Origin of the sequence: Microcystis aeruginosa FD4, assembly GCF_009792235.1 — a bacterium.
GTDB lineage: Bacteria > Cyanobacteriota > Cyanobacteriia > Cyanobacteriales > Microcystaceae > Microcystis > Microcystis viridis.
On sequence record NZ_CP046973.1, the window covers coordinates 3,565,746 to 3,679,322 of the forward strand.

At 42.5% G+C, this 113,577-nt stretch carries 113 protein-coding genes, 1 tRNA gene, 11 pseudogenes and 1 riboswitch (2 of these 126 running past the window's edge); of the genes and pseudogenes, 69 read left to right on the top strand and 56 right to left on the bottom strand.

Going from position 1 to position 113,577, the window contains the following annotated elements; all coding sequences use genetic code 11:
• Positions 1-818, top strand: a pseudogene (locus tag GQR42_RS17850) (MvdD family ATP-grasp ribosomal peptide maturase); it begins 158 nt to the left of the window's first position.
• A gap of 54 nt (positions 819-872) precedes the next feature.
• Here GQR42_RS17850 and GQR42_RS17855 read toward each other — a convergent pair.
• The 3 genes from GQR42_RS17855 to GQR42_RS17865 form a co-directional block, all read right to left on the bottom strand.
• Positions 873-2,936, bottom strand: coding sequence for an ABC transporter ATP-binding protein/permease (locus tag GQR42_RS17855; protein WP_158200972.1), 2,064 nt, complete (start codon positions 2,934-2,936; stop codon positions 873-875).
• Between the two features lie 226 nt (positions 2,937-3,162).
• The gene (locus GQR42_RS17860) at positions 3,163-3,417 is read right to left on the bottom strand and encodes a DUF7219 family protein (protein WP_158200973.1); all 255 of its coding nucleotides are present in this window, start codon (positions 3,415-3,417) and stop codon (positions 3,163-3,165) included.
• Between the two features lie 65 nt (positions 3,418-3,482).
• Positions 3,483-4,460, bottom strand: coding sequence for an NAD(P)/FAD-dependent oxidoreductase (locus tag GQR42_RS17865; protein ID WP_158200974.1), 978 nt, complete (start codon positions 4,458-4,460; stop codon positions 3,483-3,485).
• 418 nt (positions 4,461-4,878) lie between these two features.
• Between GQR42_RS17865 and GQR42_RS17870 the strand changes: the two genes are divergently transcribed.
• Positions 4,879-5,706 carry a YaaW family protein gene (locus tag GQR42_RS17870; protein ID WP_158200975.1) on the top strand — a complete coding sequence of 276 codons (828 nt, stop codon included), beginning with the start codon at positions 4,879-4,881 and terminating at the stop codon, positions 5,704-5,706.
• 1 nt (position 5,707) lies between these two features.
• Positions 5,708-6,982: an O-antigen ligase family protein gene (locus GQR42_RS17875; protein ID WP_158200976.1), complete on the top strand. Its 1,275-nt coding sequence runs from the start codon at positions 5,708-5,710 to the stop codon at positions 6,980-6,982.
• Between the two features lies 1 nt (position 6,983).
• On the opposite strand, the gene GQR42_RS17880 is transcribed toward GQR42_RS17875, so the two are convergent.
• The 6 genes and pseudogenes from GQR42_RS17880 to GQR42_RS17905 form a co-directional block, all read right to left on the bottom strand.
• Complete coding sequence (locus GQR42_RS17880) at positions 6,984-7,232, bottom strand: hypothetical protein (RefSeq protein ID WP_199273373.1); 249 nt, start codon at positions 7,230-7,232, stop codon at positions 6,984-6,986.
• A gap of 27 nt (positions 7,233-7,259) precedes the next feature.
• Complete coding sequence (locus GQR42_RS17885; RefSeq protein ID WP_158200978.1) at positions 7,260-8,156, bottom strand: AEC family transporter; 897 nt, start codon at positions 8,154-8,156, stop codon at positions 7,260-7,262.
• 48 nt (positions 8,157-8,204) lie between these two features.
• Positions 8,205-8,396: pseudogene (locus tag GQR42_RS28945) on the bottom strand (Uma2 family endonuclease); the annotation flags it as partial.
• Positions 8,395-8,706 (bottom strand): annotated as a pseudogene (locus GQR42_RS29575) (nucleotidyltransferase family protein); the annotation flags it as partial. The pseudogenes GQR42_RS28945 and GQR42_RS29575, both read right to left, overlap by 2 nt.
• On the bottom strand, positions 8,666-9,526 hold the full coding sequence (locus GQR42_RS17900) for a formylglycine-generating enzyme family protein (RefSeq protein WP_158200979.1): 861 nt from the start codon (positions 9,524-9,526) through the stop codon (positions 8,666-8,668). The gene GQR42_RS17900 and the pseudogene GQR42_RS29575, both read right to left, overlap by 41 nt.
• A 206-nt stretch (positions 9,527-9,732) precedes the next feature.
• Positions 9,733-12,159 carry a dynamin-like GTPase family protein gene (locus GQR42_RS17905; RefSeq protein ID WP_158200980.1) on the bottom strand — a complete coding sequence of 809 codons (2,427 nt, stop codon included), beginning with the start codon at positions 12,157-12,159 and terminating at the stop codon, positions 9,733-9,735.
• Positions 12,160-12,380: 221 nt separating this feature from the next.
• Here GQR42_RS17905 and GQR42_RS17910 point away from each other — a divergent pair, with 221 nt between their 5' ends.
• Positions 12,381-14,021, top strand: a complete 1,641-nt coding sequence (locus GQR42_RS17910; RefSeq protein ID WP_158200981.1) for a DUF655 domain-containing protein — start codon at positions 12,381-12,383, stop codon at positions 14,019-14,021.
• A 61-nt stretch (positions 14,022-14,082) separates the two neighbouring features.
• Here the strand turns inward: GQR42_RS17910 and GQR42_RS17915 are convergent, their stop codons facing one another.
• Genes GQR42_RS17915 through GQR42_RS17925 form a run of 3 tightly spaced genes read right to left on the bottom strand, consistent with a single transcriptional unit; the run spans position 14,083 to position 15,579 of the window.
• Positions 14,083-14,394 (bottom strand): MgPME-cyclase complex family protein, encoded by a 312-nt coding sequence (locus GQR42_RS17915; RefSeq protein WP_002797828.1) that lies wholly within the window; start codon positions 14,392-14,394, stop codon positions 14,083-14,085.
• A 58-nt stretch (positions 14,395-14,452) separates the two neighbouring features.
• Positions 14,453-15,175 (bottom strand): pyridoxine 5'-phosphate synthase, encoded by a 723-nt coding sequence (locus GQR42_RS17920; protein ID WP_199273208.1) that lies wholly within the window; start codon positions 15,173-15,175, stop codon positions 14,453-14,455.
• Between the two features lie 59 nt (positions 15,176-15,234).
• Entirely contained in the window at positions 15,235-15,579 is a 345-nt protein-coding gene (locus GQR42_RS17925) for a YbaB/EbfC family nucleoid-associated protein (RefSeq protein WP_158200983.1), read from the bottom strand.
• A gap of 450 nt (positions 15,580-16,029) precedes the next feature.
• Between GQR42_RS17925 and GQR42_RS17930 the strand changes: the two genes are divergently transcribed.
• Complete coding sequence (locus GQR42_RS17930; protein ID WP_158200984.1) at positions 16,030-17,226, top strand: META domain-containing protein; 1,197 nt, start codon at positions 16,030-16,032, stop codon at positions 17,224-17,226.
• A gap of 232 nt (positions 17,227-17,458) precedes the next feature.
• Here GQR42_RS17930 and GQR42_RS17935 read toward each other — a convergent pair whose 3' ends face one another.
• The gene (locus GQR42_RS17935; RefSeq protein WP_158200985.1) at positions 17,459-18,235 is read right to left on the bottom strand and encodes a hypothetical protein; all 777 of its coding nucleotides are present in this window, start codon (positions 18,233-18,235) and stop codon (positions 17,459-17,461) included.
• 422 nt (positions 18,236-18,657) lie between these two features.
• Here GQR42_RS17935 and GQR42_RS17940 point away from each other — a divergent pair, with 422 nt between their 5' ends.
• The 17 genes and pseudogenes from GQR42_RS17940 to GQR42_RS18015 all read left to right on the top strand — a co-directional run bounded on the left by GQR42_RS17940 (position 18,658) and on the right by GQR42_RS18015 (position 33,640).
• A complete protein-coding gene (locus GQR42_RS17940; RefSeq protein ID WP_158200986.1) occupies positions 18,658-20,910 on the top strand; it encodes a ribonuclease R family protein in 2,253 nt (750 codons plus the stop codon).
• A gap of 2 nt (positions 20,911-20,912) precedes the next feature.
• Positions 20,913-21,695 (top strand): DUF3153 domain-containing protein, encoded by a 783-nt coding sequence (locus GQR42_RS17945; RefSeq protein ID WP_158200987.1) that lies wholly within the window; start codon positions 20,913-20,915, stop codon positions 21,693-21,695.
• Positions 21,696-21,872: 177 nt separating this feature from the next.
• Positions 21,873-22,919 carry a class 1 fructose-bisphosphatase gene (fbp, locus tag GQR42_RS17950; protein ID WP_158202512.1) on the top strand — a complete coding sequence of 349 codons (1,047 nt, stop codon included), beginning with the start codon at positions 21,873-21,875 and terminating at the stop codon, positions 22,917-22,919.
• 292 nt (positions 22,920-23,211) lie between these two features.
• Positions 23,212-23,310, top strand: a pseudogene (locus tag GQR42_RS30305) (type II restriction endonuclease); the annotation flags it as partial.
• 312 nt (positions 23,311-23,622) lie between these two features.
• Positions 23,623-23,838: pseudogene (locus GQR42_RS30080) on the top strand (DUF7149 domain-containing protein); the annotation flags it as partial.
• Positions 23,839-23,915: 77 nt separating this feature from the next.
• On the top strand, positions 23,916-25,103 hold the full coding sequence (locus GQR42_RS17960; RefSeq protein WP_158200989.1) for an RNA-guided endonuclease InsQ/TnpB family protein: 1,188 nt from the start codon (positions 23,916-23,918) through the stop codon (positions 25,101-25,103).
• Positions 25,060-28,674, top strand: coding sequence for a type IIG restriction enzyme/methyltransferase (locus GQR42_RS17965; RefSeq protein ID WP_233271061.1), 3,615 nt, complete (start codon positions 25,060-25,062; stop codon positions 28,672-28,674). The genes GQR42_RS17960 and GQR42_RS17965 overlap by 44 nt, the downstream gene beginning before the upstream one ends.
• Before the next feature lie 122 nt (positions 28,675-28,796).
• Entirely contained in the window at positions 28,797-28,985 is a 189-nt protein-coding gene (locus GQR42_RS17970; RefSeq protein WP_158200990.1) for a hypothetical protein, read from the top strand.
• A 132-nt stretch (positions 28,986-29,117) separates the two neighbouring features.
• The gene (locus GQR42_RS17975) at positions 29,118-29,423 is read left to right on the top strand and encodes a DUF2281 domain-containing protein (RefSeq protein WP_158200991.1); all 306 of its coding nucleotides are present in this window, start codon (positions 29,118-29,120) and stop codon (positions 29,421-29,423) included.
• Positions 29,420-29,809, top strand: a complete 390-nt coding sequence (locus GQR42_RS17980) for a type II toxin-antitoxin system VapC family toxin (protein ID WP_158200992.1) — start codon at positions 29,420-29,422, stop codon at positions 29,807-29,809. The genes GQR42_RS17975 and GQR42_RS17980 overlap by 4 nt, the downstream gene beginning before the upstream one ends.
• A 122-nt stretch (positions 29,810-29,931) precedes the next feature.
• Positions 29,932-30,180 carry a DUF433 domain-containing protein gene (locus GQR42_RS17985; RefSeq protein ID WP_158200993.1) on the top strand — a complete coding sequence of 83 codons (249 nt, stop codon included), beginning with the start codon at positions 29,932-29,934 and terminating at the stop codon, positions 30,178-30,180.
• On the top strand, positions 30,177-30,545 hold the full coding sequence (locus GQR42_RS17990) for a DUF5615 family PIN-like protein (RefSeq protein ID WP_158200994.1): 369 nt from the start codon (positions 30,177-30,179) through the stop codon (positions 30,543-30,545). The genes GQR42_RS17985 and GQR42_RS17990 overlap by 4 nt, the downstream gene beginning before the upstream one ends.
• Before the next feature lie 221 nt (positions 30,546-30,766).
• A complete protein-coding gene (locus GQR42_RS17995) occupies positions 30,767-31,108 on the top strand; it encodes a DUF433 domain-containing protein (RefSeq protein ID WP_233271062.1) in 342 nt (113 codons plus the stop codon).
• Positions 31,109-31,111: 3 nt separating this feature from the next.
• Entirely contained in the window at positions 31,112-31,456 is a 345-nt protein-coding gene (locus GQR42_RS18000) for a DUF5615 family PIN-like protein (RefSeq protein ID WP_158200995.1), read from the top strand.
• An 11-nt stretch (positions 31,457-31,467) separates the two neighbouring features.
• Complete coding sequence (locus GQR42_RS18005; protein ID WP_158200996.1) at positions 31,468-31,716, top strand: DUF433 domain-containing protein; 249 nt, start codon at positions 31,468-31,470, stop codon at positions 31,714-31,716.
• A 155-nt stretch (positions 31,717-31,871) separates the two neighbouring features.
• Entirely contained in the window at positions 31,872-32,933 is a 1,062-nt protein-coding gene (locus tag GQR42_RS18010; protein ID WP_158200997.1) for a CIA30 family protein, read from the top strand.
• An 86-nt stretch (positions 32,934-33,019) separates the two neighbouring features.
• Positions 33,020-33,640: a CPP1-like family protein gene (locus GQR42_RS18015; RefSeq protein ID WP_158200998.1), complete on the top strand. Its 621-nt coding sequence runs from the start codon at positions 33,020-33,022 to the stop codon at positions 33,638-33,640.
• Here GQR42_RS18015 and GQR42_RS18020 read toward each other — a convergent pair.
• Positions 33,637-34,332 (bottom strand): HAD family hydrolase, encoded by a 696-nt coding sequence (locus tag GQR42_RS18020; protein ID WP_158200999.1) that lies wholly within the window; start codon positions 34,330-34,332, stop codon positions 33,637-33,639. The two genes, GQR42_RS18015 and GQR42_RS18020, sit on opposite strands and share 4 nt — an antisense overlap.
• Before the next feature lie 59 nt (positions 34,333-34,391).
• Between GQR42_RS18020 and GQR42_RS18025 the strand changes: the two genes are divergently transcribed.
• A complete protein-coding gene (locus tag GQR42_RS18025; RefSeq protein ID WP_158201000.1) occupies positions 34,392-34,544 on the top strand; it encodes a hypothetical protein in 153 nt (50 codons plus the stop codon).
• Positions 34,545-34,740: 196 nt separating this feature from the next.
• Positions 34,741-35,712, top strand: a complete 972-nt coding sequence (gene sds / locus GQR42_RS18030) for a solanesyl diphosphate synthase (protein ID WP_158201001.1) — start codon at positions 34,741-34,743, stop codon at positions 35,710-35,712.
• Here the strand turns inward: sds and GQR42_RS18035 are convergent.
• Positions 35,709-36,254, bottom strand: a complete 546-nt coding sequence (locus tag GQR42_RS18035) for a hypothetical protein (RefSeq protein WP_158201002.1) — start codon at positions 36,252-36,254, stop codon at positions 35,709-35,711. The genes sds and GQR42_RS18035 overlap by 4 nt on opposite strands.
• 418 nt (positions 36,255-36,672) lie before the next feature.
• Between GQR42_RS18035 and cimA the strand changes: the two are divergent.
• Positions 36,673-38,314, top strand: a pseudogene (cimA, locus tag GQR42_RS18040) (citramalate synthase).
• Positions 38,315-38,462: 148 nt separating this feature from the next.
• Here cimA and GQR42_RS18045 read toward each other — a convergent pair.
• From GQR42_RS18045 to GQR42_RS18070, 6 genes are all read right to left on the bottom strand, one after another.
• Positions 38,463-38,957: a hypothetical protein gene (locus tag GQR42_RS18045; protein ID WP_158201003.1), complete on the bottom strand. Its 495-nt coding sequence runs from the start codon at positions 38,955-38,957 to the stop codon at positions 38,463-38,465.
• A gap of 64 nt (positions 38,958-39,021) precedes the next feature.
• The gene (locus GQR42_RS18050) at positions 39,022-39,486 is read right to left on the bottom strand and encodes a hypothetical protein (RefSeq protein ID WP_158201004.1); all 465 of its coding nucleotides are present in this window, start codon (positions 39,484-39,486) and stop codon (positions 39,022-39,024) included.
• Positions 39,487-39,550: 64 nt separating this feature from the next.
• Positions 39,551-40,330, bottom strand: a complete 780-nt coding sequence (locus GQR42_RS18055) for an ABC transporter permease (protein WP_158201005.1) — start codon at positions 40,328-40,330, stop codon at positions 39,551-39,553.
• Between the two features lie 307 nt (positions 40,331-40,637).
• Entirely contained in the window at positions 40,638-41,216 is a 579-nt protein-coding gene (rimM, locus tag GQR42_RS18060) for a ribosome maturation factor RimM (RefSeq protein ID WP_158201006.1), read from the bottom strand.
• A 971-nt stretch (positions 41,217-42,187) separates the two neighbouring features.
• Positions 42,188-42,269 (bottom strand) — tRNA-Leu (locus GQR42_RS18065).
• A 54-nt stretch (positions 42,270-42,323) separates the two neighbouring features.
• Positions 42,324-43,004 carry a hypothetical protein gene (locus GQR42_RS18070; protein WP_158201007.1) on the bottom strand — a complete coding sequence of 227 codons (681 nt, stop codon included), beginning with the start codon at positions 43,002-43,004 and terminating at the stop codon, positions 42,324-42,326.
• 123 nt (positions 43,005-43,127) lie between these two features.
• On the opposite strand from GQR42_RS18070, the gene GQR42_RS18075 reads away from it, so the two are divergent.
• Entirely contained in the window at positions 43,128-44,183 is a 1,056-nt protein-coding gene (locus tag GQR42_RS18075) for an ABC transporter ATP-binding protein (protein ID WP_158201008.1), read from the top strand.
• Between the two features lie 175 nt (positions 44,184-44,358).
• Here GQR42_RS18075 and rimK read toward each other — a convergent pair whose 3' ends face one another.
• Positions 44,359-45,264, bottom strand: coding sequence for a 30S ribosomal protein S6--L-glutamate ligase (gene rimK / locus GQR42_RS18080; protein ID WP_158201009.1), 906 nt, complete (start codon positions 45,262-45,264; stop codon positions 44,359-44,361).
• 324 nt (positions 45,265-45,588) lie between these two features.
• Here rimK and rlmN point away from each other — a divergent pair, with 324 nt between their 5' ends.
• The 7 genes and pseudogenes from rlmN (at position 45,589) to GQR42_RS18115 (ending at position 51,631) form a co-directional block, all read left to right on the top strand.
• Positions 45,589-46,602, top strand: coding sequence for a 23S rRNA (adenine(2503)-C(2))-methyltransferase RlmN (gene rlmN / locus GQR42_RS18085; RefSeq protein ID WP_158201010.1), 1,014 nt, complete (start codon positions 45,589-45,591; stop codon positions 46,600-46,602).
• 281 nt (positions 46,603-46,883) lie between these two features.
• Positions 46,884-47,444: a hypothetical protein gene (locus GQR42_RS18090; protein WP_158201011.1), complete on the top strand. Its 561-nt coding sequence runs from the start codon at positions 46,884-46,886 to the stop codon at positions 47,442-47,444.
• Positions 47,445-47,782: 338 nt separating this feature from the next.
• Positions 47,783-47,922, top strand: a pseudogene (locus tag GQR42_RS28955) (23S rRNA (adenine(2503)-C(2))-methyltransferase RlmN); the annotation flags it as partial.
• An 88-nt stretch (positions 47,923-48,010) separates the two neighbouring features.
• The gene (locus tag GQR42_RS18100) at positions 48,011-48,235 is read left to right on the top strand and encodes a phycobilisome linker polypeptide (protein WP_158201012.1); all 225 of its coding nucleotides are present in this window, start codon (positions 48,011-48,013) and stop codon (positions 48,233-48,235) included.
• 288 nt (positions 48,236-48,523) lie between these two features.
• Positions 48,524-49,723 carry a ferredoxin--NADP reductase gene (gene petH, locus GQR42_RS18105; protein WP_158201013.1) on the top strand — a complete coding sequence of 400 codons (1,200 nt, stop codon included), beginning with the start codon at positions 48,524-48,526 and terminating at the stop codon, positions 49,721-49,723.
• A gap of 98 nt (positions 49,724-49,821) precedes the next feature.
• On the top strand, positions 49,822-50,664 hold the full coding sequence (locus tag GQR42_RS18110; RefSeq protein WP_158201014.1) for a ChaN family lipoprotein: 843 nt from the start codon (positions 49,822-49,824) through the stop codon (positions 50,662-50,664).
• A gap of 91 nt (positions 50,665-50,755) precedes the next feature.
• Positions 50,756-51,631, top strand: coding sequence for a 3'(2'),5'-bisphosphate nucleotidase CysQ family protein (locus GQR42_RS18115; protein ID WP_158201015.1), 876 nt, complete (start codon positions 50,756-50,758; stop codon positions 51,629-51,631).
• Here the strand turns inward: GQR42_RS18115 and GQR42_RS27885 are convergent.
• The gene (locus GQR42_RS27885; RefSeq protein ID WP_199273209.1) at positions 51,628-51,765 is read right to left on the bottom strand and encodes a hypothetical protein; all 138 of its coding nucleotides are present in this window, start codon (positions 51,763-51,765) and stop codon (positions 51,628-51,630) included. The genes GQR42_RS18115 and GQR42_RS27885 overlap by 4 nt on opposite strands.
• A 101-nt stretch (positions 51,766-51,866) precedes the next feature.
• Between GQR42_RS27885 and GQR42_RS18120 the strand changes: the two genes are divergently transcribed.
• A complete protein-coding gene (locus tag GQR42_RS18120) occupies positions 51,867-53,726 on the top strand; it encodes a GTPase family protein (protein ID WP_158201016.1) in 1,860 nt (619 codons plus the stop codon).
• Between the two features lie 177 nt (positions 53,727-53,903).
• On the opposite strand, the gene GQR42_RS18125 is transcribed toward GQR42_RS18120, so the two are convergent.
• The 11 genes and pseudogenes from GQR42_RS18125 to GQR42_RS18180 form a co-directional block, all read right to left on the bottom strand.
• A complete protein-coding gene (locus GQR42_RS18125) occupies positions 53,904-54,584 on the bottom strand; it encodes a hypothetical protein (RefSeq protein ID WP_158201017.1) in 681 nt (226 codons plus the stop codon).
• 127 nt (positions 54,585-54,711) lie between these two features.
• On the bottom strand, positions 54,712-55,026 hold the full coding sequence (locus GQR42_RS18130) for a DUF2442 domain-containing protein (protein WP_158201018.1): 315 nt from the start codon (positions 55,024-55,026) through the stop codon (positions 54,712-54,714).
• A gap of 3 nt (positions 55,027-55,029) precedes the next feature.
• On the bottom strand, positions 55,030-55,290 hold the full coding sequence (locus GQR42_RS18135) for a DUF4160 domain-containing protein (RefSeq protein WP_158201019.1): 261 nt from the start codon (positions 55,288-55,290) through the stop codon (positions 55,030-55,032).
• A 35-nt stretch (positions 55,291-55,325) separates the two neighbouring features.
• Positions 55,326-55,559 carry a hypothetical protein gene (locus GQR42_RS18140; protein ID WP_158201020.1) on the bottom strand — a complete coding sequence of 78 codons (234 nt, stop codon included), beginning with the start codon at positions 55,557-55,559 and terminating at the stop codon, positions 55,326-55,328.
• Between the two features lie 48 nt (positions 55,560-55,607).
• Complete coding sequence (locus GQR42_RS18145; RefSeq protein WP_233271063.1) at positions 55,608-55,955, bottom strand: type II toxin-antitoxin system Phd/YefM family antitoxin; 348 nt, start codon at positions 55,953-55,955, stop codon at positions 55,608-55,610.
• Positions 55,952-56,155, bottom strand: a complete 204-nt coding sequence (locus GQR42_RS18155) for a hypothetical protein (RefSeq protein WP_158202514.1) — start codon at positions 56,153-56,155, stop codon at positions 55,952-55,954. The genes GQR42_RS18145 and GQR42_RS18155 overlap by 4 nt, the downstream gene beginning before the upstream one ends.
• A gap of 285 nt (positions 56,156-56,440) precedes the next feature.
• Positions 56,441-56,635 (bottom strand): annotated as a pseudogene (locus GQR42_RS18160) (hypothetical protein); the annotation flags it as partial.
• Between the two features lie 99 nt (positions 56,636-56,734).
• Positions 56,735-57,601, bottom strand: coding sequence for an alpha/beta fold hydrolase (locus GQR42_RS18165; RefSeq protein WP_158201022.1), 867 nt, complete (start codon positions 57,599-57,601; stop codon positions 56,735-56,737).
• A gap of 290 nt (positions 57,602-57,891) precedes the next feature.
• The gene (locus GQR42_RS18170) at positions 57,892-59,229 is read right to left on the bottom strand and encodes a DUF4335 domain-containing protein (protein ID WP_158201023.1); all 1,338 of its coding nucleotides are present in this window, start codon (positions 59,227-59,229) and stop codon (positions 57,892-57,894) included.
• 368 nt (positions 59,230-59,597) lie between these two features.
• Positions 59,598-60,599: a CsgG/HfaB family protein gene (locus GQR42_RS18175; RefSeq protein ID WP_158201024.1), complete on the bottom strand. Its 1,002-nt coding sequence runs from the start codon at positions 60,597-60,599 to the stop codon at positions 59,598-59,600.
• Between the two features lie 73 nt (positions 60,600-60,672).
• The gene (locus tag GQR42_RS18180; protein WP_158201025.1) at positions 60,673-61,656 is read right to left on the bottom strand and encodes a succinate dehydrogenase/fumarate reductase iron-sulfur subunit; all 984 of its coding nucleotides are present in this window, start codon (positions 61,654-61,656) and stop codon (positions 60,673-60,675) included.
• Positions 61,657-62,166: 510 nt separating this feature from the next.
• On the opposite strand from GQR42_RS18180, the gene GQR42_RS18185 reads away from it, so the two are divergent.
• The 3 genes from GQR42_RS18185 to GQR42_RS18190 all read left to right on the top strand — a co-directional run bounded on the left by GQR42_RS18185 (position 62,167) and on the right by GQR42_RS18190 (position 63,771).
• Positions 62,167-62,553 carry an AbrB family transcriptional regulator gene (locus GQR42_RS18185; protein ID WP_158201026.1) on the top strand — a complete coding sequence of 129 codons (387 nt, stop codon included), beginning with the start codon at positions 62,167-62,169 and terminating at the stop codon, positions 62,551-62,553.
• 282 nt (positions 62,554-62,835) lie between these two features.
• Positions 62,836-62,970, top strand: a complete 135-nt coding sequence (locus GQR42_RS29580; protein WP_257792587.1) for a hypothetical protein — start codon at positions 62,836-62,838, stop codon at positions 62,968-62,970.
• 6 nt (positions 62,971-62,976) lie between these two features.
• Positions 62,977-63,771, top strand: a complete 795-nt coding sequence (locus tag GQR42_RS18190) for a CPBP family intramembrane glutamic endopeptidase (RefSeq protein WP_158201027.1) — start codon at positions 62,977-62,979, stop codon at positions 63,769-63,771.
• Here GQR42_RS18190 and GQR42_RS18195 read toward each other — a convergent pair.
• Positions 63,754-64,551, bottom strand: coding sequence for a Tab2/Atab2 family RNA-binding protein (locus tag GQR42_RS18195; protein WP_158201028.1), 798 nt, complete (start codon positions 64,549-64,551; stop codon positions 63,754-63,756). The two genes, GQR42_RS18190 and GQR42_RS18195, sit on opposite strands and share 18 nt — an antisense overlap.
• Positions 64,552-64,860: 309 nt before the next feature.
• Between GQR42_RS18195 and GQR42_RS18200 the strand changes: the two are divergent.
• The 4 genes and pseudogenes from GQR42_RS18200 (at position 64,861) to GQR42_RS18215 (ending at position 68,955) form a co-directional block, all read left to right on the top strand.
• Positions 64,861-65,831: pseudogene (locus tag GQR42_RS18200) on the top strand (IS30 family transposase).
• Positions 65,832-65,956: 125 nt separating this feature from the next.
• Positions 65,957-66,814, top strand: a complete 858-nt coding sequence (locus GQR42_RS18205) for an IS5-like element ISMae4 family transposase (RefSeq protein WP_002732125.1) — start codon at positions 65,957-65,959, stop codon at positions 66,812-66,814.
• A gap of 294 nt (positions 66,815-67,108) precedes the next feature.
• Entirely contained in the window at positions 67,109-67,984 is an 876-nt protein-coding gene (locus GQR42_RS18210) for a Uma2 family endonuclease (protein WP_158201029.1), read from the top strand.
• A gap of 116 nt (positions 67,985-68,100) precedes the next feature.
• Positions 68,101-68,955: a Uma2 family endonuclease gene (locus tag GQR42_RS18215; protein WP_158201030.1), complete on the top strand. Its 855-nt coding sequence runs from the start codon at positions 68,101-68,103 to the stop codon at positions 68,953-68,955.
• A gap of 84 nt (positions 68,956-69,039) precedes the next feature.
• Here the strand turns inward: GQR42_RS18215 and GQR42_RS18220 are convergent, their stop codons facing one another.
• Positions 69,040-69,702, bottom strand: coding sequence for a PEP-CTERM sorting domain-containing protein (locus GQR42_RS18220; RefSeq protein ID WP_158201031.1), 663 nt, complete (start codon positions 69,700-69,702; stop codon positions 69,040-69,042).
• Between the two features lie 336 nt (positions 69,703-70,038).
• On the opposite strand from GQR42_RS18220, the gene GQR42_RS18225 reads away from it, so the two are divergent.
• The 7 genes from GQR42_RS18225 (at position 70,039) to GQR42_RS27890 (ending at position 75,431) form a co-directional block, all read left to right on the top strand.
• Positions 70,039-70,935 carry an ABC transporter permease gene (locus GQR42_RS18225; protein WP_158201032.1) on the top strand — a complete coding sequence of 299 codons (897 nt, stop codon included), beginning with the start codon at positions 70,039-70,041 and terminating at the stop codon, positions 70,933-70,935.
• Positions 70,936-71,091: 156 nt separating this feature from the next.
• On the top strand, positions 71,092-71,424 hold the full coding sequence (locus GQR42_RS18230) for a hypothetical protein (protein ID WP_158201033.1): 333 nt from the start codon (positions 71,092-71,094) through the stop codon (positions 71,422-71,424).
• 466 nt (positions 71,425-71,890) lie between these two features.
• Entirely contained in the window at positions 71,891-72,082 is a 192-nt protein-coding gene (petP, locus tag GQR42_RS18235) for a cytochrome b6f subunit PetP (protein WP_002742483.1), read from the top strand.
• A gap of 22 nt (positions 72,083-72,104) precedes the next feature.
• A complete protein-coding gene (locus GQR42_RS18240) occupies positions 72,105-73,181 on the top strand; it encodes a Get3/ArsA fold putative tail anchor-mediating ATPase NosAFP (protein WP_158201034.1) in 1,077 nt (358 codons plus the stop codon).
• Positions 73,182-73,187: 6 nt separating this feature from the next.
• Entirely contained in the window at positions 73,188-74,168 is a 981-nt protein-coding gene (gene chlG, locus GQR42_RS18245; RefSeq protein WP_125732609.1) for a chlorophyll synthase ChlG, read from the top strand.
• A 275-nt stretch (positions 74,169-74,443) separates the two neighbouring features.
• Positions 74,444-75,172, top strand: a complete 729-nt coding sequence (locus GQR42_RS18250) for a Bax inhibitor-1/YccA family protein (protein WP_150978226.1) — start codon at positions 74,444-74,446, stop codon at positions 75,170-75,172.
• An 88-nt stretch (positions 75,173-75,260) separates the two neighbouring features.
• The gene (locus GQR42_RS27890; RefSeq protein ID WP_002742489.1) at positions 75,261-75,431 is read left to right on the top strand and encodes a high light inducible protein; all 171 of its coding nucleotides are present in this window, start codon (positions 75,261-75,263) and stop codon (positions 75,429-75,431) included.
• 51 nt (positions 75,432-75,482) lie between these two features.
• Here GQR42_RS27890 and GQR42_RS18255 read toward each other — a convergent pair whose 3' ends face one another.
• Both GQR42_RS18255 and GQR42_RS18260 read right to left on the bottom strand, forming a co-directional pair.
• Complete coding sequence (locus GQR42_RS18255) at positions 75,483-76,103, bottom strand: metalloprotease (RefSeq protein WP_158201035.1); 621 nt, start codon at positions 76,101-76,103, stop codon at positions 75,483-75,485.
• 383 nt (positions 76,104-76,486) lie between these two features.
• Positions 76,487-77,296 (bottom strand): Uma2 family endonuclease, encoded by an 810-nt coding sequence (locus GQR42_RS18260; protein ID WP_158201036.1) that lies wholly within the window; start codon positions 77,294-77,296, stop codon positions 76,487-76,489.
• Between the two features lie 208 nt (positions 77,297-77,504).
• Between GQR42_RS18260 and GQR42_RS18265 the strand changes: the two genes are divergently transcribed.
• Positions 77,505-78,788 carry a TldD/PmbA family protein gene (locus GQR42_RS18265; protein WP_158201037.1) on the top strand — a complete coding sequence of 428 codons (1,284 nt, stop codon included), beginning with the start codon at positions 77,505-77,507 and terminating at the stop codon, positions 78,786-78,788.
• Between the two features lie 248 nt (positions 78,789-79,036).
• Here the strand turns inward: GQR42_RS18265 and GQR42_RS18270 are convergent.
• Positions 79,037-80,729, bottom strand: a pseudogene (locus tag GQR42_RS18270) (hypothetical protein).
• 174 nt (positions 80,730-80,903) lie between these two features.
• Between GQR42_RS18270 and bchD the strand changes: the two are divergent.
• From bchD to ispD, 7 genes are all read left to right on the top strand, one after another.
• Positions 80,904-82,904: a magnesium chelatase ATPase subunit D gene (gene bchD / locus GQR42_RS18275; RefSeq protein ID WP_158201038.1), complete on the top strand. Its 2,001-nt coding sequence runs from the start codon at positions 80,904-80,906 to the stop codon at positions 82,902-82,904.
• 364 nt (positions 82,905-83,268) lie between these two features.
• The gene (locus GQR42_RS18280) at positions 83,269-83,772 is read left to right on the top strand and encodes a hypothetical protein (protein ID WP_158201039.1); all 504 of its coding nucleotides are present in this window, start codon (positions 83,269-83,271) and stop codon (positions 83,770-83,772) included.
• A gap of 10 nt (positions 83,773-83,782) precedes the next feature.
• Positions 83,783-84,673 (top strand): hypothetical protein, encoded by an 891-nt coding sequence (locus GQR42_RS18285; RefSeq protein WP_158201040.1) that lies wholly within the window; start codon positions 83,783-83,785, stop codon positions 84,671-84,673.
• Between the two features lie 379 nt (positions 84,674-85,052).
• A complete protein-coding gene (locus tag GQR42_RS18290; protein ID WP_158201041.1) occupies positions 85,053-85,637 on the top strand; it encodes a transposase in 585 nt (194 codons plus the stop codon).
• 238 nt (positions 85,638-85,875) lie between these two features.
• On the top strand, positions 85,876-86,526 hold the full coding sequence (locus tag GQR42_RS18295) for a hypothetical protein (protein WP_158201042.1): 651 nt from the start codon (positions 85,876-85,878) through the stop codon (positions 86,524-86,526).
• A 176-nt stretch (positions 86,527-86,702) separates the two neighbouring features.
• Positions 86,703-87,101: a DUF1824 family protein gene (locus tag GQR42_RS18300; protein ID WP_158201043.1), complete on the top strand. Its 399-nt coding sequence runs from the start codon at positions 86,703-86,705 to the stop codon at positions 87,099-87,101.
• 127 nt (positions 87,102-87,228) lie between these two features.
• Positions 87,229-87,909 (top strand): 2-C-methyl-D-erythritol 4-phosphate cytidylyltransferase, encoded by a 681-nt coding sequence (ispD, locus tag GQR42_RS18305; RefSeq protein ID WP_158201044.1) that lies wholly within the window; start codon positions 87,229-87,231, stop codon positions 87,907-87,909.
• On the opposite strand, the gene GQR42_RS29730 is transcribed toward ispD, so the two are convergent.
• Both GQR42_RS29730 and GQR42_RS27900 read right to left on the bottom strand, forming a co-directional pair.
• On the bottom strand, positions 87,904-88,272 hold the full coding sequence (locus GQR42_RS29730; RefSeq protein WP_305848820.1) for a serine O-acetyltransferase: 369 nt from the start codon (positions 88,270-88,272) through the stop codon (positions 87,904-87,906). The genes ispD and GQR42_RS29730 overlap by 6 nt on opposite strands.
• A complete protein-coding gene (locus GQR42_RS27900; protein ID WP_199273210.1) occupies positions 88,259-88,522 on the bottom strand; it encodes a hypothetical protein in 264 nt (87 codons plus the stop codon). The genes GQR42_RS29730 and GQR42_RS27900 overlap by 14 nt, the downstream gene beginning before the upstream one ends.
• 104 nt (positions 88,523-88,626) lie before the next feature.
• On the opposite strand from GQR42_RS27900, the gene GQR42_RS18315 reads away from it, so the two are divergent.
• Positions 88,627-89,577 carry a glycosyltransferase gene (locus GQR42_RS18315; RefSeq protein ID WP_158201045.1) on the top strand — a complete coding sequence of 317 codons (951 nt, stop codon included), beginning with the start codon at positions 88,627-88,629 and terminating at the stop codon, positions 89,575-89,577.
• 82 nt (positions 89,578-89,659) lie between these two features.
• On the opposite strand, the gene GQR42_RS18320 is transcribed toward GQR42_RS18315, so the two are convergent.
• The gene (locus tag GQR42_RS18320; protein WP_158201046.1) at positions 89,660-89,926 is read right to left on the bottom strand and encodes a type II toxin-antitoxin system HicB family antitoxin; all 267 of its coding nucleotides are present in this window, start codon (positions 89,924-89,926) and stop codon (positions 89,660-89,662) included.
• A 102-nt stretch (positions 89,927-90,028) separates the two neighbouring features.
• Entirely contained in the window at positions 90,029-90,271 is a 243-nt protein-coding gene (locus tag GQR42_RS18325) for a type II toxin-antitoxin system HicA family toxin (RefSeq protein WP_158201047.1), read from the bottom strand.
• A 180-nt stretch (positions 90,272-90,451) separates the two neighbouring features.
• On the opposite strand from GQR42_RS18325, the gene menB reads away from it, so the two are divergent.
• Together menB and GQR42_RS18335 are read left to right on the top strand one after the other, a co-directional pair.
• Positions 90,452-91,285: a 1,4-dihydroxy-2-naphthoyl-CoA synthase gene (gene menB / locus GQR42_RS18330; RefSeq protein ID WP_002732420.1), complete on the top strand. Its 834-nt coding sequence runs from the start codon at positions 90,452-90,454 to the stop codon at positions 91,283-91,285.
• Positions 91,286-91,525: 240 nt separating this feature from the next.
• Positions 91,526-91,828: an RNA recognition motif domain-containing protein gene (locus tag GQR42_RS18335; RefSeq protein ID WP_158201048.1), complete on the top strand. Its 303-nt coding sequence runs from the start codon at positions 91,526-91,528 to the stop codon at positions 91,826-91,828.
• A 57-nt stretch (positions 91,829-91,885) separates the two neighbouring features.
• Here the strand turns inward: GQR42_RS18335 and GQR42_RS18340 are convergent, their stop codons facing one another.
• A complete protein-coding gene (locus tag GQR42_RS18340) occupies positions 91,886-92,503 on the bottom strand; it encodes a DedA family protein (protein WP_158202515.1) in 618 nt (205 codons plus the stop codon).
• A gap of 69 nt (positions 92,504-92,572) precedes the next feature.
• Here GQR42_RS18340 and GQR42_RS18345 point away from each other — a divergent pair, with 69 nt between their 5' ends.
• Positions 92,573-93,112, top strand: a complete 540-nt coding sequence (locus GQR42_RS18345; RefSeq protein ID WP_158201049.1) for a pentapeptide repeat-containing protein — start codon at positions 92,573-92,575, stop codon at positions 93,110-93,112.
• A gap of 519 nt (positions 93,113-93,631) precedes the next feature.
• The gene (locus GQR42_RS18350; protein ID WP_158201050.1) at positions 93,632-95,248 is read left to right on the top strand and encodes an ABC transporter substrate-binding protein; all 1,617 of its coding nucleotides are present in this window, start codon (positions 93,632-93,634) and stop codon (positions 95,246-95,248) included.
• A gap of 10 nt (positions 95,249-95,258) precedes the next feature.
• On the opposite strand, the gene GQR42_RS18355 is transcribed toward GQR42_RS18350, so the two are convergent.
• On the bottom strand, positions 95,259-95,441 hold the full coding sequence (locus GQR42_RS18355; protein ID WP_158201051.1) for a hypothetical protein: 183 nt from the start codon (positions 95,439-95,441) through the stop codon (positions 95,259-95,261).
• A 6-nt stretch (positions 95,442-95,447) separates the two neighbouring features.
• Between GQR42_RS18355 and GQR42_RS18360 the strand changes: the two genes are divergently transcribed.
• The 3 genes from GQR42_RS18360 to GQR42_RS18370 all read left to right on the top strand — a co-directional run bounded on the left by GQR42_RS18360 (position 95,448) and on the right by GQR42_RS18370 (position 97,027).
• Positions 95,448-96,230: an endonuclease/exonuclease/phosphatase family protein gene (locus tag GQR42_RS18360; RefSeq protein WP_158201052.1), complete on the top strand. Its 783-nt coding sequence runs from the start codon at positions 95,448-95,450 to the stop codon at positions 96,228-96,230.
• A 270-nt stretch (positions 96,231-96,500) separates the two neighbouring features.
• Entirely contained in the window at positions 96,501-96,737 is a 237-nt protein-coding gene (locus GQR42_RS18365; protein WP_052278120.1) for a CsbD family protein, read from the top strand.
• Between the two features lie 17 nt (positions 96,738-96,754).
• Complete coding sequence (locus GQR42_RS18370) at positions 96,755-97,027, top strand: GlsB/YeaQ/YmgE family stress response membrane protein (RefSeq protein ID WP_158202516.1); 273 nt, start codon at positions 96,755-96,757, stop codon at positions 97,025-97,027.
• A 16-nt stretch (positions 97,028-97,043) separates the two neighbouring features.
• Here the strand turns inward: GQR42_RS18370 and pyrR are convergent, their stop codons facing one another.
• Positions 97,044-97,577, bottom strand: coding sequence for a bifunctional pyr operon transcriptional regulator/uracil phosphoribosyltransferase PyrR (pyrR, locus tag GQR42_RS18375; RefSeq protein ID WP_158201053.1), 534 nt, complete (start codon positions 97,575-97,577; stop codon positions 97,044-97,046).
• Between the two features lie 121 nt (positions 97,578-97,698).
• Here pyrR and GQR42_RS18380 point away from each other — a divergent pair, with 121 nt between their 5' ends.
• Positions 97,699-99,084 (top strand): amidase, encoded by a 1,386-nt coding sequence (locus GQR42_RS18380; RefSeq protein ID WP_158201054.1) that lies wholly within the window; start codon positions 97,699-97,701, stop codon positions 99,082-99,084.
• On the opposite strand, the gene GQR42_RS18385 is transcribed toward GQR42_RS18380, so the two are convergent.
• The 5 genes from GQR42_RS18385 to GQR42_RS18405 form a co-directional block, all read right to left on the bottom strand.
• Positions 99,076-99,912 (bottom strand): energy-coupling factor ABC transporter ATP-binding protein, encoded by an 837-nt coding sequence (locus GQR42_RS18385; RefSeq protein ID WP_158201055.1) that lies wholly within the window; start codon positions 99,910-99,912, stop codon positions 99,076-99,078. The two genes, GQR42_RS18380 and GQR42_RS18385, sit on opposite strands and share 9 nt — an antisense overlap.
• 1 nt (position 99,913) lies before the next feature.
• Positions 99,914-100,711 (bottom strand): cobalt ECF transporter T component CbiQ, encoded by a 798-nt coding sequence (cbiQ, locus tag GQR42_RS18390; protein ID WP_158201056.1) that lies wholly within the window; start codon positions 100,709-100,711, stop codon positions 99,914-99,916.
• 5 nt (positions 100,712-100,716) lie between these two features.
• Positions 100,717-101,031: an energy-coupling factor ABC transporter substrate-binding protein gene (locus tag GQR42_RS18395; protein ID WP_158201057.1), complete on the bottom strand. Its 315-nt coding sequence runs from the start codon at positions 101,029-101,031 to the stop codon at positions 100,717-100,719.
• Positions 101,032-101,040: 9 nt separating this feature from the next.
• Positions 101,041-101,787: an energy-coupling factor ABC transporter permease gene (locus GQR42_RS18400; RefSeq protein ID WP_158201058.1), complete on the bottom strand. Its 747-nt coding sequence runs from the start codon at positions 101,785-101,787 to the stop codon at positions 101,041-101,043.
• A 22-nt stretch (positions 101,788-101,809) separates the two neighbouring features.
• A riboswitch (cobalamin riboswitch) is annotated at positions 101,810-101,955 on the bottom strand.
• Positions 101,956-102,039: 84 nt separating this feature from the next.
• Positions 102,040-103,914 carry an ABC transporter ATP-binding protein gene (locus GQR42_RS18405; protein WP_158201059.1) on the bottom strand — a complete coding sequence of 625 codons (1,875 nt, stop codon included), beginning with the start codon at positions 103,912-103,914 and terminating at the stop codon, positions 102,040-102,042.
• Between the two features lie 420 nt (positions 103,915-104,334).
• Between GQR42_RS18405 and GQR42_RS18410 the strand changes: the two genes are divergently transcribed.
• The 4 genes from GQR42_RS18410 to GQR42_RS18425 all read left to right on the top strand — a co-directional run bounded on the left by GQR42_RS18410 (position 104,335) and on the right by GQR42_RS18425 (position 108,843).
• Entirely contained in the window at positions 104,335-104,970 is a 636-nt protein-coding gene (locus GQR42_RS18410) for a FeoA family protein (RefSeq protein ID WP_158201060.1), read from the top strand.
• Between the two features lie 42 nt (positions 104,971-105,012).
• Positions 105,013-107,337 (top strand): Fe(2+) transporter permease subunit FeoB, encoded by a 2,325-nt coding sequence (gene feoB / locus GQR42_RS18415; RefSeq protein ID WP_158201061.1) that lies wholly within the window; start codon positions 105,013-105,015, stop codon positions 107,335-107,337.
• 151 nt (positions 107,338-107,488) lie between these two features.
• Entirely contained in the window at positions 107,489-107,728 is a 240-nt protein-coding gene (locus GQR42_RS18420; RefSeq protein WP_158201062.1) for a FeoC-like transcriptional regulator, read from the top strand.
• Between the two features lie 131 nt (positions 107,729-107,859).
• Entirely contained in the window at positions 107,860-108,843 is a 984-nt protein-coding gene (locus tag GQR42_RS18425; protein ID WP_158201063.1) for a methyltransferase domain-containing protein, read from the top strand.
• Positions 108,844-109,506: 663 nt separating this feature from the next.
• Here GQR42_RS18425 and GQR42_RS18430 read toward each other — a convergent pair.
• The 5 genes and pseudogenes from GQR42_RS18430 to hisI all read right to left on the bottom strand — a co-directional run.
• A complete protein-coding gene (locus tag GQR42_RS18430) occupies positions 109,507-110,205 on the bottom strand; it encodes a metallophosphoesterase family protein (RefSeq protein WP_158202517.1) in 699 nt (232 codons plus the stop codon).
• A 21-nt stretch (positions 110,206-110,226) separates the two neighbouring features.
• Positions 110,227-111,036 (bottom strand): metallophosphoesterase family protein, encoded by an 810-nt coding sequence (locus tag GQR42_RS18435; RefSeq protein ID WP_158201064.1) that lies wholly within the window; start codon positions 111,034-111,036, stop codon positions 110,227-110,229.
• Positions 111,036-111,815 carry a hypothetical protein gene (locus tag GQR42_RS18440; RefSeq protein WP_158201065.1) on the bottom strand — a complete coding sequence of 260 codons (780 nt, stop codon included), beginning with the start codon at positions 111,813-111,815 and terminating at the stop codon, positions 111,036-111,038. Before GQR42_RS18440 ends, GQR42_RS18435 begins: the two co-directional genes overlap by 1 nt.
• A gap of 96 nt (positions 111,816-111,911) precedes the next feature.
• A complete protein-coding gene (gene cysS, locus GQR42_RS18445) occupies positions 111,912-113,351 on the bottom strand; it encodes a cysteine--tRNA ligase (protein WP_158201066.1) in 1,440 nt (479 codons plus the stop codon).
• A gap of 45 nt (positions 113,352-113,396) precedes the next feature.
• Positions 113,397-113,577, bottom strand: a pseudogene (gene hisI / locus GQR42_RS18450) (phosphoribosyl-AMP cyclohydrolase); its annotated part runs 137 nt beyond the window's last position; the annotation flags it as partial.

Consider the following 113,577-nt stretch of genomic DNA (forward strand, 5'->3'; position numbering starts at 1 on the left):
AATTATTACCGATGGAGAACAAAAATTAGAGCTAAAAGAAGTTTCTGCTGTCTGGTATCGACGCATGAGATACGGACAAAAATTACCCGATGGGATGGATAGTCAATTTCGCGAAGCTTCTCTTAAGGAATGTCGGTTAAGTATTCGAGGAATGATTGCTAGTTTATCCGGTTTTCATCTTGATCCAATTGCTAAGGTAGATCATGCCAATCATAAACAATTGCAGTTACAAGTGGCGCGACAATTAGGTTTATTAATTCCTGGGACTTTAACTTCTAATCATCCTGAAGCTGTCAAGCAATTTGCTCAGGAGTTTGAAGCGACGGGAATTGTGACTAAAATGCTTTCTCAATTTGCTATTTATGGAGACAACCAAGAGGAAATGGTTGTTTTTACCAGTCCTGTTACCAAGGAAGACCTAGGTAATTTGGAAGGTTTGCAATTTTGTCCCATGACTTTTCAGGAAAACATTCCTAAAGCTTTGGAATTACGCATCACTATCGTCGGTGAACAAATATTTACGGCGGCGATTAATTCCCAACAATTAGACGGCGCTATCTACGATTGGCGAAAAGAGGGAAGAGCGCTCCATCAACAATGGCAACCCTATGATTTACCGAAAACTATTGAAAAGCAACTACTAAAATTAATGAAATATTTCGGTCTCAATTATGGTGCAATTGATATGATTGTCACACCAGATGAACGTTATATCTTTTTAGAAATTAATCCCGTTGGTGAGTTTTTCTGGCTAGAACTTTATCCTCCTTATTTTCCCATCTCCCAGGCGATTCGCTGAAATCCTCGTTAACTCATAAACTGGCAAATAGAGAGTCATTGTCTCACTTTCAATCTGTTTGTCACCCCATTAGCTATATTCTCAGCCATTTTAAGGCTTTTGGGTCTTTATCATAACGATAATTAAAACCATCTTTGGCAGTAATGATTTTACCTAAACTGGCACGACTCCGGACGTTACTTAAAGAATAGTCAGTTAGGGACTGCATTTGTTGATGGGACAAACCTTCCGTTATTTCAGAAACTCCTGCAATTTCCGCATCATGCTCAGTTTTAACCTCAGACAAAGTCTCTATTTTTACCGCTGAAAAATTTTCTGATTTTTTTGACATCATGACTATATTATTAACTTTTTTGCGCTGATAATCTTCTACCGTTGACAGCTGCCAATGGGAATTTTCTGTTAACTCTAAGACCCATCGATGATAATTAAATAAACTTTCCCGATGACCAACACTAATAAAGGTGGTTTTACTTTCCTGTAATTGCCGATATAAACTGGCTTCATTGGCCAAATCTAAAGCGCTGGTTGCTTCATCTAGGATAGTAAAAGTCGGTTTAGTGATTAATAGTCGAGCAAAAGCTAGTCTTTGCTGTTCTCCGAGGGATAAAATCTGTTCCCAATTGACTTCTTTGTCTAAGCTATTTTTGTCAGTTAATAAATGTTGAAGATTGACTTTTTTTAAGATATTTTCTAATTCTTCATCCCTCAGCTGCTCATTGGTATGGGGATAAAGTAATTGCTGGCGTAAACTGCCAAGAATAATATAAGGACGTTGGGGTAAAAATAACATTTCAGCTAAAGAAGGACGTACTAAACGACCACTACCCGCTTTCCATAAACCGGCGATTGCTCGTAACAAGGAACTTTTTCCTCGACCACTGGGACCAATAATCAGTAGGCTTTCTCCCAAAGGAACAGAAACCGATAAATTCTCCACAATTACCTTTTCATAATCGGGAGTTTGTAGGGTAAAATTTTCAAAAGCTAGACGATTATCTTCCAGGGTGGTAATGCGACTTAAGTTTTTCGGCTCTTCACTGGCAACTTTTAAGGCATCTGTCAAGGTAGCTAACCGTTCAATATAACTTGAAACTTTACCCGATGTTCCCCATTCGGTAATTAATTGTCCCAAGGCATTAGAAAAAAGGAAACAGCATAAACTCGCTTGACTAATTTCTCCATAATCGATTTCGTTTTTAATAAACATCGGGGTCAAAATAAACATTGAAAATACACTAATCGCTGACTGATAACCTCGATTAAAAAGATTATTAAACCGTTCCCAATTTATCAGGTTTTCCGAGCTTTGAATAACCCGTTGAAAACGACCTTCAATGATTTTTTCTTCCTGCTCTTCTCCCTGAAAAAAAGCAATGGATTCGGCGTGGTTACGCACATGGGTTAAAGCATAATTATAATCAGCTTTATTATTAAGCTCAGATTGATTAATTTTGTTTAATTCTTGAGTTAGATAAATTGCTATTAAATTGCCTGCGATCGTATAAATTATTAGATAAACCGCAATTTGCCGAGAAATTGTCCAAAGAATAATCGCAAAAGTAATCATTTGTAACCCTTTTTCCACGAAGGTAATTAACAACCTTAGGGTCATGGTCGTAATTGGTTCAATTTCTTGAGATAATCTTTGATCGGGATTTTTTAATTTCGAGGTAAAATCGATGTTATAATAAGCGCGATCATTGAGATATTTTTTGACGGTTTGTTTCGTTAACCACTTATACCAATCTAATGCCACTTTGCGACGAATAAATTGAGAAAAAGCAAATAACCCCGTTGTTAATATAATCAACAAACTGGATAACCAAAGCGTATTTAGATATTTAGAAAGGTCTCTATCTTCAATAATAATGTCGAGTACATAACGATTCCAGTAGCTACTAAAAGCTTCTACCCCCACCGTTGCCAAGATACTTAAGAGGATCAAAGCTGACATTCCCCAAGAAATGATCACATCTCCAAAGGCACGTCCATTTAACTCCGTTGGATACCAATAGGGTTGAGCGACAATTTTTAGGCTTTCCCAAAATTGACCAAATAGTGAAAAGGGATTATTGGCGGACTGGTCGGACACAACAGGGTTTTCCGTTGCTTTTTTAGTGGTATATTGGGGCATCTAGATGCAATTGGCAGTTCTTTTACTGTTCTCTTGACAACTCGCTATCATATTGTAGCGGCAGAATTACCTCTTGTTGTCTTTTGTTGACATTTTTATCTCGAAGATGAAAGCCAGCTATGGTCAGAAAGGTCTGACATAACTAAGAACTACTTGACCCACTTTTGTTACTGTAGCACTTTAGATACTGTTTACTGTTTACTGATCACTGAAAAACCCCCATCTCTCAATCTCCGTGATCCTCAAAATGATTAGCTAGTAGGAATTTTCGACTGGTATTTAACTCTTGCCAAAGCTGGTTAATTTTCTCGTAAGCTTCCGTGGAGGTAATCTTTCCCCCACTGTGTAAACCCGCGATAAAAGAGACTCTCAGGGCGAATTCCTGCAAATTAGCGTTAAAAACCAGATTTTGTGGCGTGAATAAACCCCTGTAGCTGGTTTTAGGGTAGAGAAAGTTATCTTTAGAATTGAATTTTTCCATTGTGACCAACCCCCCAGTATAGGATACCTACATTATTATATATTTAACCTTTTGTTAACCCAAGCTTAACCTAAGAATTTAACCCTGTCCCTAGATTCTTCAGAGAGTAGCTGCTGAACTTGATTAGCTGCCGCCATCCCAGAAGTTAAGGCCGTTTCTAGGGAAGAATTTCTCGATAAATCTCCTCCTTGACACCAATCACCACAGGCAACTAGAGGTAAAGGACTATTAACACTTAAACAGGGTACAGCTAAACCCTGACGGACTAAAGCATAACGCCAACGGTGCATCTGAGACCAATCCGGGAGAGGCAAAGAAGCACGAGCGAGTAAATCTAGCTTAACTGCTTCTAAATCCTCGCTATCGAGATATTTAACCGCAAAATCTGCGCTACTATGCACAACAAAGACATAATCAGGGGATGATTGCCGTTTACTGCTATCAAGTCCTAACCAAGCGATATCGGGAGAAGGGGAAGGTTCAGGTAAAGAATCGCCATAACCTGCCATTACCGTTAAACAGGGATCGTAAACGATTGATCGCAATTCTGACATAGTAGTTATCTGAGAGTTTTCTAACAATAACGCTGCTTGCGGGGCGGGAATAGCCAGGACAATCACCGGAAACTCCCCTCGAATTTGACCGTTATTGTTTAAAACCCATTTTCCTTGACGATTTTCCAGACGAGTAACCAGAAAATCTCGTTCAATTTCTAAACCTTGAGCTAAAAATTTCGCCACGCTATTGATGCCAGAAGGAGCAACATAGCTAGAATCAAACCAAGAAGTAACTATATTCTCTCTCAGGAGATTATCAATTAAAGCCGCCGTTTTTTCGCCCTGAATAGTCAAAAAAGGCAAGCCATGATCCACAGCAATCTCTTGATTGGCTCGATTAACCCGTCGCGTGGCTAAACGACCACCAATGCCTCTAGACTTATCAAATAGCTTAACAGTATAACCTCGATCGCACAACTGACGAGCGCAGGTTAACCCGGCTAAACCCGCACCAATGATCCCAACATTAATCGAAAAATTTGTCACTAGCCTTCCTAATCCTGTGAACCCTTGAGTTAATTTAGTGTCAGCATTCGTCCCTCGCGCTTAGTGCGGTGGTAAGGGGCTTTTAAAGGGGCGAAGTAATTCGTCCCAGGGTTCCCCTCATGAATGCTGACCAGTATATAGGCAATTCTCAAAAACTGTGCTATAAATGAATACATCTTGAGCTCTATTCCTTCTGCGATAACCAAGCTCAACGGGTCGTGTTGCAAGAAAAAGTATGGGTCTTAGGAACTAGGACTCCTGCCTGTTGAGGGAAGGTAAGACTTGCTATCTTTCGAGGTAGAAAGCGCATCCCATTGAAGCAGGAAGCTCTCAACGACCTTGAGAGTAGTTCACTATTAGTAGTAATCAGCACTAGCGAAACTGATTTGATTATTGGGGCCGAGGAGGACAAACCACATTGGACGAACTACGCACAGCTTTGGAGTTAGCCACCGAGGAGGAACTGCAGCAAATCACTAACATCCTCTTTTGCCGTCGTTTTAACCCCCTCGATTATCTACGAGCGCCGGACGCCATCGCCGTTCAAAGTCAAGATTGGGAAAGTTGGTTAGATAGCGTCGAGGATCGTTTTCGTTATTTGGCTGCCGATGGTGTGACAGTATTAAAGGGTCAAACGGAAAAAGTTAGTTATCGTCAAATTCTAGTTCGTGTGTGTCATTTCCTCAAGGTTCCCTACTCCCAAAAAATGCCGACAACGGAAATTGAAGCGGAAATCTATCTTCATCTCGTTAACAAAGCTTGGAAACGTCTCCCCCCATCGGAACAAAAATCCCTCTCGATTCAAATTCAAAAAGCGCTCGCGGATTCCCACACTCCCCAACCCTTACCGGTTCACCTACAACACAATCCCCTTGATATAGTCCTCAAAGGCAGTAGCGTCATCGCCATTAATTCTATCCTGAAACCGATTCTGCTTAAACATATCGCTAGGCAGTTCGCTCTTCATTTTGTCCGCTATCAAGGGGCAAAAACTGCCCTAGTCCAGGGTGGGGCAATTGTTAATCAAATCGCCCTAAAAACGGCTAAACAGGGCATGACTAGGGCGGCAGCCCGCTACGGAGCGGTCAGAACCGTGTTAAGTTTGGTAGGACCTGCTTTATGGGGTTGGTTTATTGCTGATCTCGGTTGGAAGGCGATCGCCACTGATTACGGCCGGATTATCCCGACTATTTTTGCCCTTGCCCAAATTCGTCTGACTCGTGACGATTGTTGGCAACCTGCCTAGCATGAAAAAGATTTTTTGTCAAGGGTGGGAGTGGAATTTAATACTTTTTTCAGTTTTTATCGCCATGATGCTGCCGGAGTTGGCGGGTATCGGCATTATTATCGTCTTAATTAGGGTTTTTACTGGCAATTTTCGGGCAATTATCCAGTCACGTCTCAATCAAGGTCTCGGTCTCGTCACTCTTTGGTTAATGATTAGTGCCAGTCTTTCCCCAACTCCGGGGGATGCTTGGATTGGGTTAGGAAATTTCCTGCCTTTTTTCTTCTTTTTTAGCAATATCAGACAATTAATTAAAAAACCCTCTCAATTGCGTCAACTAGCTTGGGCAATGGTTATTCCGTCGGTTTGGGTAGTGGTGATGGGATGGGGACAAATTTTTCTCGGTTGGCAAAAACCGGAGGCATTAAAAGGGATTTTTACCTGGCCCTACGGGGTGGGGGGTGAACCTTTGGGGCGGATGTCTTCGGTTTTTATGTATGCTAATCTTTTGGGGGCTTATTTACTCATAACTCTGATTTTAGCACTCGGTTTATTAATTCTAACTTGGCGGCAGTGGCACAGACAAAGAAATAACCTTTTAAATCTCAAAGTCGGGTTTTTAACTTTAACTATATTTATCGACAGTGTAGGGCTATTTTTAAGCAATTCTCGCAATGCTTGGGCCCTAGCCTTTTTAGGTTGCCTAATTTTCGCCCTTTATCTGGGTTGGAATGCTTTAGTCGCTGGTTTTGTCCTCTTGGGAGGGGTGATTTCTCTTGCTTCTTGGGGACCAACTCCTTTCAGGGATAGTCTGCGTTTTTTGGTTCCTAGGGCGATTTGGGCGCGATTATCTGATGAAATGTTCCCCAATCGCCCTCTAGCGACTCTCAGATCAACTCAATGGCGTTTTACTATAGAAATGACCCAAGAAAGACCCCTATTCGGTTGGGGATTACGCAGTTTTACACCTCTCTACGAAAAAAGTCAGGGATTGTGGTTAGGTCATCCCCATAATTTATATTTGATGTTAATGGCAGAAACGGGAATTATTGGCTTAATTTTATTGTCTGTTTGGGTGGGTTGGATTTATGCCCAAGGGTGGCGTTTATTTATCTTTCTACGGCAACAAAAAGCCGGGGGTGAGTTAATTATCTTTACCTATCTGGTAGCCTTTGGCGCTTGTGTTTTATTTAATCTCGTCGATGTCACCCTCTCCGATGTCAAGATTAATACTATTGTTTGGTTTCTCTTGGCTGCCATTGCCGGGGTCAGTCAAAGGATGAATTATAAATTATGAATTATGAATTGGGGAAGTGGGGAATTGGGGAATTGGGGAATTGGGGTGTGGGGTGTAGGGTGTAGGGTGTAGGGTGTGGGGTGTGGGGTGTGGGGTGTGGGGTGTAGGGTGTGGGGAAGTGGGGAAGTGGGGAAGTGGGGAAGCGGGGAAGTGGGGAGCTTTTCAGTAAACAGTAAACAGTGAACTGATAACTGATAACTGATAACTGATAACTGATAACTGATAACTGATAACTGACTCCTAACCCCACCAACAAACTTTTTGCTGCAAACCCTACTTATAAATAGACTTTTAATAACCAAAGAAAGAAAGGAATAGTCAGAAAACTAGCAAGGGTAGTGACCACAACTGTGCGGGCTATCAAAGTGGCCGAACCACCAAATTCTGTGACTAAAATGACGGTATTAACGGCGGTGGGCATGGCACTTTGTAGGATGAGAATTTTTAGATCCATACCAGTTAATCCTAAACTATTGCCGATCGCAAATGCCAAAAGAGGAGCGACTAAAAGACGCAAACCGGCCCCTAATAATTCTAATTTACCGAGCGCTAATTTTTGCTGAGATAATTGGATACCTAGGATAATTAAAGCCAAAGGAATTGCCGCTTGTCCTAGATAGCTAATACTTTTATCTAATTGCAGGGGAAGATGAAAAGAGAAAGTTTGAAAGCTAATGCCGATAAAAATTGACCAGATTAAGGGCAAGCGAAAAACTAAGCGAAATCCGGAAAGAAAGCTTTTTCCTCGCAAATAAGCGGGACTAATACCAAATAAAAGAATACTAGAACCAATCATATAGATTATCGCTCTTTCCAGTCCAGCTGCACCCAGGGCAAAACTAGCCACAGGTAAACCCATATTACCGTTATTAGGCATCACAGCGGCAGCCATGAGGCTTTTGCGGGTATCAGCATCGAGACTAAGACAATAGGCGATAATTTCGACCACAATCACCATTACCAGTGAAATAAGAGCAAAACCTAGGAGAATTAAACCGATGTTGCTGCCGGATAAAGTGGTGCGATACAGTCCATCAATCACCAAAGCGGGAGCAAGAATATACACCGTGATTTGGGAAAGGGAATGCACTTCAACAGTGAGAATTTTTCCTGCTATCACACCGATGAGGATGATAAAACCCACTGGAATAATAGCGGAGAGGATGACAAGCATTAATCAGGTAAAAAGTAAATAGTAAACGGAAAAAACTGATCTGATTTTTTAACAGATTTCTGTTATATCTTCGTATAAAGATTTGATCGCACAGTGAAAATCGATACTAGCTAGATAAATATCTGCTCCTTTGCTGTAGGGATAAAGAACCCAAAATCCTTCATCATTGCGGCGAAAACAATCTACACTGATGCGTTCTTGACTGATAAGAACGTATTCTTCTAAAGTTTCAAGGGTTCGTTAGCAAATCAACTTTCCGTCCCAATAAATTCTCTAATTCCCGTTTCATCCTCGAAAACTCCAGAAGTCCCCAAGAAACACTATCTTGGAAACTGACCAGTACATCAATATCGCTGTCTGGACGAAAATCTTCCCGCAAAACCGATCCGAATAAATACATTTCAGATATCTGCCATTTCTGACAAAATTCGCTGATTATTTGCTGGGGTAGTTCTATTTTCAATTTTTTCACCTCCCTGTCACCGGTAATCAGTGATCGGTTTTTAGATTTAAGGGGAATTATCGCTAACCACACGAAAACCGATATCATAGAGTCCAGCAGTAGCGAGAAATTTGACCCGGTAGGCCGAGCGACATTTGTTAGGGCCGTCATTCCAGGAACCCCCGCGTAAAACTCGTCTGTCCCTATCTTCTATTGTGGTCGCTTCGTAGTTATCGCGCCAGTAATCTGCACACCATTCCCTGACATTTCCGTGCAAATCGTAGAGTCCGAAAGGGTTAGCGACGGCAAACATTCCTACCGGTGTGGTTTCCCTGCGGTCGCAGCCTAGGGAACCTCCCCCATAACGACCATAACTGCACACTTTCCCGCCATAATCCCAGTCCACCCCGGAATAGTTGGCTAAATCAGTGGAAATTGTCGGGCCAAAGTGAAAGGGGGTTGATGTTCCTCCCCGACAAGCGTATTCCCATTCTTTTTCTGCGGGTAAACGATAATTGAGTCCGGTGAGACGGGATAGGCGATCGCAAAATTCCCCCGCTTCCCACCAGTTAATTTGTTCTACGGGGCGATCGTAACCTTCAAAATGGGCCGGATAGGGATTAAGTTCAATATTTACCGGTTCTAATTTTGCCACCTCGCGCCATTGTCGTTGGGTAATTGGGTAGCGACTCAGGCAAAAAGCCTGAATATTAACCAGAGATTGGGGACTTTGACTCAATTTCCAGCCTAACTCGCTTTTAGGCGCACCGATGAGGTATTGACCGCTAGGGATAGAAATCATTTCTAAAAAGGTTTTTTTGCTTAAAAAATATTTATAACCTCGATTAGTGACTTTTTCCCGTTTAATTTCCTCACCTTTGCCATTAACAGTGACCACCCCATCGGTAAAATCTAACCATTCTCCCATTCTGCACCCCTCTATCGGTTATCAGTTGATCGGGTTAAGCAGCGAGTCTAGAAAAATCTCGCAAGCTACCAGTTATAAGAATAACAAGACTTCGATCGCTTATCCCCCGATGAGTTTTAATTTTAATTAATTTTTTGCTTTGACAGCAAATCGGTTTTTAACAGATGGATTGTTTCCCCTCACTTCTCACCTTCCCACTCCCGATATTAATTGCTGGAGTGATTAACAACTTCTGGGACAATCTCTAATTCTTGTTCACCAATTACAGGTAAATGATTTTTCTGTAAACCCATAGCAGTTAAACAAGTATTGAGAGAGTTGATCGCTTGGTTATAATCATCAATTTTTTGGTTAATTTCTTCTTGTTTATGGGCATTATTAGCAATTTTTTCCGCCGCTTCCTGTTCTAAGGTTTGTTCTAGATAAGAACGAGCTTGATTGAACTGTTGTAGAATAGTATCGGCTTGTTGTTTTGCCATTGGTATCAATTGATTTTTTAAAGTATTATTAATGGTTTGACGGAAGTTTTTATGAATTGTTGCTGATACTTTTGGCTCAAAATCTAACTTAAGTAATTGACGGATAGCAGGTTCGGCAGCAAGAATACTTTCACAGTCATAACCTTGGGCAGTTTGTTGCACAGTTTGCCGAAATTGAAAGATAGAAAAAGTGCCTTCGTTGTAAAAATTATGATTTTCTCGTACATAGCGATCACACTCTGTTCTCGCTTGGGAAACTAAGGCATTAATTAACTGCTCTTCTAGCTGTTTTAGCTGATTTTCTATGCCACTATCGTTACCCAATAAACGATAGATTTGTCGATAATAATCACCTTGTCTTACCGCATCTAAAAGACGCTGACAGAAGCGACTAATTAAACTGGTTGACTCCTCAATTAACACATCTTCTAGCTGGTTAGACAGATAATAAAAAGCTTCTACTAATACTGCTAATAAAGGTGCTGTAGCATTGCGGGGATGGTTTAAAGTCGCTTGCGAGTAAGCATTTCTGACAGAAAAAGTATTTAATAACTCATCCAATCTTGATACCATTCTCGCTTTTAGTTTCTTAAAGTCTTCCTCGAAGTTTTCATCGCTATTAACCACCACAGCATTGACATAACCATCGATATGTTTAGTTAATTTCTCTCCCACTTCTTTTAACTCTTGATTGAGGTGATTTAACTCCAGAGCTTTCATCGCCTCAATTTCTCGTGGTTGACTTTCTAAATCACGATAAATCCCTTGATAGTGATTTTTGAGAGTAATGCAGAGAGATTGTAAATCATCAGCTAAAGTTGCAAACAATTGCGGACGCTTTTCCTCCGTGAGATAACGAGTAATTGCCCTGCGAAATTCTGCGATACCGCTATCAGCAATTAACTGCTCTAGTAAAGGAGTTCCCCACTCGCTTAAAACTCGGAAGTAATTTTTATTAGGAGTTTCATAACCGTGGATGGAAACTTTAAAGGGAGTTGCCAGTAATTTACCGGAGTTGGCACAATAGTTATTAAACTCGCTGACAAATTGTGGTGTTTCTTCTTCTCCTCCTAAATTTTTAACACTTTCGGCAAAAATAGAATCTAAACCATAACGCTGATTAATATTGGTTTGATTTTTCACCTGATACCCATAAAACCCTAAAAGTCCGCTGGTTTTGTAAATGCGGGAAGTATCACGAAATTGCGTTTGAATCAGGTTTTCTAAACGCTGTTTTAGTTGGGCTGAGTACCAGGTTTCATCAATGCGGTTAAAAACATAAAAAACTCGATCACGAATACCAGCATTAGAGCGAATTTTTTCGAGTAATTCCGTTTCTTCTGTGGCTAATTCTCCCGCAGCAGCAGCCTTTAAAACACAAACCACTGCCGAAGTATCAGGATGCTCTATTTTACGATAGGCTAAGGCGGCATCTTTTTGGACTGGGGCATCAATACCGGGCAAATCTACCAAAACGTTACCATCTTTAAGGAGAGGATGATGACAGTAATATTCTAGACGTTTTAAGACGGCGCTATTGCTACCACGACGGGCAAAACTGGCCGCTTCTGCTAAATTAGAAAAGTGAAATTGTTCCATGGAATAGGTGGCATTATGCAGCGTATGAATCCGCTCACGATTTTGAGTAAATCCTTCAATTAATAATTTTAAACCCTGAGCTTGTTTAGCTCGCTCGGATTTGCCTTCTCCTCCTTCCTGTTCGATAATTTTTTGACAGTATTGGTTTAACTGACTACAGTATTCCGGGGAATTAATGTTACTGGGATTGGTTAATTGCAGATTTTGACAGACGGTATCGACTAAAGTACGAATTTCTACTTCGCTAAGAAAGGTTAAAACCACTCTTTCCTCATCAGCTTCTGCGTACTCAATATAACATTCTGTACCTGTTGCGTGTCCTTCGGCACTATACAACAATTCTCGCTCTAAAAGTGCATTGATTAACATTGATTTACCGGCACTAAAAGCACCGGCAAAAACGATTTCAAATTTGGGAGAAATGGCTTTTTGTAGGGCAATTTCTATCTTGCTGGTATCCTGTTGATTGCGGAGAGAGGATTCGCCTTTGAATAGTTCAATTATACTGTTAACATTACCAGCCAGATTACTGCATTGGGGTAAAAGTTCAGTCATGGTAAAACCCAAATCTAGAAGAACAGTGCTATTGTTCCCCAGATTATAACAAAATTCCCTAACTAGATGTCACATCTTTGGTCAGCGATTTAAGCAATCAAGAACAAAGTCATCGTCTTCAATCTAGAATCAGAATTGATTATAATCAATTTAGTACATACCGATTTCCGAGAACCTTCTTAGCTAAAAATTCCCTCCTGAATTCTAGGATAATGATAATTATGTGGACAAAAATGGCAATAGATAAATTGAGATTAAAAAAAATTCGGCCTATGAAACAGTTAGGATTTTTGTTAGGGACAGTTTTTCTTTTGGGGGGTTGTCATTCTCTGAATGCTATCCAAAATCGTCCCCAACCCTTGCCCCAAGATCAATATATGCAAGTCTATTTTAATTATAATCAGTCCCAGGGTTCAAATTATACCGATCCCTATCGCCAAATTAATCGCCCAGGGGATAATTTAGAACAGGTTATTATTGATAATATCAACTCGGCAAAAAGTTCGATCGATCTAGCGGTGCAAGAGTTACGTTTACCCGCCATCGCTCAAGCTTTAGTTGCTCGTCAGCAACAGGGAATTAAAGTTAGGGTTATTCTCGAAAATATTTACAATCAACCTATTAATAGTTTAGCCAAAAACCAAGAACAATTAAGCGAACGAGAACAGGAACGCTATCAAAATCTTTTTGATTTAGTTGATCTAAATCGAGATGGTAAATTAAGTACAGAAGAAATCGCCCAAAGAGATGCAATTACTATCCTCAAAAAAGCTGGTATTCCCCTAATTGATGATAGTGCAGATCGCTCAAAAGGTAGCGGTTTAATGCACCATAAATTCATGGTTATTGATCATCACACTACTTTAATCAGTTCAGCTAACTATACCTTAAGTGATATTCATGGAGACTTTTCTAATCCCAAAACTGTCGGGAATGCCAATCACTTATTAGTAATTACTAATCCCCCACTAGCTAGAGTTTTTCAAAGAGAATTTAATCTGATGTGGGGAAGGGAAGATCAACCTAAATTTGGCTTAGATAAACCCCACAGAAAACCGCAAAAAATTACTATCGGTAATAGTAGTCTAATGGTAAAATTTTCCCCCGATTCTATCACTTATCCCTGGGTAATTACTAGCAATGGTCTGATCGGTGAAACTTTAAATAAAGCTGAAAAATCCGTGAATTTAGCCCTGTTTGTCTTGACGGAACAGCCTCTAGTTAATATTCTCGCCCAACGACATCAAAAAGGGATAGAAATTAAAGCGTTAATTGATCCTAGTTTTGCTTTCCGATACTATAGCGAAGGATTAGATTTATTAGGAGTTGCTCTCAGTAATAAATGTCGTTATGAACCAGATAATCAGCCTTGGCAAAACCCAATTAATACCCTAGGAGTTCCCGCTCTAGCGGCGGGAGATAAATTACACCATAAATTCGGTTTAATCGATGATAAAATTGTGATTACTGGTTCTCATAATTGGTCAGCAGCTGCTAACCATCAAAACGATGAAGCTTTAGTTATTATCGATAATCCCACCGTTGCCGCTCATTTCGATCGAGAATTTCAATATCTTTACCGTACCGCTAAATTAGGACTGCCGGAAACTATTAAAAATCGGATCGAACAGGATAGAAAAAACTGCCCCCAATCTGTAACAATTAAAAGCGATCGCTTAATTAATTTAAACACTGCCACAAAAGAAGAATTAGATACTTTACCCGGTATCAGTGGCAAATTAGCCGAAAAAATTATCGCAGCCCGGCAAGAAAAACCCTTTACTTCCCTAGAAGATTTGGATAGAGTATCGGGAATCGGTAAGGGAAAAATTAACAAGATCAAAGGCAAAGTTAGCTGGTGATCATTGCTTCGTCTGTATTTTCTTCCACAGACAAAAACTAGCAATTTTCCCTCCACAGGGACTATTTTAACGGTTCGGGAATACTATCGGAAGGAGCTTCAAACTGTCCGGTAATAACGTATTCTAGACGCAATTTTAGCCAAGTAATAAACTGTTGGTTGAGCGAAACAATCGCCGCTGCTGGTTGGGGAGTTTTCTTTTTGATATCGGCAAAAGCGGGAGTATCTAAAAAAGCTGGATTGGCAATTAACCAAAAATCAATTTCTTGACCTTTTTCTTGATAATTCCTGATTCTTTCCTTCAAAACTTCCTTTTCGATCGCTTCTTCTTCTAAAAACTTTTGACTGGCTACCAAATAATAATAAGTTGTCATCATCTTTCCTTTAATTTTTCACTGTAATTGTTCCCTAGTCAGGAGATTAGCTGATAGCCTACAATTGCCCACGCATAGCCAATTTCATTTCCCTAACAGCCCGTTCTAACCCGACCAAAACCGCACGACTGATAATTGTGTGACCAATGTTCAATTCTTCCATATTGGGCAAACAGGCGACGGCATAAACATTCCAATAGGTCAAACCGTGACCAGCATTCACCCGCAAACCGAGAGAGGAAGCGTATTCACAACCTTCTTTAAGAATTGTTAATTCTGCTTGACAATCGCTCTCCTGTTGTGCTTCGGCGTATTGACCGGTATGGAGTTCAATAAATTTCGCCCCCGTATTAGCTGCCGCTTGAATTTGGGCAAAATCGGCATCAATAAACCAACTAACGGGGATATTAGCCGATTGCAGGCGCTCGACAACCCGACAAAAACGGTCAAAATTGCCCAGCATATCGATCCCCCCTTCCGTGGTCACTTCCTCGCGTTTTTCGGGGACAAGGGTGACATAATCGGGTCTAATATCGAGAGCAATGGCGATCATTTCCTCCGTTGGGGCCATTTCCAGATTCAGATGAGTCCGCACCGTTTGCCGGAGGAGCCGCACATCGCGATCTTGGATATGACGACGATCCTCGCGCAAGTGAACGGTAATGCCATCAGCACCGCCGATTTCAGCCATAACTGCCGCCGCCACGGGATCCGGTTCCACGGTCTGACGCGCTTGGCGAATTGTGGCCACATGGTCGATATTGACACCCAAAGTCAGCAAAGTTGAACCTCCTTGTTTGTTAGTCCAACTTTCCATCTTACCATTGCGGTCAAAAGCGATTACATACTGGAGATATTTAAACCCATGGTCAGTTCTTCCATTTTGCTGCGCATGGTTTCCGTGGAGGCACTATAGGCGGCCTTCATGGCTTCTAGAATAGACCCAGCCACAATCTCCAGATCTTGGGAGAGAAGAGAAGGGTCGATTTCAATACCCAGGGGTTCTTGGTTGCCACTGAGATAGACTGTCACCAAGCCATTTTCACTCTGGCCTGGAATTTCCATAGTTTCCAGTTCTTCTTGCAGAACTTTAGCCCCTTGTTGCACCTGTTGCGCTTTTTGGAAAGCTTCTTGTAGTTCTTTAATCTTACCGAGACCGAATCCGAATCCTTGTCCTTGTGCCATGATGTTTTTTTTGTTTAAGGGGTCACTCAAGGTTTTTATTGTACTGCTTAAGGTGAACTCGGATCAATTTTTTGCCCTCAAATGGCAAAAAGTGATTAATAGACCTCCTGCAAAAGTAAGTTATCGAGGCGCTATCGAGTCAAAATATCTAGAAGCTCCGATAAATTGGACATAATCTCAGGTTTTATGGATAGGATAGTTGTCTCTTGTCTTTTTTCTACTCCTGTCTCGGAGTCGACCGTCTCCTTACCTAACGGAAGATTTTTGATTTTTGCAGGAGAGCTAATGACAACGTTGACTTTCTGACTGGGTTAAGGTTTGCGGGAACTTGTTCTCTCTTAATCCGTCACGGGATGGTCAGAAAGAGAAATCCGAAAAATTATCCTAACCACTCAGTCGTTTACCCCACGCCATAATAGAATTGTTGCTTTGACGAGGAGAATAGCAATTTTGAACGCCAAAAAAACGGGAATTTTCTTGACAATTGCCCTAAGTTGTGCTTTAGCGGGGCAAGCGGCGATCGCTAATAGTTCCCCTTTGGAGGGGACTCGATGGAAACTAAGGGGATGGACAGCCGGAAGTTTGGTCAAAGAAACGGAAATTACTGCCGCTTTCCAGAAAAATATCCTCAGTGGTTCGGCCGGATGCAACCAGTATAATACCGGCTATCAAGTCAATAATGACACGCTCAAGGTTAACCAAGCGATCGCTACTACCAAAAAAGCTTGTCCGGAACCGCAGATGAAACAAGAAAATCAATATCTCGCTGCCCTGCAAGGAGTGGAACAATTCCAAGTGACAGCTAAAGGCGATTTACAATTATTTTATCGTACTCCCGAAGGTTTAGGAATCCTCACTTTTACCCCCGCACCGACCACCACGCGCACGGAAAAGACAATTTATATCAATTCTAGGAAACAACCCTGTAGCCAAGGCACAACCAAAGACTGTTTACAGATGCGAGAAAAACCAGAGGAAAACTGGCGATTGTTCGCTAATACTATCGAGGGATTTGATTATAAACCTGGATTTTTATATCAAATTAAAGTTAGCATTGAAACCGTATCCAATCCAGCTACTAATCAAAATTTGGAAACATGGAAGCTATTAGAAGTTATTAGCCAAACCCCAGAAAAAGAGACTCCGCGATCTTGGTTTGATCGACCGTTAACTAATTGGAATAAAGCCAAGTCTCCTATACCCAAATCTCCCGTTAAAACCGTGATCGATAACCAGTGTCGTGAACAGGTTCGTCCGGCAATTACTGCCAATGATCAAGCTCTTAATAAAGCAGGATGGTTACTGTACGGGGCCGTGCAAACCTATGGGAAAACTAGCGTTATTTCGGCCATGAGTGGAGTGGATGGAATGTGCCGACCGATGGGTTATCAAGACTTTGTTTTTGTCGATGGTAAATTCGCTGGCACTCTTTCCCCGCGACCGATGGATTCCCGCACTGATGGTGCATCTCAGAGAATTGTTTTACAAAATAGCGATCGAATTATTGTGGTTTTTAATCGCTATAAAGACACGGATCCTCTCTGTTGTCCTTCCCAATTAAGTCGCGTTATCTATCAAATCGAAACAGTCAACGGATTGCCAGTTGTTGTTCCCAAAGAAGCGGAAACAGAAGCAGTAAGAAACTAATTCAGTTATCAGTTATCAGTGAGATAGGGAGAAAAATACTGGCAGCTAATAGCTTCCTTTTTTATTATATCTCCCGCAAAAGTGAGTTTTTAATCGCATTTTCCAGAAAAAGATCGCTTTTCTACTGCTAGGAAATAATCTATTTCTTTCTGCTTCTCCTGACTCGGAGAATACTGGTTCGGAGACTCCTCACTTAACGGAAGATTTTTGATTTATGCAGCAGGTTTAGTGATTAGGCACTGATACTAGATAAGTAGTTATAGAATTCTAATAACTCCTCATTAGTTAGTAGTAAACGGGACTTTTTGCCATAGGTAGAAATCAGGTATTCCCGACCTTTTTCTGTAGTCCAAGCTAATCGTTTCATCTCCACATCAATTTTAGTTTTAAGCACTGAATAATCGATTTCTTCGGGAATAACAACAACTGGTGCCGGTGCCGGTGTTTCTTCTTCAGTTAAACTCGCTTCTTCTGGCAATTCTGATAATAAGGAGTAATTATCGGTTTCCATTTCTAATAATAAAGGCTCTGGTTCTGGTAAAGGAATATCCTTAACTTGGGGTAATTCTGGTTCAATTTTAGCCGGGGGAATATCCTTAACTTGAGGTAATTCCGGTTCAATTTTGGCTGGGGGAATATCCTTAACTTGAGGTAATTCCGGCTCAATTTTAGCTTCAGGACGAGGTATTTCAGTGACTTTAGCCGTTTTGGTCGATTTTTTGGCACTAGCGACGGGTTTAGGTAAATCTTCCGGTAGAGAAATATTATTGGGGCTGATTTTTTCCACAAGCTGGAGATCGGGGGTGCTTTCAGCCTCTAAAAGCAGTAAAGCCCGTTCTCTGGCTCTATCTTCGGCGATTTCCACCGTATCTGCCGCAGCTAAACCTGTAACGACCGTTTTTCCCTCAATTTCGACGATCGCTTTCACAATATACTTGCCGTGATCGATTTGAACTAACTCACTAATCAGGGCAACTTGGGGGTAACGTTGGCGTAACTTTTGCAACATGGTGACTTTTTCGAGTTCTTTTGTACTTATATTAGAATACTCTATCGCAATTCTGGAAAAATGTAGCAAGTTCTTGCTACGATTAAAGGTTAGATAAAATTTTCAGTTCTAGGATTAGCCTTGCCCACAGTAACAAGATTCTACTAGGCTGAAGCTTCTGCCAGAAAGACTAGCGATCGCCAAAAAGTTTGCCGGTGTTCGCTATTGGTTTATCCTAAGGAAGGATTCGATAATTCTCTTCGGTAGGTTCGGGTGTTCGATGCTTGCTCAGTTTACCTTCACTGTCACCACCAGCGATCGCAATTACCCCGACAGAGATAATCTCTGGAGTCAATGGTTTAAATCAATCTTCTCATTATTAAGTATTTAAACTTAATTATTCACGATTCCGTCAGTGTCTTGTAAGTAAGGATTATTGTTAGATGGACTTCTCGATCGCCACACTCCTCTCTCATCTTAGTGATGATAAATTAGCTACGGGTAAAATTCTCGAAAAAAAACTGGGCTGCGAAGACGATCCCGAAAGCTGCGAAAAATTGCAAGTGATTCTCGATGCTTTAGAACGTCTGGGAATGGTTGTCAAAGAACGCGGGCGCTATCGTCGTGTGATCGAGGAAAATGTCGTAGAAGCAAAGCTGCGCTGTTCCAGTAAAGAATTTTGCTTTGCTATCCAAGATAGCGAAGATGCTGATGACATCTACGTCTCGAAAAATCATCTCAGTAACGCTTGGAATGGCGATCGAGTTTTAGTCAAAATCATCCGCGAGGGAACCCGTCGTCGTTCCCCAGAGGGAGAGGTGAGATTAATTCTCGAACGAGCTAACCCTTCGCTTCTAGCGCAAGTAAAACAGGAAAATGAGCAGTTTGTGGCGGTTCCCCTCGATGATCGCCTGAAATTTACGCTTAATCTCCTCGAAAATGGTCAAAATCTCCAAGAAAATATCGATTACCTCGTTCATGTTTCCGTCCTCCGTTATCCCCTAGGGGAAATGCCTCCCATCGGTAAAGTTACTCGCATTCTCGGTTCCACGGCCGAGGCCGCTGCCGACACGGATATCGTCTCCTGTAAACACGATCTACCCCATAATTTTCCGCCGGAAGCCCTCGAAATTGCTGATAATTTAGCGGATTTCTTCGATAGTGGCGAAAAAGAACAACTGCGAGATTTAACCCCACTCTTCACCTTTACCATCGAAGATGACAACCCCCTGGATTATCCCCCAATCATTGAAAATGCCTTTTCTTTAGAGAAAATCAACCAAAATCGCTGGCGAGTCGCCATTCATATCAGCGATGTAGTCCGTTACATTGAACGGGGGGGATTATTGGATAAAGTCGCCAAAAAACGGGGAACAGCCGTCTATTTAGGCGAAAAAGTGCTGCCATTAGTCCCGGCTGCCGTTACCAGTCGTTGTTCCCTGTCACCGCAAGAACAGCGCCCCGCTATTTCGATCCTCGTCACCCTCGATGACAAGGGGGAGCTAGTGGAGTACGAAATCACCCGCAGCCTCATCCAAGTGGATCAACATTTTACCTATCAACAGGTGCGCGATCTGCTCAGTGAAGAAGATAGCGAAGCTGCCCCCACCGATACCGTTGAAACCCTGAAAGATTTATTTTTTAGCGTTTGCCCCACCCTAAAATCCCAACGTCTGCAGCGGGGTAGTTTTGATATTCAATTAGACAAAATCTCTCCCTACAAAGACGAAGGACGGGGGGGGACTGTTCTCGCTTCTAATAATTTACCGGCCCGTTCTTTACTGACAGAAGTGGCAATTTTAGCCGGCAAAGTCGTCGCTGAACATTTGCAAGCTTTACACTTACCCTGTATCTACTGTGGACAATCGGAACCGGATTGGGATGAATTGGAGGATTTACTCAAATTAGCCAATAATTTAGGGGCAGAATTAAATTTAACTGCCGAGGAGGAGATTAAACCCAATGACTATCAAAATCTCACCCGCATTTTTTCCGCTTCCACATCGGTGAAAGTCCTCAATTATCTCCTGCAAGAAACTCTCAAATTGGTTAGATATAGCAGCCATCCTTTACCCCATTTTGGTTTGGCCTATCCTGGCAATTATACCCACTGTCTATCACCTCTGCAAAGATATGCCGATCTTTGGGTACAACGGGTGTTAAAAATCCTATTAACAGAGGGGAAAGATCGCCGCAGCAAAATCGTCAAAGTCGGGGTTAATTTGGGCAGTAATAGCTGTCATGGACAGATTAATTGGAATATTCTACCAAGTCAAATTCAGGAGGAGTTAGAAGAAGAAAGCCACCTAATTGTTTCCCATCTCAATGATCGCTCAAAAATTGCTGAAGATGCGGAAAAAGACCTAGAAGGATTGAAAAAAGCCGAGAAAATGAAAGAAAGAATGGGTCAAGTTTTTCGCGGCTTAATTACCGGTGTACAATCCTATGGTTTCTTCGTGGAAATTTCCGATTTATTAGTGGAAGGGTTGGTTCATGTTTCTTCTCTCAAGGATGATTGGTACGAATATCGCGCCCGTCATAGCTGTTTGGTAGGACGGAAAAATCGCGTTGCCTATCGTCTCGGTGATGAGGTAGAAGTGGAAGTAAAAGATGTAGACTATTATCGTCAGCAAATCGATCTAGTTACGGTTAGCGGTGGCAGTTCAGCAAGTTATGACGACTTAGAAGAAGATTAATTATGAATCAACCAACCACCGAAAAAATCGGGAAAAACCGCTTTATTCTGCCCTTTTTATGCGGTCTTTTTCTCTTTTTAACTGGCTGTGTCCGTTACGATGTGGGCATTAATTTTCCCCACCAACACCACGGGGAAATTATTCAACATATCACCCTCGGACAACGTTTAACCAGTCTCAGTCAAACCGAAGCCACTAAATGGTTAAATAGTATCGAACAGAGGGCAAAATTACTTAAGGGTAAAACCGCTCATATTTCCGAACGAGAAATAATTGTCACTATTCCCTTTAGTAATAGTCAGGAATTAGAGGAAAAATTCAATCAATTTTTTGATCCTAGTTCTTCCTTTAAAATCAAAAATTCCGCTGATACCGATGATCTCAAGTTACTACAACTGGATTCAAAACTGGCAGTTACAGAACGAGATTGGTTCTTTTTGAGCCAGAAAAACTTAAAGTTAACCGTTGATCTGCGGGCTTTAGGTGTACTTTCTGAACAGGGAAATATTATCGTTAGCCCCGGTTCTTTAGTCGCTATCGACTTCGCTTTAAAGACTCCCTTAGCTGGTCAAAATATTGAAGATGACTCAGGATTAAATCCCCCGGTAGAACAAGTTGATGAGCAGTTAATTTGGCATTTAAAACCAGGAGAAATTAACACCATTGCGGCAGCTTTTTGGGTTCCTAACTATTTAGGTATCGGCACAATAGTTATTGTTTTAATAACAGGTTTTGCCTATTACTTGAAATATAAACGCTTGCCCGGTGTATCCCCATCGACTTAAATTGAGAGGGCAACTATTGACCAAAATTTAATGATCAATGAGGGAAAAATTAGCCAACTCTAAAACTGATCTAAAAATTAGCCCGCAATAGGGAAAATTTTGGCTAGGATCAAACCATAGTCAAAATTGAGACTAGACGAGTTTCCCTTTTTTACTTTATTACTGGCAATTACAGTTATGGTTAGCAATATTCCCTTTTCTATCCCCGAACATAGCCTCGATCGAGATTGTACCACCCTCTCCCGTCACGTCCTGCAACAATTACAAAGCTTTTCCCCCGACGCGCAGGATTTAAGCGCAATTATGAGTCGAATTGCCCTAGCGGGGAAATTAATTGCCCGTCGTCTTAGTAAAGCGGGATTAATGGCGGATGTGCTAGGTTTTACGGGAGAAACCAACGTCCAAGGAGAATCAGTCAAGAAAATGGACGTTTTTGCCAATGAAGTATTTATCTCGGTTTTTAAGCAAAGTGGTTTAGTTTGCCGTCTTGCTTCCGAGGAAATGGATAAACCCTATTATATTCCAGAAAACTGCCCTATTGGTCGCTATACCCTACTCTACGACCCGATCGATGGTTCTTCCAATGTGGATATTAATCTTAATGTCGGTTCGATTTTTGCCATCCGGCAACAGGAAGACAATGATTTAGACGGAGAGGCCCGGGATTTACTGCAAAATGGTCGTCAACAAATCGCCGCCGGTTATATTCTCTACGGACCTTCGACTATTTTAGTTTATTCGATCGGTCGCGGTGTTCATGCCTTTGTCCTTGACCCCAGTTTAGGGGAATTTATCCTCGCCCAAGAGAATATTATTATCCCTGATCACGGTCCGATTTATAGTACCAATGAGGGCAATTTTTGGCAGTGGGATGAGGCAATTCGTGACTATACCCGTTATGTCCACCGTCATGATGGTTACACGGCCCGTTACAGTGGGGCATTAGTGGGAGATATCCATCGAATTTTAATGCAGGGTGGAGTTTTTCTCTATCCGGGTACTGTTAAAAATCCCCAGGGAAAATTGCGCTTAATTTATGAAACTGCCCCCCTTGCTTTTTTAATTGAACAGGCAGGAGGTAAAGCTAGTGATGGGGTGACAAATCTTTTAGATATCGTTCCCGATAAATTACACACCCGCACACCTTTAGTGATCGGTAGTGTCGAAGATGTTAAATTGGTGGAGTCTTTTATCGCCGATCGCCGTCATCGCGATCAACTTTAACTTATAGTTTTATTTAGAGATATTGACATGGATTTACAAGCTCTGAAGTGGACTAAAAATGTAAACAGTGAACTGAAAACTCACATCTGATAACTGATTCAAAGCTGACTGCTGATGGAGCTAAAATCGGCTCGATTTTTTTGCTCAAAACCCTTGACAAATCACGAGACTTGACATATACTTTATGTATAATGGGAATCCGTGCGCCCATATATATAGGGTTTTTGAGGGAAGATAAGAGAGAAAAAAATAGCCTGAAAAACCGGGTTGGGTAGGAATAGGGATATAAGGTATGAAGACGGAAAATTTCTCTCCCCGACAAGCATTAAACAAAACATTTCTGAGAGTCAAACCGAATCGGAGTCAGGTAGAGAAGTTTCAAAGTCACCTGACTTGAAAGAGGGTGTGGGGTGTGGGGTGTAGGAAAGGAAACCTCTTTCATCTGTGGGGGTGAAAATTTTTTCATCGGGACTGACTACAACTCTTGGGGAGTATCAACGAGACAGAATTCAAAGCTGACTGCTGATGGAGCTAAAATCGGCTCGATTTTTTTGCTCAAAACCCTTGACAAATGGCGAGACTTGACATATACTTTATGTATAATGGGAATCCGTGCGCCCATATATATAGGGTTTTTGAGCAAAGATAAGAGAGAAAAAAATAGCCTGAAAAACCGGGATGGGTAGGAATAGGGATATAAGGTATGAAGACGGAAAATTTCTCTCCCCGACAAGCATTAAACAAAACATTTCTGAGAGTCAAACCGAATCGGAGTCAGGTAGAGAAGTTTCAAAGTCACCTCAGACAACTCTTGGGAAGTATCAACGAGACAGAATCAGAGGAGTTCCATAAAAACCTGCTTGCAGACTTTCTCAAACACAGCTACTATAGTCCCCAACATTTCATCGAAAATTTGGGTCTGAAACCCCGTCGTTCTACGACGGCTTTACTGTTAAATATTAACACATTTACGAAATATATGCTAAAATGTGAGACATGGAAAAAGCCTACTCGTTTCGATTTTACCCCACACCCGAACAAGAGTCGCTATTGCGGCGCACTTTGGGCTGTGTAAGATTAGTTTACAATAAAGCTCTCCACGAACGAACACAAGCATGGTACGAAAGACAAGAAAGAGTAGGATATGCTCAAACTTCTTCAATGCTAACCGATTGGAAAAAACAAGAAGAATTAGACTTTCTCAATGAAGTAAGCTGTGTACCTTTGCAACAAGGGTTAAGACATTTACAAACAGCTTTTACTAACTTCTTTGCTGGTCGTACTAAGTATCCTAACTTTAAGAAAAAACATCAAGGAGGAAGTGCCGAATTTAGCAAATCTGCTTTTAAGTTCAAAGACAAACAAATCTATTTAGCCAAATGCACAGAACCTTTACCTATTCGATGGTCAAGACAAATACCAGAAGCTTGTGAACCAAGCACAGTAACAGTCAGATTACATCCCTCAGGACGCTGGCATATCTCAATTAGATTTGATGACCCAAGGATTAAGCCATTACCAGTAACAGATAAAGCCATCGGAATTGACTTAGGAATTAGTAGCCTCGTGATTACCAGCGACGGCGATAAAGTATCTAATCCTAAGCATTTTAAAAAGCATTATCAGAGACTGCGAAAGGCCCAAAAAAGCCTTTCTAGAAAACAGAAAGGCTCAAAGAATCGAGAAAAGGCGAGAATCAAAGTAGCTAGGATTCACGCTCAAATTACTGATAGTAGAAAAGACCATTTACATAAGCTAACCACTCAATTAGTTCGTGAAAACCAAACGATTGTGGTTGAGAATTTAGCCGTCAAGAATATGGTCAAAAACCCGAAATTATCTCAGGCAATATCTGACGTTAGTTGGGGAGAAATAACTCGACAATTAGCCTATAAATGCCGTTGGTATGGGAGAAATTACATCGAAGTAGATAGATGGTTTCCCAGTTCTAAGCGGTGTAGTAATTGTGGGTATATTGCTGAGAAGATGCCGTTAAATGTTCGAGAGTGGGATTGTCCAGACTGTGGGACGCACCATGACCGAGATATTAACGCTAGTAAAAACATTTTGGCCGCAGGACTTGCGGTGTCAGTCTGTAGAGCGACCATAAGACCAGAACAGAGTAAATCTGTTAAGGCAGGTGCGGAACCCCGCAAGGGAAAGAAGCAGAAACCTAAATCGTGAGGTTTGGGAATCACCGTCCGTTTACGGCGGTGAGGATGTCAACCATAATGGGAAAGAGTCGCGGGATTCCGTGGGGGTAATACTGGAAGTCAAGAAACCCAGCAATAAAAGCGAGATGCTGCGGAGAGACAAACTCAACTGTAAAGCATTACAGGAATTACTCCTCTACTTCCTACGGGAAAGAATAACCGAGAAAAACCTAGAGATAAAACACCTGATTGCAACCAATATATATGAGTGGTTTATCTTCGACGGGAATGTCTTCGAGAGACTATTCGCACAAAATCAGGAACTTGTCAGACAGTTTAATGACTTTGAGACGGGGAGACTAACGGGAAAAACCACCGACTTCTTCTACAAACAGATAGGAGAACCTTTTCTTGACTCAATACTGGATTCCCTGACATATACCTATTTTGACTTGCGGGAATACTCCCAAACCATCGGGGAGGATGAACATCAGCTAATCAGTCTCTATAAAATCTTTTCTCCCGAACACCTCTTAAAACTCCCCTTTGCGAACGATAGCAACAGTCTCGACAAGAACTTTTATAGTGAACTACTGCATATCAACGGGTTGACAGAGATAAAAGAGGGAGGGAAAAAACTCATCCAACGTCTGCAACCAGCAGCGCGTCAACCCGGTTCGCTGCTAGAGAACGCTATCAGTCAAGTGGACAGTTTAGATAAAATCTCTCGTTTACCCAATCCCGAAGAATTTGGGGAGACGGAGGAGGAGAGACTATTTAATATCGGTTTAGAGTTGGGGATAACCTGGATAAATAGAATCCTGTTCCTGAAGCTATTGGAAGCGCAGATAATTCGGTATCATCGGGGGGATAAGTCCTTAGGGTTTCTCAATTTAAGCAAAGTTGCCAACTATGACGACTTAAATCGGTTATTTTTCAGCGTCTTAGCAAAAAAACAGTCAGAAAGAAGCAAAGACATCCAGAATATCTATACTCAGGTTCCCTATCTCAACAGTTCTCTATTTGAACCGACGGAATTAGAACAATCAACCATAGTTATCAGTAACCTGCGTTCGGAGAATATAGAGATTTTTGTGGGAACAGTCTTAAAGGATAGTCAGGGGAAAAAGCGAACAGGAGAAATCAACGCTTTAGCATACCTATTCGAGTTTCTCAACGCCTACGATTTTAGCAGCGAAGGTGGGGAAGCGATACAGGAAGACAATAAGACTCTTATCAATGCGTCAGTGTTGGGATTAATCTTTGAGAAAATCAACGGATATAAGGATGGTTCCTTTTTCACCCCCGGTTTCATCACTATGTATATGTGTCGGGAAACGATTCGACGCGCAGTGATAGAGAAATTTAACCAGAGTCAGGGATGGGATTGTCAGAGTATCGAGGATGTATATAACCGCATCAAAGATAAAACGGCAGCCAATGATATTATTAATAGTCTCAAAATTTGTGATCCTGCGGTGGGTTCGGGACATTTTCTCGTCTCTGGGTTGAATGAGATAATCGCGATTAAGAGTGAGTTACAGATTTTAGTGGATAAAGAGGGTAAAACTCTCAGGGATTATCGGGTTGAGGTGGTGAACGATGAGTTAATCGTCACCGATGATGACGGGAATATATTTGAATATAATCCCCGCAACCGAGAAAGTCAGCGCGTACAGGAGACTTTATTTCAGGAAAAACAGCGTCTGATTGAGGGTTGTCTGTTTGGAGTCGATATCAATCCCAACTCGGTGAAAATCTGTCGGTTGCGTTTATGGATTGAGTTACTCAAGAATGCTTACTACAAAGCAGATAACCAGTTAGAGACGCTACCGAATATCGATATTAATATCAAGGTTGGCAATTCTCTGATTAGTCGGTTTGGGTTATCCAATGATTTACAAATCTTTTCCCGCAAAAGTCGTTTAAGTATCGAGAGTTATAAGGATGCGGTGAGAGTCTATCGCAATGCGGAAGATAAGTCGCAAAAGCGCGAGATGGAAAGATTGATAGAGGAGATTAAGGGTAGTTTCCGTCAGACTTTGCAGGGAGATAATCCCCAGAAAAAGCGCTTGCGCGGTTTGGAAACGGATTTATATAGTCTGGAGAATCAAATTTTGTTATTTGAGGAGTCAGCTAAGGAAAGGAAAGCGCGGGAAAAGAAGATTAGTCAGTTAAGGAATGAGATTGATAAGTTACGTCTGGAAATCGAGGAGATTGAGAGTGGTAAGATTTATCATCATGCTTTTGAATGGCGCTTTGAGTTCCCCGAAGTTCTAGACGATAAGGGGAATTTTCTCGGTTTTGATGTGGTGATTGGCAATCCTCCTTGGGGAGCAAAAATAGATAATAAACATCTAAACAAAATAAAAGAGAAAAATTCAGATATTATCGTGAGAATGATAGATTCTTTCATGTTTTTTGTTAATTTGACATTCTCCCTTAAATCGCAATATGGTCTTATCTGTCAAATTATCCCCGATGTTATTCTCTATCAAGTTGATAATGAAAAATTACGAGAGAAAATTTTTAAAAACCACCAATTAGAGATAGCTTTTAATCTGGGAGATAGAATTTTTGAAGATGTTGCTAGACCATGTTGCATTATACTTCTGACATCGAAATTTACTAATATATCTTGGGTAGGAGAATATCAAAAATCTTCTGATGATAGTGTTAATAGTCTCAGTCACAATTTATTAATACCAATAGAGACATCTTTTTTAAAAACAATTCCTAATCAAGTCATTACTACTAAAAACCTAATTGGATACAAAATTATCAATAGATATAAGAAAATTAAACTTAGAGACTTAATAGATCAAGATGGAATTCAAAGAGGAGTCAGTCCTGATTTAAAAGAAGCTTTTATTGTTGATGAAAATATTGTCGATAACTTTGGTCTAGAAAAAAACTTCATTTTTCCTACTATCACTGGTGGGAGAGATATAAATCAATATTTAGTACAAGATATTGGCAAAAAAATTATCTATACAAAAAAAACAGACAATCCTCAGTCAATATCCCAAATAATTAAATATTTACAATCTTTTAGAGATAAAATAACTTGTGTAGAAGTAAAAGAAAATAAACATCCTTTTTGGTCTTTGCATCGTCCCAGAAATCAGGAAATTTTTCTAAAATCAGAAAAAATTATTGGTGTGATTACTGGAGATAAAATTATTGTTGCTTTGGATAATAATCAAATATTTCCAACGGATGGACTATATTTAATGTCCAGCAATCAAGAAAAATGCTCTAATAAATTTTTATTGGGAATTTTAAACTCCAAACTGCTGACTTACTTTTATCGATTGCTTTCAATGGAAACTAATCGAACATTAGCCCAAATTAAGCCAACAATTTTACAGGAATTACCTATTGAAATATCTGATAAAATTTTGGTTAAGAAGATCGAAATTAAAATTGATCAAATTCTCACGGCTAAAAAATCTAATCCTAAAGCGGACACAAGCGAATTAGAAAAAGAGATTGATAACTTAGTTTACAAACTTTATCAACTCACCTATGATGAAGTAAAAATAATTGATCCAGAATTTACAATAACAGAGAAAGAATATGAAGCAATTAAAATAGAGTAGTAGGGAAAACAAAATGAAAACAAGAATAAAAACATCTGGGTCTAGTGTGGTTTTTATTTATTCAGGGAAGGGGAATCTGCATCACATATATATTATAAATGTTGAATTAATAGACTCAAAACATGGAAAAAACTGTTAATAAAATCTCTCTAAAACAACAAACTAGCGACTTTCACTATTGGCAAAAACAAACACCCAAAAAAAGACTAGAAGCACTAGAACAAATCCGCCAAGAATATCACCAATACAAATATAATGCTCAACCAAGATTTCAAAGAGTTTATACAATTATTAAACGACAACCAAGTTAAATATCTGGTTATCGGTGGTTATGCTGTTGCAGTTTATGGACATCCATGCTATACTAAAGATATTGATATTTGGATAGAATCAAGCTTGTAATATAAAAAAATGGCAGCAAAAAATACAATAGGAGCCAACCCATGTCAGAGAGAGAAAAACTAATTGAAGAACTCGATCAATCCCCAGATTTTTTAGTTCACGAAGTTTTAAACTTCCTGTTATTCATCAAAGCTCGCACTGCTGAAATTTCCCAACAAGAATCTCTTGAAAAAACTCAAGAATCGAATATTCCAGATTTTTTAAGCTTCATCGATCAAATAAATTCTGAAACACCAAAAACTAAAAAACTACGTCCATTTGGTTTGTGTGCGGGAGAATTTGTTGTTCCCGAAGACTTTGATGCACCACTCCAGGAAGAAATTTTAAATGCCTTTGAAGGAAAATGAAAATTTTACTAGACACACATTTTTTTTTATGGTTTATCAGTGGAGATCAACGACTTCCCACAGATATGCAAGCAATGATTCAAGACCTAGATAACGAAATTTATCTAAGTGTTGTGTCAACTTGGGAAGCAATTGTTAAATATCAGTTAGGTAAATTACCATTACCAGAATCACCTGCAACCTATTTCCCGAGACACTGTGATCGGCATCAAATTCTGAATCTTGACCTCGATCAAGCTAGTGTAAGTCAACTAGCTAATCTTCCATCTTTACATCGTGATCCTTTTGACAGAATGCTGATTTGTCAAGCCTTACAAAACGATATAGCGATCGCAACAGTAGATGGAGCCGTTAAAGCTTATCCAATCAATTTACTTGAACCATGATCAACTTATAAAAAAAGCGATTGATCACTTAGTTTATAAACTCTATCAACTCACCTATAATGAAGTGAAAATCATTGATCCAGAATATAAAGCCATTAAAATAGAGTAGTAGGGAAAACAAAATGAAAACAATAGCAGGATTAGATCGCATTACCTTTGACCCTAAAATTATGGCAGGTCAAGCTTGTATTCGTGGAATGCGGATACCCGTATCAGTGATCATTAACCTCATCGCCAATGGCTTATCAACAACTGAGATAATTGAAGACTATCCCTATCTCGAACCAGAAGACATCCAACAAGCTTTAAGATATGCAGCTTGGCTAACCCAAGAGCGCGTCATCTTTTGGCAAAACACCCAAGCAGTATGAAGTTTTTAGGTGATATGGGTATCTCTCCCCGCACAATTGCACTTTTGAGAGAACAAGGCTATGACGCAATCCACCTGATTGAAGAAAACCTAGAAAAGATGACAGACCAAAATATTTTAGACAAAGCTCGTCAAGAAGAAAGAATATTACTTACAGTAGATTTAGACTTTGCTCAACTATTAGCAATTAGTGGCGACAGCTTACCCAGTGTTATTTTATTTCGTCTAGGGAATGTAAGCCGAGAAGTTGTGAACCGTCGCTTGTTAGCCATCTTAAATGACCATGCCACAGAACTTACTAATGGTCTAATCATCTCTGTAACTGATGTTTCAATTCGACTTAGGCACTTACCCATTCAACCATGAAAATTTTACTAAAAACACATATTTTTTTATGGTTTATCAGTGGAGATAAACGACAATGACAGAGGAGGAATATGAAGCGATTAAAATAGAGTAGTAAGGAAAACAAAATGAAAACAAGAATTAAAAACTCTGTGTCTGGTGTAGTTTTGATTAGGGTTATTTACCTGACATAAGCTAAATAAAATCAAACAACAAATTGATTAACATCTCAACCAAAAAACATGAAAGCAGTTAAAGCAATGGCAACCATTAACGAACAAGGACAAATCACCCTAGATAGTCCGCTAATGAATAACAAAAATAGTCGAGTAGAAATTATCATCCTCATCCCAGAATTAGCAATTGATAAAACATTAAATGTATGTGGTGGTGATGCTTGTATCCGTAATACCAGAATCCCGGTTTGGCTATTAGTCAGCTACCAACAACAAGGACTGAGCGACGCAAAAATATTAGAGGCATATCCCACCCTAAACGCGGTTGATCTGGCAAATGCTTGGAGATATGCCGAAAATCATCCCCAAGAAATTGCCAAAGCAATCCTGGAAAACGAGGCTGATTAGACAATGGTAAAACTCTATGCAGATGAGCAATTTCCCTTACCTGTTATCAGAATTTTGCGTTCCTTAGGATATGACATCTTGACAGTACAAGAGGCAGGAAAAGCAGAGCAAAAAATTCCAGATTCTGAAGTTCTGCACTATGCAATTAGCCTTAATCGAGCCGTATTAACTATGAATCGCCGAGATTTTATTCGTTTACACGCTCAAACATCTCAACATCAAGGCATTGTGATTTGTAGAAGTAGCATTAACTGGGAAAAAATTGCCCAAGCTATAGACAATCATCTTTCTCAATTTGAAACTATAGAAGGACAACTGATTAGAATTAAATTACCTAACATAAGCTGAATAAGAAAACGATGAAAACCACCAACCCACTACTACATCGAATTACTCAAACTGCTGGACAATGTGGCGGTCGTCCTTGTATTCGTGGAATGCGGATCTGGGTCACAGACATATTAGAAATGCTGGCTGAAAACGTCAGCATCACTGAAATTTTAGAAGACTTTCCCGATTTAGAACTAGCCGACATTCAAGCTTGTCTAATCTTTGCCGCACGTCGTACAGACTCTCCCAGACTAAAGAATCTCAACCAAAATGCTTGACAAAAGCCAAGACTTGACTTATACTTATTATATAATGGGAATCCGTGCCTAAATATATATAGGGGTTTTCAGAGAAATTAACGAGCGTTTGCGGCAAGGATTAAAGCTGGTTTGGTTAGACTAACTTGATCAGTCCCTTTGAGGAGAGAAAAGTTATGGCTGAGTCAAAAAGCTGGGATTTTCAGAGATTTTGGCAAACTCTAGACTATTTTGATAGTATTCCCCTATGGAGTTGTCTGCAAAAGCGGCTCGGTTTCGGGGAAGATAAAAAAAATCAGCTAACAAATGAGCCAGGGATGAAGACTATATTAGTCATTGGTGGGGAAAATGCGATCGGTAGAAAGGTAATCCCGCAACTACAGCAGCAAAACTATCAAATTCGCGCTTTAGTCGATAATATCGAGTCTGCACGTCAATTATTGGCTGAAAATGTCGATTTATTTGCTCTGCAAACCCCGCAATTATTCACAGGGATTGAGAGAATTATCTACTGTCAAGGGGAGAATAACCGCCATAGTTTAGCTAATCTACTCGATTTATTGAAAAATACGGGGATAAACGCCGAAAAAACCCTCTTTGACTTTAGCAATCCCAGCAGTGATATAAAAGAAATCTGGGGTGCGGTGGATGATGTGGTAATGGGAGGAGTGAGTGAGAGTCAGATAACCCTAACCGGAGGACGAGCGCTCTTTTCCGGTATCGTTAGAACCGAAAATAACGGCGGTTTTGCCTCAGTTCGTACCAGAAACCTGAATCCTCCCCTAAATTTATCTAACTACGAGGGAATAGAATTACAGGTAGAAGGGGACGGAAAACGCTATAAATTAATTCTGCGTTGTGAGGGACGTTGGGACGGCATCGGTTACTGTTATTCTTTTGATACACTTGATCGCATCCTGCAAAAGATTTCTATTCCCTTTGGCGATTTAATCCCAGTGCTGCGGGCCAAAACGATGGGAGATGCAGCACCCTTTGATAGCAGTAGCGTCTATGCTTTGCAGTTAATGCAGAGTAAATTCGAGTACGATGGGGCCTTAAATCCCCGTTTCTCCCCGGGGTTATTTGCTTTAGAAATTGTCACAATTAAAGCCTACGGTGGCAAAAACCGCTTAATTATCGTTAAAGAAGGAGAAATCGCCGAAAAAAGCCTTTTAGATGCCAGTGGTTATCCCTACGAAGCGATCGATTCTGCCGAGATTTTCGCTAAACTTAATTAATTTAAAAAAGCTTGCATCTCAAGTTACACAACAGAACATCGGGTTAAGATCATGACTATCGGGAGCATAATTAAGGAGGTATGTTCATGAATGGACAGAATCCCTACGAACAACTTGGGGTTACTGAAGAATCGTCTTTTGAAGAAATTCAAGAGGCCAAACAAAGACTGGTGCAACAGTATCAGAATGATAGCAAAATTGTCGAATCGATCGAGGCGGCCTACGATTCCGTCCTCATGGATCGACTGCGGATGCGACAGGAAGGTAGGATTAAAGTACCCGATCGCATTCGTTTTCCTGAACGTCTGACGATTCCGGTGGAAAGTAAACCGGTTACTAGCAGCAAATCTCCTAACTGGTGGCGAAGCTTAATCGATACACCTTCTGCACAGGATATCGGTGTACCAGCAGTGATTTACGCTTGTTTAGGAGCAATAACCCTGTTAGTTCCCGATCCCAGTGGCTCCCTTTTACCGCTGCTCTTAGCTTTTGGCGTTTTCGTTAATATCTATTTTTTCAACCGCAAAGAAAAACGTTTTGGCCGCGCCTTACTATTCACTCTCGCTGGTTTAGTGCTAGGAGTCGCTCTGGGAGCGGGATTAGCCAGTTTAGCGGCCAAGGCTGATTTGAATATTTTCGGCGATCGCCAAATTTATGCGCTCGTCACTTTTGTGATCTTTTGGGTGATTAGTAGTTTTTTCCGTTAACCAATCGCTCGCAGCGAGCTTAAGATCACGTCCACTGCTTCGCCAAGGTTATTGACGATATAATCAGGCTCGTAGCTTTCTAAACGGGAACGGCTGCGAATCCCCGATAATACGCCAATAACCTTAATATTTTGGCTCTTAGCCGCGGCAATATCCGCTTCCGTATCCCCCACCATCCAAGTATCGGCAGCCGCCGGCAGCTCCTTAGCGGCCTTAGCCATAAGTAGGGTTTTGTCGCGTACGTCGTTGGTTTTGGTGTAATTATTATTTAGACAATAACGACGATTAGCGGCGAAAAAACGACCGATATCGTGGCGATTAAAGGCATGATCTAGCTCAGATACCCGCCGCATCGTCATCACGACTAAATCGATCTTTAACTCTTGGATTTTCTGGAGAGTTTCCAAAGAACCAACCACCGGGCGATCGTGGACAAGATAGGGTAAAGTATGAACAGTTTGACGACGAAGATGGGCAAATTTACGGGACTGATCTTCATCTAATCCTGACATTTCCCCGATACGCTTCTCAGAAACCTGATCCCGTTTTAACTGCCAGAACTCCGCTTTCGATAATTCCCCAATAATTTGACCTTTATAGGCGGTTTTCTGTAAACAGTATTGATAAACCTGGTAATATCGCTCCGATACGTCCATTATCGGTCCGTCAAAGTCGCTAATTAGTCTCAACATCGTTCTAATACTTCTCGCTTTATTAATTTTTATATACAAGTTACCCTAGAGTCTTGACAATGACAAGAGTTTTGTCAGGAAAAAAATTAGGGAAGTGGGGTGTGGGGTGTGGGGTGTGGGGAGGTGAGGAAGTGGGGAAGTGGGGAAGTGGGGTGTGGGGTGTGGGGAGGTGGGGAAGTGGGGAAATTTCAACTAAAACCCTAAAACCCTAAAACCCTAAAACCCCAACCCCTAAAACCCCAACCCCTAAAACCCTAAAACCCCAACCCCTCACTGATTACTGATTACTGATCACTGATCACTGATCACTGATCACTGATGCTTCCCCTTCCCTAGTCTGGACGGTTAGCTTAAAATAAATATAAGGATATGTAAACTTTCGTAACTATCTCGCCAATTGGCTAACCAATGATCCCAACAACTTCTTTATTCGCACCCGTTGACGATGATCTCCGTCTTTTGACCGATAACTTAAAAAATCTCGTCGGCGCTCGTCATCCCATTTTAGCGGCGGCAGCAGAACATTTGTTCGAGGCCGGTGGTAAACGCGTTCGACCGGCGATCGTGTTGCTGGTATCTCGCGCTACCATGTTAGAGCGGGATATTACTCCCCGTCATCGTCGATTAGCGGAAATCACGGAGATGATCCACACTGCCAGTCTCGTCCATGATGATGTGGTAGATGAGGCGGAATTGCGGCGCAGTGTTCCCACCGTTAACAGTTTATTTGACAATCGCGTGGCGGTTTTAGCGGGGGATTTCCTTTTCGCTCAATCCTCTTGGTATCTAGCTAATTTAGATAATTTAGAAGTGGTAAAATTGCTCTCGGAAGTGATTCGCGATTTTGCTGAAGGGGAAATTCAACAGGGAATTAATCGCTTTGATACCAGTATCTCCCTGGAAGCTTATCTAGAAAAAAGTTACTACAAAACTGCTTCTTTAATTGCCAACAGTGCCAAAGCAGCTGGGGTATTAAGCGAGCAATCCGCTGAAGTTAATCGTCATTTATATAATTATGGTCGTGATCTAGGATTAGCTTTTCAAATCGTCGATGATATTCTCGATTTTACCTCTCCCACGGAAGTATTAGGAAAACCCTCTGGCTCCGATTTGATCAGTGGTAATATCACTGCTCCCGCTCTCTTTGCCATGGAGGAAAATCCCTATATAGAAGTTTTAATTGAACGGGAATTTAGTCAGGAAGGAGACATCGAAAAAGCTCTTGATTTTATTCACTCTAGCCAAGGTATTCCTCGCTCAAAAGAATTAGCCGATCAGTATGGACAAAGTGCCTTAAAACACCTTGACTGTTTAGCTTCTTCTCCCTCAAAAGATGTGTTAATCGAGCTAGTGGATTACGTTTTGAGCCGAATTTATTAGGGAATAATAGTTCTCGCCGTAGCAATAGTCCAAGCATCGACTAATAATAAAAATAGGGTGAGAGTAAAGAGAATTCCATACATCCAAGGCTGAGAAAGGGGGCGAATATCAGTCATATCCAAGTTAGTTTTTTCCTCGATTATTTTGACCATGCGATTAAATCCCACTACTCGCATCGGCAATAAATAGGCTTTTTCTGAAGAGCGATCAAGGAAATAATAAACTAAACCACCCTGTCCTGTACTGCGACATTTAAGTTCTTTTATATCTGTCCAATTTAACCACCAACCAGAGCGAAGAAAAGCGGGAAACCATTGGGGATAGGTAACTTGTATCCCTGTCTCTGATAAAATCACTCTTTCACTTAAAGCTCCGTATAAAGCGATTAATCCTAAGCTAATTCCTACCCAAAGAAAATTGGGACTAACGGGGGAATTAGTGACTTTTGCTAAAAAGGGTAAGGGGATGGTTAACGCCACATATAAACTTAATAAAGTTACCCTAATTATTGGTGATATCCGAAAAGTTATTGTCTCGTTCATTTGATAACCTTAATCAGTAAACAGTAAACAGTAATCAGTAAACAGTAATCAGTAATCAGTAATCAGTGAAAAGAAGGCTGCGAACTTGCCACCTAATAAGCTGTTGACTATCTAAATTACTCGTTGAGACTGCACCAGAGTTGGGAGCAGGGAGCAGGGAGAGGAAGTTTGAGCATTTGTACTAAAATCTCCAATAGGCAGTTTAAATTCAGTACAGCTTACTTTACACTTTAATACTTAATACTGTTCACTGAAAACTCAAAACTGATAACTGATAACTGATAACTGATAACTGAACGGAGATTTTCACCTCGATCGCCGGTGATTGTTTGACCGTAAACTGTTATTCTAGGCATTAGGGGCGTGATTTTAAGTCGCTACAGTTATTAATTAATATTAACACCTATTGACTATTTCTATGAACAATGGTAAGCGCATTTGGGTCTATGACACTACTCTCCGGGATGGGGCCCAGCGAGAAGGTATTTCCCTCTCCCTGGAAGACAAAATTAAAATCGCCAGGGAATTAGATCGGATGGGTATTCCTTTTATCGAAGGCGGTTGGCCTGGCGCAAACCCTAGAGACGGTCAATTTTTCTGGAAAATGTACGAAGAACCCCTAAAACAAGCAGAATTAGTCGCTTTTTGTTCCACTCGTCGCCCCCATATCGAGGCCCGGGAAGATCCGATGTTAACCGCCATTCTCGCCGCTAGAACCCGTTGGGTGACAATTTTCGGCAAATCTTGGGATCTGCACGTCACAGAGGGCTTAAAAACCAGTCTGGAGGAAAATTTAGCCATGATAGGAGATACGATCGAGTATCTACGCTGTCAGGGAAGACGAGTCATTTATGATGCCGAACATTGGTTTGATGGTTACAAAAATAACCCCGAATACGCCCTTTTAACCCTGAAAACCGCTAGGGATGCCGGGGCTGAATGGTTAGTTTTCTGTGATACCAACGGCGGCACTTTACCCCAAGAAATCGCCCCTATTGTGGAGAAAGTGCGGGAGCAATTGGGCATCGATTCCCGATGAGGAAAATGCGCCTCAATTAGGCATCCATGCTCATAATGACGCAGGAACCGCCGTAGCTAACTCTTTAGCGGCAGTTAACGAGGGCGCACGCATGATTCAAGGCACAATTAATGGTTATGGGGAACGCTGCGGCAATGCCAATTTATGTACTTTAATTCCCAATCTTCAGTTAAAAATGGGATTTTCTTGCCTAGAAGAAAATCAATTAGGCCGATTGACGGGAACTAGCCGGAAAATCAGCGAAATGGTCAATTTAGCCCCAGATGATCATGCTCCCTTCGTCGGACGTTCCGCTTTTGCCCATAAAGGCGGAATTCACGTTTCTGCGGTGGCGAAAAATCCCCTCACCTACGAACATATTAACCCAGAAGCGATCGGTAATCAGCGCCGCATCGTCATTTCTGACCAATCGGGGTTAAGTAATGTCTTAGCGAAAGCGCGTAGTTTTGGCATCGATTTAAATAAAGATGATCCCACCTGTCGGCAAATTTTGGAACGTTTAAAAATCTTGGAAAGTGAGGGTTATCAATTTGAGGCAGCCGAAGCTAGTTTTGAGTTATTAATGCGGGAAGCTTTGGCACAGAGAAGCCACCTTTTTGAATTAAAAGGATTCCAAGTTTATTGTGATATGCTCCGGGATAGTGGTAATGCGATCGCTACAATTAAAGTACGGGTAAAAGAGGAAGATTTATTAGAAGTGGCCGAGGGTAACGGGCCTGTGGCTGCTTTAGATCTGGCTTTAAGAAAGGCTTTAGTCAAATTCTATCCCGAAATTGCTAATTTTCACCTGACCGATTATAAAGTGAGAATCCTCGATAGTGGTTCGGGGACGGCAGCGAAAACTAGGGTTTTAATCGAGTCGAGTAACGGTCAACAAAGATGGACTACTGTGGGAGTGTCTAGTAATATTTTGGAAGCTTCCTATCAAGCAGTAGTAGAAGGAATTGAATACGGTTTATATCTGCTGCAAAACAATAAACTAGAATTATCGGGTCAATTTTGTCCTTTGGGGATAATTTAAGCAACAGTAATCAGTAATCAGTTATCAGTTATCAGTGAGGGTTTGGGGTTTTAGGGTTTTAGGGTTTTGGGGTATTAGTTGAAATTTCCCCACTTCCCCACTTTCCCACACCCCACACCCTGTTCCCCTTTCTAGGATTAAATAACCCCTAGGATAATAATCTAGTGACCAAAGAATTTTGCCAACGACGAGCCAAGGCCCGCAGATACATATTAACGGGAAACTGATAATATTCGACAATTAACCAGAGTAAACAAATAGCATGGCAAATAAAGGTTAAAATCGACCAAAATAGAGGCACCCATGACAAAGGACTCCCCTCGACTGGAGGAAAAAGATAGGCTCCCGTAGTCACAATTGCTGTGGGAAAAATCACAAATCCCAAACCGATAATTAAGTAAAAACCTGCTATCTCCATTCCTTCTCTCGGTAAACCCTGCCAATACTTACCATTCCAATACCAAGTTAAGGGTAATTGACTATCGGCCATTTTTAAAACCTGTTGTTCTAAATTAGCAGTAAAAATGTGTTGACAAAAGTTACAAGCATAGGCTTCCATGAGTGGTAAAGTGGCGATTTTACCATGGCGACAGACGGGACAAGAATAGGTATCGTGATAGTTTAATCGGGTTGGCTCGGTCATGGTAATGTGAGTACGAGTAAAAAAGGCAATTGCAGATAATTAACTTTTCCCTATTGATAACTAATTAAGCAAGATTGGCAGGAATTGCCCCTAGTTTTTGCAGTTGTTTTTCAATATTAGCCTTTAATTGGGTCCGGGAGATTTCTTTTCCCGTTTGAGCGGTGTGTGCATTTTCCAGAAAAATAATACTATCTACTCCTTCTAAGGCAAATAATTGAAATAAAAGATGGGTTACGGGAATCAGGAGCGTTGATAGGGTTGAATTGGGGGTATTTTGAGCAGATATGGCCATTTTTTCCGTAGCAAAAGCATAGATTACCCTTTTTTCCTGTTGTGGCTGCTGCCGATGAGCTAAGGTGGTTAGTAACCAATCACCTTGGCTATTCTGAACTACATAGTATTGTAAATGTTTTAACTGTCTAGCCATGGCCGCAAGGACGGGATTAACCGCTTCTTCCATGACCACGGTTGCCAGTCCGTAATTGACCGCTTCTCGACTTAAAATATGCAGTTGTGCCTTTAATTTCATGGCTAATCATGTCTATAAACTAATCGATGGCGATCGCATTCATTCCTTGATTCGGCAACCCCATTTAAAATTGTCGTCGTGAAAAGATGAGGATGGAGATACCCAATAATAGACCAGTATAAACGAGACTGTAGAGGGCGTTAGCGATTAAGACATCAGCACTAGGGAGCAAACCATAAACGGCCTCGTTTCTAAAATTCAATCTCTCCAAATCTGGGAGAATTAGATAAATATTTTTAGTGATAGCGAGAATATTGGGATTTTTGCTGATTATACCCAATTGGATCAGATCTTTGCTGATGTGACCCATTAGATAGACCCCAAAAGTCATTAGCGTGGCTAAAATCGAACTGGTAAATACCCCAAAAGCGATCGCCACGGCTGCGATGAGAATTAATTCCAAACCGAGATAGAAAACCGAGACAATCAGGGGTAAAGGTTGAAAAGATACTTTCATCCCCAGCAACATCAGCAAGTAAATCACCAACATTACCCCCAACATCACCGCTAAAACCCCGGACAAACCCAAGTGTTTACCGAGGATAAATTCGGCCCGACTCAAGGGTTTGGGAATCAAAACTAAAATAGTTCTCTTGTCAATTTCCTGATTAATTAGCCCTGTACCCACAAAAACCGCGACAATTACCCCTAATAACCCGATAGCGGCTAATCCCAAGTCAAGAAAGATTTTCTGATCGGTTCCCACCGCAATTTCTGGTAATAAACGCCAAGCGAAGGCCATCAACAAGGCAAAAAACCCGATCAAGTAAAGAATGCGATCGCGAATAACCTCGCGAAAACCATTAGCTGCGATCACCAAGATTCTCAGGATGCTGATACCCATAGCCTTTCATCAAAATAATATCCGTCTTTCCTTTTGAGATTACCCATTTCCGAGGCCAAAGTAGATCTACTCTAAAAATCAAAAATTGTCGTGGTTGGTTAGCAGTCCGTAGCGATAACTAGGTAGGGTCTGCTGAAAAAGTTTGTTGGTGGGGTTAGGAGTCAGGAGTCTCCGAGTCAGGAGTCAGGAGAATTAAGAATGAGCATTAATCAATTAAATGCTGTATTTAAGAATTTTATGCAATTTTATGCCTATTTTTCTCATTTTTTAACTCTCAAAAATTAATTATGCAAGAACTCTAATAAGTCTAGGATAAATTGATCTCTAATAACCCCGGTGGTGGCGCGATCTCGATGCGCGCTGCTTTCAGATCCACCAGTGGAACAATTTCTTTGACGAAGGGGACCAGGGCCCTGGCCCCTGAGTCGGAGGATGGACTTTTTTTCTTGACAGAGGCGAGATTTGCTTCTAGTTGCACTGCTAAAATGTCATTACCCGCCCACAAAATATCTACTACAACCCCGATTTTTTCTCCTGTAAGGTGATGATAAACCTCTAATTTTACTAGCTCGCTGACATGATATTCATCCGCTTTTAGGTGAGGTCTTTCTAGTTTATTCGCCCATAATTTATATCCGCGCAAAGCTTCGGCTTGTTCCCGATTTTCAACCCCCTCTAACTTGATAACATAAACATTTTTGCCCGGTAGCTCACGTCCCCTGAGCAGAGTAATTTCTTGGATTTCTCCCCCCTGGGTTCCTTGTATTCCCCTCATCCCTCGCTTCTGAAAACGTTCGGGAAAATCTGATACCGATAAAACTCGCAATTCTCCCTCCAGTCCTTGGGGTGCTACTATTGTCCCAATTTCTAGCCAATTTTCTTCCATTGTCTTGACATTTTTTGCTATAGCTTTCCCTAGTATATAGCCTTTTTTGTCTCGCTCCTAGATTTTAAAAGTCTTGGTAAGTTGACACTCCCCGAAGCACTCATGGGAGGGATTCTCGAAGCTCATCACTGCGCTTTCTGGTTTCCCCTACTCACGTCTTACACGATTAGGTCCTATCCGAACCTACTAGAATATCACTTGTTATCTAGGGCTTGCTGAAAATTACTGGAAGCCTTACTAGAAAACGGTTTCGGCACTTTTTTAGCCCAAAAAAGTGCCAGAAACAAAGGTTGAGAAATCGATCCGAGGGACTCAAAACCCTTGCACTTTCGCTCTTCGATTTCCAAGGGTTCCGCTTCCAGACCTGCGAGGTCATTCTGTTATTCTGACTTCCCCTCCCGACTCGGAGACTCGGAGACTCGGAGACTCGGAGACTCGGAGACTCGGAGACTCCTAACCCCACCAATAAACTTTTTGCCGCAAACCCTATCTAGTTGTCCACTCGTGGATAGCTCTCCCAGCGTTTTGGTCTTTCAACCAAGATTCGGGTATACCCTACCCTATCTGCTACGGCAAAATGTTTTTAGTTTATTTCAGTCTAGGAAAAGACTTACTCCCCTGTTTTAAGAGTTTTCGGGTGGCTCTTGTCTTCTTTTTTCTCCTCAAAAGTGCCGTACTATTGCAACGGGATTTTCCCCTCGGTGAGCGGCATTTCAACCTATTGACTCTTAGATTTTAACACAACTGTTTAGAGTTGTGCTTCGTGTCACTGAGCCTGTCGAAGTGCTGTTCTATAGAGTCCATTTGGTATCTTTCCCAAAATCCTTACCCAGTATGGATTAGAGCGAATTAGCCAAAATACCTGTAATTCTTACCCGTGAAGCGTCACAAGAGAGATACCAAATAGGTTCTATATACCTCTGCCGATGGGTGAAAAGGGCAATCCTCGTCAGAGCGCAGATAAAAGTTTATGCGGATGGCGAGACTCGAACTCGCAAGGCGTAAGCCACACGCCCCTCAAACGTGCGTGTCTACCAGTTCCACCACATCCGCTTGATTTTAGCTCAACCATTATAGCACAGAAAAACAATAATCTGCAAGCAACTTTTAAAAATTACTGCCGCACAACTTTCGCGCCACCTGAGTTAGCACGGATAAACCTTTTAGGGAACCTTGAATCAAATGGAAGGCCGGGATGGGACGGGTTAACATTTGTCGAGCTAGGGGCAATGGTAGCAAATGACCTTGATTATCAATTGCCGGGGCTAAATCGGGTAAATCCTCTGTCACCTCATCGCTAATCACGCGCACAATTGCCACTTTTTGCCCCCGTAAAGCCGCTAAAATCCTTGCTCCTTCCATATCTACCACCTCATAGCCCCCCTGTCCTAAACGTCGTTTTTCCTCGGATCGGCTAATCAGGCGATCGCTGGTTAAACCTTTGACGAGACTATATCCGGTTAATTGGGCGATTTCTGCGGTTATTTCTGGTCCACACCGCCAATAATCCCCCTTTTCTGTGCCACAACCTTGACAGATTACCCCATCTCCGACTCGATAGCGATCGCTAAGACTGCCCGCTAATCCCAGTAGCACAATTTTTCCTGTGAACTTATTAAGAAATTCTAGAGATTGCCCAGAGACTGGGGAACTGTCGAGGAATTCTGGAGCGCCAAGGTTAATCGGGATAATTTGCGGGGCTAAATCGCCGATTTTCCTTAATCCTCGACGGATTGAGCTATGCTCGGCCCCCCGGGGAACGAGAATAATATCTTCAGGTGTGAGCATGAAATTTTTGAGAAAGTTTCCTAATTAGTCCATTGAGATGTTATAAACAATAATAGTGAACTAATTAGGAATAATTCTTAAGTAAATGGCCCCGCCACTGACTGGGCGATTGTCTTTCTCACCATGAAAAAGTCTGTCATTCTGCGTTTATCCGAGGTTAACAAGCGTTTTCCCGCTTCTCCTACTCTAGCTGTCGATAATATCAGTTTTAGTTTAACAGAGGGCGAAATTCTCGGATTATTAGGACCTTCGGGCTGCGGTAAAACCACTCTACTCCGGATGATTGCGGGATTTGAAAAACCATCTCAAGGAGTGATTGAATTGGGAGGGCGAATAGTTGCCGACGAAAAAACCTTTATTCCCCCAGAAAAACGCAATACGGGCATGGTTTTTCAGGATTACGCTCTTTTTCCCCATTTAACCATTGCTGACAATATCGCCTTCGGGTTAAAAAATTCTGGGGAGAAATTATCGAGCAAAGCTATTAACGCTAGGGTGGCGGAAACTTTGGATTTAGTCGGACTGCAAGGACTAGAAAAACGTTATCCCCATCAGCTATCGGGAGGACAACAGCAAAGAGTCGCCCTCGCCCGCGCTTTAGCCCCAAAACCCTCTTTAATCCTCTTAGATGAACCTTTAAGTAATCTCGATGTGCAGGTACGGCAACGGTTACGGCACGAGATCCGTCATATCCTGAAAGCAACCGGTATCTCGGCCATTTTTGTCACCCACGACCGGGAGGAAGCAATGGTGATCAGTGACACAATTGCGGTCCTTTGTCAAGGAAAATTAGAACAAATTAACAATCCCGAAGAAATTTATAGTCATCCGGCCTCGCGATTCGTGGCTGAGTTTGTCACCCAAGCTAACTTTCTCCCCGCTAGACGGGAGGGGGAACAATGGCAAACCGAGATAGGAGTCTGGGAAATTCCCGACGGTCAAGATTTGGACAAAGGGGAATTGATGCTGAGAGAGGAAGATGTCAAAATTAAATCGGATGAGACGGGAGATCTGGTTATTTGCGATCGCCAATTTTTGGGGCGGGAATACCGTTATTGTCTGCTAACGGCCACCGGCAGCCAAATCCACGCTAGAACAACGATTAACACCCAATTAGACATCGGTACAAAGGTAAAACTATCGATTATTCCCGATAGCGTTCGTGTGTTTGCCGACTGATAACTGATACTAAATCCTGTTTAAGGGGTGTAGGGTGTAGGGTGTGGGGTGTAGGGAAGTGGGGTATGGGGTATGGGGTGTGGGGAAGTGGGGTGTGGGGAGCTTTTTCAGTAAACAGTAAACTAAAAACTCACATCTGATAACTGATAACTGATAACTGATGCAAGGCTGACGGCTAATATTGATATCGATCGCGATTGAGGACTAGGGTGGCATTTTTAGCGACAAAATCAATAATTTTTTTAGCCACATCCACACCAGTGGCCGCTTCTATTCCTTCCAAACCGGGAGAGGAATTGACCTCGATAACCACAGGTCCGTGATTGGACCGTAATAAGTCCACACCCGCAACCCGTAAACCCATGGCTTTAGTGGCCCGTATAGCCGTACTGCGTTCCTCTGGGGTTAATTTTATCTTTTCTGCTTTGCCACCGCGGTGAAGATTAGAACGAAAATCCCCTTCGGCCCCCTGTCGCTTCATCGAGGCTACCACTTTTCCATCGATGACAAAACAGCGCAGATCTGCCCCACTGGCCTCTTTAATATACTCTTGTACTAGAATATTAGCCTCTAATTGCCGAAAAGCTTCAATAACTGACTTGGCTGCTTGGTCGGTTTCCGCTAAGACTACCCCAATACCTTGGGTTCCCTCTAATAATTTAATCACTAGAGGGGTGCCGCCGACGGTTTCGATTAAACCATCGATATCTTGAGTTGCGTGAGCAATTCCCGTCACTGGTAGGCCTATCCCTTCCCGAGCGAGGATTTGCAGACAACGCAATTTATCCCGCGACCGGGAAATTGCTTGCGAGTCGTTGGTAGTAAAAACATTCATCACCTCGAATTGTCGGACGACTGCGGTTCCATAGAAGGTTTTTGAGGCGGCAATACGGGGGATAATCGCATCGAAACTCTCTAAGGGTTTACCGTTATAGACAACCGTGGGTTTATGGGAGGTGATGTTCATGTAACAGCGCAAATAATTGATCACTCGTACCTCATGACCTTGAGCTTCTCCCGCTTCTTTCAGTCGCTTGGTGGAATAAAGAGAAGCATCTTGCGATAAAATAGCGATTTTCATAAACTTTCGCTTAAATATTGCTTTTACAACTGAATAGCTCCTTATTTCCCCATATTGACTTTTTTTGCTGGCAACTCATAAAATTTCTGTTCTCGATCGAAGTCCATCGATTATTATGGCGCTGACAGTTCCCTTTGAACAGTTGGGTTAAATGAAAAGTAAAAAAAATCAAGCTTCGGACTAGATTTGTTTTTGTCGTCAGGCTCAGTTTAAGTTGAAGGAGCAAAGGGAAAAAATGTCAATTAATGAATACAATTCTGTTACGGTTTTGCTCTTAGGGATGATCGATCGGTTAGAATGATAAGGCGATCAACGATAATAATTATGACTTTACTAGCGAAATCTTTAGAGGAACTGACCGACTGGGTAAAAGACCAAGGACAACCCGCTTATCGGGGTAAACAATTACACCAATGGCTATATGAAAAAGGAGTGCATTCTTTGGCGGATATTTCTGTATTTCCGCAAGAATGGCGCACAAAGGTAGCAGACTATCCTATCGGTCGTTCCCTTATACATTATCGCAGTGTAGCACCCGATCGCACTCGTAAATATCTGCTAAAACTAGCGGATGGTTTAATTATCGAAGCGGTGGGAATTCCTAGTGAAAAAAGATTGACAGTCTGTGTTTCTTCCCAAGTGGGTTGCCCGATGAACTGTGATTTTTGTGCCACGGGAAAAGGGGGTTTTACTCGTAATTTAAAAGCTTATGAAATCGTTGACCAAGTGTTAACAGTACAGGAGGATTTTCAGCAGCGAGTTAGTCATGTGGTATTTATGGGGATGGGGGAACCTTTATTAAATATCCCTGAAGTGGTGACAGCGATTCATTGCCTTAATAAAGATGTGGGTATCGGTCAGCGTTGTTTAACGATTTCTACCGTGGGATTACCCCATAAAATCAAGCAACTAGCGGAACATAATTTACAAGTAACTTTTGCCGTTAGTCTCCATGCTTCTAATCAACAAGTTCGAGCTAAATTAATCCCCAGTGCCGATCATTATACCCTAAGTGATTTGATCCAAGACTGTCAAGAATACGTTCAAATCACAGGACGAAGGGTGACATTTGAATACATTCTTTTAGCGGGAGTAAATGATTTACCCGAACACGCCAGGGAATTAGTTAAACTGGTGAAAGGGTTTCAATCTCACGTCAATTTAATCCCCTATAATCCTATTCAAGAGGTGGATTATCAACGGCCTGATGAAAAGAGAATTAAGGCTTTTAAAACTATTTTAGAACAGGAAAAAGTCGCCGTTACTGTCCGTTATTCGAGAGGTTTAGCGACCGATGCGGCCTGTGGACAATTGCGATCGAGCATCATGGTCAAATAAACTTAATTTGTTCACTACTCTACCATCAGTTTTCTCTGTTATAATTGGAGTAACAGAGGAGTGTTGGTTGTGTTGTTTGTTAATAATTGTAAAATTTAATCAAGATCGGGATGGTTATCGGGTAACACCTCAACAGTAGGGCAAATAACTGTTAAGTGTGCTTCTTTAACTAGCGGTTTTGGTTGTCCTGTTGCGGAATTTTTTCAGAGAAGTAAATTTTAGTATTTGTAGCCACAGCAACTCGACTATTGGTAATTTCTTCGAGTTCGGGGGTAAGGATCATGAAGGGTAAAATATTAGCAATTGCAGCTTTAGGAACTTTAGCGGTTTTTAATTGTTTTCCTCGGATAGCTTATAGTCAACCGCTACTCGTTAGCAAAGAATCAACCACACCCACCTCGATCATAATTGATGATGATGAGATGGCACAACTTCCCATGCCTGTTCGTCAAGGGTTGGAACTGTATCTAGCGGGCAATACTGGTGGTGCAGTTGATGTGTGGGCAGATAACGGAATTAAATTCGCCAAGGATCATGAGGATTTTTTTGAATCAGCTGAACAAGCTAGAAGTGAAGTCCAAGGCTGGGAGGAATTCCGTTTGAAAATGAAAAAAATTCTCAAACAATACACTCAAGCTAGTGGACCTTGTAAACAATCTATTTTCCTGCAAGAAATTATCTATCCCCAGAGTAAGTTTTTAAGACGTTTTTTCCTGAAACTTCGCCACGAACAAGATTCTTTGTTTGTAGAGTTTATCACTTTACAGACCCCTAAAGGAGTGTACATTATCCACATTCACTTTGATCCAGACCTGCGAGAAATCATCAGGGATGATAAGTAGTACAACATCAATCGACTACACTAGATCAAGGTGGTGGCGTGGCGACTTATCAGCCGGCTTATCTTCAAACAATTAACAGCGATCACTTAAGGGACTTGCGTAGGAATAATATCCCAGCTTTGAAAATCGCTCTGTAGAAGAACCAGACCAGCCAGATGGCAGATTATCAAAGCGCAAGTCCCTAACATCTCGAAGGCTCTCCCCCTACTTAGGGTGATCAGCAAACCCCCTCCGCGCGGAGGGCGCAAGCATTGCGCCCCGACAGTAACGGATTTTGTCCACAATGTAGGGGCGAACTGCGTTCGCCCAAAAGGTACATTATCAAAGCGCAAGTCCCTAATCCCATTCAAGAGGTGGATTATCAACGGCCTGATCAAAAGAGAATTAAGGCTTTTAAAACTATTTTAGAACGGGAAAAAGAGGTTTAGCGGCCGATGCGGCCTGTGGACAATTGCGATCGAGCGTCATGGTAAAATAAACAACCGTCAATCGGCCATTAACTAGATTGCTAGTCTCGCTGCTAGGCTAAACTAGAGAACCATAACATCAATGTAGGAGCCATTTCGATGCAAAGTCTCTCTAGTGCCAAAGAAAATCGCCTTTTTGTCTATGAAGTCGTCGGTTTGAGTCAAAATGACAAGACTGATAACCTAGATTATTCTATCCGTAAGAGTGGCAGTGTCTTTTTAACCGTTCCCTATAGCCGCATGAATCAAGAAATGCGTCGGATTACCCGTTTAGGCGCTCGCATCGTCAGCATTAAACCCTTAAACGCAGCTGCAGCCCAGTAGTTGCAAAAATAATTATCGGTAATATCTGTCCCCCGCTCTTGCTCTAATCAGGCAAACAAGGGGGACTTTTAGCATAAATGGGGAAAAATAACATAAATCTTAATAAAAAGTAAAAATGATGCAAATGTAACAGATTTTAACCAGAGAGTTGACCTATTCTGAGGAAAAAGATAGAAGCGATGTCTGTGGTTTTTTTAAGATAACTCTCAATTAGGCCTAGGTGTAGTGTACCGATGGTAGGCTAAACTATGGAACGATTATCGTGACTTGAGTTGGGAGTTATATTTAATGTACAGTCCGAGTACACTAGCGGGAAACCGTTTATTTGTTTACGAAGTGGCGGGTCTCAATCAAAACGACAATACTGACAGCTTGGATTATTCAATCCGTCAAAGTGGGAGCGTGTTTTTCACGGTTCCCTACAGTCGCATGAATCAAGAAATGCGTCGGATTACCCGTTTAGGTGGTCGTATCGTCAGCATCAAACCCTTAAATGGGATTGCCCCCGTAGCAACTGTTTCTAGTGCCTCCACACCACAGCCAATCGCTCAATCATCGCCCGTCCCCGAACAGACCAAGAAAAAGGCCATGACTCAAGCGAAAGAAAAAACAGATATCCCGGTCAACATCTACCGTCCGAACCAACCCTTTATCGGCAAATGTATCGAGAATTATGCTCTCGTTGATGAGGGGGGTATCGGTATCGTACAACACGTCACCTTTGACCTTTCTGGGGGCGATTTACGCTATTTAGAAGGGCAAAGTATCGGTATTATCCCCCCGGGGACCGATGCTAATGGCAAACCTCATAAATTGAGACTCTATTCGATCGCCTCCACCCGTCATGGTGATAAATTAGACGATAAAACCGTATCCCTCTGCGTGCGTCAGTTAGAATACCAACACCCAGAAACGAAGGAAACGGTTTATGGAGTTTGTTCCACCTATCTCTGTAATATAGAGGTGGGTGCCGATGTGGCTATTACTGGTCCGGTGGGTAAGGAAATGCTGCTACCGGGTGATGAAGATGCCACCATCATTATGATGGCCACCGGGACGGGAATCGCTCCCTTCCGGGCTTTCCTCTGGCGGATGTTCAAGGAACAACACGAGGATTATAAATTCAAAGGTCTAGCTTGGTTGATTTTCGGAGTTCCCAAAACGGCCAATATTCTCTACCAAGAGGAATTAGAGCAAATCGCGGCGGAATTCCCCGATAACTTCCGTCTCACCTATGCCATCAGCCGGGAACAGCAAAATCCCCAGGGCGGTAGAATGTATATTCAACACCGGGTAGCCGAACACGCTGACGAAATCTGGAATCTACTCCAAAGTCCCAAAACCCACGCTTATATGTGCGGACTGAAAGGGATGGAAGATGGTATCAACGATGCTATGAGTGGTGCTGCCACTAAAAATAGTGCTGATTGGTCTGTCTATCAGAAACAACTGAAAAAAGAACATCGCTGGCACGTAGAAACCTACTAAACCAAAAAGGTTCTCGGAAAATTTTTGCGGGTGGGCATTGTCCACCCTTTTTGTCATGGCTTCGGTTAAGATCAGTTTTTTAAAAGGCTTTTAAAAAGATGAAATTCTCTCGACACTTTTTTCCTGTTTTCCTTGCCCTCTGCCTACTGTTTATTTTGCTGCCCCGGGCCTGGAGTTTTACTAATAGCCAAAAACAAATTCTGGCAGATTTAAAAACAGCCGAGATTATTTATCTGGGAGAAAGGCACGATAGTCAAGCAGATCATCAGGCCCAATTAGCTATTATCGAGTATTTACAGGCCAATAATCCCCAAATAGCGATCGCTTTTGAGATGTTTCAACGTCCTTACCAAATCTATTTGGATCAGTATTTAGCGGGCCAAATTAGCGAAAATCAGTTAAGAGAAAAAAGTGAATACGACCAACGTTGGGGATTTGATTGGGAATTTTACGCCCCGATCCTGCGCTTGGCCAAGGCGAAACAACTACCAGCGATCGCCCTCAATACACCCACGGAAATCACGAGAAAAGTGGCACGGGAGGGCTTAGAAAGCCTCTCTACCTCAGAAATGACCTACATCCCCCCTAAAAGCGAAATAAACCAGGATAACGAGGAGTACCGTCAACAGATATTTGCCGTTTATCAGCAACACACGGGGGGCAGTAGTCAGGGATTCGATCGCTTTTTTTTGGCACAGGTTCTCTGGGATGAAACCATGGCCGATGCGATCGCTAAATTCTGGCAAGCTCATCCCAACTATCAGATCATTGTCCTAGCAGGAAAAGGTCATATTGCCTACGGTTACGGTATTCCCAGTCGAGTCCAAAGAAGATTAGGCGATCGCGTCAGCCAGCGCTCGGTTTTCTTGGGAGACGCTCCTCAATCATCATCAGCAGAAACCAAAAAACCCGCCGATTATTTTTGGCAAGAGCAAAATTAAGCAAGTCGGAGGTTAGGAAACAAGAGATGATAAGCTAAGAAGCCAGCTTTTAATTTAGTAGATAATAGGTCTGAAAAACTGAGGCTATTTTATGATTAATTTAACCCGGCAAGATACCGAAACGCTCGATCGCATTTTAGCTGTGACTCGTGCCGTCGGTTGGGGTGGTGCTAAAATCCTCCAATCCTACTACCGGGGTGAACAGGATTTAGCCGTCAACGAGGCAAAAAAAGGCGGACCGGTGACAGCGGCGGATTTAGCAGCAAATCACTATATTTTAGGGGAATTACACAGAAATTTCTCTGATATCGACTTTGGTTATCTGAGCGAGGAAACCCATCAAGGCAATGAAGCTATCCCGAAAGATTGGGTATGGATTATCGATCCTTTGGACGGAACCCGCGATTTTATCGACAAAACGGGAGAATATGCCCTACATATCGCCTTATGTTATCAGGGAAGACCGATGATCGCCGTGGTTGCCCTACCGGATCAAGGAAAACTCTATTTTGCCCAAAAAGGAAAAGGCACTTTTCTAGAAACTAGCGACGGCAATATTACACAGGTAAAAGTTGCCAATAAAGATCAAATTACCGACCTCTATCTGGTGGTTAGTCGTACCCATCGCGACCAACGTTTTGATAATTTATTAAGCCAAATACCCTTCTTAGGTAAAAATTATGTGGGTAGTGTGGGCTGTAAAATTGCCACGATCCTCGAACAAAAATCCGATGTTTATATCTCCCTATCGGGGAAATCGGCGGCTAAAGACTGGGATTTTGCCGCCCCGGAGTTGGTTTTAACGGAAGCGGGCGGCAAATTCTCCTATTTTGATGGTCAACCGGTGCGCTATAATCGCGGCGATGTGCGGCAATGGGGGGGGATCATGGCTAGTAATGGTCCTTGTCATCAACAACTTTGTCAGTTGTCCACGGCAATCCTCGCCCAAATTGACGCCACTGTCTAATTTCTGACTTGAAAGAGGGTGTGGGGTGTGGGGTGTGGGGTGTAGGGAAGGAAACCTCTTTCATCTGTGGGGGTGAAAATTTTTTCATCGGGACTGACTGGAAAATAGAAGCTGAAATAACGCCAATTCGTCAATCAGAATATTTTCATGCTTGGTGGTGCCGACTTTGGCATCAGGACTGCTCCCCTAACCGAGAATCAGAGATCGGTAGAATGGAAAAAAACCAGATCGAGCAATGTTACGGTTAAAAACTTGGCAAGGGTTGATTTTAGCAGTTCCGATCGCCGCTGTGGTCATCTTTCTGATCGTGGCCGCCAGTTTCCAGATCAATCAATGGGGTTTAAATTGGATTTGGGCAGTTTTTACCCTGATTTTTGTTGCTTGGCGCTTCCTGTTGGTCAAATGGACGCGCCCAGTGGTCGGGGAAATTGAAGCCACCATTGGCGAAGTTAAGGCAGAATTAACCCCTCCTGACGGTGATTCTGGGGGAAATGTCGAGGAAATTATCGAGAGGATTATCGTCGAGGCCCGCAATGATCGCCCGGTTTGGGAAGATTGGGCGACTTTTTGGCAACGCTGTCAGGATTTGGTCAATGCCATCGCCCAGATCTATTACCCCGATGTCAAGTACCCCTTATTAAATATTTACATTCCCCAGGCCTACGGTTTAATTCGGGGAACCGTGGATGATAGCGATCGCTGGATGCAGAATCTTTCCCCCGCTCTCAATCAAATCACCATCGGGCAAGCCTATCAAGCCTACGAAGTATATCAAAAATTGCAACCCTCGGCCCAGAAACTTTGGCAAGTCTGGAATTGGGCGCAATGGGTGATCAATCCCGCTGCGGCTGCGGCTAAAGTTGCCAGTCAAAAGTATAGCGATCGAGCGGATCAGCAATTATTAGTCAATTTAGGGCAAGTTTTGCGGGAAAATGCCCTAAGAAATCTCTCTCGCCAAGCGGTGTTACTCTACAGTGGCAATAATCTCGCCCCCACTCTCCCCAGCAAGACCAAAATCGCCACCACTACTCTCAAGGAAATTCTCGCCCAAGCGGAACCGATTACGGAAATCGATCGCCAACCGGTTAATATTCTGCTGGTTGGACGCACCGGGGCCGGCAAAAGCAGTTTAATCAATACTCTTTTTCGGGCCGATTTGGCCCAAGTGGATCTATTGCCCAGTACCGACGCGATCCAATCCTACCATTGGCAAACCCCAGAAGGAGACGAGTTAATCCTCTGGGATACCCCGGGCTACGAACAGGCAAATCGGGCTGATTATCGGCAAAAGGTTCTTAATTACGCCGAAAACGCCGATTTATTAATTCTTGTCACCCCCGCCCTCGATCCCGCCCTGGCCATGGATGAGGCTTTTCTTAAAGATTTGCAACAAACTATTGACAATTTACCAGTTATAGTGTGTGTTTCTCAAGTTGATCGCCTGCGTCCGCTGCGAGAGTGGCAACCCCCCTATAATTGGCTGACGGGAGAAAGTCCCAAAGAAGTCAATATCCGCGAATGCTTGCAGTATCGGGCGGAATTATTCGAGGAACTCTGCGATCGCATTTTGCCGATGGTCAGTCAGCAGCCGGATAGAGAAGCTTGGGGGGATGAGGAGTTATCAATCGCTTTGCTGGGGGCAATTTCACCCGCAAAACAGTTGCGTTTAGCCCGTTTTTTAGCGGATTTAGAAACTCGAACCCTGGCAGCGGCGAAAATAATCGATCGCTATACTTTACAGATGGCCACGGGGCAAGGTTTAACGGCCCTATTAAAAAGTCCTATTCTAGGTTTTATCTCCACTTTAGCCACAGGAAGACCGACTTTAGCCTATCTTTTAGCTGAACAAATTCCTGTGGAACAATTGCCAGTTGTTATCGGTAAATTACAGATGGCCTACGAGCTTTATTCTCTCTTGAATCCGGAGAATAAAAGTTTTGATTTATTGGCACTTTGGCCAATACTATTAGAAAATTCTAGCACTGCCGACAGGGAAGCTTGGGCCTGGGGTCATGCTCTGGTAGAATATTGGACAAAGAACCTATCGATCGAACAGTTCCGGTCAAGTTATCAGGGGTATTTAGAAGGGAATTAACAACAAACTAGAGACGATAAAATAATCACCTACCTCGTTATATAATAATACTAAATCCTGTTTAAAAGGTCTAGAACTTACCAAAAATTACTGCAGCTATTTTTTAATCTCAGCTTGTGTTGATTTTCTAATCTTAGACATTTATCCTGCTTATCTTTGATTTTTTTGTCATCTAACTTATTCATGAGCAAAAGGATTAAAATTCTCTAGAAATTCTATACAAATACGACTTCTATCATCCAAAAAAGTAAAACAGGATTCTTTACCGATAAGTGAATGAACCGCTCTTCGATTGTCAATAGTAGCGTTAGCTGAAATTTCATTAACATTCATATTAACAATATTAACATAATCACTATTCCAAAGAATTTTAGCAAACATTATTCCTTGACTGACTTTCATTAGTCCTGCACAGAAAGGCTCCTGTCTAACTAATTTTCCTTGTTGGTAAAAACTGCAGCTTGCCAAAAAAGGGAAATAAGATTTTTGCTCTGTTTCATACAAGCATAACTGACTTTCATTATCGAGAAGAGTAAAACAATATCCTTTTCCTTGAGGATGATCTGAGCGAACAGCCGGTCGGTTATTGACCATTACATCAATTGCAGATCTATTAAAATCCCCTTCATAAGTTGTCACTGTATTATCTTCCCATAAAATTGCTCCGCCATAAACGCCTTGAGCCATGGAACTGTTCACTAGACAAATGCCAGACGGTTTTATTACTTCCTTTTTTTTGATAAAACTACAGGAATATATGAAGGCAGAATGAGAAGCATATACGGCAGGAGGGTCACTCAAAAACAGACAATTTAAACCGACTAAATATAAGAACCTTAATAATAGTTTCTTATCCATGATTAAAACCACTCCGATCAACAATCTTTAACTGGCTGCAAAAATTCATATATTTGACTAGCCAATTATATTATTACCCTATTTTAGGAACTCTATGTGATTGTACATTTTCTTGACTAACACTGCTTTAATTTTTATGGTTGGTATAGGTGATCAAGGGTTTCCATTGTAAGTTATTTGTTTCCAGGCTGTTAAGAGATTGATCGGTGATGATAGAATAAAGAACATCTGGATCTAAATCAGCACCATTTTCCCAATAAATTGTTCCCCAATCGGGATTAATTTTGACTGTTTTAAAAAAAGCTAATTCTTTGAGAGGTTCAAAAATGCCGACAAATTCAATAATTTCTTTAAGATCAATAATGCCATCTCTATCATCTTCAAATTTAAGATAAAGTTGATAATCATTGAGTGGTTTTACTTCAATAATGTCTTTTAACATGGTTTATTCTAATGGGGAAATCGGTTGTAAAGTTTGATTGAGTTTAGCAAGTTGCCAATTTTCCAGTAATTCTTGTTGATGAATAGCAGCCCATTCAATCACTAAACCAAGAATTCTCGGAGATAGTTGACCTCTTAAGATAGCTAGATTTTTAATGTCAATAATCGCTTTTTGCTGATTGTAGCGGACATGAAAATGAGGGGGTGAATGGTCATTGTAGTACATAGTGATAATAATTCCTAGAAAACGACTAATTTCTGGCATCTTAGATCAATAGAGTTAATGGAATAAATTGTGATTTAATCCTTGCTCAAGTATTGTTCAAGGGTTACATAGTCGCCTGATTGGTATTCATCCCGAACTTTTTGAAGTTCTGCGAGGGTTTCCTCGTCATCTTGATAGGAGGCTTCTTCTGCTTCAAAAATTTGTTGTTCTAATATTTCTAATAATTGTTGTTTTTGCGTTAAGTCAAGGGAGTTAATCGCTTCAGTTAAAGATTCAAAAGTGATTTGAAGATTGATTGTGTTGATCATGAAATTTTTCCTATTTGGCTAAAAAGTTAAATCTTGAGAGGTTTTGTCTCATCCATTAAAATAATCATGGCATATAGTCCTTAAAGTCTTCGATGGGAGCATCAAAGTTGTCAAGGGTTTTACGATACCTTTTGCGCTTCCATATTGGGGTCGTTTAACAGGGGAAGAAAGAGAGATAATTTGAAAGTCTTGACCTTCATTATTTTGGATAATAACTTGCGGACCTTCTGAGACGGCTCTAAGAAGTTCAGGAAGTTGATTTTGAGCTTCGTTTAGGGTTAGTTGTAGCATAGATTTATTGGGTTTAAAGACAAGGGTTTTGATGGTTGAGTAAGCGGAGGTACTTTTTAAACCTTTAAGATACTTAACAAATGTAAGAAGATAATTGGGTTTCATTCTTTTTCTAATTCAATCAAGGCTTCCTCAAGGCTTAAGGGAGTTTCATCTTTAACGTCTATCATAGCCCGATAGAGTCCTGTATCTTCATAGGTTTCTATCATTTGTTGATAATCTTCAAAGTTAATAATTATTTGCTGAATCTGGCCTTGAGCATCTATAATCAAGTCTTGAGCAAAGGGATAGTCTTTGACATTCATCATTAATTGTTCCTCATTAAACATAACTATTCTACCATTTATAGCGATCGCCGATCAATAATTAACAATGTCCGACGCGAATGGAGCGTAGTGGAGTGAAGCAATCTCAGTGGGTTCGGATTGCTTCGGGGGAATTATGGTATTGGGACTAAATATGGTCTCTCAATCACCCCCTCGCAATGACAAGGACAGGTTTTATTTTTGTTATTTGGACGGTTTGCATTATTCACTCTCCTTGGTTTTATCGGGGTAAGTTAACAGAAAGCGATCGCTAATAGTCCCTTTAGTGGACTTTAGCTTTGGAGAAATGATCGCCGCATTTTCCCAATCATCATCAAAAGGGAGCGCATCGGGATCAGACAAAGCATTAGCCTCGATTTCTGCATCGCTCATCGATTTAACTCGCTCCCAATCGGTTAAATTATTAATATCTGGGGGATTATTTGTTATATTTATCCTTCCTAAAGCTAGTCTTTCCATAGGCTGTGGCCAGTGCAGAACTACAGTGATATACTAAGGGTAACTTGATCAATACTTTCTAGGGAGATTTGGCTATCAATTCCCAGAAAGTATCGGGGTTTAGGTTTTGCGTCCGAGAAAATTAATAATCTGGGGATTAATTTCTTTTGACCAATGCTCTTGGGGATAGTGTTTTGCTTCCGCGAGGGAGATTAATTCCACTCCTGATTTAGTGGCTAATTTTTCGACAGTGACAGAAGATAACCAAGGATCGCCCATTCCCCAGACAAAAAGGATAGGTTTTTCCAAGTTCTCTAAACCTGTCTCAATTTCTGCCATAGTTTTCGCTAGGTTTAAATTGCGAATCGTGGCCAGTAAAGCGCGACCTACTGCCGAAGTTTTTAGATAGGGTTGACGGAAAATAGCCAAATCTGCATCACTAATCACAAAACCGCTACCGGTTTCTAAAGTACGATCGACTAATAAGGGATCTTGAGTCGCCATATCTCCCAAGAAAGGTATCCCCCATTGTTTCATTATCCAGGGTAATTTGACATCCCTAGACAGGGGAGTATTTAAAACGATCAAGCGCTCAATTTTATCAGGATTTTCTAGGGCGTATTGTAGGCCGACGGAGGCTAAAAAACCTTGGACAATTAACGAGATTTTGGGCAATTGGAGAGCTTGAATAAAATCGGCCAAGGCTTGACAAAAAGCGCTAGGTGTGTAGGCGAATTCTCTGGCATCGGGTTTAGCGGATAAACCGGAACCGATCCAATCGGGGGCAATAGCATTAATGTTATATTCTTCTAAACTGGTTAACAATTCCCGCCAAATATAGCCATGGGCGGGTAAACCATGGAGTAGGATCACGGGGGTTGTATCCGGTTGTTGAGCGGGGTTAACCTGTCGATAAAACCACTTGAGAGAGCCGACTTCGAGAAAGTTTTCTAAAATAGCCATGGTTAACGGGGGATTAACAATCAATAACCATTGTCTAACGTCTAGGAACCGATCGCACCGGCAATTTTCCCACCCTACTTTTTGAGGTCAAAAAAGTCTAAAAGCCTTATCCAACAAGGTTTTTAGATTTATTCAGCCAACCCTAGATAGGGTTGGCTGAAAAAGAACGTGGGTTGGGTTGAAGCATGAGGCCCAACCTACGTTCATCTTATATTTAATTCCACCCACCCACTTATTGACGACCAACTCCTGTCTCCCCAAAATAAAAACCCCATACCTCACCATGAAGATAACTGCTTTCAATGCAGTACAGCCTATTGCTGTTCCATAAAAGTCCGCACCGTACCATCAGAACCAAGCACCAGACGTAATTGGGGATTACCGGAGATATCGAGGGGAGAAACGAAAGGTTGATTGAGCAGGGGCATATTAGTGCGATCAAGATAGATTTTTGCCGCCTGTCCCAGGGGAATAATCTGTTTTAGGGAACCATCCTGATTTAAGACCAAACGGTACTCTAGAGTATGCTTGAGACTTTCCGGCGGTTGCCAACGGGATTGAAAATATTCTCTGGTTTCTGCCACTTGGGGAATTGTATCTAGTAAATTCGTCTCTGGGGCTTTAGCGGTGCTTGTGGGCGGTTTGGAGTCTAAATTGACATTTTCGGGGTTAATAGGGCTTATGGGCGGTAAATTGGGCAATTTTGGCGGTACTGGAGTCGGATTCATCGTCGTGGGGCTAATATTTGTTAGTGCATTTGTACCCTGATCACCAGTGACGGGTGGGGCAGTAATCGGGATTTTCTGATTATTCGGTTCAATTACGATCGCCGTGCCGTCCGAAAGCGAACCCGTGACCGGTGGCGGAGGTAAAGTGGGTGAAGGAATCACTAGGGGGACGCTAGAGGGGCGAACTGGGGCTGGAACGGTTGCCACGGGCGGCGGTGGCGGTAAAGGGGTTTTATTGCCTAAATTTGCTGGTAAATTCGGGTTTGGGGCGGCCGTTCCCGTGGGGGGTAAAGGCAGCGTTGGCAAGGGTTGGGGAATCTTGGTGCTATTGGGGTTGGTGTTTAAATCATTGTTGGCTAGTTCTTGCTGTTGATAAAAGGCGATCGCTATTCCCCCGATAGTTATTAGGGCTGAGGCGATTAATCCCGTCCAGATCAGGGCATTTTTTCGAGTTTTATGGCGAATTAAGGGGGGTATTAGGGGGCTTTCATGCTTATATTCTCCTAAAGCATTGGCTAGATCGAATAATTGCGATGTGGTTAATGCGATCTCCTGTTTATCCCCATCGGCCAGGAGGGAACCTAAAAATAATTGATGCTGGAGAAGTCCCTGACAACGGAGAGAGGGTAAGGAGGGGAGATGGCTTTCGGGGGAACCACTAGCCACGAAGGAGAGGGTGGAAACGGGACTAGAGAGTAAATTCTGCACATAATTAGCGACAATTTCCCCTAGGAGTTGTAATTGTGTGCGATCGCCTTTGATAGTTAGCTGTTTTTCCTCACTCAATCTAGGATCATCAAAGCGCAATTGAAAGTGGGCATCATTTAAGACATTTTTACCTAGCCAAACCGCTAGAGGCGAACTATTTCCCCAAATTTCTAGGGTACAGGTGGGGGGTGTATATTTGCGAATTAGATTACTCATTTTTATTGATCAGCTACCGAAGGACGCTACGCGCCCTAAAAAGAAAAAGAGAAACTAGGGGTAAATCCTGATATTCTAAACCTGGAAGGCTCCTGAACTCACACGGAGTAACAATGGTGTCATCAGACCTGATGATCAGCCCGGTAGCCAGGAAAGAGGAAAAAAGAATTGGCCAGACGAGAATTGACTCGTGAACCCGTGGTCGAGAATCAAGCAAAAAAACCTTCCTACAAGGCGCAAACCCTTGGCTGGCAACTGGTTGAGGCTTCCTCAGCTTGAGTTTAGATTCGGCCCTTGTTATTAGATGTGAGTTTTCAGTTCACTGTTTACTGTTAACTGTTCACAGCCAAAAACTTCCCAGTTCCCCATTAACGAATGGGTTTGGCTAAATCACCGATTTTAAAACCATTACCGGTAATAATGCGACCGACGCTAGATTGACCATCAGCTTCGACAATTTCGAGAGTACCAATCGGTTGAGTAATCTGACGGATAACCTTACCCGTTTGCGGATCCTTGACCGTTTGAGTCGTCCGTTCGATGGAAATGCGTAAACCAACACGATAACCCTCTCCCGTCCCTTTATTGAGAATTACCTGATTTCCCGCCACGGCAGCCACTAAAGCGGTGACAGTGGGGAGCGAGCGCGGTGTAGCGGCGATTTGGTCGGCTTTATCATTGAGATTATCCACCACCTGCGCTACTGCCTTATCGGTGGCAATACTGAGTAATTTCCCTTCATTGGAGGTTTGGGAACCACCCCCAACTCCTAAAACCACGGTTGAACCATCCGATTGATTGGCACTACCATCTCCCTGAGCAGTGGTAATAATTTCGGCCGTGGTGGTATTAATTGCCCGGACATTTAACTTGACAAAAGCATCGGTTTCTGTCTTGGCGGTGCTAAAAATAATAAACGAGCCACCAGATTGTTTTTTTTGTAAATCGAATTGGGTAATCGAACCGATAATCACCACATCTACCCCCAAAATTTGCCCGATTTGAGCAGCGGTAGCGGCATCTACCCGTCCCGAAGACCCCAAATTTTGTTCTCTGAGGACGGCATCAATGCGACTGCGCTCAATGACTGTATAGCGACCACTTTCCACCAATTTATTGACGAGAATATCACTGACACCACTGGCTCCACCATTGAGAAATGTTAGCCACTGGGGATTACTGAGACCGCTATAATCGAAGTCTAAAACCGCTACTCGCACCTTTTCGCTTTTTTGGGCTAAGAGTAACGGTAAATTGTTAGAGGTAGCTTGGGAGAAAGCTGGTGCGTTGAAGCCAAAACCCAAACTAGAAGCGACTCCCACAAGGGTAATCAGGGCAGAAAAACCATGGATACTATCTCGATCGAACATGATAAGGGGTTCTCCAGTCAATATAGAATATAGATCATAATCATCTCAAAATTGCTCTAACTATCGAGAGTGATCAAGAGCGAGAATTTTGAATGGCAGTAATTAAACCTCTCACTTCCTCGGTTCCCTCGGAAGCTTCAAAGGAAGTGGGAAATTTACCCTTAGCAATCATCCGCAATCCCAAGGGAGCCAGACTTAATAAACCCTGTAAATCGCGCCAATAATTGCCCACCACATAGAGGCCGAATTTGCGTTCATCAACCCATCCCCCTGCTTTGACTAATTCCACTAAAACTTTCCGGTGACGAATGGGACGACTACTATCGTCCGACTTGCGAGCAAGTATTTCCTGTTTAATTTTACCAATCTGATCCATGGGAGCCACTTCCATGGGACAAACCGCATTACAGAAATAGCAACGCGTACAACCCCAAACCCCTGCGGTGCCTTGGTGATAAAGTTCTAGGCGACCTTCCTGATTACCATCGCGGGAATCTGCTAGGGTGCGCTGCGCTTTTGCTAAAGCGTGGGGACCGACAAAATCAGGATTCACTTGCTTGGCGTTACATTCCGAATAACAAGCTCCGCACATAATGCAGTTACCCATCTGATTGAGATTGGCTCTTTCTTCTGGAGTTTGCAGAAATTCTCGTTCGGGAATGGTGCGTGCTTGACTACTAATATAAGGTTCAACTCTTTCCAAATCGTCCCAAAACGGTTGCATATTGACGATTAAATCCCGGATAATCGGTAAATTCCCCAGGGGTGCGATCGTGATTTCGGGAATTTCTCCGGCATCTTTTTGGCTACAATGGTTTAATTCACTGGCGATATTTTGTTGACAAGCCAAGGCCGAACGACCGTTAATTTTCATCGCACAGCTGCCACAAATTGTATTGCGGCAATTTTTGCGAAAGGCCAAAGTTCCATCAAGTTCCCATTTGATGCGATTAAGGCAGTCGAGAATTGTATTTCCCGCCTCCACCTCTAGGGTAAAATTTTCTAGGTAAGGGGTGTCGTTGGGTCGTTGACGCAGAATTTTAAAAGAAACTTCCATACTCGGCACGGGGATGAGGGACTCCTAATACTCAGGATAATCGATGTTAACGGGCCAAAGGGGAGCTAGTAATGGTAATTAATTCTTAAGATTTTCCCTTGTCGGTTGAGCCAAGGGGTGGGGATCTAGACCTAATGATAGATGGGCAAGTCGATGGAAAACAGTTTAATCACCCCGGATTTACTGCTCTGGGTCATTAGTTTTTTGCCAACTCCAACCACAAGTATAGTTTCTCAATTCCTTGCTAGGTATAGCTTAAACTGTTTTATGTCCTCACTTTCTCCCCCCTGTTTTCCTCGCACTCGACCAAAAATTTCCTCTCCCCCACAAGGTTTACACTTACTACCTAGTCCGGGGTCTTCTTAGCACGATTGTCATCACCGAACCATCAGTTTTAAAAAATTTATTATTCCCCTCTAGACATTTTTGGCTAGATTTTTGATATGATCAATTTGTCAGTGTAAACTTAATTGACAGTCAGTAAAAAATCAAGGGACATTAAAAAGTACCATGAGTGATATCTCTCCTACTCCCCTAACCGGGAAAGCTCTACTTCAAAAAGTCAAAGAGTTGGCCCACTTACCCCGTCGCGAAACGGCAAAACGTTGTGGTTACTACTCCCAAAGTAAAGATGGCCAAGTTCGGGTCAATTTAACCGACTTTTACGATGCTGTTTTAGGTGCAAAAGGGGTTCCCCTCGATCCCGACGGCGCTAAAGATGGCCGGGGCCGCGAACCCACTTTCCGGGTTAGTGTCCACAAAAATGGTCAAATCGTCATCGGTTCCACCTATACCGAACAAATGAACTTGCAGCCCGGCGATGAGTTTGAAATCAAGCTTGGCTACAAGCACATCCACCTCAAACAAATGGAATCAGAAGAACTGGCAGAAGCTTAAATAGGTTACGGAGTAGGGATAAAGATAAAAAAAATCGGCAGTCAAAAGAGCTAGTTTTGACAAGACCGACCAAAAAGACAATATAGATTCTTGTCCCTAATTCTAACCCTTGACCGCCTCTTTCATCAACTTGAGGGGTTTTCCTTAAGCACCTTTTCTTCTTTTTTGCAACCCCCTAGGGATGGATTTTTGTTGGAGCTAGGCTTTACCAGAGCAAAGTTCCACAGTTGTTCTGTCCCTAGAGGGTTTGTTTTATGGGTGTTAGGGGTAGGGGGTAGGGAAATGGGGAAATGGGGGGATAGGGAAATTTCAACTAATACCCCAAAACCCCAAAACCCCAAAACCCCACACCCCACACCCCACACCCCACACCCCCATCACCCCATCACCCCACACCCCCACTTCCCTAGCACCTAATTGACAATGGACATGGCTGCCTTAATAAAAATTATTATTTTCCTGTTAGCCTGGTTAATTCTCTGGCTGCCCATTGCCATTGGTTTAGGGAGTCGTTTGCGATGGCAACCGCTGCAAGGCACAAAACCTGACCAGAAACTGCCCCTGGTGGCCTCTCTTTACGCCTTGGCTCCCTTGGTTATCTGGGGATTATTAAAGATAGAGGGGACCGGCCTCCATAATTACGGATTAATTTGGTCATTTTCCCTATTTATCTCCCTAACTAAAGGATTAATCCTAGCAGTGGTGGGATTAGGGATAATTTTTTTCCTAGAGGGGATTTTGGCATGGGTACATTGGCAGCCAAAAAACCTAACTCGCGCTTTTTCCTTGAGTTTACCCCTGTTGATAGTGGCCCTCTGGGTGGGTATTACCGAGGAATTAATCTTTCGGGGCATCTTTTTGAGCCAATTAAGCCAAGAATACGGTTTTTGGGTGGCGGGAGCCATTTCTAGCCTAATTTTTGCCCTGCTGCATCTACTTTGGGAACGTCAGCAAACTCTGCCGCAACTACCCGGTTTATTTCTGATGGGGATGGTTCTGGTCTGGGCGCGGGCGATCGATCATGGTAGTTTAGGATTAGCTTGGGGACTTCATGGCGGTTGGGTGTGGGGATTGGCTTTGCTAGACAGTGCCGAATTGATGTCTTACAGCGATTCTGGGTTGGTTTGGGGTAAAGGTATCTATAACCAACCTTTAGCGGGTTTAGCGGGTATTCTTTGCCTCTTGGGGACAGCTTGGGGGTTAAACCTGCTTCAGTAGCCAAAAGCCGGTAAAAGTGCGACCAGAATCGTCCGGTTGTATCAGGAGAAAGTGCAAACCTTGGCTTTCCTGTTTGGTTGCTTGATAAGCATTGGCTGCCCGGGCCACTTCTTCATCCTCGTAGGTCAGAAAAATCCAACGCTCATTTAGGCCCGATTCCAAGACTAAACCACCCGATCGCCCCGTTTCTGTGGGAATATGATCGATAAATACTGGGTTAATTTCCCCTAACCAACGAGCGATCGCCAGAGATTTTTTATCACCGGTAATAACCACACCGGGGATCATTAAAGTGGAGGCTAAACCTAATTTTAAGGGAGAAAAGGCCTCTGGTAGGGAAAGAATCGGTATTCGGCGATCGCCAAAAAAGTTAACTAAATCAACGGCGGGAAAACGAGCAAAACGCCACTCTTGACCTAAAAATTGGTCGGGTACGGGTTGCGGTGGAGGAGAGTCGATATTTATGGGGATTTGCCGCAATTCTAGCTGTTTTTTCAGGGCGTTAACGTGACGGGTTAACTCAATTTTGATCTGTAAATTTTGACCAGCGAGGAGAAATAAATTTGCGCATTGGGGGCGAAAAACTTGGATAATTTCCGGGGAGGAGACTTGACAAGCTTGCTGTAACTGTTGGGTTAACCAGTCGCCATTAGCTTGCGATTGGGGACAGGAATTTTCGTAAATAAGATGACCAAGAGGATCGGAAATTAACAATTGCCAGACTGTCTCAAGAGGAGAAGAAGATGAAGATTTATAAAAATCCGCTTGCCAAATAATCATAATTCAGTAAAAAGTCACCAGTAAAAAGTCAAAAAATGGGTAGATATCAGTTTTGTAGAAATATCTATATTAGACTTGTTGCGTAATAGTGGAATAATGGGGAAGAAACAATGATTGGATATCCCCTTGAATGCTGAACATTGGCAGAATCTTGCATCAAGATAGACTCTTAAGAGCGACCACAGGACTCAATAGAAGAGCGTTTGAGACCGCCAATTCAAAAATGAAACGCACGACTCCTCAAGAGTTGACAGAAAAAGGCTCATCAGGTACTGTCTGATCATTAACAAAAACAAATCAGACCCAAAAATGAGCCGTCAACATCTTAACATAGAACAAAGAAACTTGCTCTACCAACTTAGCCAAGAGGGAAATTTATCTCAACGGCAAATGGCCATCTGGCTCGGATGTCAATTAAGAAGGAATCAAAGTTCCCTCGGCTGCTATCTACCGGACACAGCACAAGCTAAAAGCGAGAGGCGCCCCAAAAACGCTAAACAACCCTTTTAAAATGTCAGCGAGTCAGCCTTAGAGTTGGTGAAAAAAGGATTGAAAGATTATCATAGTCCCGAACAAATAGCAGGTCGTCTGAAAAAAGCTGGTCAAGAATCTCTCAGTCATGAAACCATCTATCAAATGATCTATCAAAACTACCCTTGACTGTGGAAAATATCAAGAATACCTACGCGGCCAGACGAGGAAAAAGAAAGAGTCGAAATGGAGCAAAAAGTAAGCGTGGAGGGATGACCGGGCGTGTAGATATCAGCGAGCGACCAGCAATTGCTGACCAGAAAACCGAAATCGGTCATTGGGAAAGTGACACAATGATTGGAGTCAATCATCTAGGAGTTCTCGTTACATATATGGAAAAAGCCTCGAAATTTTTAGGAGCAGGATTAGCCAAAAACAAAACCGCATCGGAAATCAACCCTTGTCACAGAAAAACTTTTCCAAGAGATTCCCCCTGACCAAAGAAAAACCTATACTTGTAACAACGGCAAAGAATTTTGTGGACATCAAGAGTCTCGTGAAGAAACTAGGAGCAGATTTTTATGAGTGCTACTCCTTATCATTCGTGGGAGAGGGGATTAAACGAGCCTACCAATGGACTATTGAGACAATTTTTTCCCAAGGGAACGAATTGGAAAATCCTTAAGCCAGAGGAGGTAGAAAGAGCCGTAAACTTAATTAACAATCGTCCTCGAAAATGTCTTGACTATCAGACCCCGAATGAGGTATTCTATAAAGGTAGATCAGATAGTGATGCAATTCAGACTTGAAGAGACCTCTTGCATAATTTTTTTATGGTATAATGTAAGGTTTTGCTTTTTTCTCAATTCTTAGATTGAAGTGGAAAAAAGAATAAAATGTGATCTTAGGTCAGGAAATCATCTATAATTTTGCTATGTTTATTAGCAAAATTATGGATTATCAAAACTTATCAGATGAACAATTCAAACGCCGTTTCGGTGTGTATAAACAAACATATAGAAAGATGGTAGAATCAGTAAAAAGTGTTGAAGCCGACTCTAATTCACCATCTAAAAGGGGACCGAAACCTAAACTATCTATAGAAGAACAAGTTTTAGTAACGTTAGAATATTGGCGAGAATATAGAACATATTTTCACATTGGTACAAGCTGGGAACTATCAGAATCAACTATATGTCGGATTGTAAATAAGACGGAAAAAATGCTTTTACAATCGGGAAACTTCCGTTTAAAAGGAAAAAAAGCTTTACTCAATCAAGCAGAGATACCGGTCATAACGGTAATGGATGTAACGGAAACTCCCATTGAACGCCCCCAAAAGAAACAGAAAGATTTTTTTTCGGGTAAAAGAGGTTATCATACTTTAAAATCCCAATTAGTAGCTGATCAAAATACCGAGGAAATTATCTGTGTCTTTTGTGGGAAAGGTAGAGGTCATGATTTTAGTTTATTTAAAAAAAGTCGAGTTCGTTTTCATCCTTTAACTACCAGCATAGAAGACAGTGGTTATCAGGGAATAGCTGCATACCATAGTAATAGTTATACACCGAAAAAGAAATCGAAAAATAGAAAATTAACAGAGTTAGAAAAAGAGTATAACAAGGCTTTAGCCAAAGAAAGGATTATCATTGAACATATAAATAGGAAACTCAAAATCTTTAAAATCTTATCCTGTAAATATCGGAATCGTCGTCGAAGATATAGTTTAAGAGTTAACTTGTTGGCGGCTATTTATAACTGTGAGTTAGGGATAGGTATAGCAGCTTCTTAAAAGTTGCCTAAAGATTAAGCAAGTCAAGGATAATTTATTCTCAATTTTTATAATTGAGATAGTTTGTGCCGCTTAAATAAAGAGGTTTTGATAACCAAATTAAAGCAGCTCTAAAGAGTTTTGAGTTAAAAGTTAAACTTCAAGTTTTCATTCAGGACGAATGTACTGATTAACTAATTTTTTGGGGAAAATTAGTTAACCCATTATTATAACATATAATTAATTTGCAAGAGTTCTAATCGGCCAATTTTCTGTTAGAATTAGCAGTAATCAAACACCACGCTTGCAGGAGCTATGGTTAACCTCACCGATAATAAAAATCGCCCTCTTCCCAGCGCCGAAGAATTGCCCTCTTCCGATGAAACTCCAGTGGACAATCAGTTACAAAATGATCTTCCCAATCTGCTGCTAAGTTTATTAGCCTCAATTTGGTCTGGTCGAGATGATTGGTATTTTGGGGTAGATATGGCTGTCTATTATAATCCAGACGAACCAGCTTTTGTCCCCGATGGTTTCTTAGCAGTTGGAGTCAACCATGATACGGGAGAAAGAGGCCGGTTAAGCTATGTTTTGTGGGGAGAAAAGTACATCTTGCCGATTTTGTTTTTAGAGGTGATTTCCGAGAAGTATAATAGTGAATATGAGGAAAAATTCTTAAATTACCAAAACCTGGGGATTCAGTATTATGCAATATACAATCCTTTCAGTGGCAGAAGAGGAAGATTTAAAAAGCGACAAAGATTAGAAGTATATAAATTAATCTCAGGGAAATATGAACTTCTAGAGAGTGAGAATAATCGAGTTTGGTTGCCTGAAATTGGCTTGGCGCTGGGTTATGAAAAAGGAGAACATATTGCTTGGTATCGGGAATGGTTATACTGGTATGACAAGTCAGGAAATCGCTATCTAACGGCTGAGGAAAGAGCGAACCAGGCTGAAGCCATTGCTGCTCAAGAACGGCAAATTGCCAATCGAGAACGTCTGGCTAAACAAGAGGCTGATGCGATCGCTAGTCAAGAACGGCTGGCGAAACAAGAGGCTGAAGCGATCGCTGCTCAAGAACGGCAAATTGCCAATCAAGAACGGCTGGCTAAACAAGAGGCTGAACAAAAAGCCATCCGGCTGGCTGAAAGGCTCAGAGAGCTTGGAATTAACCCCGATGAAATGTAACAGATATGACGCTGACACCGCAGTATCTATATCGAGGAGATGTTCTACCCATTTAGTCATGTTCTCTGGTGTCCTGTTAGAATTAGCAGTAATCAAACACCACGCTTGCAGGAGCTATGGTTAACCTCACCGATAATAAAAATCGCCCTCTTCCCAGCGCCGAAGAATTGCCCTCTTCCGATGAAACTCCAGTGGACAATCAGTTACAAAATGATCTTCCCAATCTGCTGCTAAGTTTATTAGCCTCAATTTGGTCTGGTCGAGATGATTGGTATTTTGGGGTAGATATGGCTGTCTATTATAATCCAGACGAACCAGCTTTTGTCCCCGATGGTTTCTTAGCAGTTGGAGTCAACCATGATACGGGAGAAAGAGGCCGGTTAAGCTATGTTTTGTGGGGAGAAAAGTACATCTTGCCGATTTTGTTTTTAGAGGTGATTTCCGAGAAGTATAATAGTGAATATGAGGAAAAATTCTTAAATTACCAAAACCTGGGGATTCAGTATTATGCAATATACAATCCTTTCAGTGGCAGAAGAGGAAGATTTAAAAAGCGACAAAGATTAGAAGTATATAAATTAATCTCAGGGAAATATGAACTTCTAGAGAGTGAGAATAATCGAGTTTGGTTGCCTGAAATTGGCTTGGCGCTGGGTTACGAAAAAGGAGAACATATTGCTTGGTATCGGGAATGGTTATACTGGTATGACAAGTCAGGAAATCGCTATCTAACGGCCGAGGAAAGAGCGAACCAGGCTGAAGCCATCGCTAGTCAAGAACGTCTGGCTAAACAAGAGGCTGAAGCGATCGCTAGTCAAGAACGGCTGGCGAAACAAGAGGCTGAAGCGATCGCTGCTCAAGAACGGCAAATTGCCAATCAAGAACGTCTGGCTAAACAAGAGGCGGAACAAAAATCCATCCGGCTGGCTGAAAGGCTCAGAGCGCTTGGAATTAACCCCGATGAAATGTAGTATCTGACTTCTCCAAGGTATCAAAAAACCCCCCCCAAAAAAAGAGAGAGGAAACCTGCGTCTCCTCTCCTCTTTCTTGGGACATTATTTTCTCGCTTTGCTAACAGCACCCCCTAGCATTAAACCGCCCAGGGTGATAAGACCAAGAAGGCTAGAGGGTTCGGGGACAGGAGTCGCATCAAGTGTAACGTTATCGAAAACTAATTGTGTCCCCCCATTATTCGGACGGTCAATAGAGATGCGAATTCCCACACCCTGATCGGCAATCCCCGCCAGATAAGAAGTGTTGAACGATAAGAACACTCCCCTTGACGAAAAGGAACTCTGATTGAATGTAAAACTTGACAAAACGGTATTATTATCACTCCGGCGAAGCGAAATTGTACTGTTCGGCAAGGTCAAGTTGCTTGGTTCATCTAGACGAATACCCGCGAATAAATTGAGCGTATATCGAGTTCCGGCTTGATAAGTGCCGGCTACGTCTTGGTAGATCGATCCACCATTGAAAGCAATAAGACCCGCCTGCGAACCGTTGGGTACTCCGCTTGGAAATTGAGTCGCATTGAATAGCTGAACCGCCGCATTGCCACTCACGATCCAACCGGTAATACCTGGTGAAACATTAGGGGTTGATGGTGTCTCGAAGGAAAAATTATTGACAGTCACGCTTGCAGCTTGTGCCGCACCAGCAGTTGCCAGAGTCGCCAGGGCAACTCCAGAGACAATCCCGAGTTGTTTTATTTTCATCAAAAGAAAAGGGTTAATAGTAGATGATTTGAGCGCCTGACATTTCGATTTGGGTTAAGCGATCGGGCAACCCAAAACAATGACAAGCGAACATAACAGTCAAGAGCATACACACTTCCCCCCCCCCATACTGTATCAAAAGTTACAATTTAGTAAATATTTACATTTTTCTCCCCCAAGGCTTACGCCCCTTGTATATTGGAGAAGTGGTAGGGTGTAAGCCTTTTCTTGGAGAGGATTTGCCGATCACCGGAACCCCAAGAGAGCCATCTGATCAGTTATAAACTGTTGACTATCTAAATTACTCGTTAAGACTGCATTAGAGGTAAATATTTCATGAGCCAAACCATCACACCTTCTTCCTTAAAAGCTAGTTTAGCCCCCAATCCCACTAGAGCAGCAACGGTGGACGATGGGGGAAATGTGCTAGGGGAATTTCTGCAAGAAACTCTGGCCATGACTAAACGTCTGTTCATCCAATTACAACGTCGTCCTTCAACCCTAATCGCGGGGGTAATTCAGCCCTTTATGTGGCTGATTTTATTCGGGGCATTGTTTTATAATGCCCCCCAGGGTCTATTCGGCAACGATCTCAGTTATGCTAAATTTCTCGCCCCCGGGGTGATTGTCTTTACCGCTTTTTCCGGGGCCTTAAATGCCGGTTTGCCGGTAATGTTCGATCGAGAATTTGGCTTTCTTAACCGTCTCTTGGTAGCACCTTTAACCACTCGTTACTCGATCGTGGCCGCTTCTACCATCTATATTATCGCCCTCAGTTTCATCCAAACCGCCTCGATCGTGGCCGCTAGTGCCTTTTTAGGAGCAGGATTGCCCAGTTTAGCTGGATTAGGTGCGATCGCTGTGATTGTGTTCCTAATAGTTTTGGGTATGACTGCCTTAAGTCTCAGTTTAACCTTTGCCCTACCCGGACATATCGAATTAATCGCCGTCATTTTCGTCACCAATTTACCGCTTTTATTTGCCAGTACCGCCCTCGCGCCCTTAAACTTTATGGCAGATTGGTTAAAAGTAATCGCCAGTCTCAACCCTCTCACCTATGCGATCGAACCGATCCGTTATATTTATTTCAATCAGCACTGGTCTTTTGATAGCATAGTCTTACAAACTCCTTGGCTTGACCTCAATTTCTTGACAGTTTTAGGCCTACTCTTAGCTTTTGATCTGCTAATCCTTTTGGCAATTCAGCCCTTACTTCGTCGTCGTTTTGCTTAAATCAGTTATCAGTTATCAGGAGTCAGGAGTCAGGAGTCGGGAGTCAGGAGTCAGGAGATTATTTTTTATTCTTCCCACACCCCACACCCCACACCCCTAACCTGTAACTTTCTCACCGCCAAAAACTAGATAATTTTCTGAGGAGTTAGTTAGATTATGAATACTCAAAAAATGTTGATCAAATCGTCTTTATTTCTAGCTACTATTTTATTAGTCGGGGCTGATTTTAATCCGCAAGTGTTAGCTCAAAGCTTGAACCCCAGTCAACCGGATTATCAAAAAAATGAACGTAGTTCCGATGGCAGGGATGGTCTCGGTGGTTTTAATCCTTTAGACTTGATTCATAATAGTAATTTTCGCCGTAGCCGGGACGGAGCGGAATTTCAGGAAGATACTCGCGATAATATCAACGAAGCGGCCGAGGAGTTTAAACGCAAGCAAAGAGAACAACTGGAAAATCTGCAAAATCCTGCTCCAGAAACCAAATAAAACCCCTTTTGTGAGTAGCTAGACACAATTAATTGCACATATCTAACTAGGGTCTGCTGAATAAATCTAAAAACCTTGTTGGATAATACTTTTAGACTTTTTTCCCATCAAAAAGTGCCTTGGCTAGGGGTGATCGGGGGGAAAATTCAGGTACTTTTTCCCTGAAAATTAGGTAGTTGACCACCTGAAAATCGGTAAAACCCTACACCCCACACCCCACACCCCACACCCTGCCCCCAGGGAAACCTTTTTCAGCAGACCCTAACTACCTCTTGCCTTTTGCATGAGTGCCTATCCTAAGCAAGAAGTTGATTTTGTTCAATAGCCTAGTATATATGATCGTTGAGTGCAGATGATCTTAGAAAGACCAATGACCGAAGATCATTGGGGGGTTTATCTTACACGAATTTATATTAAACTTAGGATTGGTTTATTGAATTATCGTCTTATTAAAACTGTGGAAGTAATGGAAATCGGGCAAAAAGTCAAGGTCTGTCGCTTAAGAGACCGCGTTAACTCGGATGTAGCGGGTAAATTAGGTAAAGTGGGTGTCATCAAAAATTTTAAGATGACCGATGGCAGCGGTGTTGGTGCTGTTGTCCAGTTCGATGATAAGACCGCTACTTGGTTTTTTGAGGATGAACTCAAACTCATCTAAATACAACGCTTAGGAATTAACTATGTCCTTAATTTTGACCTTTTTGGGCAAGGGGGGCAGCGGTCGCAGTACAATAGCGATCGCTGCGGCAAAAAAAATGGCTGGTCTGGGGTCAAAAGTTCTCTTGATCGGTCAAGATTCTGGTCCTGCTTGGGGATTACTCCTCAAGGCCTCCCCTAGCTCCTCCGTCACGGAAATTGCCCCCAATCTCTCGGTTATCCAACTTAGTAGTACCTATTTACTAGAAAAGAGTTGGGAAGAAGTCAAGGAATTAGAAAAGCAGTATTTGCGTTCTCCCACCTTGAAAAATGTTTATGGTCAAGAGTTGGGCATTTTACCCGGAATGGACCAAGCTCTAGCTTTAAATTTCCTGCGGGAACAGGATAAAAGCGGAAATTACGATGTCATCATCTACGACGGCAGCGGAGATATCAACAGTCTGCGAATGTTAGGGATTCCAGAGGTGGGCAGCTGGTATTCACGGCGTTTTCGGCAGGTTTTCAGTGATTCCGAGATTGGTCGCACCCTTTCTCCCTTTTTCCAACCAATCGCCGCTGCCGTGCTGAATTTCTCCTTTAATCCCAACGATTTAGGGCAAAAGGGCGATAATAACATTCTAGACGAGGGACGCTCCGCTTTAGCTAATCCTCGGCGAGTTTTAGCCTATTTAGTCACCAATGATGATCCAATTGCGATCGCAGATGCCAAATATCTTTGGGGTGGGGCGCAGCAAATCGGTTTAAATGTGGGGGGAGTGATTTTTAATCGCTGTCAGAGTGCCACGGAGGATTTTGCACCGCTGCCGGCCGCGATTTTACCCGACCGTCAAGGAGAAGATTGGCAGGAGTTAATCGCCGAGTTACCCAATTTTCTCACGGTGCAGCCACCCAAACCGTTAATAATCGATACGGCAGCCGGTCAGGTCAAGGTTTATTTACCCGGATTCGAGAAAAAACAGGTAAAACTGACGCAATCGGGTCCAGAATTAACCATCGAAGCCGGGGATCAACGGCGTAATATTGATGTACCACCGCCTCTGACCGGACGAGCGGTAAAAGGGGCAAAATTCCAAGACGGTTACTTAATTATTTCTTTTTAAGGGATTATGTCGAACACCGAGATAGAAAACAAGGATAATCGAGGCGCAAAAACTCGCCAATTATTGGGCATGAAAGGGGCCTCATCGGCAGAAACCTCCCTCTGGAAAATCCGCTTACAATTGATGAAGCCGATCACTTGGATTCCCCTGATTTGGGGGGTTGTCTGTGGGGCAGCTTCATCGGGGAATTATACTTGGTCTTTAGAAGATGTCTTAAAAGCGGCCACCTGTATGTTACTTTCTGGTCCATTGATGACCGGTTATACCCAAACTTTAAATGATTTTTACGATCGAGAAATCGATGCAATTAATGAACCCTATCGTCCAATTCCTTCGGGGGCAATTTCTATTCCGCAAGTAGTCGGCCAGATTTTGGTTTTATTAGCGGGTGGGTTAGGAATAGCTTATCTTCTTGATCGCTGGGCCGGTCATGATTTCCCGATCATGCTCTGTTTAACCCTATTTGGTTCTTTTATCGCCTATATTTATTCAGCGCCACCCTTAAAATTAAAACAAAATGGTTGGCTGGGAAATTATGCCCTCGGTGCTAGTTATATAGCATTACCTTGGTGGGCAGGTCACGCCCTTTTTGGTCAGTTAAATTGGACAATTATGATCCTAACCCTCATCTATAGTCTAGCGGGGTTAGGCATTGCCGTCGTTAACGACTTTAAAAGTGTGGAAGGTGACGAAAAATTAGGCTTAAAATCCTTACCAGTTATGTTTGGAATTACCACCTCGGCTTGGATTTGCGTGATTATGATCGATGTTTTTCAAGCAGGAATTGCGGGCTATCTGATTAGTATTCATCAGAATCTTTATGCCGCTATTTTACTGTTATTAATTATCCCTCAGATCACTTTCCAAGATATGTATTTTCTGCGGGATCCGCTCAAAAATGATGTCAAATATCAAGCCAGCGCCCAGCCTTTTCTAGTGTTAGGAATGTTGGTGACAGGTTTGGCTTTAGGTCAGGGGATACTCTGAAGATTGTAATTAATAAAAACAGGAAATATCCAGTTTACGCGACATAATCGGCTTGAATTGGGCTTCTGTTTACGGTGACTTGAGCGGTCAAGGGGGGTGAAAACTGTGGCTTCTAGCTCGATCACCAGTCTTTTCGTTACAATCAAGAGGTAATTGTGCTTGAGGGGAAAACTTTCTTTCTTCTCGGCCAACTATTCGGCATTCTTGACAAACTAATCAAGAATAGTTTCTGTTTAACAAGATTGATTGAGACAAGTATCTCGCACCCTATCACCATGAGTAATACCAGTAACTTTCGTCAAGCTTTACGCGAGGCTAAAAGCCAAGCGCTTATCGGCCCCAATGTTATCCCCAAGGCCCTGCCCTATCTCGGTGGCGGTCTAATTTTGACTGCGGTGGGAACCTATGGCGGTTTAGGTGTGATCCAATCCTATCCCCAGATTTTCTTCCCGACTTTCTTTGTCGCTCTGATTGCCGAGATTATTTTATTTTTTGTCGCCCGTAATACTGCGGAAAAAGGCAATACAGGCACTGCTCTGCCCCTGCTGACTCTCTATAGTCTTCTTTCTGGCTATACTCTCAGTGGAATCGTCTATGTGGCCCTAGGTACTTCCGGTGTCGGTTTGCGAGGAGTAGCAATTGCTGCCCTTGGCTGCGGCATTGCTTTTGTGTTGGGACGCAATATCGGCTCGAATCTGTCGGAAAAAGATGGTTTAGCCCTGACTCAAACCGTTAGCATCGGTATTCTTGCTCTCTTTATTGTTCTCATTGGTCAGCTAATTTTCTCTATCTTTGGTGGCGCTACTCCCACCTGGTTAGAAATCGCTATTTCTGGCATCGGGGTTTTCTTGTTTGCCGGCTCGGCAGTGGTGGACTTTTACATCTTGCCCCGTACCTACAGAGATGAACAGTATCTCAGCGCTGCTTTATCGATGTATTTGACCTATATCAACCTATTTATCTTTATTCTGCGCCTTTTGATCGCTCTTAACGGTCGAGATTAGGGCAAATAGGGAGGAGTTAGAAATTAGTTACAACCTAACTTCTAACTCCGCTAGAATAGTAAAGAAATGTAAACGGACTGTAAAGATCATGACTGAACCACAACCGACTCAAACCCCCAAATTAGAAGATCCCAAATTTGGCTTTAATGACTATGCCGAGCGCCTCAACGGTAGAGCCGCTATGATTGGTTTTGTGATCACCCTGTTGATCGAGTATCTAACTGGCCAAGGTCTGTTATCTTGGTTAGGGTTACAGTAATTTTTTAGGCTTTTTTAGGCATTCTAGGGGAAATACAGCCTTGAATGCTAGTTAACGCATACAGGCTTGATGATTTTCCCCGTAGAATCCTTGTAGGACCGAATCACCTCGCTGTTGTGGTGTGCCGTGGGAGCGGTTGGGGGCCTCAAAATCGCCCACTTCCGAGGCCGCTTCCGCTAGAAGTTTTCCTGCTATTATATAATCCTGTTTGGATAAACCTCTCGCTTCGGTAAATAACCAGGAAAGGGTATCTCCAGCGAGACAATCGGCCTGTAATTCAATGCCGATGCTCATTCCGCCTTCATCGATGCCACCGATACCCCGATTCCACTGAATAGCGTGAGCTGCCTCGTGAGCGACGGCGTAAAGGGGAAATAGGGGATTATCGCTAATACCAGTAACTTGCTTGAGATTGACATAGACTGTATTATCTACAGTGCAGAAAGCCGCTAGGGAAATTACGCCGCAGGGAGTGGTTATCGGGCCATCGCTTAACAAATACTTAAAATTGATCTGGTGTAATTGAGCCGTATATTCAATTACCGCTTCTAGGGCATCCGTAATATCGTCTGCTTGCGCTCTCTGGGCTAGAGGGGATAAAATCAAGAGGGAACTACAAGAAACGGCAGATATCAGGGACAATAACCGTTTACGGCCAGAGTTAGGGTTCATGATACTAAAAAAGTCGGGAGTGAGGAAGAAGTGTAATTAATCTGGATTAGCCTACCGCTACGATCACAATTTTAAAAGCTATATCTAAGACTTCCAGAGAAAATACAGAATTTACGCGGCTTTTGATCGAAGTTTAGAGAATTTCTCGTCAAGGTTTAGGAAATTAATTTGGCGCGACTACTTATTGTGTTGAAAATATGTCCGTCAGTCAGGCAAAAAGCTCTTCATCAGGTCATTTCCCCATCTCCCCACCCTGATCATCTCCTACAAATGTACCATAATTTCTTGCAGAAGTCGGCCAAGGGGAAAGGGATAATTTTCCCTTTAATATGACCCCCTTTTCCCTACATTTTCCGAAAATTTCCTGACTTATGCCAGAGACACTATAAATCTATCCCCATTTCCTGCAAACGAGCCGCCAGAAGTTGAGAACGCTGTCTTTCCGCTTCCAGAGCTTGCTGAGTAGCATTTAATTGCTCCTGTGCCGCAGCCGCTTGCTCCTGTGCCGCAGCCGCTTGCTCCTGTGCCGCTTCTTCCGGCAAGGGGATTAAATTGCCTTCCGGGTCATAAAATCTCGCCCAGATTGCCGTTTCTCGGTCAATAGTACCCTGCCAAGTTCCCAACCAATAGCCCAAGGTTTCGCACCATAACCAGCCGCGCTCGTTTCGTTCTAAAGAATGGTAGCGTTGGTCGGCTCCTAAATGCCATCCTTGTAAAGAATTGCCATCAAAAGGATCGTAGATGAAATAATCCGGCGTGCGGAAGGTTCCCTCATAAATGGCTTTTTTTCGCACTTTATCGGTTCTCGCGGTACTAGGAGAGGTTAATTCCACGATAACGTCAGGATAACGTCCCTCTTCTTCCCAAATTACCCAACCCTGTCGCTCTCTGCTGCCATCGACATTGAGGACAGCGAAGAAATCGGGCCCGCGAAAATCGCGATTTTTCGCCTGTTCGCGGCTGAAATAAATAAACATATTGCCACCCGTGTAGAAGTCGTCTCGTTCGCCGTAACCCTGCTGTAGGGAGCGAATCAAGACATTCATGGCAATGCGGTGTCGGTTGCTTTCCAAGGGTTCACCATCATCAAAAATTAAGTCTGTGGGGGGTGGGGTGGGTTCCCAGAAGTCCTCGAAATCTTCTTCTATCAGTGCCGGAGAGGTGGCAGTTTCGTCGCTTTTGGCAATCGTCATTTTTTCGGCCTCTCTAGGTGGGAGTATCCATGTTTTTGACTCTCGATCGATTCTATGATAACTTCATTGCCCATTTGATCATCTTTGCTCAAAAATATTGATCAATAAGCAAAAATTTTTTAACTCGCTGCGGTCTTATTAGCAGCGTTTGCGCCGAAGTGCCGGGGCTTGAGATAATCAGATAGCTATTATCTCAAAAACTATCACCATGACGATCGATCCGCAACAACTCATCGAACTAGCTCTTAAATCGGGAGCGGTGGCAGCCGAAGTTTATCAATCTTCCTCCCTTTCCCATCCCGTTTTTTTTGAGGCTAATCGTCTCAAGCAGCTAGAAAGTTCCGAATCCGTGGGAACTGCCTTAAGATTATGGCGCGAGGGTTGTCCAGGGTTAGCGGTGGGTTATGGTGATGTGGAACCGGAAATTTTAGTAGAAACGGCGTTAAATTTATCCTATCTCAATGCCCCCGAAGAAATCGAATTTTCGGCACCACGACAGGCAATTTATGACCCGATTGGGCAAGATGTGGCGGTAGAATCTTTAATCGAGATGGGTAATCAAATGATTGGCCAAATTCGCCAAGTTTATCCTGAGGTTATTTGTAGTGGTGAATGGGAATGTGAACGGGAAATCACCCGTTTAGTTAATTCCCAGGGTTTATATTGTCAATATACTGATACATCTTTGAGTTATTATGTGGGGATTGAATGGGTGCGGGGGGAGGATTTTCTAGCGGTTTATGATGGGGAATATACTCGCAGTACACCTCATCCCGAAACGGTAATTAAACAGTTATTGCAGCGACTACAATGGGCAGCAAATAATGTGGATAGTCCCACGGGGAAATTACCAATTTTATTGACCGCTAATGCAGTTACCCTGTTATGGGGTACGGTGGCGATGGCTTTAAATGGGAAACAGATCTTAGAAAAGTCCTCGCCCTGGAGTGATAAAATCGGTCAATTGGTGATGTCAGAAAAGTTGACTTTATCCCAACAACCCCAGCGAGAACCCTATAGTTGTCCCTTTGATGATGAGGGAACTCCCACCAAATTTTTATCTTTAATTGAGGGAGGTAGAGTTAAGGAATTCTATAGCGATCTTACCACGGCCAGATTATTAAAAACTACTCCGACGGGAAACGGTTTTCGTCCTAGTTTAGGGGTTTATCCTATGCCAGATTTAGTTAATTTAATCGTGGCACCGGGAGAGGGAACTTTAGAGGATTTAATCTCGCAAATAGATGAAGGCTTAGTTATCGACCAAATTTTAGGTCATGGGGCCGATATTTCTGGCGATTTTTCTGTCAATATCGATCTGGGTTATCGCATAGAAAAGGGCAAAATCACCGGGCGAGTTAAAGATACAATGGTGACGGGAAATGTTTATACAGCTTTGCAGAATTTAATCGCTTTGGGGGCCGATAATCAATGGAATGGCTCCTGTTATACTCCCTCGCTAATCGTTGATAGTTTATCGGTGGTAGGGTAAAAATGTTATCAGTTATCAGTTATCAGTTATCAGTTCACCGACTACTTTTTGGGGTTAATTTTTTGGGGCTTTATTTGACCTGAAAAGAGGGGGGTCGCAGGCAGGCACGGATTCCCATTATATAAGAAATTATCTGTCAAGTCGTGGAGTTTTGTCAAGCTTTTTTGGAAAAAAAATTTAACCGATACTCAAGGGGAGAAAATTGTCGGCAGAAATATTATTTAATCCCCCCCGTGAGTCGGTATTTTTCAGCTTGGGATTAACGCTTTAGTTGCCGAGGCACCAAGGCGATTTAATTGCCGATTAATTTGCCATCCGACGAGGGTTAAACCCAACCACTGACTGAAGATTGCTAAAGCGAAAGAGGGAAGTGTAGCGTATTGAGTAGCGGCAATGGGAAGAAAAGTAAAAAACCATAACAGCGGAGATTGACTGGGATTAACTCCCAAGACAATGAAACAGAGGAAGGGGAAAATAATCAAAATGCCGATGCTACTGGCTGCCAGCAAAGCGCGCTTATTTGTGCTGGCTAACATCAATAGTTGGGCGATAGCGGCATAGACTAAAATCATGTTCATTGCCAAGAGAAACCCGGCTGCAGTGGCTAGTTTATATTGATGGAGAGGGGCGGCGATAAAAATAGCGGGAAGGATGAATAAAATGGCAATAGCGACGTTAACAGCCATGGCTAGGGTAGAAGGGCTTTTTTCGCCAAAGATTAAAGCTTTCCCCAGACTAATGCCCGTTTTTTCCCTCCAGATGACGATAGCGCGCCCAATCTTGGAGAGTTTGACGATTGGGAGTTAAAGCGATGAGGATTAACAAGCCAAAAATCGCCACAAAAACGCTAAGAATGACAAAATTATCGAAAAGATAGCTCGGTTCCAGAGTTAGAGTTTGGAAGACAAAACCTAGGCTAATGGCACTAAAACAGCCCATCATCCAGTAACTTTGGGGTTTGCTAACAAGAGTAGCGAGGGGATTATGGAAGCGACGCTGGAGAATTCTGGTTAAACCGTAGGTACAGAGGGCAAAATTGAGAAAAATTAAACTAATACCCATTATAACCGATTGCCAGAGAGATTGACCGTACCAACGCAGATCGAAGACTTGTGGGATTCCTAGATAGCCTACCGCATCGGGGGGGAGAAAGGTAGATTTAACTAGATAGGGAAGGACAAAACTAGGATTAAAGAGAATTAACCAATCAAAGGGGGTACGGGAACCACCATAGCCCGATAAAGTAAAAATAGTGCTATAAAACGCAAAGAATAAGACTGTAGCACTGCCCAACCAGGGTTGAAATCCCCCTAACCATGGCGTAGCTAAAGCGAAACTAAGGGCAGCATGATAGAAAAAGGCACAACTAGCGATTAGAACCCCGTAGAAGGCTAAAATTAACGATAAGGGAATACCTGCTAATAAACCCGCTCCCAAGTGAAAGGGTAAAGCGAGAAGACAGACGAGATAGAGGAGAATGGGAACCCCGAAAATTTTGCCGATAAAAATCGTTTTGGCGGGTTGGGGACTTAGACGGATAAAATTAAGTGTACCCTGGCGTTCTTCCCCGGAAAGATCGGCGATTAATTGATAGGTTCCCACCACTAAAAGAGCGAAAATACCGGTAATACTCAGAAAAGTGAAGATATCTAACCACCATAACCGGGAGATAATCATCCATTCACCATTTAAGTCTTGGATACAGTATTTAAGCCCACTATAGGGATAATAGTCGTTGTGATTGGGGGGATTAGCGGTACAGTAACGACTAAATCCCGTCCCTACCGGTAAGAGATTCTGATAGTACAAGTAAACTAATAATTGACTAACAAGGGAGATAATCGAGGCGATCGAGATATTTTTCGGGGTTAATCTTCCTTGCCATTCTCGCATAATTTGCGGGTTGGTTTCCGTAAGGCGATCGATTATTGTCGCTATCATATTTCTGTCCTCTCTACAGCCGTTATCAGGAGCTAATCCTAGATTAACCCGGCAACTTGTCGATCGGTTCGGGGATGAAGAAATCGATCGAGATGCAGGGAATCAAAAGAGGAAAAGTGCCAGACCAGTGAGCTTCTGTTTTACACTAGAATTTGGCCGCCTGAATCTAGATCTATGCCCACTCTGACCCTCAATTTTCCCCTAACTGCCGTTGTCGGCCAAGAAGCGATTAAATTAGCCCTACTCTTAGCCGCCGTGGATCCCGCTCTAGGGGGTGTGGTAATTGCCGGTCGTCGGGGAACCGCCAAATCAGTCATGGCGCGAGCGATACATTGCCTACTGCCACCGATCGAAATTATTGCAGGTAATGTTTTTAATTGCGATCCCAACAATCCCGACGAATGGGACGATCGCACTAAAGAAGAATATAGCAGTGGAGAAGTCGCCACGGAAGTTATCCGGGCCCCTTTTGTGCAGATTCCCCTAGGAGTGACCGAGGATCGTTTATTGGGTTCCGTCGATGTGGAAGAATCGGTGAAACGGGGGGAACCGGTCTTTCAACCCGGTTTATTAGCCAGCGCCCATCGGGGAATTCTCTACGTTGATGAAATTAATCTACTTGATGACCAAATTGCTAACCAATTACTAACAGTTTTAAGCGAAGGGCGCAACCAAATTGAACGGGAAGGCATCAGTTTTCAACATCCCTGTAAACCAATCCTGATCGCTACTTATAACCCAGAAGAAGGGGATTTACGAACCCATTTATTAGATAGAATTGCCATTGCGCTTTCCGCCGATGGTGTCCTTAGTTTAGACCAACGAGTCACCGCCGTCAATCAGGCGATCGAGTATGCTGTTTCTCCCACCGCTTTTATCGCCCAATATGCCCAAGAAATCGACGATCTAAAAACCGAAATTATCCTAGCGAGGGAATGGTTAAAAGAGGTAAAAATTAAACCCGAACAAATTAGTTATCTAGTGGAGGAAGCGGTGCGCGGTAGGGTGGAAGGTCATCGCGCCGAGATTTTTGCCGTGAGAGTAGCCAAGGCCGCCGCTGCTTTAGAAGGTCGGGATTTAGTCAGTGCCGATGACTTAAAAAGAGCCGTCGAATTAGTTATTGTACCTCGATCGCTGATTACGCCACCACCTCCCGAACAGGAACAACAACAACCACCGCCACCACCGCCACCACCGGAACCGCCCCAAGACGAAAACCAGCAGGAACAGGAAGAAAAAGAGGAGGAGAAAGAGGAAGAAAAAGAACCGGAACAGCCGGATAATTTGCCGGAAGAATTTGTTTTCGACCCAGAAGGGGTTTTACTGGATCCCAGTGTGCTGTATTTTGCCCAGATGGCCCAGCGTCAGGGGAAATCGGGGGCGCGTAACCTGATTTTCTCGGAGGATAGAGGACGTTATATTAAGCCAATGTTACCCCGGGGTAAGGTAAAAAGAGTCGCCGTCGATGCCACTCTCCGGGCGGCCGCACCCTATCAAAAAGCCCGTCGCTTAAGGAATCCCGAACGTCATGTGATTATAGAAGAAGGGGATCTGCGCTCAAAACGGCTGGCCCGCAAGGCTGGTTCTTTAATTGTCTTTGTCGTTGATGCCTCCGGTTCCATGGCCCTGAATCGGATGCAGTCGGCCAAAGGTGCGGTTATGCGTCTGTTAACGGAAGCTTACGAAAATCGCGACCAGATTGCCCTGATTCCTTTCCGGGGTGAGCGAGCAGATGTACTATTGCCACCGACCAAATCGATTACCCTAGCGAAAAAACGTCTAGAAACCCTGCCCTGTGGTGGCGGTTCCCCCTTAGCCCACGGTTTAACCCAAGCGGTTCATGTGGGGATGAATGCCCGTTTATCGGGGGATATCGGTCAAGTGGTGGTGGTGGCGATTACCGACGGGAGAAGTAATATTCCTTTGGCGAAATCTCTAGGCGAACCGATTCCGGAGGGGGAAAAACCGGATATTAAGGCAGAACTGCTCGATATTGCCGCTAAAATTCGCTCTTTAGGCATTAAACTGCTGGTTATCGATACGGAGAAAAAATTCGTCTCCACTGGTTTTGCCAAAGAATTAGCCCTAAAAGCCGGGGGTAAATATTATCATCTACCCCGGGCCACGGAACAAGCGATCGCATCTATGGCGCGAGGGGCAATTGCGGGACTATAGCTAATGGTTAGGGGGTGCAGATCATTTTTGTCAATCTACCATCCCCACCCTAGCTTTAAGCCCTACCCTGTCAGGGTTTTAGACTATTCTTGGGCTAGAAACAAATCGCACCCGCAAATGTGAGATGCTTACACGCGGTTGTTCATACATTTGTATTAATTGAAAAGTTACCGATAATTGCTCGGCAGTGGATATTTCTGTAATATTGAGATACAAGCCTAAAAATTGGCTATTGACTCGAATTTTGCTGATTTTCTGTTTTTTTTGGTCTGGTGTGGCAGAATCTAGAAAAACTTAACAATAATCAGCAATCAGCGAGAGATATACTACAAACAAACATGAGCAAGTTTTAATTAAGATAACTATGAGCTTTCGATTCGGCAAAATCTTGATAGCAGGGGTATTAGCAGCACTTTTGCTAGTAACTTCCTGTGCTAAAGCTCCCTCGCAATTTGACCAAGCGCAACAGGAAAGTACCGCTCGCGGGGCGGCGGCAGTGGTGAAAGAATCCACCTCTGGCGGCAGTTTTAATCGGTTTTTCCCGCCCTCTGGGGGAGGATACGAGCGCGTCTATACCCAGGAGAAAAAAGGCTTTGCTGAGGCAAAACTGAAGCAAGATGGCAAAGTTGTGGCTATGTTAGCCATATCTGACATTAGCAATAATCCCGCCGCGGCCAATAAATTCCAAGACAGTCAAACCACAATTAAAGGTTTTCCCTCTGTGGAACAGGGTGCAACCGCCAGCGCCGTTTTAGTCAATAATCGCTATCAAGTCAAGGTTTTATCGCGGGATGCGGATTTTACCGCCAGCGATCGCCAAGCTTGGTTGGCTAAGTTCGATTTAGATGGTTTAGCAAAATTAAAGTAAGGAGACATCCGTGAGTAAGCCAATTTTTCAACTGGTGGACGAATTACCGACGAATAATCTCACCGTCAAAGTTCTCAAAACCCTTGATTATGTGGTGCCGGGAGAGTGGGATAACCTAGTCGGGTTTAAAAATACGATTATCAAAGTCACTGGCGAAACCGACGAAAGTATGATTCAACAGATTGGCGATCGAGCCGTTTGGTTGTTTAATGATAAATCCCAGGGCTATCAACGGGCGCTCTGGCTCTACCAAACCATCGACAGTGCCGATAATGCCCTAGCCGCCGCCTCTCTTGCTAATGCCGTCGGTGGTAAAATCCCCCTCATGGGCGGTTTAATCGAAAAATTAACCCCTGCCCCCGAAAAAGCGCAAACCATCGATCTAACCCTGAAATTAGTGACAGAATTAGTCGCTTTTTGTCAAATTAATGGCATTCCGGGGGATAGTATCGATGATTTCGTCACTTCTCTGGCAGATTATAGCGGCGAATCTCTGATGCGGATGGCGGCGTTAGTTTGTTTGGATGGTTTAATTCCCCTGGGGGGCAGTTTTATCCGGAAAGTGGAATCCGCCCTCAGCATTCTCAGCCCGGAAGAATTAGAATCTAACTCAACTTTCGGCAGTATTAAAGAATTGATTCCGGGGGGAAATACTGCCAGAAAATTAGACTTTATCGGTCAAAGTTTCGACTCCACTAAAGGTTGGATGAGTGGTTTTGTTAGCGAGCGCGATTTGAGCCAGCAGGGATTATTGAGCAAAATTCAGGGATTTATCGACTTTTCTGCCGATAAATTGGTGTATGTTGGGGCGTTCCTCGATATGACGACTAATTACTATGAACATACCGGTATTCAAACCCTTGCCCGTCGTTTAATCGAAAGAGCCGTGGCGGAAATTTAAGTGGCACAGAGGGCAGGGATGGACAGACCGATACCAAATCCGCTTTTAATAGTATGATTGACCCCCAATCCCACTTTAAAAACCCAGTTATGGATTGTTTCCCCCTGCTCTGGTACTCACCCACTCTCTTAATACCTTTTCCACAGGATTTAGTATTGTAAAGTTTCAATAAAAATATAGTCATATATAGCCAGGCATGGTAATATATAGACAGGAAACTATCAGACTAGGCAAAAAAAACAAGAATAAGTTATCGAACGGCTTGGAGGTGGTGGAAACAAGGGAATTTAACAGGCTATCAATTGCCTTCCGGTACAATTATCACAACGGATAACAACCCTTCAAAACCCGACGCTGAGTTAAAAGACAACGGATAATAATGTTATTAGCAGAAAGACACATTATCAAGAGAGGACATCGATTTTGGGCTGAAATAGATAATTTATCTTGGCAGTCTAAAAATCTCTACAACTCAGCTAACTATTTAATCCGACAAAACTTCATTTATGGTCATGGCTATTTGACCTATAATCAGATGGCTTCTATGATGAAAAAGACAGAACAGTATCAAGCTTTACCCGCTAAAATTTCCCAACAAGTTTTAAGAGGATTAGACCGGAACTGGAAATCATTTTTTGCCGCTTCATCGGAGTTTAAAAGTCACCCCGATAAATTTCTGGTCAAACTAAAAATCCCTGGCTATAAGGAGCCAAAAAAAGGAAGAAATCTCTTAGTTTACACAATTCAAGCCATCAGCAAAGTAGGTCTTAAGCAAGGATTAGTCAAGCTATCAGGGACATCAATTGCATTGCCGACGAGAGTTGCGGAGCGCCTAGCAGAAGTCAGAATAGTTCCTAAATGTGATTGTTATGTAATCGAGGTAATTTATGAGAAAACCGAACAGTTCTTAGCTCCTAATGAAAAGATAGCTGCGATAGATTTAGGCATAGATAAGGTTGGCTGAATAAATCTAAAAACCTTGTTGGGTAAGACTTTTAGACTTTTTGTCAATCAAAAAGTACCGGATATGGGAGTGTTCGGGGGGAAAATTCAGATACTTTTTCCCTGAAAATTAGGTAATTGACACCCTCAAAATCGGTAAAACCCTACACCCCACACCCTACACCCCACACCCTACCCCCACGAAAAACTTTTTGCCGCAAACCCTAACTATAATATACCCCCCTTAGTCCCTCAAGGTGATGAATCAGGCACAACTTATCCATGCCGCTAAACAGCAAGAGCCAGCCGCCATTATTGCCCTACTTAACCAAAGTCTCTTAACCAGAAAAATAGAGGTGATTGCAGCCACCTCGCAAGAAAATGCCCTGACTCTGAAAGTTCAATCCAAAAATATACCCAATCAACATAAGTTATTACCTTTTTTGTCGGCAGAAATCAAAAGCTTGGGCATCGACGGATTAGAACAAGTGATCGTCTACGGTTTGACCGAGGAATCCGATATCCCCGCTTGGGAAGAATCGATAACCCTGAGTCAAGATGATTTAATAGTCAATCATGTCACCAAATTAAACTCTTTGCCGACAATAACTGAAGAAATCGCCGAAAATAACCGAGAAGATGCCCCAGAAGCTTTGGAAGACTCTGAAACAACTGAAGAAAAAGCCCTAGGGGAACGGGAGGAGTTAACTGAGGCTGCTGAGAGTATTGTGGCGACTGGTGAGCGATTTTCCCTATCTAATCAGAGACAGTCCTCTTTTCCCCTGAGTATAATTTTGCTTTACCTAGGGATTGGTTTTGGCACTGGAATTATTATAGGTGCTTACTTCGGCTATCAAAAAGCAGTGAGTGAAATGTACGCACAACCCGGAGCGATCGAACAACCCCGATAAATTTTCTTGTCCCCAACCTGATATGATCGAAATTGGCGATCTTACGATTAAGACCAATGCAAAATTTTCCTATCTCCAAATCTCAATGATTTAGGGCTTTTTTTCTGGGGAATTTGTCGTTAAGGACAGCAGCAACAGTTTATTTTTTATCTTTAGCCCCGCATATCTAACCGCTCATGTCTATTGAAGAAGCCTTGAAACTACTAAAAGAATATGGCTGTATTCAACTAAAAATTGCCCAATCCCCTGAAGAAGAAGAAGCTCTAAGACAGGCAATTTTATTAGTTAACCAAGGTTCGGAATCAATTAATTTAGGTATCTGTGCCGATAACAATGAAGAAGGATTTAAAGCCCTAAAAAGTTATCTACAAGCCCTGGGATACCCCCTACCTAATAGTCTCCCAGAAGACCAGCCAGAACCAGGATCGGTGTATATTAAATACAACACCCAAAGACAAGCTTCCTATCTCGATTCCTACACGGGAACCTATCGCGGTGTTCTGATTTCTTGTCAATCAGAAAATGATCAGTTAGTCGGTACTTATGGTCACTTTCCCCTCGATTTATTCTCTTAAGAGGCATAGTTTTGGGGCTATTTAAGCGATTAACCATCAGCCGGGCAGTGATTACTGTTTACTAATAAGAAGCAAAAAGCTCCCCACTCCTGTCCACTGAATTCTTAACTTTTTACCTGAAAAAAATATGTATTTGTTAATTCCAGCAGCGGGAATGGGTAAACGGATGGGCAGCGATCGCAATAAGTTACTGCTCACCCTGCACGGAAAACCGCTCCTCGCTTGGACTTTGCTGGCTGCCATGCAATCCAGGGCAATTATCTGGATTGGGATTATGGCACAACCAGAAGACTTTGAGGAGATCCGAGAAATTATCACCGCCATAAATGCCCTTAAACCCGTGCAAATCATCCAAGGAGGCGAAACCAGACAAAAATCGGTTTACAATGGCTTACAAGCCCTACCAGAGGGGGCCCAGACGGTTTTAATTCACGATGGGGCGCGCTGTTTGGCCACTCCCGAATTATTCGATCGCTGTGCCGCCGCTTTAGCCACTTGTCAGGGTTTCATTGCGGCGATTCCAGTGAAAGATACGATTAAAATTGTCGATAGCAAGGGCTGGATTGAGGATACACCGGATCGCTCGCGGTTGTGGGCGGCCCAAACGCCCCAGGGTTTTCAGGTAAAATTATTAAAAGAATGTCATGAACAGGGCCGAAAATTAGCTTGGGAAGTCACCGACGATGCCGCCTTATTAGAAAAATGTGGTTTTCCCGTCAAAATTGTCGTCGGTGAAGAAACTAACTTAAAAATTACTACTCCGGGGGATCTGGCCATTGCCGAATATATTTTAAGTCAACGTTTATAATTTTTCATCTACTTTAACCCCATCGCGTTTAATAATACGAGCGGGAATACCCACCACCACACAATTAGCTGGAACATCTTTGACTACCACTGAATTTGCGCCCACGGTGACATTATCGCCGATGGTAATGTTTCCTAAGACTTTAGCGCCGGCGGTAATCCTGACATTATTGCCAATTTTGGGGCGACCGCTTTTATCTTTATAGCCAATTGTTACCTGTTGATTAATCCAACAGTTATCGCCCAAATCCGCCATAACAATCGTACTAAAACCGTGTTGAATAAATAATCCTTTGCCAATCGAACAGGAAGAATCTAGAAATAAATAGGAACTTTCTCGATAGAAAAACCTAAGAATATACATAAAAAAAACGGCTGAATGAACCCCCTTGAAAAAGACGACAATAATATAAATTTCTAAATTCTTTTGCCTCCAGACACAGAGCTAACAATTGTAACCAATCTGCTCTTTTTTCCCAGCCTAATAACTCTACCCAACGCCGCACATCACCTAAGATAAGTTCTCGATTATTAGCTACCTGAAAAGCAATGATTAAGGGTGAGAGCCAAAGAATACCCACATAGAAAAATAATTTTCGGAAGAAACTTTTCATCGTTGGTCTAAAATAATTGACGATAGACTTGCTTTTTGTTGCTATTAATTATAGTAGTATTGTAGCGAATAGTTCAACCTTCGCCCGTTTATTGGACTCCAACGATGTCAAATACCCTACAGTTCCTTCCCGAAGTATCCGTGATCGTGCCAATTTATAACGGGGAGAAAGATCTACCCCCTCTCATTGATTGTTTAGCCAAACAGACCTATCCCCGTCAATTAGTTGAATATATTTTAGTTGATAATAATAGTAGCGATCGCACGGCAGAATTATTAGGGAAGGCAGCAGAAGAACAACGGGGACTGAACCTGATCATTTTAAGCGAAAATCAGATACAAAGCTCCTACGCTGCTCGTAACAAAGGGATCAAAAGCACTCGTTATCCTTTTCTGGCCTTCACCGATGCCGATTGTCGTCCCGCACCGCAATGGTTGACAGAACTGGTTCAACCCTTTAAAGATAATAGGATTGGTCTGGTAGCGGGTGAAATTGCCGCCTTAACCGGTTCCAGTTGGTTGGAAAAGTATGCGGAACGTCGTCACTTTATGTCACCGAAATTTCTTTTAGAACATTCTTTTTGTCCCTACGGTCAAACTGCTAACCTCGCTATTCGTCGAGAAGCTTTTGAGAAAGTTGGTTTATTTCGTCCTTATTTAACTACTGGTGGTGATGCCGATATCTGTTGGCGTATTCAACAACAAACCGACTGGCAATTAACCTACGCACCAGAGGCAATTATTTACCATCGTCATCGTTCCACCTTAGAAGACTTAAGAAGTCAATTAAAACGTTACGGGCGCTCGAATCGCTATCTTCACGAATTGTATGGTGTCGAATTGATGCGACCTTTAACCAATCAAGAGTTATTTTTTACTCTCGGTCGTTGGTTATTAAAAGAGCTACCAAAAAATACTCTCAAGTTACTGTTTGGTAAAGCAGATTTAGTAGATTTATTGGCTACTCCCCTCGATTTAATTGGGTTTCAAGCTCGCAGTCAAGGGCAATCCACGGCTAAATTACCCGAAAAAGCTAAAGAAATCGAATGGCTTTAATTCAGTTATCAGTGACCAGTTATCAGTTCACTGATTACAGCAAAAAAGCCCCCTTCTCCCTTTATCAGTTTTTCGAGGCTTTCTAGAAACTCTCCACCTCACCCATGATATTTGTAGAAGGTAAGGGAATATGATCGCCATATTCATAAGCTGTTTCTAGCCAAAGTTTGCGAGCATCATCAATATTAGCTAAGGTTTCCTCTATGGTTTCTCCCTGAGTGAAACATCCTAGAAGATGCTTAATTTCTGATACATATCCCCCCTGATCATCAGGATAAATTGTTATCGGATATTTTAGTCCCAAATAAAACTCTAATGATTCAAGCTTAGTTTTATTACTTCTACTCATATTTTTACCTCTTTAAAGTTAGCAAATAGGATAAATATATTTTGAATAAATACCCAGAAAACATCAGGAAGAGAATCAGCTTTAAACTTTATTAAACTTTATTTAGTTAATGGATTCCAATTTAAGTAATTTAATAATTTGTTTAATATAGACTTTTTTGACTTTTTGTCCTCCCTTTTTAGGGATTGTTTGCATTCGTCCGTCTTCATGGCGAAAAATATGATGACTACCCGTAGAACGAACTTCTAAAAATTCAAAGGCTTCTAAAATCTGCTTGACATCTTCAAATTGAATCTCAGGAGGTTGAGATAGCAACAATTTGATTAACTTCTGGATTTTGGACATAATCAGTTTCCTTTAATTTTGTGTTTTTCATGGTTTAACTGATTCCCTAAATTCTTGATAGCATCTATTATAGCATGATTGACAAATTGGCGTGCGTGCCTAGATTACCTATTGCGATCATTAATCTCTGAGGGGGACAAAATAGGGTAAGGTAAAAAAGCTGTGCCGATAACCGAGACTATGAGCGTTGAATGGCAATCCGTCAAAACCTACGAGGATATTCTTTACCATAAATGGGGGGGAATCGCCAAAATTACCATCAATCGACCCCATAAGCGTAATGCCTTCCGTCCGAAGACAGTTTTTGAGCTTTACGACGCTTTCTGTGATGCTCGCGAGGATGCCCGCATTGGGGTGGTATTGCTTACGGGTGCAGGTCCCCACAGCGACGGCAAATATGCTTTTTGTTCTGGCGGCGATCAGACTGTGCGCGGTCAGGCGGGTTATATTGGCGATGATGGCGTACCCCGGCTCAATGTGCTGGATTTACAGAAATTAATTCGCTCCATCCCCAAGGTAGTTATCGCACTGGTGGCAGGTTATGCGGTCGGGGGCGGTCATGTTTTACACTTGGTTTGTGATTTAACCTTAGCAGCGGATAACGCCATTTTTGGCCAGACCGGTCCGAAAGTGGGCAGTTTTGACGGCGGTTTCGGCTCTAGTTATCTGGCCCGGGTAGTGGGTCAGAAAAAAGCTCGCGAGATTTGGTTTCTCTGTCGGCAGTATAACGCCCAACAAGCTTTAGCAATGGGTTTGGTTAACCATGTCGTCCCGGTGGAGGAATTAGAGCAGGAAGGGATTAAATGGTCCTTAGAAATTCTCGAAAAAAGTCCCTTGGCGATTCGCTGCCTAAAATCGGCTTTTAATGCTGATTGTGATGGTCAAGCGGGTTTACAGGAGTTAGCGGGTAATGCCACTTTACTCTACTATATGACCGCCGAAGGAGCCGAAGGTAAACAGGCTTTCCTCGAAAAACGTCCCCCCGATTTTAGTCAATATCCTTGGCTGCCCTAATCAGTGATCAGTGAACAGTAAACAGTAATCAGTGAAAAGAAAGCAGAAAACTGCCCTATAATACTGCTCACTTAATACTCCATATTCCTACTGATCACTGATAAGCTATGCTAGTTTAGAGAGAGTAGTTAGGTTCGGTAGCAGCATTGGTTTCAAACAGAAGCGGTTTTTCCCTGATGGTCTTGACTGGGTTGTGTCCGATCTCCTTCTCGAAATGGCTGTGATATTGGGAGACAATCCATGACGATTTACGTTGGTAATCTGGTTTATGAAGTCACGAAAGAGGACTTGCACGATGTATTCGCTGAATACGGCACGGTTAGTCGCGTTTACTTGCCCGTAGATCAAGCAACGGGTAAAATGCGCGGTTTTGGTTTTGTGGAAATGTCCTCCGATGAGGAAGAAGCAAAAGCGATCGAAACTCTTGACGGGGCCGAATGGATGGGACGACAGATGAAAGTCAACAAAGCTCGTCCCAGAGAAGATAATTTTGGTGGTGGTGGCGGCGGTGAGCGGAAAAACTTCGGGCGCCGCGAACGCTAAAGAGATTCTTGTCAAATTCCAGAAGCGGTTATTTCTGATAACCGCTTTCTTCTGGCCTTAAACCGCCGTTTTCCGTGACTCAAGGATGGGGTGGATAATTGTCCAGGCCAGGACGATAATTAAAGCCAAGATACCAAAACGAGCCATAGAACTAACTAACTGGTGCAAGGGGAACAAACGGCCTAAAAAGAAAGATAATGTCACCATAATCGTCGCCCACACCGTTGCCCCACCGAGATTACAGAGGAAAAAGCGACCGTAGGGCATTCGGGCAATTCCCGCCATGGGACCTGCAAAGATTCTTAACAAAGCCACGAAACGACCGAAAAAGACCGCCCGGGGTGCATTTTTACTAAATTGATCCTTGGCTAATTCTAGTTTTTGAGGCGGAATCCGAAAGAATTTGCCAACTTTTAACAAAAACGACCAACCTCCAGCGCGACCGAGCCAATAGCCAAAATTATCGCCTAAAACTGCTCCTGTAATTGCGCTGACTAAAACTAACCAATAGTTCAAATCACCGCTACCGGCAAGGAAGCCGCCGACAATGGTGATGGTTTCTCCTGGGATGGGAATCCCCGTATTTTCGAGGGTGATGCCGATAAATACTGCCCAGTATCCGTATTGGTGGGCGATTTCTTCAATATTTTCTAGGGATAATAGCTCTAGGGACATGGAGCGCTTTCTTAACAAAGGTTTACGAATATTCTAAGATATTTTTACAATATTTAACCGTGGCTGAACATGACTTTTCCCAGTATTGATTTATTAGCAATTCGTCAGGGTGAGATAAAAGATTTAGCGGGCATGAATTTGGCAGGGGCTGATTTAGCGGGTGCAGACCTAGCCGGGGCGAATTTACGGGCAAATTTACGCGGTGCTGACCTTACTGGGGCAAATTTAAGAGGAGCAGATTTTCGTAATGCCGATTTACGCGGGGCAATTCTCCTCGATGCGATCGTCACTGAGGCAAGTTTGGCCGGTGCTTTTTTGGCTGGGGCCGTTTTTAATCATCTAGATTTGTCCGGGGCGGATTTTCGCGGTGTCGATGGCCGGGGAGTGAGTTTTGTCGGGGCGATTTTAACCCAAGCCGATTTTACTAGCGCTAATCTGTCCGGGGCAGATCTGTCGGCTACCGATTTAGAGGAAGCAATTTTTTTCGGGGCGATTTTACGGGGAACAAATTTTACTGATGCCAATCTTCTTTGTGCTAGTTTAGCCTCGGCAGTAACCACGGGGGCAATTTTCGATCGAGCTTGTTTAGAAGGGACAGGATTAACCTAAATGGCTGATAGATAAGACCTCTTGTAAAAATCAAAAATTGTTGTTAGGGTTAGGAGTCAGTAGCCAGTAGTCAGTAGTCAGGAGAATTAAGAATGAATAATAATCAGTTAAATGGTCTATTTATAGACTTTATGCCATTTAATCCTTATTTTTGCCGTTTTTGAACTCTGAAGAATTAATTATGCAAGAGGTTTATCAAAGAAGATGAGTTTCTCATTCGTTGCTAGAACCTGATCTAGATTGAAAAATCTTGACCATTTCCCTGTTTATCGGCCTCCATAGCTCCAGCTATTCTGAACCATTTAACCCCTTTGCTGCCCTGGGTTTTCTTCTTGGCCAAATTGATCAAGTTTTTGCCATCCTCCACCAGAAAATTTAATTTAATTGTCCCGCAGCTATTGAATAATTTTCCCCGACCAATTAAGCAATCAACCTATTTTCTTAAGAGAACCTAGTAGAAAAGATTATGCACAAAAATGATAGGATTGATCGATACCTAACTGCCGTTAATCGCCATCGATGAGACCTTTACGCCAACTTTACCGCTATTTAAGTTTATTTTGCCTCTGTCTTCTTCTGACTGTGGGCTGTCAGTCCACTAATTCCAATTTACCCCGGGGGGATAGCGATCGCCTGATGATTGGGACCACCCTAAAACCACGCTCGCTCGATCCTGCCGATAGTTATGAGTTAGCAGGACTTTTTATTATTTATAATCTCGGTGAAACTCTCTACACCTACGCAGAAGGAACCACTAATTTAAAGCCCCTCCTGGCCACGGAATTGCCGCAAATTAGCCCCGATGGTTTGACTTATACTATCCCAGTACGTCGAGGAGTTATCTTTCATGATGGCACGGTTTTTAACGCAGAGGCGATGAAGTTTTCCCTAGAAAGATTTATCAAAAATGGTGGCGAACCTTCCTTTCTGCTCCGGGATACAATTGATAAAATCACCGCCAGCAAAGAAGACGAAATTACTATTAAATTAACCAGACCTTTTGCCGCTTTTCCTGCTCTTTTAGCTTACCCCGGAGCCTGTGCAGTTTCACCCAAATTTTATCAAATTGGCGAAGGTAAATTTAAACCCGAAGAATTTATCGGCACAGGACATTATCGCTTAAAGGCAGTTACTAGCGATTCTTTTAGTTTAGAAGCCTTTGATCGCTATTGGGGAGAACCAGCCAAAAATAAAGGAGTTAATGTGCAAATTTATCTCTCGAATCCTGCCAATTTATTCAACGGTTTTCAGACGGGAGCGGTGGATATTGCTTATCAATCTTTACTGCCTCCTCAAGTGAGAAAATTACGCACAGAAGCAGCCCAGGGAAAATGGCAAGCGCTCGAATCTTCTGGGGCAGCAATTAACTTTATGAGCATAAATCTCAAAAGTGAACCCACCGATAATATTTTATTGCGACAAGCCATTGCTTCTCTAGTCGATCGAGATTTACTTAATGATCGCATTTTACAGGGTCAAGGCATCCCTCTTTTTAGTCTCATTCCTACTACTTTTTCCGAGTCACAACCGGTGTTTAAAGAGCGCTATGGCAACCATAATATAGAGCAAGCCAAACAATTACTAAAAACTGCTGGTTATAGTCAAGAAAAACCCGCAATTGTAGAAGTTTGGCACTCCTCGGGATCGATCACTTCTAGCACTGTGGCGGCAGTGATGAAAGCCCTATCAAAACGGGATTTAGATAATATGATTCAATTTGAACCCAATAGTATCCTAGGAGCGGCATTTTTCCGTAATATTAGCCAGGGACTTTATACCACTGCTCTATCTAATTGGTATCCCGATTTTTTGGATGCAGATAACTATATTTATCCCTTTTTAGATTGTGCTAAAGGTTCCCCAGAAACTGGCTGTGAAGAAGGAGGAGCCCAAAGTCAAGGCTCATTTTTTTACAGTCAAGAAATGAATCAATTAATCGACCAATCCCGTCGGGAAAGTAACCCAGCCAAAAGAAAGCAAATTTTTGGTAAAATTCAAGAAATTCTCGCCGATGAAGTTCCCTATATTCCCCTTTGGCAAACCAAGGAATACGCTTTTGCTCGCAATGGCATCACGGGAGTTATCATCAATCCCAGTCAAACTTTTCCCTTCTGGACAATTGCCAAAAAATCCTGATAATTAATTATTAGGAGTCAGGAGATAGGGTGGTCACTGCGTGCGCGTTGCGGAGGGTTTTGGGGTGATAGGGTGATGAGACAGCTTCCCCACTTCCCCACTTCCCCACTTCCCCACTTCCCCACTTCCCCACTTCCCCACTTCCCCACTTCCCCACTTCCCCACTTCCCCACTTCCCTTCCTCATTCTCCATTTTCCTATGAAACTAACAGCAATGTCCTTTAATATTCGCTACGATAAACCCGATCCCGATGAGCGTAATTGGCGAGTAAGAAGGGAAGCAGTAGCGGCTTTAATTGCTCACTATTCTCCTGATATAATTGGCACTCAGGAAGCTCGCGCTAATCAACTATTGGATCTACACCGTTTATTGCCAGAATACCAAAGTTTAGGTAGCGATCGCAGCGGGACAGGATTAGATGAACATTGTGGGATTTTATATCAACCAAGTCGGTTAAAATGTTTGGAAATTTACGAATTTTGGCTATCAGAAACTCCCGATATTATTGGCAGTATCACTGAAGCTTGGGGTAATCCTTATCCCCGCATGGTAACGGGGGCTAAATTTCGGACTCTTGAGGGGCAAACTTTGCAGTTTTATAACACCCATCTCGATTACTATAGCGACAAAGCTAAGGACTTAGGGGCTACGGGCATACAAGAGCATTTTTGTCAACTAGATTTAACAAAAGATTACCTATTTTTAACGGGTGATTTTAATGTTAATTCTCAGCAATTACCCCGTCAGATTTTAACTCAACCTCTCCAGTCAGAAATTAAATTAAAGGACGCTTTAGCAGATTTGGAATTAGCCGAACAAATGAGCTTTAATAATTACACTGATAACCCTTATTTAGCCATCGATACAATTTATTATGATAGCCGTTTGCAGTTAGATTGGGCAAAAGTCGATCGTTCTCGTTGGTTGAATCTTATTCCTTCCGATCATTATCCCGTAATTGCTGCTTTTACCTTGCCCTAAAAATAGATTATTTTTGTATTTAGCAAATATATAGAGGCTGAAAGCTTCAGCAGGCTCTGGTGATTCGATGGTTAAATTTGTTAAGTTTTTTAAACGGCAAAAAAATTAACAATAAGCGCAGGCCTGGCCAGATATAGATCTCTCTCAATGGCGAAACCAATAATAATCATTCCCAAAAACTTAAGATTTATTTACGTTTTTAAAGGGCAGTAATTAACGCATTTGTGTTATAAAAATAACAATAACAATTTCTTGACCGAGGAAAAATTTATGAGCATCGAAGACAAAATGAAGGCTGCTGCCAAAAATGTCGAGGGGAAAGTACAATCGGCTGCTGGAGAATTAACTGGCGACGAGAAAATGAAAGCAGAAGGAGAATTAAAGCAGGTACAAGCAGCGGCAATGAACGTGGCAGCTGATGTCAAAGATAAGGCAGAAAATTTGTTGGAGGACATGAAAAACGCCGCCCAGGACGCAATCGAAAACATCAAAGACAAAATTAACTGAACGGGATTAAAATCATGATTAATGTCATTTCTTGGATAATTTTGGGCTTTATTGCTGGTGCGATCGCAAAAGCTATTTATCCCGGGCGACAGGGGGGTGGTATTTTGGCCACGACTTTGCTAGGAATTATCGGGGCTTTTGTGGGGGGAACTCTGTTAAATTTGATTCAAACTGGCAGTTTTGCCCTAGCGGGTTCTACCTTAAGCATACCGGGCATTTTTGTCGCTATTATCGGTGCGATCGTGTTTATTTTCCTCTGGGGATTAGTCACGACTTCCCGTCCTGACTAATAGTCTTAACTCCTGTTTATTTGATTAATTCCACCCCATCTTTGCCGTCAATCTCTTGTAGATAAACTTTTACCTGTTCCTCGGCTGCGGTGGGTAGTTTTTTGCCTATAAAATCCGGGTGAATTGGTAATTCCCGATGACCACGATCAACTAACACTAATAAGCGGATTTTTTGCGGTCTGCCATACTCAATAATAGCATTGAAAGCGGCGCGGATCGTGCGACCTTTGTAGATAACATCATCAACTAAAATCACGGTTTTTCCCGTGACATCTAGGGGCATTTTGGTTTTAGCAGGAGTGCGGGTTTTAATGCGATCAAGATCGTCGCGATAGAAGGTAATATCGATCGCTCCCACGGGAACTTTTACCCCTTCTAAGCTCTCAATTTGACTAGCAATTAAATTAGCTAAAGGCACTCCTCGCGTGTAGATACCGATCAAAATCAAGTTATTTAAATCGCCACTTTTTTCGATAACTTCGGAAGCTAAACGGGTAATAGTGCGACGAATTTCGTCAGCCGAGAGAATTTCAATTAACTGTGAGGTCATAATTTTCCAAGACAAGAGGGGATAGGGGATAGGGAAATTTTTACTTCAATTTTCCTTTAAAACCATCTCTATCATTAAAGAATATAATTGTTTTCATCTACTTATTTTACCTCGATCGCTCATGAGTGATGAATTATTGCCAAAATCTGCCCTAGAATTAGCCCAACTGATTCGCACTAAACAAATCTCACCCCTAGAATTAACCCATTTATACCTCGACAGAATTGAAAAATTTGACAGTCAAATTGGTAGTTTTGTCCATGTCGCCCGGGAAAGCGCCCTAGCAACCGCCAGCATCCAAACGGAACAATTAAGTCAAATCACCGATACTGCCGAATTACCGCCTTTTTTTGGAGTTCCTACCGCCATTAAAGACTTAAATGCCGTCGCTGGAATGCCGGTTAGTTACGGAGTCGCCGCCTTACAGGGAAATATCGCCCAATACGACGAAGGAATCGTCACCAGAATGAAAATGGCGGGTTTTATCCTTCTGGGCAAAACTGCCACTTCCCAGTTAGGTTCCTTTCCCTACACCGAAAATCGGGGTTTTTTGCCGACTCGTAACCCCTTCAACCGCGATTATACCGCAGGAGGTTCCAGTGGCGGCGCGGCGGCGGCGGTAGCGGCGGGTTTCTGCCCGATTGCCCAGGGTTCCGATGGTGGCGGTTCCATTCGTACTCCGGCGGGTTGTTGCGGTTTGGTGGGGATAAAACCCAGTCGCGGGCGCGTTTCCTATGCCCCGGTGGGGGAATTTCAAAGTGGTATCGCCACTAACGGCACTCTTTCTAAGACGGTGGCAGATGGGGCCGCACTGCTTACCGTGATTTCGGGCTATACGACGGGCGATCCCTACTGGCTACCCGATCCCGCCTTTTCTTTCCTAGAAGCCACCAAAAGAGCCGTAAAACCCCTGAGAATCGCTTTTTCCACTTCCATATCCCCCTTCGGCGAAGCGGCTTCCGTCTATAAAGATGCTGTGATCGAGACGGCTAAAAATTTAGAGGACATGGGGCATCATTTAACGGAGTATTCCCCCGATTTACAGGCTTTAATCACTCCTTTTCGTCGAATTTGGCAAGCGGGGACGGCGGCGACGGGAATTCCCAAGGAGTTATTAAGTCCCCTTAACCAGTGGTTGTTAGAGAATTCTGGCAGCGCAGGGGAGTACCTGCAAGCGGTGCAGCAGATGCACATTATTTCGCGGCAAATTGTGGCGATATTTGATAATTTTGATGTCTTACTTTTGCCCATTTTCCTACATCAACCCCCCAGAATTGGTGAGTGGGAAAATTTACCACCGGAAGAAGCGGTTGATCGGATGATTGCTTGGATTGCCCCTTCTCCCATTGCTAATGCGAGTGGCCTACCCGCGATTGCTTTACCAACGGGAGTGGATAGTCAAGGTTTACCTGTGGCAATTCAGTTAGTGGGTAAACCTGCTGATGAAATCACTTTATTGGGATTAGCAACGCAGCTGGAAACTCAGATTTTTTCGCCTCTATTTTGACAGTAAATATTCTTGCCATTGTTCAAATATTTTCTGGCTCATGTTACCTGTTTGTGTCGCTAAAATTCCTAGCTTTTCCACAAGTGTTAGAATGATGGGCAATCCTAGTTGTAACTTTTCTATAGTTTTTCTTTGAGCGAAAACTTCTCTGGGAGTTCCTTCAATAATTAATTGTCCGTCATCAATGACAAAAATCCAATCAGCCCAGTGATAGACAAAATCTAAATCATGACTTGCTAGGATAATTGTTGTGCCGAGTTGATGAATTTGTTCGAGATATTCTCGTAATTTTTGACTATGACGCGCATCTAGATAAGCCGTGGGTTCATCTAATAAAAGCAAGGTGGGATTCATCACCATTACATCAGCAATTGAAACTTGTTTTTTTTGTCCCAAACTAAGATGATGCACTGGTTCATAAGCTAGGGGAGTTAAAGCAAATTTGTCTAGGGTTGCCCACACACGGTCGATAATTTCCGAGGTAGGTAAGTCTAAATTATTTAAACCATAGGAAATATCTTCTTCCACAGTGGCTGCGACTAACTGATGCTCAGGATTTTGAAAAACTAAGCCAATTTGCTGATGTAAATTTCCCAAAAAAGAGCGGTTATATTGAAAGGGTTTTCCTTGCCAATAAATTATACCTTGCTGGGGTTGATATAAACCACTAGCTAAAAGAAATAAGGTAGTTTTTCCACAACCGTTCTGTCCGATTAAAGCATACTTTTTTCCCACGGAAATTGTAAGATCAAAATTTTTAATAGCTCGACTGGAAAGACAAGGATAACTATAGGAAACATTTTGAAATTCCAATAAATTTTGAGTCATTTTAGTTGATAACTAAGTTAAGAATAATCAATAAACTGCAACCGAATAAAGCTTCAAATATGTATCTTCTTTGAGATTGATAAGAACGGGAACTAGACATTTTAAAACTTTCTTGAAATCCTCGCGCTTCTAAACTGATAGAAATCTGACGATAATTATTAAGAGTTCGCTGGAATAACTGCCCTCCCAAAATACCAATACTTTTCATTCCTCTTGACCAACTTTGATAACCACAACGGGAATTTTGTGCTGTCCAAATTTCTTGAGCAACTTCTAGTAAGCTAAAAATAAAACGGTACATCAATAATAATAAATCTGTCAATAAAATCGGACATCGCCATTGTCTGAAAACTTGTAAGATTTCAATAAAGGGAGTGGTTAAAATTAGAAAATATAGACAATTTGTCATCGCCCAAATTCTGGGGAATAAAAACCCAACTTGCTCCATACCTGTTTGGCTAATATAGAGATACAAATAACCTAAAGAAAATCCCAGACCTTGCCAAATATCCTGCTGAATTATTGATTTTTTATCCCACGGTACACCATTAATAATAAAAGCAGGTAAACTAATTAAAGAAAACCCCAAAGGTAAAGATAACAAGCGCAGATAAGTCCTTTGGGGAATCCCCGCATAGATAGTAATTGCTATAGTCAACCAAAAACCGACGAGTAACTGCACAGGCCAAGAGGAAATTAGCGAGATAATTAATAGAACTATCGTCAACAATAGCTTATGATTTGGAGGCAACCAACGCAGACGATTTTTGTAAGCAAGACTATCAATTAGATGGCTCATTTCTACTAATTGCTATTCTCCTCTGTGGAGGCAGATTGTTCTTTTTCAGTCCTTCCTTTATATAGTCCGATAACAAAACCAATCACCCCCGCCCCCAAGGCGGCTTGGGATGCAAAAAGTAAACTTTCTACCTCACCACTAGGCGGTTCAAAGAAAGGTCGAAACCATGATTTATACTCAGGATTAAGTGTAGTGATTGCGGTTTCTGCTTGGTCATCAGCCCCACTAAATTCGCCCCGCACAAAAACTAAGGGCAAAACTGCTAAAAGAATTACAGCCATAGCCAAAAGCCAATTATTTCTTAGAGAATATCGGTTCATAATTCAGCCTTACCCTTGTAATAATTTGATAGTCTCTAACTCTTTTTTTCCGTAAGACTCTAGCCAATTCCAGACCAATAATGTCAGTAATCCTTCGCTAATGGCTAGAGGAATTTGAGTCAGAGCAAAAATTCCCGCAAACTTGATAAAAGATGCCATAAACCCACCGTCAAGCGCAGGAAAGGCTAAGGCTAATTGGATAGAAGTGGTTATATAGGTGAACAAGTTTGCTAGGGCAGCGGCACAAAAAATAGCCACTCTTTGTTGTCCTGTTTTTAGAAGCAAATGATAGATACAATAGGCAACTAATGGTCCAATTATAGCCATAGAAAACATATTTGCCCCCAGAGTAGTTAACCCGCCATGAGCTAATAACAAAGCCTGAAATAATAACACTAAAGTTCCCAAAACAGTCATCGTCAAGGGACCGAACAAAATTGCTCCTAAACCTGTCCCCGTCGGATGAGAACAACTACCTGTAACCGAGGGAATTTTTAAGGCTGAGAGAACAAAAGTATAAGCGCCAGCTAGGGCAAGCAATAGCTTAAGTTCGGGATGTTCTTGAGTAATACGAGTTAAAGAACGTAAGCCAAAAATGAAAAAAGGAAGCGATATTATCCACCAAAAAGCTGCCCACTGTACAGGCAAAAACCCTTCGGCAATGTGCATAGCTGCCGCTGGATTGGCTGAATTAATTAATAGATGAACAGTTAGCACCGCTATAAGAATTAAGCGGCAATATTTCTGTATCTTCATTCCGTACCTCGCAGATTTGACTAGATTTGGTCGCACATTCCTCAGGCATTCTGACTAATAAGGATAATCCTTAATCACAGCTGCGGGACAGTGGCAGATTTGCACTGCGCTTTCCCTGACTACTCTAATCATTTTCTTTGGTTAGAGTCGAATGTTCAACCAACCTATCACGCTTAGGAACAAGAGAGAAAATTTCTACAGGAAATCTTAACTTTTGTGCTGTTAAGCATTATGAAGTTTTGTTATTACTAACTAACTAGCAAGACTTTCGGTAAATTGGGGAATGGAAGCGATAAGTTTACGGGTGTAATCGCTTTGGGGAGAGTTGATAATCTCGTTAGCTGTACCGATTTCCTCAATTTTACCTTTATTCATCACCATAATGCGATCACTCATAAATCTGACGACACTTAAATCGTGGGAAATAAAGATATAAGTGAGATTAAATTCCTGCTGTAATTCTTTGAGTAAATTTAAGACTCCCGCTTGTACGGAAACATCTAAAGCAGAGACAGATTCATCACAGATAATAAACTGAGGATTTAAGGCTAAAGCGCGAGCAATACACACCCTTTGTCGTTGTCCTCCTGATAATTGATGGGGATAGCGATCAAACCAATTAGGATCAAGTTTAACTCGTTCTAATAAATATTCTACTCGTTCCCGTCGCTTTTGGGAATTACCGCCGGTATGATGAATAACCAGCGGTTCTAAAATTGCTTTACCAATGGATAAACGGGGATTCAGGGAGTTGTAGGGATTCTGGAAAACTATCTGTAATTCCCGTCGCAGTAGTCTTAATTTTGGATCGCTGGGGTTTAATTTAGCGAGATTTTCTCCTCGGAAATAGATATTTCCAGAAGTGGCAGGAATTAAGCGCAGAATTGTCCTTGCTAAGGTAGATTTTCCGCAGCCCGACTCACCGACTAAACCGAGGGTTTCCCCCTGTTTAACGGCAAAACTGACCTGATCTACGGCATTAAAAAAGGTCTTTACTTGCCCGAAAACTCCCTTAACTGGAAATCTAACCGATAAATTTTCTACAGATAATATGTTCTCATGGTTTTGTAAACCTTCAATTCTGGTTTCTTCTTCTTGAAGAGTAATAAATTTAACTGCTGGTGGGGTAATTTCCTCTAAGTCAATAATCTTACCTTGAGAGTCTTTTTCCACTCGTAAAAAATCGCTGACGGTGGGCAATTTTTTTGGACGAGAGTTTAAGCGGGGACGACAGGCAAGTAAACCTTTTGTGTAGGGATGTTGGGGATAATTTAATACTTCTTCTTTAGTTCCCTGTTCGACAATTTCTCCTTGATACATTACAACAATTTGATCGGCAATTTCGTTAATAACTCCTAAATCGTGGGAGATAAAAACCATTGACATTTCTCGATCGCTTTTACACAAATCTCGTAACAATCTTAATATTTCTGCTTGGACAGTCACATCTAAAGCGGTGGTTGGTTCATCAGCAATTAATAGGGTAGGATTACAAGAAATCGCCATGGCAATCATTACCCTTTGTAATTGTCCCCCCGATAATTCATGGGGATAACGCTTGAGAATTGCCTCTTTTTGTTCCTGAAGATAAGTTCTAATTTTTTCTCTGACATGACCCTTATTTTCTAAGGGAAAAGTTTCTATATATTTCTCCTCTAACTGTTCATCACTGGGTAATAAGCGCACTTCTTGCAGTAGAGAGATGGCTTGATTTTTTGCCTGTTCTGGGGTGACTTTTTGATGCAGTAAAATTGCTTCGGTGAGTTGAAACTCGATGTTATAAACTGGATTAAGAGAACTCATTGGTTCTTGGAAAATCATGGCCATTTCTCCCCCGCGATAATAACGCCATTCTTCCGGGGGAATAGATAATAAATCCACTGCTTGCATTGACTGACCTTTTGCTGGACGAAAACAAATTTCTCCCCCGGTAATTTTCCCCGGAGAGGGAACCAATCCCATGAGTGCGAGGGAGGTGACAGATTTTCCTGAACCCGACTCCCCCACACAACCGAGAACTTGACCTTTCTGCAAGCTAAAACTAATGTTATTAACGGCGACTGTTGTTCTTTTCTGATTAGAAAATTCAACGGTGAGATGGTGAACGTCGAGAATTTTGTTATCCATGGGTCTTTAAATAGAAAGACAGATTCGATTTACTTATAAATATAGCTTTTTCTGTTCCCAGTAGCTGGGTGCAATTAATTCGTAGATAGCTGGGGGAATCTCCCTTGCAAGGGAGAATTTTTCGGCATTAAGAAGATTTTCCGCCCTCAGCGATCGCCATTTACCGGAGACTGGTGACTTTTTTTAAAGAAATATTTTTCTTTCCTGTCTCCCCTTTTGGATTACACTGGTAATTGAGAATAATTAGCATTTATTTTGGTGATCGCGATTCTTAGACAGTTCAAAAACCGTTGACTGAGGCTGACATTAGCGCAGTTCTCACCCTTTGGCTACTTCAGTAAACTCGATGAGCTATCAAGAAATTATTGTCACTCTTGAATGAAAGACCTTCATTGCCTTACCTTTGGAGATAAGAAAAGCATGGACGATAAAATTAGACCTAATGAACCAGAAAAACCAGAAAACTGGCAAAAAGACGACCAATTCTCCTATTGGGGCGGTAAAGAGGCAGAATTAGATAATGTCACTCCCAGGGGTAATGACTTGGCTGCCACTTATCCCCTCGCACAAGTGGAAATGGGAAAAACCGTCTGGTTAGCGGGATTTCAGGGGACGGGAGGGATTAATCGACTACTGGGTATGGGATTAAACCCCGGTATTCAATTACAGGTCATTAGTTCCCAACCGAGGGGGTCAGTTTTAATTGCCATTCAAGACAATCGTATCGGTATCGGGGCAGAAATGGCCGAAAAAATCCTCGTTAGTGACAGTCAACCGAAAAAACTGGAACCCAAAAAAGACCTACCTGAAGTAAGAACATTTCTGCGGGAGATACCCATAGGAAAAGCGGGTAAAGTCGTCGGTTATGACCGAGCATTGCGAGGATACAAAGGAAAATTGTTATCAATGGGATTAACTCCGGGTACAGAGTTTACCGTCATTCGCGTCGCACCTTTGGGGGATCCCGTCGAGATTCAGGTGCGGGGATTTCATCTCAGTCTGCGTAAACAGGAGGCAGACGCTTTAATCGTGGAAGAAATAGACCCAGAAAGCTAAATTTAATCATCTAGTCCTATTCGTCACTCAATATCCTAAATTATGGTCAAACCGATTATCGCCTTAATTGGCAATCCTAACTGTGGCAAAACTACCCTTTTTAATGCTCTCACAGGAGCCAATCAACGGACCGGCAACTGGCCGGGAGTAACAGTCGATCGCAAGGAGGGACGATTTCAAGTTAACGGGGAAGATATCACCCTGGTGGATTTACCAGGAGTCTATTCCCTTGATGTGGAAGAAGGGGAAACAGGAATGGATGAATTAGTCGCTAGGGACTATCTGCTGTCAGGAGAAGCGGATTTAGTGATTAATATCGTCGATGCTTCTAATTTAGAGCGCAATCTCTACCTGACTACCCAAATCATGGAGATGCGTTTACCGATGTTGATTGCCCTGAATATGATGGATGTGGCCAAAACTAGGGGTATTGTGGTTAATCCGCAACTCTTAAGCGATCGCATGGATGCAATTGTCGTGGCGATTAGTGCGGTTAAAGGGGAAGGAATCGGAGAATTAAAGCAAAAAATTGGGGAATTAGTCAGTAATATTAGCCATACTGCCGCTTATGTCGCTTATCCTGCGGTAATTGAGGAAGCTCTGAGCGAGATTGTTGCTTACATTAACGACCATAGCAGTAAAAGGATCGTTGAGCCAAGATGGACCGCTTTAAATCTACTGCAATACGAGGATCGCGTCGCCCCAGAATTGCGCTCCCAGGAACTATTAAGCATTATCGTCAAGCATAGACGACAAATACACCAAGTTTTAGGGGAAGACCTTGATATTTTAATTGCTGATACTCGTTATGGCTTTATTCAGCAAGTTACCCAGGGAGCCACTCAACGGACTGGACAGATAAATAATACCATGTCCGATCGCCTCGATCGGATTGTTCTCGATCGCTGGTGGGGAATTCCGATATTTTTGGGCGTAATGTACCTAATGTTCTTATTTACCATCAATGTTAGTGCTGCCTTTATCGATTTCTTCGATTTAACTGCCCAGACTATCTTTGTCGATGGTTTTGCCCAAGTTTTACAAACAATCCATACCCCGGGTTGGCTAATTGCTCTGCTCGCTGATGGAGCGGGGGGAGGTGTGCAAACCGTCGCCACTTTTATCCCCGTAATTGGCTTTATGTTCCTCTTTTTGTCAATTTTAGAGGATTCTGGCTATATGGCCCGGGCAGCCTTCGTCATGGACCGATTGATGCGTTTGGTGGGATTGCCGGGTAAATCCTTTGTCCCCATGTTAGTGGGATTTGGTTGCAGTGTGCCAGCAATTATGGCCACCAGGACTCTAGAAAATTCTCGCGATCGTTTAATGACGATTATGATGAACCCTTTTATGTCCTGTGGGGCCAGATTACCTGTTTATGCCCTATTTGCGGCGGCTTTTTTCCCCATAGGTGGTCAAAACATCGTTTTTGGTCTTTATATCTTAGGAATTCTCGCCGCTATTTTGACGGGATTGGTGATGAAAAAAACCCTACTCAAGGGAGAAGTCAGTCACTTTATTATGGAATTGCCTCCCTATCATCTACCGCGTCTGAAAGGAGTTTTAATTCGCACTTGGGAACGTCTGCAAGCGTTTTTATGGAAAGCTGGACGATTTATCGTTTTAATGGTGATGATTTTGGGACTACTCAACTCCGTCAGTTTTGATGGTTCTTTTGGTAATCAAGACAGCGAGCGCTCGGTTTTAAGTGCTACCAGTAAAGCTGTAACTCCTATTTTCTCACCCATGGGACTAGAACCGGAAAATTGGCCGGCAACGGTGGGCATTTTTACGGGAGTTTTTGCCAAAGAAGCAATGGTAGGCACATTAAACTCGATTTACAGCCAACTAGCAGGGGAAGATAACCCTAATAAGGGGGCAGCAGCCGAAAAATTCGACTTCTGGGGGCAAATTCAGGAAGCTATTGCCACTATTCCCGCCAATTTAGCGCAATTACCCAATCAAGTGCTTGATCCCTTGGGTTTGAATATTGGTGATTTACAAGATCAAAAAACGGCTGCCGAGAAGCAAAAAGTAGATTTAGGAACTTTTGGGGCGATGGCGAAAAGATTTGATGGTCAAGCGGGTGCTTTTGCCTATCTTTTGTTCGTTCTGCTCTATTTTCCCTGTGTTTCGGCCACATCGGCCGTATATCGCGAAACTAATGCCGGTTGGACTGCTTTTATTGCCCTCTGGACCACAGGAATGGCCTATATTGTTGCCACTTGCTTCTATCAAATCGCCACTTTTTCTCGACATCCGGGATTTTCCCTCTTTTGGATAGTCTTGATGGGTTTAACCGTAGTCGGGGTTTTATTCACCTTAAAAAATCTCCGTCCCCGAAAAATCAACCGTCCGGCAATTTAATTTCAGTTATCAGTGGTCAGGTTTTGGGGTTTTAGGGTTTTGGGGGTTTAGGGTTTTAGTTAAAATTTCCCCACTTCCCCACTTCCCCACTTCCCCACTTCCCCACTTCCCCACTTCCCCATTCCCCATTCCCCCAACTTTATTTGAAAAGATGATTTTAACCGATATACAGGCTTATCTTGCCAAAAATCAGAAAGCATCTCTGGCTGACTTATCCACACACTTTCGGATGTCAGCAGATGCCTTAAGTCCCATGCTCGATCGCTTGCTGAAAAAAGGGCGAATTCGCCTGATTTCCCTAGAAAAATGCGGAGGATGCAGCCGTTGTCCCCCGGAATCTATGGCTTTTTACGAATGGATTGAGGGCAATTCCACAGGGACAAACAGATAAAAGTTTAATAGTTAATTTCTGGCCAGTAAGCAAAGTCCCTCAATCCTGTTAGACCTCAGCCCGCAGAACCTCAAAGTTATATAATCTTTAAGAGTTATTAAGCTTTGTATCAGTTTGCTCGGCAGGATTGAATGAATATACTTTTGGTGACATCATCTTTAGGGTTACTCCTAGCGATCGCTATCGTCGTCTATTTTGTTTCCTCTCGCAAGTATCAATCGTCGGACTCGGTGGCCAATTCCTACGACCAATGGACCGAGGACGGGATTTTAGAATATTATTGGGGGGAACACATCCATTTAGGTCACTACGGTTCCCCACCAGAAAAAAAAGACTTTCTAGCGGCAAAAGCCGACTTTGTGGCGGAAATGGTCTCTTGGTCCGGTTTGGATAAATTACCCGCCGGTGCAACTCTCCTCGATGTCGGTTGTGGTATTGGTGGCAGCAGTCGCATTCTGGCCCGGGACTACGGATTTGCCGTTACCGGTGTCACCATTAGTCCCAAACAAGTGGCACGGGCCAAAGAACTAACACCACCAGATTTAAATGCTCGCTTTTTGGTCGATGATGCCATGGCCCTTTCTTTTCCCGACGAGAGTTTTGATGTGGTCTGGTCAATTGAAGCCGGTCCCCATATGCCGGACAAAGCCGTTTTTGCTCGGGAATTACTGCGAGTTCTCAAACCAGGGGGAGTCTTGGTGGTAGCGGACTGGAATCAGCGAGATGACCGTCAAAAACCGCTTAATTTCTGGGAACGTCCCGTAATGCGCCAACTTTTGGATCAGTGGTCTCACCCCGCTTTTGCCAGCATCGAAGGTTTTGCCGAACAGTTAGCGGCCACGGGATTGGTAGATGGGGAAGTGATGACTACTGACTGGACAACAGCCACTCTACCCTCTTGGATTGATACCATTTGGCAGGGGGTGATTCGTCCCCAAGGTTGGTGGCAATTTGGTCTAACTGGGTTGCTTAAATCCGTCCGAGAAGTGCCGACAATTCTGCTAATGCGCTTGGCCTTTGGCAGGGGTTTATGTCGTTTTGGGATGTTCCACGCTGTTCGCGCTCAATCCAATCTGCAAGCAAGTCAGCAAGAGTCTCTTACCTCAGTTATGTAGGGTTTGCTGAAAAAGTCTGTTGGTGGGGTTCGGAGTCGGTTGTCAACCCTTTTCTAGTAAGGCTTCCAGTAATATTCAGCCGACCCTAATTATAATTGCTATTGTTTGACTTTGGCTCTCTTATTCTTTGTGTGATCAGTTTAACGTACTATAGAAGCGATCAGTCTTTGTGTCCTCTGTGTCTCTGTGGTTCCTTCCACTCTCTCACCAGCAGGACTGTATCTTAGAATACATTTTACCCACCAAACCTAAGAGAGCCTAACTTTTTATTGCTAATCAAAGTGTCGGTGTTTTTGACCCGTTTTTTGACTCATGATAGTTTAACTACTGCTTTCGTCGGTCAATAAAAACTAGGAGTTAAATTCGGTTCGGGTAGGAAATCTACTCTAATCCCTAACTTAGCCTAAAAAAGGCAATATTGCCTCAGTTACAGGGATGGGATATTCTTCATGAATTCCTAGAGTTCCTCAGTTTGATTTTGCCACTGCCAAGAAAATTTCTGGAGATTAGCTGCTTCTGAAGTGACCACCATAATTATTACCTGATAATTAACTAGATTGATTCTGTTTTTAATCTAACCCAAAATAATTGCTTTTACTCGGCATTATATCATAATCAAGAGCAACTCAATTAATCTTTAATATTTTATTAATCTATGAAAGATTAATAAGGTACGGTTCTAAACTCCACGCAATTATTACTAGGATTATAGAGAGTGTAAACTGCTTTATTTAATTCTTTGCCAACGCTACCAACCCCAATTAAACGCTTATCTTGAATCGTCAAAGTTTCGCTTGGTTGCCGTTTATCTAAAGTAGTAACAGTGCTAGTTAAATTAGCGGACTGTAAAGAATAATCAAAAACTTTTCCTGAACGACCACAAAAAAGATTATTAACTCCCATTCGTTGCAGTCGATCTAAAATTTGCCATGGAGGAGTATCGGGGGTTAATTCTTCACTAACACTGACAGTGCTGCCATGAATTAATAAACAATCCAACTCGACAAAACCAAAATCGAGATTTCGTAACCATTGCACCGTTTCTAAAGAAACTGCGTCCCAGAGTTGCTTAGTGCTATCGATACCATATTTATCAATTAATTCCGTCGGTTCTCCTGTTGCTCCCAAACTGTGTAAAATCAGACATTGTTCTTCCCACCATCCCCGACAAACCTGCGGATATAAGTTATTTTTGGTGGGATAACGTATTTGTTCTACCAGCATTTCACTATCGGGATTAACACCGATAAAATCTCCTAAAATATATAAATTTTCTACAGTAACTGACCGTTGCTGAATATCTTCCAAGACCGCTTGATAGGCTGGTAAATTGCCTTGAATACCGCTTAAAATCGCCCACATAATTTCTTGATTTATCACAAATTAACGTTCGCAAACATGAGTCGGATCATCGGCTTTTTCCGCGTATTCTAGACCCTTAGCCAATCGCCAAGCGAAAATAGGAGGTAAACCCGATGCTAAAATAGCCTGACAGGTTTCTTGATAGTTATAGGCCACTTCTCGCAGTTGTACCGCTGCCGTTTCTCGATCGTAAATCACATAGGTGGCATTTGGACGACCGTGACGCGGTTCTCCCACCGATCCCACGTTGATGATACGTTTAACTGGTGTGGTAAATTGCCGCGACTGTTCCCCATCGGGTTGATACACTTTTATTTGCAAGCTTCCCGCGTCGAGAGTGCGAATGTAGGGGATGTGGGTATGTCCACAGAATAAAACCTCTGTATCTACCGATAAAACCCGTTCTAAAGCCGTAAAAGCGTCCATTTCGGCTAAAAGGTACTCATGGTTACTTTGGGGACTACCATGGACAAAACAGAGGTGATCTAGCTTAAAAATTTCGGGCAGTTTTGACAAATAATTACGGTTTTCTGGGGTGATTATTTGATTTGTCCACTCATGAGCTAATCTACCCCGTTTTTCTGCTAAAAGCGACGGATAACTGCATTCACAGGCATTTAATCCCTCAACGATATCCTCATCCCAACACCCTTGTACTGTAGTAATCCCCAGTTGACGGATTTTTTCCACCACTTGGTTAGGATGGGGTCCATACCCAACTAAATCCCCTAAACAGTAGATTTCTTGACAACCCTGTTGGTCTAAATCTCGCAAAACAGCATCAAAAGCAGGCATATTGCCATGAATACAGGATAAAACAGCTATTTTCATCAGATTAACTCCATTTCTGGCTCTAAAGATTCTTGAAATTGTTGTTGATAATAAAAAAGTGCCTCATCGGACAGACAACAATCACTAAGGGTATCGGCAATTATCGGTTTATCGAGATTTCTACCGACGATTTCAATCCCACTAAAGCGATTCGGTCTCCCATCGAGATTTAAGGGTAAATTTAAGCTTTGAAAGTCTTTTTCTGGCCATTCATCCCTAAATTCCCCATAAATACACTGACCATCAATGATATCAAAAATACTTTTGACCCGCAGCACTTCCCCATAGGCTCCTTGGGTTAATTCTGTCCAAAAGGTAGTTAAACTGGAAAAATCGAGGACTTCTCCCGTTAAAACGGCTCTATAAATCTGTATTTCTCGTTTTTTTAACCATTGATCGCCTTTTATTGTTGTTTTGACGGGACTGAAGACAATTTCATCGACGGGTACTTGTCCTTCGGAGATTTCTGCTTCTGGAGACGTAATCGCTACCCGATGACAATTGAGGGGTTTTAGAAAGCTTTCGAGGGATTCTGGGTCTAAATACCACGGCACTTCCATATAGACCGTATTTTTAGCCGATAAACTGCTTAAACGGTCTTCTTCTTCCCTAGAAACACAGGACAACTGGGGAAATTCACTCTGTAAAATTAGGCGATCAATGGGAAAAGTTTCCGTCTGGGGACTAAAATATAGACTTGGCTGCCTCTGTTTAGCAATTTGTTCGCGAATCCAATGGGTTTTCCCCACAGCTATACCCCCCGTCACCACGATAATCATTCTGCTCCTTCTTTATTGTGGTAATGATAATCATTCTAGCATAAGCTCGATAGCAGCAAGTCAACGCCGTTAACTATTTTTCCAGAAATAACTGCGTTATTTAGCGAAAAAATCCTTAATTTCTGGCGTATTATCCTTCTTTTCTGTAGGATACCATTGGGTTTGTCCATCGGGTAAGTCAACTAGGGTAACTCCCATCATTTTTAATTGTTCCCTTAATCGATCGCTTTCGGGATAATTTTTGGCTTTTCGAGCGCTATTTCTTTGAAAAATCAGGTCTTGAATAGCCGTTTCTGGTAAACTCGCTGATAAATTCTCCGGTTCTGGATTAGCTTCTAATCCCAGTATTTTAGCTAAATATACTAAGGTTTGCCATTTTTGAAGATTTTCTTGTTTATTTATCTTTTCTCTGCGTACATCTTTCGCTAGTTCAAAAATAACTGCTAAAGCGGCCGCAGTATTAAAATCATCATCCATTACAGCTTGAAAGCGGGATATAGAGTCGGAAAAAGGCGAAATATCTAGATATAGCTCGTCCTGATCACTATTACCCCATAAAAGACCCTGTTGCAGTGTATTCCAGCTATTACGCGCTGAATCGATCGCCGCTTCCGTAAAGTCCAAAGGTTTGCGATAATGAGCTTGGAGAACAAAGAGACGTAAAACCATTGGATCGAGGGGACGATTGAGTAAATCACGGATAGTGGTAAAATTGCCCGTAGATTTGGCCATTTTCTCGCCATTAACCCTAACCATGCCATTATGCAACCAATAACGGGCCAAAAGTTGCCCTGTCACCGCTTCCGATTGAGCAATCTCGTTTTCGTGGTGAGGAAATACCAGATCCCCACCACCTCCGTGAATATCGATCGTCTCCCCTAATAGCGATCGTACCATAGCCGAACATTCGATATGCCAACCCGGACGACCGGAACCCCAAGGCGAATCCCAACTGGGTTCATCAGCTTTTGCCGCTTTCCAAAGAACAAAATCAGAGGAATGTTGTTTTTTATCTGTATCTAGCTCGCTTAAACGTCCACTTGCTCCCATTTGCATTTGTTCGAGATGACGACCGGATAGTTTGCCGTAGTCCTGAAATTGATTGACTTTGTAGTAAACATCGCCATTAACATTGTAGGTATAGCCCTTTTTTTCTAATTCTTGAATCAACTGATGAATCTGGGAAATATGTTCAGTTACTCGCGGATAATTAGTCGCTTCTTGAATGTTTAAACGTCTGGCATCCTCAAAATAAGCTTGTATATAGCGCTGAGAAATTTCTGTCATGGAAACTCCTTCCCGTTGAGCGCGAGTGAGAATTTTATCATCGATATCGGTAAAGTTTTGGATATATGTAACCTGATAACCTCGCCAAGTTAAATAGCGACGGATGACATCCCAAACAATGTAGGAACGCGCATGACCAAGATGACAATAATCATAGACTGTCACCCCGCAGCAATACATTTTCACTTGTCCGGGGGTGAGCGTGCTAAAAGGTTCTTTTTGTCGGGTTTGGGTGTTGTAAATTAGCATATTTTTGAGTTATTTAAGATACTGACAGGGGTTAAAATCAACCGTTTGAAAAAAACAACTTCTTGCTCCCGTATGACAGGCTATATCGCCAATTTGTTCGATTTTGAGCAGTAGGGTATCAGCATCACAGTCATAGAAAATAGCTTTAACTTTTTGAATATGTCCAGAAGTTTTGCCTTTATGCCATAATTCTCCACGGGAACGACTCCAATAGTGAGCTTCTCCT

Excerpts from the sequence above, each read along its gene's own strand:
- GQR42_RS18185 (WP_158201026.1), top strand. The coding sequence starts at position 62,167 with ATGAGTGATATCTCTCCTACTCCCCTAACCGGGAAAGCTCTACTTCAA.
- GQR42_RS18170 (WP_158201023.1), bottom strand. The coding sequence starts at position 59,229 with ATGAGTAATCTAATTCGCAAATATACACCCCCCACCTGTACCCTAGAA.
- GQR42_RS18100 (WP_158201012.1), top strand. The coding sequence starts at position 48,011 with ATGCAAAGTCTCTCTAGTGCCAAAGAAAATCGCCTTTTTGTCTATGAA.
- GQR42_RS18255 (WP_158201035.1), bottom strand. The coding sequence starts at position 76,103 with ATGAACCCTAACTCTGGCCGTAAACGGTTATTGTCCCTGATATCTGCC.
- GQR42_RS27890 (WP_002742489.1), top strand. The coding sequence starts at position 75,261 with ATGACTGAACCACAACCGACTCAAACCCCCAAATTAGAAGATCCCAAA.
- GQR42_RS17940 (WP_158200986.1), top strand. The coding sequence starts at position 18,658 with ATGGACTTCTCGATCGCCACACTCCTCTCTCATCTTAGTGATGATAAA.
- GQR42_RS18225 (WP_158201032.1), top strand. The coding sequence starts at position 70,039 with ATGAGCCAAACCATCACACCTTCTTCCTTAAAAGCTAGTTTAGCCCCC.
- GQR42_RS17970 (WP_158200990.1), top strand. The coding sequence starts at position 28,797 with ATGGAAAAAACTGTTAATAAAATCTCTCTAAAACAACAAACTAGCGAC.
- GQR42_RS18365 (WP_052278120.1), top strand. The coding sequence starts at position 96,501 with ATGAGCATCGAAGACAAAATGAAGGCTGCTGCCAAAAATGTCGAGGGG.
- rimK (WP_158201009.1), bottom strand. The coding sequence starts at position 45,264 with ATGAAAATCGCTATTTTATCGCAAGATGCTTCTCTTTATTCCACCAAG.
- GQR42_RS17910 (WP_158200981.1), top strand. The coding sequence starts at position 12,381 with ATGTGGACAAAAATGGCAATAGATAAATTGAGATTAAAAAAAATTCGG.
- GQR42_RS17960 (WP_158200989.1), top strand. The coding sequence starts at position 23,916 with ATGGAAAAAGCCTACTCGTTTCGATTTTACCCCACACCCGAACAAGAG.
- GQR42_RS18425 (WP_158201063.1), top strand. The coding sequence starts at position 107,860 with ATGAATATACTTTTGGTGACATCATCTTTAGGGTTACTCCTAGCGATC.
- GQR42_RS18290 (WP_158201041.1), top strand. The coding sequence starts at position 85,053 with ATGTTATTAGCAGAAAGACACATTATCAAGAGAGGACATCGATTTTGG.
- cbiQ (WP_158201056.1), bottom strand. The coding sequence starts at position 100,711 with ATGAGCCATCTAATTGATAGTCTTGCTTACAAAAATCGTCTGCGTTGG.
- GQR42_RS17990 (WP_158200994.1), top strand. The coding sequence starts at position 30,177 with ATGAAGTTTTTAGGTGATATGGGTATCTCTCCCCGCACAATTGCACTT.
- GQR42_RS18435 (WP_158201064.1), bottom strand. The coding sequence starts at position 111,036 with ATGAAAATAGCTGTTTTATCCTGTATTCATGGCAATATGCCTGCTTTT.
- GQR42_RS18120 (WP_158201016.1), top strand. The coding sequence starts at position 51,867 with ATGTTACGGTTAAAAACTTGGCAAGGGTTGATTTTAGCAGTTCCGATC.
- GQR42_RS18015 (WP_158200998.1), top strand. The coding sequence starts at position 33,020 with ATGAATGGACAGAATCCCTACGAACAACTTGGGGTTACTGAAGAATCG.
- petP (WP_002742483.1), top strand. The coding sequence starts at position 71,891 with ATGGAAATCGGGCAAAAAGTCAAGGTCTGTCGCTTAAGAGACCGCGTT.
- GQR42_RS18280 (WP_158201039.1), top strand. The coding sequence starts at position 83,269 with ATGAGCTTTCGATTCGGCAAAATCTTGATAGCAGGGGTATTAGCAGCA.
- GQR42_RS17905 (WP_158200980.1), bottom strand. The coding sequence starts at position 12,159 with ATGACTGAACTTTTACCCCAATGCAGTAATCTGGCTGGTAATGTTAAC.
- GQR42_RS17975 (WP_158200991.1), top strand. The coding sequence starts at position 29,118 with ATGTCAGAGAGAGAAAAACTAATTGAAGAACTCGATCAATCCCCAGAT.
- GQR42_RS18230 (WP_158201033.1), top strand. The coding sequence starts at position 71,092 with ATGAATACTCAAAAAATGTTGATCAAATCGTCTTTATTTCTAGCTACT.
- GQR42_RS17925 (WP_158200983.1), bottom strand. The coding sequence starts at position 15,579 with ATGGCACAAGGACAAGGATTCGGATTCGGTCTCGGTAAGATTAAAGAA.
- GQR42_RS18000 (WP_158200995.1), top strand. The coding sequence starts at position 31,112 with ATGGTAAAACTCTATGCAGATGAGCAATTTCCCTTACCTGTTATCAGA.
- GQR42_RS18155 (WP_158202514.1), bottom strand. The coding sequence starts at position 56,155 with ATGAATGTCAAAGACTATCCCTTTGCTCAAGACTTGATTATAGATGCT.
- GQR42_RS18355 (WP_158201051.1), bottom strand. The coding sequence starts at position 95,441 with ATGGAGAATGAGGAAGGGAAGTGGGGAAGTGGGGAAGTGGGGAAGTGG.
- GQR42_RS18320 (WP_158201046.1), bottom strand. The coding sequence starts at position 89,926 with ATGAGTAGAAGTAATAAAACTAAGCTTGAATCATTAGAGTTTTATTTG.
- GQR42_RS18250 (WP_150978226.1), top strand. The coding sequence starts at position 74,444 with ATGAGTAATACCAGTAACTTTCGTCAAGCTTTACGCGAGGCTAAAAGC.
- GQR42_RS18295 (WP_158201042.1), top strand. The coding sequence starts at position 85,876 with ATGAATCAGGCACAACTTATCCATGCCGCTAAACAGCAAGAGCCAGCC.
- GQR42_RS18420 (WP_158201062.1), top strand. The coding sequence starts at position 107,489 with ATGATTTTAACCGATATACAGGCTTATCTTGCCAAAAATCAGAAAGCA.
- GQR42_RS18345 (WP_158201049.1), top strand. The coding sequence starts at position 92,573 with ATGACTTTTCCCAGTATTGATTTATTAGCAATTCGTCAGGGTGAGATA.
- GQR42_RS18335 (WP_158201048.1), top strand. The coding sequence starts at position 91,526 with ATGACGATTTACGTTGGTAATCTGGTTTATGAAGTCACGAAAGAGGAC.
- GQR42_RS18045 (WP_158201003.1), bottom strand. The coding sequence starts at position 38,957 with ATGACCGAGCCAACCCGATTAAACTATCACGATACCTATTCTTGTCCC.
- chlG (WP_125732609.1), top strand. The coding sequence starts at position 73,188 with ATGTCGAACACCGAGATAGAAAACAAGGATAATCGAGGCGCAAAAACT.
- pyrR (WP_158201053.1), bottom strand. The coding sequence starts at position 97,577 with ATGACCTCACAGTTAATTGAAATTCTCTCGGCTGACGAAATTCGTCGC.
- GQR42_RS18360 (WP_158201052.1), top strand. The coding sequence starts at position 95,448 with ATGAAACTAACAGCAATGTCCTTTAATATTCGCTACGATAAACCCGAT.
- ispD (WP_158201044.1), top strand. The coding sequence starts at position 87,229 with ATGTATTTGTTAATTCCAGCAGCGGGAATGGGTAAACGGATGGGCAGC.
- GQR42_RS18055 (WP_158201005.1), bottom strand. The coding sequence starts at position 40,330 with ATGGGTATCAGCATCCTGAGAATCTTGGTGATCGCAGCTAATGGTTTT.
- GQR42_RS29730 (WP_305848820.1), bottom strand. The coding sequence starts at position 88,272 with ATGTATATTCTTAGGTTTTTCTATCGAGAAAGTTCCTATTTATTTCTA.
- GQR42_RS29580 (WP_257792587.1), top strand. The coding sequence starts at position 62,836 with ATGGGGAAATGGGGGGATAGGGAAATTTCAACTAATACCCCAAAACCC.
- cysS (WP_158201066.1), bottom strand. The coding sequence starts at position 113,351 with ATGCTAATTTACAACACCCAAACCCGACAAAAAGAACCTTTTAGCACG.
- GQR42_RS18260 (WP_158201036.1), bottom strand. The coding sequence starts at position 77,296 with ATGACGATTGCCAAAAGCGACGAAACTGCCACCTCTCCGGCACTGATA.
- GQR42_RS18125 (WP_158201017.1), bottom strand. The coding sequence starts at position 54,584 with ATGGATAAGAAACTATTATTAAGGTTCTTATATTTAGTCGGTTTAAAT.
- rimM (WP_158201006.1), bottom strand. The coding sequence starts at position 41,216 with ATGGAAGAAAATTGGCTAGAAATTGGGACAATAGTAGCACCCCAAGGA.
- GQR42_RS27900 (WP_199273210.1), bottom strand. The coding sequence starts at position 88,522 with ATGAAAAGTTTCTTCCGAAAATTATTTTTCTATGTGGGTATTCTTTGG.
- GQR42_RS17885 (WP_158200978.1), bottom strand. The coding sequence starts at position 8,156 with ATGCTTGTCATCCTCTCCGCTATTATTCCAGTGGGTTTTATCATCCTC.
- GQR42_RS17900 (WP_158200979.1), bottom strand. The coding sequence starts at position 9,526 with ATGGGAGAATGGTTAGATTTTACCGATGGGGTGGTCACTGTTAATGGC.
- GQR42_RS18130 (WP_158201018.1), bottom strand. The coding sequence starts at position 55,026 with ATGTTAAAAGACATTATTGAAGTAAAACCACTCAATGATTATCAACTT.
- GQR42_RS18020 (WP_158200999.1), bottom strand. The coding sequence starts at position 34,332 with ATGTTGAGACTAATTAGCGACTTTGACGGACCGATAATGGACGTATCG.
- bchD (WP_158201038.1), top strand. The coding sequence starts at position 80,904 with ATGCCCACTCTGACCCTCAATTTTCCCCTAACTGCCGTTGTCGGCCAA.
- GQR42_RS17985 (WP_158200993.1), top strand. The coding sequence starts at position 29,932 with ATGAAAACAATAGCAGGATTAGATCGCATTACCTTTGACCCTAAAATT.
- GQR42_RS18010 (WP_158200997.1), top strand. The coding sequence starts at position 31,872 with ATGGCTGAGTCAAAAAGCTGGGATTTTCAGAGATTTTGGCAAACTCTA.
- GQR42_RS18315 (WP_158201045.1), top strand. The coding sequence starts at position 88,627 with ATGTCAAATACCCTACAGTTCCTTCCCGAAGTATCCGTGATCGTGCCA.
- rlmN (WP_158201010.1), top strand. The coding sequence starts at position 45,589 with ATGACTTTACTAGCGAAATCTTTAGAGGAACTGACCGACTGGGTAAAA.
- GQR42_RS18325 (WP_158201047.1), bottom strand. The coding sequence starts at position 90,271 with ATGTCCAAAATCCAGAAGTTAATCAAATTGTTGCTATCTCAACCTCCT.
- GQR42_RS18215 (WP_158201030.1), top strand. The coding sequence starts at position 68,101 with ATGGTTAACCTCACCGATAATAAAAATCGCCCTCTTCCCAGCGCCGAA.
- GQR42_RS18410 (WP_158201060.1), top strand. The coding sequence starts at position 104,335 with ATGGACGATAAAATTAGACCTAATGAACCAGAAAAACCAGAAAACTGG.
- GQR42_RS18340 (WP_158202515.1), bottom strand. The coding sequence starts at position 92,503 with ATGTCCCTAGAGCTATTATCCCTAGAAAATATTGAAGAAATCGCCCAC.
- GQR42_RS18265 (WP_158201037.1), top strand. The coding sequence starts at position 77,505 with ATGACGATCGATCCGCAACAACTCATCGAACTAGCTCTTAAATCGGGA.
- GQR42_RS18180 (WP_158201025.1), bottom strand. The coding sequence starts at position 61,656 with ATGGAAGTTTCTTTTAAAATTCTGCGTCAACGACCCAACGACACCCCT.
- GQR42_RS17995 (WP_233271062.1), top strand. The coding sequence starts at position 30,767 with ATGAAAGCAGTTAAAGCAATGGCAACCATTAACGAACAAGGACAAATC.
- GQR42_RS17935 (WP_158200985.1), bottom strand. The coding sequence starts at position 18,235 with ATGTTGCAAAAGTTACGCCAACGTTACCCCCAAGTTGCCCTGATTAGT.
- GQR42_RS18115 (WP_158201015.1), top strand. The coding sequence starts at position 50,756 with ATGATTAATTTAACCCGGCAAGATACCGAAACGCTCGATCGCATTTTA.
- GQR42_RS17945 (WP_158200987.1), top strand. The coding sequence starts at position 20,913 with ATGAATCAACCAACCACCGAAAAAATCGGGAAAAACCGCTTTATTCTG.
- GQR42_RS17915 (WP_002797828.1), bottom strand. The coding sequence starts at position 14,394 with ATGACAACTTATTATTATTTGGTAGCCAGTCAAAAGTTTTTAGAAGAA.
- GQR42_RS18205 (WP_002732125.1), top strand. The coding sequence starts at position 65,957 with ATGTTTATTAGCAAAATTATGGATTATCAAAACTTATCAGATGAACAA.
- GQR42_RS18350 (WP_158201050.1), top strand. The coding sequence starts at position 93,632 with ATGAGACCTTTACGCCAACTTTACCGCTATTTAAGTTTATTTTGCCTC.
- GQR42_RS18050 (WP_158201004.1), bottom strand. The coding sequence starts at position 39,486 with ATGAAATTAAAGGCACAACTGCATATTTTAAGTCGAGAAGCGGTCAAT.
- GQR42_RS18035 (WP_158201002.1), bottom strand. The coding sequence starts at position 36,254 with ATGAACGAGACAATAACTTTTCGGATATCACCAATAATTAGGGTAACT.
- fbp (WP_158202512.1), top strand. The coding sequence starts at position 21,873 with ATGGTTAGCAATATTCCCTTTTCTATCCCCGAACATAGCCTCGATCGA.
- petH (WP_158201013.1), top strand. The coding sequence starts at position 48,524 with ATGTACAGTCCGAGTACACTAGCGGGAAACCGTTTATTTGTTTACGAA.
- GQR42_RS18110 (WP_158201014.1), top strand. The coding sequence starts at position 49,822 with ATGAAATTCTCTCGACACTTTTTTCCTGTTTTCCTTGCCCTCTGCCTA.
- feoB (WP_158201061.1), top strand. The coding sequence starts at position 105,013 with ATGGTCAAACCGATTATCGCCTTAATTGGCAATCCTAACTGTGGCAAA.
- sds (WP_158201001.1), top strand. The coding sequence starts at position 34,741 with ATGATCCCAACAACTTCTTTATTCGCACCCGTTGACGATGATCTCCGT.
- GQR42_RS18400 (WP_158201058.1), bottom strand. The coding sequence starts at position 101,787 with ATGAAGATACAGAAATATTGCCGCTTAATTCTTATAGCGGTGCTAACT.
- GQR42_RS18005 (WP_158200996.1), top strand. The coding sequence starts at position 31,468 with ATGAAAACCACCAACCCACTACTACATCGAATTACTCAAACTGCTGGA.
- GQR42_RS18385 (WP_158201055.1), bottom strand. The coding sequence starts at position 99,912 with ATGACTCAAAATTTATTGGAATTTCAAAATGTTTCCTATAGTTATCCT.
- GQR42_RS18025 (WP_158201000.1), top strand. The coding sequence starts at position 34,392 with ATGACAAGAGTTTTGTCAGGAAAAAAATTAGGGAAGTGGGGTGTGGGG.
- GQR42_RS17855 (WP_158200972.1), bottom strand. The coding sequence starts at position 2,936 with ATGCCCCAATATACCACTAAAAAAGCAACGGAAAACCCTGTTGTGTCC.
- GQR42_RS18070 (WP_158201007.1), bottom strand. The coding sequence starts at position 43,004 with ATGCTCACACCTGAAGATATTATTCTCGTTCCCCGGGGGGCCGAGCAT.
- GQR42_RS18075 (WP_158201008.1), top strand. The coding sequence starts at position 43,128 with ATGAAAAAGTCTGTCATTCTGCGTTTATCCGAGGTTAACAAGCGTTTT.
- GQR42_RS18135 (WP_158201019.1), bottom strand. The coding sequence starts at position 55,290 with ATGCCAGAAATTAGTCGTTTTCTAGGAATTATTATCACTATGTACTAC.
- GQR42_RS18300 (WP_158201043.1), top strand. The coding sequence starts at position 86,703 with ATGTCTATTGAAGAAGCCTTGAAACTACTAAAAGAATATGGCTGTATT.
- GQR42_RS18240 (WP_158201034.1), top strand. The coding sequence starts at position 72,105 with ATGTCCTTAATTTTGACCTTTTTGGGCAAGGGGGGCAGCGGTCGCAGT.
- GQR42_RS18210 (WP_158201029.1), top strand. The coding sequence starts at position 67,109 with ATGGTTAACCTCACCGATAATAAAAATCGCCCTCTTCCCAGCGCCGAA.
- GQR42_RS18090 (WP_158201011.1), top strand. The coding sequence starts at position 46,884 with ATGAAGGGTAAAATATTAGCAATTGCAGCTTTAGGAACTTTAGCGGTT.
- GQR42_RS17980 (WP_158200992.1), top strand. The coding sequence starts at position 29,420 with ATGAAAATTTTACTAGACACACATTTTTTTTTATGGTTTATCAGTGGA.
- GQR42_RS18380 (WP_158201054.1), top strand. The coding sequence starts at position 97,699 with ATGAGTGATGAATTATTGCCAAAATCTGCCCTAGAATTAGCCCAACTG.
- GQR42_RS18440 (WP_158201065.1), bottom strand. The coding sequence starts at position 111,815 with ATGATTATCGTGGTGACGGGGGGTATAGCTGTGGGGAAAACCCATTGG.
- GQR42_RS18395 (WP_158201057.1), bottom strand. The coding sequence starts at position 101,031 with ATGAACCGATATTCTCTAAGAAATAATTGGCTTTTGGCTATGGCTGTA.
- GQR42_RS17875 (WP_158200976.1), top strand. The coding sequence starts at position 5,708 with ATGAAAAAGATTTTTTGTCAAGGGTGGGAGTGGAATTTAATACTTTTT.
- GQR42_RS18195 (WP_158201028.1), bottom strand. The coding sequence starts at position 64,551 with ATGATTATTTGGCAAGCGGATTTTTATAAATCTTCATCTTCTTCTCCT.
- GQR42_RS18405 (WP_158201059.1), bottom strand. The coding sequence starts at position 103,914 with ATGGATAACAAAATTCTCGACGTTCACCATCTCACCGTTGAATTTTCT.
- GQR42_RS18145 (WP_233271063.1), bottom strand. The coding sequence starts at position 55,955 with ATGAAACCCAATTATCTTCTTACATTTGTTAAGTATCTTAAAGGTTTA.
- GQR42_RS18430 (WP_158202517.1), bottom strand. The coding sequence starts at position 110,205 with ATGTGGGCGATTTTAAGCGGTATTCAAGGCAATTTACCAGCCTATCAA.
- GQR42_RS18140 (WP_158201020.1), bottom strand. The coding sequence starts at position 55,559 with ATGATCAACACAATCAATCTTCAAATCACTTTTGAATCTTTAACTGAA.
- GQR42_RS18190 (WP_158201027.1), top strand. The coding sequence starts at position 62,977 with ATGGACATGGCTGCCTTAATAAAAATTATTATTTTCCTGTTAGCCTGG.
- GQR42_RS18220 (WP_158201031.1), bottom strand. The coding sequence starts at position 69,702 with ATGAAAATAAAACAACTCGGGATTGTCTCTGGAGTTGCCCTGGCGACT.
- GQR42_RS18175 (WP_158201024.1), bottom strand. The coding sequence starts at position 60,599 with ATGTTCGATCGAGATAGTATCCATGGTTTTTCTGCCCTGATTACCCTT.
- menB (WP_002732420.1), top strand. The coding sequence starts at position 90,452 with ATGAGCGTTGAATGGCAATCCGTCAAAACCTACGAGGATATTCTTTAC.
- GQR42_RS17860 (WP_158200973.1), bottom strand. The coding sequence starts at position 3,417 with ATGGAAAAATTCAATTCTAAAGATAACTTTCTCTACCCTAAAACCAGC.